This is a genomic window from Tenacibaculum holothuriorum (assembly GCF_002120225.1).
Classification (GTDB): Bacteria; Bacteroidota; Bacteroidia; order Flavobacteriales; family Flavobacteriaceae; genus Polaribacter; species Polaribacter holothuriorum.
The window spans coordinates 1-89,361 of sequence record NZ_LAPZ01000009.1 but is presented as its reverse complement, the minus strand read 5'-3'; the positions used below and the strand labels follow the sequence as shown (position 1 = coordinate 89,361).

Annotated in this window: 80 protein-coding genes and 1 tRNA gene; 42 read left to right on the top strand and 39 right to left on the bottom strand. The window is 33.5% G+C overall.

Translation table 11 applies throughout. The annotated features are described in order from the left end of the window. Positions 1-1,430 (bottom strand): leucine-rich repeat domain-containing protein (locus WH52_RS10935; protein WP_233131556.1); only part of this gene is annotated, 1,430 nt, incomplete at its 3' end. A 239-nt stretch (positions 1,431-1,669) separates the two neighbouring features. Between WH52_RS10935 and WH52_RS10930 the strand changes: the two genes are divergently transcribed. Then, on the top strand, positions 1,670-3,265 hold the full coding sequence (locus WH52_RS10930; RefSeq protein WP_086030986.1) for a helix-turn-helix domain-containing protein: 1,596 nt from the start codon (positions 1,670-1,672) through the stop codon (positions 3,263-3,265). A gap of 430 nt (positions 3,266-3,695) precedes the next feature. Beyond that, entirely contained in the window at positions 3,696-4,910 is a 1,215-nt protein-coding gene (locus tag WH52_RS10925) for a site-specific integrase (RefSeq protein WP_086030985.1), read from the top strand. Here WH52_RS10925 and WH52_RS10920 read toward each other — a convergent pair. Both WH52_RS10920 and WH52_RS15050 read right to left on the bottom strand, forming a co-directional pair. Continuing rightward, on the bottom strand, positions 4,907-5,752 hold the full coding sequence (locus tag WH52_RS10920) for an AraC family transcriptional regulator (RefSeq protein ID WP_086030984.1): 846 nt from the start codon (positions 5,750-5,752) through the stop codon (positions 4,907-4,909). The genes WH52_RS10925 and WH52_RS10920 overlap by 4 nt on opposite strands. A gap of 94 nt (positions 5,753-5,846) precedes the next feature. After that, complete coding sequence (locus WH52_RS15050) at positions 5,847-6,143, bottom strand: hypothetical protein (RefSeq protein ID WP_233131555.1); 297 nt, start codon at positions 6,141-6,143, stop codon at positions 5,847-5,849. A 16-nt stretch (positions 6,144-6,159) separates the two neighbouring features. Here WH52_RS15050 and WH52_RS10915 point away from each other — a divergent pair, with 16 nt between their 5' ends. From WH52_RS10915 to WH52_RS10830, 18 genes are all read left to right on the top strand, one after another. Continuing rightward, the gene (locus WH52_RS10915; RefSeq protein ID WP_233131554.1) at positions 6,160-6,843 is read left to right on the top strand and encodes a polysaccharide deacetylase family protein; all 684 of its coding nucleotides are present in this window, start codon (positions 6,160-6,162) and stop codon (positions 6,841-6,843) included. An 8-nt stretch (positions 6,844-6,851) separates the two neighbouring features. Further along, complete coding sequence (locus WH52_RS10910; protein ID WP_086030982.1) at positions 6,852-7,739, top strand: SMP-30/gluconolactonase/LRE family protein; 888 nt, start codon at positions 6,852-6,854, stop codon at positions 7,737-7,739. Then, the gene (locus WH52_RS10905) at positions 7,717-8,151 is read left to right on the top strand and encodes a DoxX family protein (RefSeq protein ID WP_086030981.1); all 435 of its coding nucleotides are present in this window, start codon (positions 7,717-7,719) and stop codon (positions 8,149-8,151) included. Before WH52_RS10910 ends, WH52_RS10905 begins: the two co-directional genes overlap by 23 nt. 45 nt (positions 8,152-8,196) lie before the next feature. Continuing rightward, a complete protein-coding gene (locus WH52_RS10900) occupies positions 8,197-9,210 on the top strand; it encodes a zinc-binding alcohol dehydrogenase family protein (RefSeq protein ID WP_086030980.1) in 1,014 nt (337 codons plus the stop codon). Between the two features lie 179 nt (positions 9,211-9,389). Continuing rightward, complete coding sequence (locus tag WH52_RS10895; protein WP_086030994.1) at positions 9,390-10,499, top strand: alkene reductase; 1,110 nt, start codon at positions 9,390-9,392, stop codon at positions 10,497-10,499. A 4-nt stretch (positions 10,500-10,503) separates the two neighbouring features. Then, positions 10,504-10,950, top strand: coding sequence for a DoxX family protein (locus WH52_RS10890; RefSeq protein ID WP_086030979.1), 447 nt, complete (start codon positions 10,504-10,506; stop codon positions 10,948-10,950). Between the two features lie 2 nt (positions 10,951-10,952). Beyond that, positions 10,953-11,351: a DUF2721 domain-containing protein gene (locus WH52_RS10885; RefSeq protein ID WP_198938433.1), complete on the top strand. Its 399-nt coding sequence runs from the start codon at positions 10,953-10,955 to the stop codon at positions 11,349-11,351. Positions 11,352-11,353: 2 nt separating this feature from the next. Then, positions 11,354-11,737, top strand: a complete 384-nt coding sequence (locus WH52_RS10880) for a cupin domain-containing protein (protein ID WP_086030978.1) — start codon at positions 11,354-11,356, stop codon at positions 11,735-11,737. 6 nt (positions 11,738-11,743) lie between these two features. Beyond that, on the top strand, positions 11,744-13,402 hold the full coding sequence (locus WH52_RS10875) for an acetolactate synthase large subunit (protein ID WP_086030977.1): 1,659 nt from the start codon (positions 11,744-11,746) through the stop codon (positions 13,400-13,402). 5 nt (positions 13,403-13,407) lie between these two features. Next, positions 13,408-14,775, top strand: a complete 1,368-nt coding sequence (locus tag WH52_RS10870; RefSeq protein WP_086030976.1) for an NAD-dependent succinate-semialdehyde dehydrogenase — start codon at positions 13,408-13,410, stop codon at positions 14,773-14,775. Between the two features lie 16 nt (positions 14,776-14,791). Continuing rightward, entirely contained in the window at positions 14,792-15,265 is a 474-nt protein-coding gene (locus WH52_RS10865; protein ID WP_086030992.1) for a Dps family protein, read from the top strand. Positions 15,266-15,273: 8 nt separating this feature from the next. Next, positions 15,274-15,657 (top strand): VOC family protein, encoded by a 384-nt coding sequence (locus WH52_RS10860; protein WP_086030991.1) that lies wholly within the window; start codon positions 15,274-15,276, stop codon positions 15,655-15,657. 2 nt (positions 15,658-15,659) lie between these two features. Next, on the top strand, positions 15,660-16,175 hold the full coding sequence (locus tag WH52_RS10855; protein WP_086030975.1) for an asparaginase domain-containing protein: 516 nt from the start codon (positions 15,660-15,662) through the stop codon (positions 16,173-16,175). A 289-nt stretch (positions 16,176-16,464) separates the two neighbouring features. Then, positions 16,465-17,097 (top strand): helix-turn-helix domain-containing protein, encoded by a 633-nt coding sequence (locus tag WH52_RS10850; RefSeq protein ID WP_233131553.1) that lies wholly within the window; start codon positions 16,465-16,467, stop codon positions 17,095-17,097. 275 nt (positions 17,098-17,372) lie between these two features. Further along, positions 17,373-18,209, top strand: coding sequence for an RteC domain-containing protein (locus WH52_RS10845; RefSeq protein ID WP_086030973.1), 837 nt, complete (start codon positions 17,373-17,375; stop codon positions 18,207-18,209). 306 nt (positions 18,210-18,515) lie between these two features. Further along, entirely contained in the window at positions 18,516-18,800 is a 285-nt protein-coding gene (locus WH52_RS10840; protein ID WP_086030972.1) for a helix-turn-helix domain-containing protein, read from the top strand. 3 nt (positions 18,801-18,803) lie between these two features. Beyond that, positions 18,804-19,523 carry a hypothetical protein gene (locus tag WH52_RS10835; protein ID WP_086030990.1) on the top strand — a complete coding sequence of 240 codons (720 nt, stop codon included), beginning with the start codon at positions 18,804-18,806 and terminating at the stop codon, positions 19,521-19,523. Further along, on the top strand, positions 19,507-20,169 hold the full coding sequence (locus WH52_RS10830; RefSeq protein WP_086030971.1) for an ATPase: 663 nt from the start codon (positions 19,507-19,509) through the stop codon (positions 20,167-20,169). The genes WH52_RS10835 and WH52_RS10830 overlap by 17 nt, the downstream gene beginning before the upstream one ends. 107 nt (positions 20,170-20,276) lie before the next feature. Here WH52_RS10830 and WH52_RS10825 read toward each other — a convergent pair whose 3' ends face one another. Next, positions 20,277-20,906, bottom strand: a complete 630-nt coding sequence (locus WH52_RS10825) for an N-acetylmuramoyl-L-alanine amidase family protein (protein WP_086030970.1) — start codon at positions 20,904-20,906, stop codon at positions 20,277-20,279. Between the two features lie 189 nt (positions 20,907-21,095). Between WH52_RS10825 and WH52_RS10820 the strand changes: the two genes are divergently transcribed. The 8 genes from WH52_RS10820 to WH52_RS10780 all read left to right on the top strand — a co-directional run bounded on the left by WH52_RS10820 (position 21,096) and on the right by WH52_RS10780 (position 28,274). Further along, entirely contained in the window at positions 21,096-21,383 is a 288-nt protein-coding gene (locus WH52_RS10820; RefSeq protein ID WP_086030969.1) for a hypothetical protein, read from the top strand. 302 nt (positions 21,384-21,685) lie between these two features. Next, a complete protein-coding gene (locus WH52_RS10810; RefSeq protein WP_086030967.1) occupies positions 21,686-24,088 on the top strand; it encodes a TraG family conjugative transposon ATPase in 2,403 nt (800 codons plus the stop codon). Positions 24,089-24,135: 47 nt separating this feature from the next. Beyond that, positions 24,136-24,708 (top strand): conjugal transfer protein, encoded by a 573-nt coding sequence (locus WH52_RS10805; protein WP_086030966.1) that lies wholly within the window; start codon positions 24,136-24,138, stop codon positions 24,706-24,708. After that, the gene (locus tag WH52_RS10800; protein ID WP_086030965.1) at positions 24,708-25,532 is read left to right on the top strand and encodes a hypothetical protein; all 825 of its coding nucleotides are present in this window, start codon (positions 24,708-24,710) and stop codon (positions 25,530-25,532) included. The genes WH52_RS10805 and WH52_RS10800 overlap by 1 nt, the downstream gene beginning before the upstream one ends. An 11-nt stretch (positions 25,533-25,543) precedes the next feature. Beyond that, on the top strand, positions 25,544-26,167 hold the full coding sequence (locus tag WH52_RS10795; protein ID WP_086030964.1) for a conjugal transfer protein TraK: 624 nt from the start codon (positions 25,544-25,546) through the stop codon (positions 26,165-26,167). Continuing rightward, positions 26,148-27,077: a conjugative transposon protein TraM gene (gene traM, locus WH52_RS10790; protein ID WP_086030963.1), complete on the top strand. Its 930-nt coding sequence runs from the start codon at positions 26,148-26,150 to the stop codon at positions 27,075-27,077. The genes WH52_RS10795 and traM overlap by 20 nt, the downstream gene beginning before the upstream one ends. After that, positions 27,074-27,904 carry a DUF4138 domain-containing protein gene (locus tag WH52_RS10785; RefSeq protein WP_198938432.1) on the top strand — a complete coding sequence of 277 codons (831 nt, stop codon included), beginning with the start codon at positions 27,074-27,076 and terminating at the stop codon, positions 27,902-27,904. The genes traM and WH52_RS10785 overlap by 4 nt, the downstream gene beginning before the upstream one ends. A gap of 7 nt (positions 27,905-27,911) precedes the next feature. After that, entirely contained in the window at positions 27,912-28,274 is a 363-nt protein-coding gene (locus WH52_RS10780) for a basic helix-loop-helix domain-containing protein (protein WP_086030961.1), read from the top strand. A 45-nt stretch (positions 28,275-28,319) separates the two neighbouring features. Here the strand turns inward: WH52_RS10780 and WH52_RS10775 are convergent, their stop codons facing one another. Then, positions 28,320-29,618, bottom strand: coding sequence for an APC family permease (locus tag WH52_RS10775; protein WP_086030960.1), 1,299 nt, complete (start codon positions 29,616-29,618; stop codon positions 28,320-28,322). A 100-nt stretch (positions 29,619-29,718) separates the two neighbouring features. Beyond that, complete coding sequence (locus WH52_RS10770; RefSeq protein ID WP_086030959.1) at positions 29,719-30,015, bottom strand: putative quinol monooxygenase; 297 nt, start codon at positions 30,013-30,015, stop codon at positions 29,719-29,721. 131 nt (positions 30,016-30,146) lie between these two features. On the opposite strand from WH52_RS10770, the gene WH52_RS10765 reads away from it, so the two are divergent. Beyond that, entirely contained in the window at positions 30,147-30,479 is a 333-nt protein-coding gene (locus WH52_RS10765) for a winged helix-turn-helix transcriptional regulator (RefSeq protein ID WP_086030989.1), read from the top strand. 211 nt (positions 30,480-30,690) lie between these two features. Here the strand turns inward: WH52_RS10765 and WH52_RS10760 are convergent, their stop codons facing one another. From WH52_RS10760 to WH52_RS10620, 28 genes are all read right to left on the bottom strand, one after another. Continuing rightward, positions 30,691-31,062, bottom strand: coding sequence for an iron chaperone (locus WH52_RS10760; RefSeq protein ID WP_086030958.1), 372 nt, complete (start codon positions 31,060-31,062; stop codon positions 30,691-30,693). Positions 31,063-31,071: 9 nt separating this feature from the next. Next, positions 31,072-31,482, bottom strand: coding sequence for an SRPBCC family protein (locus WH52_RS10755; protein ID WP_086030957.1), 411 nt, complete (start codon positions 31,480-31,482; stop codon positions 31,072-31,074). 158 nt (positions 31,483-31,640) lie between these two features. Next, a complete protein-coding gene (locus WH52_RS10750; RefSeq protein ID WP_086030956.1) occupies positions 31,641-33,080 on the bottom strand; it encodes a type IV secretory system conjugative DNA transfer family protein in 1,440 nt (479 codons plus the stop codon). Further along, positions 33,077-34,108: a MobB family relaxase gene (mobB, locus tag WH52_RS10745; RefSeq protein WP_086030955.1), complete on the bottom strand. Its 1,032-nt coding sequence runs from the start codon at positions 34,106-34,108 to the stop codon at positions 33,077-33,079. The genes WH52_RS10750 and mobB overlap by 4 nt, the downstream gene beginning before the upstream one ends. Before the next feature lie 10 nt (positions 34,109-34,118). Continuing rightward, positions 34,119-34,499 carry a BfmA/BtgA family mobilization protein gene (locus WH52_RS10740; RefSeq protein ID WP_086030954.1) on the bottom strand — a complete coding sequence of 127 codons (381 nt, stop codon included), beginning with the start codon at positions 34,497-34,499 and terminating at the stop codon, positions 34,119-34,121. A gap of 434 nt (positions 34,500-34,933) precedes the next feature. Next, positions 34,934-35,131, bottom strand: coding sequence for a hypothetical protein (locus tag WH52_RS15040; protein WP_086030953.1), 198 nt, complete (start codon positions 35,129-35,131; stop codon positions 34,934-34,936). A gap of 11 nt (positions 35,132-35,142) precedes the next feature. Continuing rightward, positions 35,143-35,592, bottom strand: coding sequence for a JAB domain-containing protein (locus WH52_RS10730; RefSeq protein ID WP_086030952.1), 450 nt, complete (start codon positions 35,590-35,592; stop codon positions 35,143-35,145). Between the two features lie 76 nt (positions 35,593-35,668). After that, complete coding sequence (locus tag WH52_RS10725) at positions 35,669-36,013, bottom strand: single-stranded DNA-binding protein (RefSeq protein WP_086030951.1); 345 nt, start codon at positions 36,011-36,013, stop codon at positions 35,669-35,671. A gap of 67 nt (positions 36,014-36,080) precedes the next feature. Then, the gene (locus WH52_RS10720) at positions 36,081-36,428 is read right to left on the bottom strand and encodes a single-stranded DNA-binding protein (protein ID WP_317041853.1); all 348 of its coding nucleotides are present in this window, start codon (positions 36,426-36,428) and stop codon (positions 36,081-36,083) included. Between the two features lie 765 nt (positions 36,429-37,193). Next, entirely contained in the window at positions 37,194-37,592 is a 399-nt protein-coding gene (locus WH52_RS10715; protein ID WP_086030949.1) for a heavy-metal-associated domain-containing protein, read from the bottom strand. 20 nt (positions 37,593-37,612) lie between these two features. Next, positions 37,613-39,385: an efflux RND transporter periplasmic adaptor subunit gene (locus WH52_RS10710; RefSeq protein WP_086030948.1), complete on the bottom strand. Its 1,773-nt coding sequence runs from the start codon at positions 39,383-39,385 to the stop codon at positions 37,613-37,615. A 4-nt stretch (positions 39,386-39,389) separates the two neighbouring features. After that, a complete protein-coding gene (locus WH52_RS10705) occupies positions 39,390-41,888 on the bottom strand; it encodes a heavy metal translocating P-type ATPase (RefSeq protein ID WP_086030947.1) in 2,499 nt (832 codons plus the stop codon). Next, positions 41,885-42,610: an acetolactate decarboxylase gene (locus WH52_RS10700; protein WP_086030946.1), complete on the bottom strand. Its 726-nt coding sequence runs from the start codon at positions 42,608-42,610 to the stop codon at positions 41,885-41,887. Before WH52_RS10700 ends, WH52_RS10705 begins: the two co-directional genes overlap by 4 nt. Before the next feature lie 3 nt (positions 42,611-42,613). Further along, entirely contained in the window at positions 42,614-43,849 is a 1,236-nt protein-coding gene (locus WH52_RS10695; protein ID WP_086030945.1) for a TolC family protein, read from the bottom strand. After that, positions 43,846-47,586, bottom strand: coding sequence for an efflux RND transporter permease subunit (locus WH52_RS10690; protein WP_086030944.1), 3,741 nt, complete (start codon positions 47,584-47,586; stop codon positions 43,846-43,848). The genes WH52_RS10695 and WH52_RS10690 overlap by 4 nt, the downstream gene beginning before the upstream one ends. Before the next feature lie 108 nt (positions 47,587-47,694). Then, positions 47,695-48,108 carry an HYC_CC_PP family protein gene (locus WH52_RS10685; protein ID WP_086030943.1) on the bottom strand — a complete coding sequence of 138 codons (414 nt, stop codon included), beginning with the start codon at positions 48,106-48,108 and terminating at the stop codon, positions 47,695-47,697. Positions 48,109-48,338: 230 nt separating this feature from the next. Continuing rightward, complete coding sequence (locus WH52_RS15035) at positions 48,339-49,532, bottom strand: nuclease-related domain-containing protein (RefSeq protein WP_233131552.1); 1,194 nt, start codon at positions 49,530-49,532, stop codon at positions 48,339-48,341. 103 nt (positions 49,533-49,635) lie between these two features. After that, positions 49,636-50,739, bottom strand: coding sequence for a nucleotidyl transferase AbiEii/AbiGii toxin family protein (locus WH52_RS10670; RefSeq protein WP_086030942.1), 1,104 nt, complete (start codon positions 50,737-50,739; stop codon positions 49,636-49,638). After that, positions 50,732-51,499 (bottom strand): DUF6577 family protein, encoded by a 768-nt coding sequence (locus tag WH52_RS10665; RefSeq protein ID WP_086030941.1) that lies wholly within the window; start codon positions 51,497-51,499, stop codon positions 50,732-50,734. The genes WH52_RS10670 and WH52_RS10665 overlap by 8 nt, the downstream gene beginning before the upstream one ends. 133 nt (positions 51,500-51,632) lie before the next feature. Beyond that, on the bottom strand, positions 51,633-52,469 hold the full coding sequence (locus WH52_RS10660) for a DUF932 domain-containing protein (protein WP_086030987.1): 837 nt from the start codon (positions 52,467-52,469) through the stop codon (positions 51,633-51,635). A 196-nt stretch (positions 52,470-52,665) separates the two neighbouring features. Further along, positions 52,666-54,459: a UvrD-helicase domain-containing protein gene (locus WH52_RS10655; protein WP_086030940.1), complete on the bottom strand. Its 1,794-nt coding sequence runs from the start codon at positions 54,457-54,459 to the stop codon at positions 52,666-52,668. 2 nt (positions 54,460-54,461) lie between these two features. Next, complete coding sequence (locus tag WH52_RS10650; RefSeq protein WP_086030939.1) at positions 54,462-56,591, bottom strand: AAA family ATPase; 2,130 nt, start codon at positions 56,589-56,591, stop codon at positions 54,462-54,464. A 9-nt stretch (positions 56,592-56,600) separates the two neighbouring features. Continuing rightward, positions 56,601-57,749, bottom strand: coding sequence for a Wadjet anti-phage system protein JetD domain-containing protein (locus WH52_RS10645; protein WP_086030938.1), 1,149 nt, complete (start codon positions 57,747-57,749; stop codon positions 56,601-56,603). Continuing rightward, positions 57,746-61,093, bottom strand: a complete 3,348-nt coding sequence (locus tag WH52_RS10640) for an ATP-binding protein (protein WP_158091374.1) — start codon at positions 61,091-61,093, stop codon at positions 57,746-57,748. Before WH52_RS10640 ends, WH52_RS10645 begins: the two co-directional genes overlap by 4 nt. 37 nt (positions 61,094-61,130) lie before the next feature. Continuing rightward, a complete protein-coding gene (locus WH52_RS10635) occupies positions 61,131-61,715 on the bottom strand; it encodes a DUF4194 domain-containing protein (RefSeq protein ID WP_086030936.1) in 585 nt (194 codons plus the stop codon). Next, positions 61,712-63,178 (bottom strand): DUF3375 domain-containing protein, encoded by a 1,467-nt coding sequence (locus WH52_RS10630; protein ID WP_086030935.1) that lies wholly within the window; start codon positions 63,176-63,178, stop codon positions 61,712-61,714. Before WH52_RS10630 ends, WH52_RS10635 begins: the two co-directional genes overlap by 4 nt. 209 nt (positions 63,179-63,387) lie before the next feature. After that, complete coding sequence (locus WH52_RS10625; RefSeq protein WP_086030934.1) at positions 63,388-65,172, bottom strand: ParB/RepB/Spo0J family partition protein; 1,785 nt, start codon at positions 65,170-65,172, stop codon at positions 63,388-63,390. A 382-nt stretch (positions 65,173-65,554) separates the two neighbouring features. Next, positions 65,555-65,636 (bottom strand) — tRNA-Leu (locus tag WH52_RS10620). Between the two features lie 691 nt (positions 65,637-66,327). Here WH52_RS10620 and WH52_RS10615 point away from each other — a divergent pair. Both WH52_RS10615 and WH52_RS10610 read left to right on the top strand, forming a co-directional pair. Beyond that, positions 66,328-67,716: a dipeptidase gene (locus WH52_RS10615; RefSeq protein ID WP_086030933.1), complete on the top strand. Its 1,389-nt coding sequence runs from the start codon at positions 66,328-66,330 to the stop codon at positions 67,714-67,716. A gap of 34 nt (positions 67,717-67,750) precedes the next feature. Beyond that, positions 67,751-68,989 carry a hypothetical protein gene (locus WH52_RS10610; RefSeq protein ID WP_086030932.1) on the top strand — a complete coding sequence of 413 codons (1,239 nt, stop codon included), beginning with the start codon at positions 67,751-67,753 and terminating at the stop codon, positions 68,987-68,989. Here WH52_RS10610 and WH52_RS10605 read toward each other — a convergent pair. Both WH52_RS10605 and WH52_RS10600 read right to left on the bottom strand, forming a co-directional pair. Further along, positions 68,979-69,632: a DUF2490 domain-containing protein gene (locus tag WH52_RS10605; RefSeq protein WP_086030931.1), complete on the bottom strand. Its 654-nt coding sequence runs from the start codon at positions 69,630-69,632 to the stop codon at positions 68,979-68,981. The genes WH52_RS10610 and WH52_RS10605 overlap by 11 nt on opposite strands. 1 nt (position 69,633) lies before the next feature. Then, on the bottom strand, positions 69,634-70,200 hold the full coding sequence (locus WH52_RS10600) for a hypothetical protein (protein WP_143592142.1): 567 nt from the start codon (positions 70,198-70,200) through the stop codon (positions 69,634-69,636). A gap of 107 nt (positions 70,201-70,307) precedes the next feature. Between WH52_RS10600 and WH52_RS10595 the strand changes: the two genes are divergently transcribed. The 6 genes from WH52_RS10595 to WH52_RS10570 all read left to right on the top strand — a co-directional run bounded on the left by WH52_RS10595 (position 70,308) and on the right by WH52_RS10570 (position 80,393). Next, entirely contained in the window at positions 70,308-70,679 is a 372-nt protein-coding gene (locus WH52_RS10595; RefSeq protein WP_086030929.1) for a BlaI/MecI/CopY family transcriptional regulator, read from the top strand. Continuing rightward, positions 70,676-73,288 (top strand): M56 family metallopeptidase, encoded by a 2,613-nt coding sequence (locus WH52_RS10590; RefSeq protein WP_086030928.1) that lies wholly within the window; start codon positions 70,676-70,678, stop codon positions 73,286-73,288. Before WH52_RS10595 ends, WH52_RS10590 begins: the two co-directional genes overlap by 4 nt. An 82-nt stretch (positions 73,289-73,370) precedes the next feature. Next, entirely contained in the window at positions 73,371-74,471 is a 1,101-nt protein-coding gene (locus WH52_RS10585) for a DUF4407 domain-containing protein (protein ID WP_086030927.1), read from the top strand. 55 nt (positions 74,472-74,526) lie between these two features. Beyond that, positions 74,527-76,443: a DUF3857 domain-containing protein gene (locus WH52_RS10580; RefSeq protein WP_086030926.1), complete on the top strand. Its 1,917-nt coding sequence runs from the start codon at positions 74,527-74,529 to the stop codon at positions 76,441-76,443. Further along, on the top strand, positions 76,440-78,473 hold the full coding sequence (locus WH52_RS10575; RefSeq protein WP_086030925.1) for a transglutaminase domain-containing protein: 2,034 nt from the start codon (positions 76,440-76,442) through the stop codon (positions 78,471-78,473). Before WH52_RS10580 ends, WH52_RS10575 begins: the two co-directional genes overlap by 4 nt. An 18-nt stretch (positions 78,474-78,491) precedes the next feature. Next, a complete protein-coding gene (locus tag WH52_RS10570; RefSeq protein WP_086030924.1) occupies positions 78,492-80,393 on the top strand; it encodes a DUF3857 domain-containing protein in 1,902 nt (633 codons plus the stop codon). 34 nt (positions 80,394-80,427) lie between these two features. Here WH52_RS10570 and WH52_RS10565 read toward each other — a convergent pair whose 3' ends face one another. Beyond that, a complete protein-coding gene (locus WH52_RS10565; RefSeq protein ID WP_086030923.1) occupies positions 80,428-80,886 on the bottom strand; it encodes an Lrp/AsnC family transcriptional regulator in 459 nt (152 codons plus the stop codon). A gap of 165 nt (positions 80,887-81,051) precedes the next feature. Here WH52_RS10565 and WH52_RS10560 point away from each other — a divergent pair, with 165 nt between their 5' ends. Next, positions 81,052-82,251 (top strand): aminotransferase class I/II-fold pyridoxal phosphate-dependent enzyme, encoded by a 1,200-nt coding sequence (locus WH52_RS10560; RefSeq protein ID WP_086030922.1) that lies wholly within the window; start codon positions 81,052-81,054, stop codon positions 82,249-82,251. Positions 82,252-82,387: 136 nt separating this feature from the next. Here WH52_RS10560 and WH52_RS10555 read toward each other — a convergent pair whose 3' ends face one another. Beyond that, the gene (locus tag WH52_RS10555) at positions 82,388-83,425 is read right to left on the bottom strand and encodes a metal-dependent hydrolase (RefSeq protein ID WP_086030921.1); all 1,038 of its coding nucleotides are present in this window, start codon (positions 83,423-83,425) and stop codon (positions 82,388-82,390) included. Between the two features lie 127 nt (positions 83,426-83,552). Here WH52_RS10555 and nhaC point away from each other — a divergent pair, with 127 nt between their 5' ends. Next, the gene (nhaC, locus tag WH52_RS10550) at positions 83,553-85,037 is read left to right on the top strand and encodes a Na+/H+ antiporter NhaC (protein WP_086030920.1); all 1,485 of its coding nucleotides are present in this window, start codon (positions 83,553-83,555) and stop codon (positions 85,035-85,037) included. A 44-nt stretch (positions 85,038-85,081) separates the two neighbouring features. Next, entirely contained in the window at positions 85,082-85,546 is a 465-nt protein-coding gene (locus WH52_RS10545) for a GNAT family N-acetyltransferase (protein ID WP_086030919.1), read from the top strand. 5 nt (positions 85,547-85,551) lie between these two features. Here WH52_RS10545 and WH52_RS10540 read toward each other — a convergent pair whose 3' ends face one another. Further along, positions 85,552-87,528 (bottom strand): putative porin, encoded by a 1,977-nt coding sequence (locus WH52_RS10540; protein WP_086030918.1) that lies wholly within the window; start codon positions 87,526-87,528, stop codon positions 85,552-85,554. Between the two features lie 70 nt (positions 87,529-87,598). Here WH52_RS10540 and WH52_RS10535 point away from each other — a divergent pair, with 70 nt between their 5' ends. Together WH52_RS10535 and WH52_RS10530 are read left to right on the top strand one after the other, a co-directional pair. After that, positions 87,599-88,198, top strand: coding sequence for a ribonuclease HII (locus WH52_RS10535; RefSeq protein ID WP_086030917.1), 600 nt, complete (start codon positions 87,599-87,601; stop codon positions 88,196-88,198). A gap of 35 nt (positions 88,199-88,233) precedes the next feature. After that, positions 88,234-89,283: a nucleoid-associated protein gene (locus WH52_RS10530; RefSeq protein WP_086030916.1), complete on the top strand. Its 1,050-nt coding sequence runs from the start codon at positions 88,234-88,236 to the stop codon at positions 89,281-89,283. The last annotated feature ends 78 nt before the right edge of the window (positions 89,284-89,361 follow it).

The window sequence follows — 89,361 nt, the reverse complement described above, 5'->3', positions numbered from 1 at the left end:
CTCAACTCACTAGGTATAGTACCTGTTAAACTATTTCTACTTACTGACAAACTAGTTAAATCTACCAATGCCCCTAACTCAACTGGAATATTTCCTGTTAATTGATTTCCCCATAAATAAAGTAAATCTAGTTTTGTTAAACTACCTAATTCACTTGGAATTTCTCCAGTTAAAAAATTTTCAGATAAATACAATTTAGTAAGATTAGTTAACCTCCCTAATTCTTCGGGTATAACCCCTGTTAATTGATTTTGATTTAATGCTAAATAAGTTAAATTATTTAATGAACTTAAGCTAGTGGGAATATTTCCATCTAATGAATTTCCATTTAACCCTAACACCTTTAAATTTTGTAAACCAGCTAGCTCTGGAGGAATATTCCCTGTTAACTGATTATTATTCAAGAAAAGTTCCTCTATACTACTTAATCCTTGAATACTTGGAGAAACCTCTCCACTTAATTGATTACTTTCAATATCTAAATGGGTTAGTTTATATAAATTGAATAATTCTTCAGGTATGGTTCCCGATAATTGGTTTGAAAAAAGATGTAAAACTTTAAGCTCTGTTAATTCTTGAATTTTAGCAGGAATTGTTCCTACTAAATTATTCCCGCTTAATCTTAACTCCACTACTCTATTATTCTCTAACGTAATACCATACCATGAATTTAACTGAGAACTTAAGTCCCATTTTTGAGCCCAAGTAGCCCCACTTGTACTTTCGTAAATTTCTTTTAAGGCTGCATAATCTTGATGCTGAATGTTAAATAAATTAGCATCTCCAATTTGTCCTTTAAAACTAAAGTTATCTAAAGCTTTAACTCCACCCCATTTAGAGGCTGAAAGGCTTACTTTTAGATATGGAGATTGTGCCATATTTACATCATATATATCTAGGCTAATTTCACCAATCATCGTTTCATTTTGAAGCCCATCTGAACCAAGATCAAAAATTTGTAAAGTAGCGATATAGTGATCGTTTGAACCACCCCCTTGAAAACTAGTAAGAACTTGAAACTTATACCAATTACCATCTTGTAAGTTTAGGGCATCATTATTAAATATATTATTATTAGGTGCAGAAATTTCAAGTTTACCTTCATTACTTATGCCAAAATTAAAGCTATTACTTGAGCTACCTTTAATAAAAATACTAACTCCTCTTTCATTTGAATTAGGATTTACTAAAGATGAATCGTATTTAAAAGATACACTTGTTATTGTATAGTCTGTAATATTATTTCTATAAGTATATTGATAGTCTATAACATCATTAGCATAACTAACGTAATTTGGAGGTGTTAAAGAACCTCCTGTAATACCCTCTGTTTGAGATTGGGTAATAAAATTTGCAGCAGCAGATGAAGGGAAAATGAAATTATTGGTTAAATCATTATTGGTAGTTGACGAATAATTATCAAATGTCACTTTTTTTTCAACAACTTGACTCTGTATATAGTATGTATTCAAAAAAAGTAAAACAAAGAGTAGAGATTTTTTCATATTAATTATTTAATTTTTTATGATTGCGAATATAGCTTTACATCCGTTGAAAAACCTAGGCTTTGTCATGTCTATTTATAAAAAGACATGTGTGTTTTTCTTGACAAACTTGATATATTACATATATTTCGTTTTTGAATTCATTTTTTTACCATTTTTATTTAATGAAAAAATATTTACTGCTTTTCTGTTTTATTTTCTTATCAATTAACTATGTTGTTTCTTTTCAAAAACCAAATAATAACTGCAAATATTTAACAGATTTAAGAAAAAAAGCCAAAGAGTTATATTTCAAAGGAGAACAAAGTGCTTCAAGAAAAGTTTGTATTATTTCTTTAAGTTTTATTGAAAGTATTGAAGATAATTCTGAATGTATTGTTAAGCTTCATTCAAAAATTTTAGGGCGTTTATTTTATATAGAAAAAAATGCTCTAAACTATTCTAAAGCACTTTTTTTTTTAGATTTGAATAAAAAACTACAAAAAAAATTCCCTTTTTATTTCCCTTCTTACAATTATTCAATAAAATTACAAGAAGCATCTATTTTAAGTAGGTTAGATGAAAAAGAAAAATCTAACACCATCCTTTTCAAAATGTTAGAAAACAAAGAAAAGTTTAAACATATAGCTTTAGGAGAAATATTCATTTATAATCATACTATTGACAACTATTTTAATTTATTCTCTGAAGAAAATAAAACATGGATACTAGACTCAATTATAAATCATAGTAAAAAAGCTTATGATATATTTTATGAGAAAAGGAATGAACTTAAGCAAGATAAATATAAAGATGCTATTTCCACTTTCTATACTCGGTTAGGCAGGGTAGAAAAGCATAAAGAAAATTATGAGAAAGCTACAGTATTTTTAAAACTCGCTAAAGAAAATAATACAGATAAAGAAAGTATTTTCATTGATCTACACTTAAGTAGTTGTTACTTTTACTTAAACAAGCCTGATTCTACAATACATTATGCTAAAAGTTTTTTACAGAAAAATAAAGATTTAAAAGCTAGTGGAAGGTTATTATACGCATATAATATATTGTCTAAACAATACTATAAACTACAAGAAAAAGATTCTGCGTATAAATATGCAAAATTAACATTGAGTGAAGTTAATAAAAATCATTTTTATAAAAATAAAGGGATTAAAAAAATGTTTAATAATAATATTGATAAAATAAAATTAAACAATCAAAATATATTAAAAAGTCAAAAAAAATCCTTTATTTCAATATTACTATTATTAATAATTATAATTATTTTTTCTACGTTTTTGTTTAGTTATAAATATTATAAAAGTGTACAAAAAGAAAAAAAATATCTAAAACTAGTTAAAGAGTTAAGAGATAAGTCAAATAAGAAAAAACAAAAAGCAATAAAAATAAAAGATGAAAGTATTGAGAGAATTATTGAAAGCCTTAATTATTTTGAAAAAAGCGAAGAATATTTAAACAGTAATTTCACATTATATAATGTCGCCAAGAGAATAAACACCAACACTACATACTTATCTAAAATTATAAATCAGAAAAAAAACACTAATTTTAAAGAGTATGTAAACAAATTAAGGATGGAATACGTAATTACTGAAATTGCAGAAGGTGAGAAGTTTCAAAAATATTCTATTGAAGCTATCGCCAAAGAGGTAGGTTTTTCTAATGCATCAACATTTTCAAAAGCCTTTAAGAAGTATACTGGTATTAGTCCTTCTTATTATATTAAAAAGGTTGTCTCTGATAAAGAGAGTAAGTAATTTCTCACTTCGGTTAATAGTTTTTAAACCTTATTATTCTATTTACATCTTACTTTAACTCCACGAAAAAATATTATTTGAGTTAACAAAAGGAAGAATCGTGCAACTTTTGTGCAAACCTTAAGAAACAAAAAATGCAATCAACTAAAAATAAGCTAATTGCATTTGTTTAAAGTACGGGTGAAGGGAGTCGAACCCCCACGCCTCACGGCACTAGATCCTAAGTTTGGTATATATTGCACCAAAAAAACATAAAACACCTCAATATCAATGATTTATGTTTTTAATCATTTTGGTTAAAGTCAAATAATATCAATTAATATCATCATTTGTTGTACCTATGTTGTACCTAAAATGGTTTATTAATTACTATCTTTATAAACGCAAAGGATATACTTGATTTGACTTTCGCAATTAATACAAATCAGCTATGTCGTCAAGTGCAAAAATCGTTCTACGTAAGAAGCCCAATGCTAAAGGACTCTACCCTATCGCAATTCGGATTACTAAATACCGTCGTTCTACTTATAAACAACTCGGTCACTATATTGACTTAGATGATTGGGATGAGAAAAACATTAAGGTTAAAAAATCACATCCAAATGCCAAAAGTCTTAATAGTCTTATTTCCAGTAAAATTGCCGAAGTAAGAAAATCGCTGATAGAGTTGCAGAACGAATCCAAAGACGCTTCTGCTAGACAAATAAAAACTGAAATTTACAAGCCTACCTCCTCTTTAACTTTTTTTGATTACGCCAAAGAGCATATAAAAGCTTTGGAAGCGGAAGGAAAAATTAACAGGAAATATACAGATTCTGCTTGGTTGAGCTTTATTAAGAGATTTTATAAGACGGAACAATTAACATTTCAAGAAATTGATGAACGGTTTTTAGGAAAACTTAAAGTCTTTTTAAAAGGTAAATCTGCTCTTACTGAAACATCAACAATGAATGTTATGGTCTTTATAAGATTGATTTATAATCGTGCAATTAAAGACAAAGTTGCTAGCAAAGAACTTTACCCTTTTGGCAACGGTAAATTCAAAATAAAATTTCCAGAAACCATCAAGATTGGCTTAACACAAAATGAAATTAAAAAATGTGAAACAGTCCAAAATCTCTCTAAAGTTGAAAGACACAGTTTAAACGTCTGGTTATTCAGCTTCTATTTTGCTGGAATGCGTGTATCTGATGTTCTCTTCACACGATGGTCACAAATAGTAGATGGTCGCTTTAATTATAGAATGGGGAAAAACTCCAAGTTACTTTCCTTAAAAATACCCCAAAAAGCACTTCAATTAATTGAACAATACCAATCAGAAAAACGTTTTGATGATGATTTCATTTTTCCAGAAATGAAAAAAGCGGATGTTGAAAATGCTAAAGACGTATACAATAAAATTAAAGTGGCCACAAAAAAATTTAATGATAACCTCAAAGTCATTACTGAAAAAGCTAAAATCAAAAAGAAAGTTACAATGCACATAGCACGACACTCTTTTGGTAATATTGCAGGGGATTCAATTCACCCTTTAATGCTCCAGAAACTCTACCGTCACAGTGATTTAAAAACTACTATCAAATACCAAGCAAATTTTATACATAAAGAGGCAGACGATGCCTTAGATAGTGTCCTTAACTTTTAGGATATTTTCATTCTAAAGGCTTTTGGTGTCAAACCCTTATACTTTTTAAACGTTTTTGTAAAATGGCTAGAGTCTGTAAAATCCAACTTTTGGGATATTTGTGAGAAATTCAAACTTGTCTGTTTCAATAGTCTTTCCGCCATCTTCATTTTTGTCTGCATAACATAATTCTGAATAGATATGCCTGCGTGTTTTTTGATAAAAACACTTACATAATTGGGTGACATATTAAATTCATCCGCAATAGCGGAAATTTTAATCTTTTCATTATCCACAACATTTTGTCTTATATAGGTCAATATTTCATTAACCTTATCCTTTTCGGTCAAGGAAACGACAAATTTATTTCCAGAAATATTCCTGGAAATAATCATAAGTAAAGCTCCAAACAATTCCAATAAAATAGAACGACCATAAGTGGAAGGCGCTTTAAACTCTTTTTTAAGAAGCTGAAATAACTGGAATAAACTTTCCCTGTCCTGCTCGTTCTTTATAATTGAACCGGGTACGCTATTGGCGTGTAATATAATCGCATCAATCTTCTTTCGCCATTTAAGGTCGGATACGAGCTCAGTCTTTTCAAGAAACAACTGCTCTGTAAACTTTAGATATCCGAAAACTGTGCGACTGGTAATAACAAATTCGTGTTCATCATTAGGGGTTAATAGAAAGACATCCCCCTCATTATACTCAAAGCTACTATCGTTCAATGTATGAACCCCGCTTCCTGATTGTATAAAAACAAGCTCAAAAAAATTGTGCTTATGTTTTGGGTAATCCCAAGACTCCAAATCTAGTTCGAAAACATTAAAAGATGATGCACTAAAGAAACGTTTGCCCATAATTAGTTATAACATATAAGTACAAATATAAGATGAATTTATACCAAATCAACAAGAGAAACCAAGATAACTTTGCACTGTAAATAATTGATAATCAAAATTCAAATAAAATGAAACTTATAAAAACAATAACAATTGCTGTTCTACTGATAACATTGAATGTATCTGGACAGAACTCAAAATCAAAAGCAACACTGAACACAAAGAAGATGAAAACTGAAACTACTACAGAATCATATTGGCCCAATGGCGCACAATTAGTCATCTCTTTTTCGATGCAGTTTGAGACTGGTGGGCAGCCTGAAGGCGCAGAAAGTCCATTCTCTGGAAACCCTTTACCGAAAGGTAATCCTGATTTACCAGCAGAAAGTTGGTTTAGATATGGTGCCAAAGAAGGGGTATATAGAATGTTGGACCTTTGGAAAAAACACGACATCCACGTTACTTCTCACGTAGTGGGTGAAGCAGCAATAAAATATCCAGAAGTAGCTAAAGCAATTGCAAATGGTGGTCACGAAATTGCTGCGCACGGTATCGCTTGGGACGACCAATGGAAAATGAGTTACGAGGAAGAACTTGAATTCATCAAAAAAGGCATCGATACTGTAGAGGCCATTACGGGGCAACGCGGTCGAGGATATAATGCAAATTGGTTACGAAGAAGTCCCAACACCTTGAAAGTTCTTCAAGATTTAGATTTCCTATATCATATTGATGATTTAAGCCACGACGAACCCTTTATAACCTCGGTTCGAGGAAAGGATTTTGTAGTAGTGCCCTACACACTTCGTAATAATGACATAGCAAATATAGAAGGTAGAAACTGGTCGCCTGACCAATTTTTGGCCCAACTAAAAGCCGAATTTGACCAGCTTTATGAAGAAGGTGCTAATAAGCGTAGAATGATGTCTGTGAGTCTTCACGACCGAATCGGTGGAGCACCATCAATCGTAAAAGTAGTAGATGAATTCATTAAGTATGCAAAACAACACAAAGGCGTAGTTTTTATGCGTAAAGATGAAATTGCAACCTTAGTCAAAGACGACCCGAATACACCACACGACGATTCAGAAAATATTTACAATAAATAATAGAAAATATGAAAAATATAGCAATAGTGATTTTTTTGATATTGGGTTTGCAAAGTTGCAATGCCCAATCCCCCAAACCATTTGAACTGATTCAAAAATGGGAGTTAAACGGTCTGGACAACCCTGAAAGTATTCTTTTGGATTCAGATAATAATGTCCTTTACGTTTCAAATATAAACGGAGAAATGACTAACAAAGATGGTAATGGATATATTTCCAAACTATCGTTGGATGGTAAAATCATAAAAAAAGAATGGATTACTAGTTTAAACGCCCCAAAGGGATTAGCCATTTCAAATAACAAACTCTATGTCGCAGATGTTGACGAAATAGTGGAAATTGATATTAATACTTCAAAAATAACAGCCAAATATCAAGCACCTGATGCCACATTTCTCAATGACTTGGTCGCAGATGAAAATGGTGATATATATGCAAGTAATACTTTTGGATTTAGCAGCATTTATAAACTAAGTAATGGAACAACAGAATTGTGGCTAAAAAATGAAGAACTCAATCTTCCAAACGGCCTGTTGATTATGCATAATCATTTATTCGTTGGAAGTTGGGGAGCTAATCCAAATTCTGAAACATTTGCAACCGAAGTTCCTGGAAGATTGATAAAAATTTCTTTAAGAACGAAAAAAATCAAAAACGTAACAGAACCGTTTGCAAATTTAGATGGAATTGTACGTACAGTACACGGTATACTTATGAGTGATTGGTTAAGCGGAAAACTATTATACTATTCGAACGAAAGACAATCTGTCGTAAAAATATTGGATATACCTAAGGGAAGTGCTGATGTAGAATTCAACCCAAAACAGAAAGTAGTATACGTACCGCAAATGCTAAATGGTAGATTAACAGCCTATGCATTCTCATCAAATAAATAATATCATTAATATGAAAGCAACACCACAACAAACGGCTTATACACTCTTACGAATCACGATGGGTGTAAATCTATTGGCACACGGACTTGTTAGATTTCCTAAACTTAATGGATTTAGAGATTGGATGGTAGATTTCTTTAAAGACACACCATTTCCAACAGCATTAGTGAGCGGATGGGCAACGGTACTTCCATTTGTAGAATTTGGAATCGGTTTGTTACTCATCATAGGAGTATTTACTTATAGAACATCCATCGCAGGTGCGTTGTTAATCATCATCTTATTGTTCGGTTCTTGTATGACCGAACAATGGGAATGGGCAGGAATGCAAATGATTTATGCGCTAATCTTTGTAATACTTATTAGTCAGATTGAATACAACAAGTGGACAATTCAGAAATATTTTAAATAATAATACTAATTCCGCTTTCGCGAAAGCGGACAAAACAATAAAAAAATGAAAGCAATAGGATTTAAAACATCACACCCCATTTCACACGAAGAAAGTTTTATCGAATTTGAAACTCCAACTCCAACTCCAAAAGGGCGAGACCTTTTGGTAAAAATAGAGGCGGTCTCGGTAAATCCAGTAGATTATAAAATACGCGCCGGAAGTGCAAAAGGCAAGACATTGGAAACCCCAAAAATCATTGGTTGGGATGCCGTGGGAACTGTTGAGTCTGTGGGCGACAAGACAGAACTGTTCAAAGCTGGAGATAAGGTTTACTATTCTGGTGACATCACAAGACCGGGAACAAATGCCGAATATCAATTAATAGATGAGCGTATCGTAGGAAAACGTCCTGTAAACATATCTTTGGCAGAAGCTGCCGCAATGCCATTAACATCGTTAACCGCTTGGGAAATACTTTTCGACAGAATCCGTATTTCAGCGGAAAAGGACAAAGGCAAAAGCATTTTGATTATTGGCGGTGCTGGTGGCGTGGGTTCCATAGCCATACAGTTGGCAAAAAAAGTAGCAGGACTTACGGTTATTGCCTCAGCTTCTAGACCAGAGACGGTTGAATGGAGCAAAAAAATGGGTGCGGATTATATAGTGAACCATTACGATTTGGTAAATGAAGTACACAAGGCAGGATTTAAAGAAGTCGATTTTATCCTAGATTTTGTGGATGTAAATCAATATTGGGATGCCTTTGTGGAACTGATAAAACCTCAAGGACGTATTGGCTCAATAAGTGACCCTGTGAAACCTGTTAACCTTAGACAACTTAAAAGTAAAAGTGTCAGTTTTCATTGGGAACTAATGTTCACGCGTTCTATGTTCAATACCGATGATATGATTGAGCAACACCATATATTCAATACCCTGGCAGATTTACTTGATGACGGCTCTATTCAATCTACATTGACCACTACATTAAATGGTTTTTCCGCTGAGAATCTCAAAAAAGCGCACGCTATTCAAGAAACGGGTAAAGCTATAGGAAAGACGGTGATTGTATATTAATCTTTATTTCGAATAAGAAACCCTTATTTCTATATAGAAGGTAGTATCAATGATTTGATACTACCTTTTTTTATAACATAAATATACCAATACAAGATGGTTTTATACTAAAAAATAGGTGATATGCTGCACTACCTTTGTATAAACAAAACAGATATAATAATCTAAAAATCAAAATAATGAAATATCCAAAACTGAACACAGCATACAATATGAACGGCATCAAATTAAACAACCGGTTTCTGATGGCACCGATGACACGTTCCAGAGCTGATGAAAATGGTGAAGTACCAAATGCATTAATGGCGAAGTACTACGGACAAAGAACATCAGCCGGTATCATTATTACCGAAGCCACACAAGTATCTAAACAAGGTATGGGTTATGCGAGAACGCCAGGGATTTTTACCGAAGAACAGATTGAAGGTTGGAAATTGACTACAAACGAAGTACATAAAAAAGGAAGTAAAATCTTTTTGCAACTATGGCACGTGGGAAGAGTTGGAAGTGCCAAGGTAAACGGAATGCAACCCATTGCACCATCGGCTAAAATAGCAAAGGACACCAGTGTTTATATTTTCGATGGTGCACCTAATGGTGATGCGACCTTTGTTCCGGTTGATGAACCAAGAGCGATGACCCAGGAAGATATTGACCAAGCAATTGATGAATTTAGACAAGGTGCAAAAAATGCAATAGAAGCAGGTTTTGACGGCGTAGAAATACACGGCGGAAACGGTTACTTAATCGATGAGTTTTTACGAAGCAATTCCAATGTAAGAACCGATAAATACGGTGGCAGTAAAGAAAACAGAACACGTTTTTTATTAGAAGTAACAAAAGCAGTTGCAGATGAAATCGGTGCAGACCGAACAGGGATTAGAATCGCACCTTTCATCAAGTTCAAGGATATGGACGACCCAGAGATTTTGGACACTATAATGATTGCTGCAAAAGAAGTCGATAAAATGGGGATTACCTACCTACACTTATCAGAAGCAGACTGGGATGATTCCCCACAGATTCCGGCAGATTTTAGAGTGGAATTGCGTAAAACGTTCAGTAATACGATTATTGCTACGGGTAACAAAACACCAGAAGAAGGTGAGCAATTATTAACTGACAACCTAGTGGATTTAATAGGCTTTGGTAGAAACTTTTTGACCAATCCAGATTATCCACAACGTTTAGAACTCGGTGCACCTCTCAATGAAATCAGTGATAATCATACGCTTTTTGGTGGCGGTGATGCCAGAGGATATACAGATTATCCATTTTTAGAAAACTAGAAGAATGGAACTTTTAAATCAAATATTCAGCACATCAAGCAGTTGGGCAGCAACAGTAGCCAGACTAACGGTAGGTTTAATTATGCTGCCACACGGAATGCAAAAGATATTTGGGTTATACGGAGGTGAAGGCTTTTCAAGAACGATGAGACGATTTACTAATGATATGCAGTATCCATCCATAATTGCTTTCCTAATCATTTTCTTTGAATTTTTTGGCGCAATTGGATTGATAGTAGGATTTGCCTCTAGAATTATGGCATTTGGAATTATCATTTTAATGATAGGAGCCATCGTTGAAGTACATCGCCATCACGGATATTTCTTGAATTGGCACAATACCAAAGAAGGTGAGGGTATGCAATTCAATTTATTAATGATTGGAGCTGCATTAGTGGTGATAATATTGGGTTCGGGTAATTTGTCGGTAGACGGCATACTAAATTTTTAATGATGATGGATGTAAGTACGCCAGCCCTTTTATTCGGTTCAATCAGTCTGTTGTTACTGGCGTACACAAATCGTTTTACGGCTGTTGCCAGGTTCATCAGGGAACTAAATGATAATAAGAAAAATTGTGAAAAAGTGATTGTAGATTCTCAAATACCAGTTTTAAGAAAGCGCATTAAGCTTATCAAAAGAATGCAGGTTTTCGGTGTAATCAGTTTCATTTTATGCACAGGTTCATTGTTTGCCTTGTTTTTTGAAAATCAACTTACGGGTAAACTCTTTTTTACGGTAAGCATTTCGTCCTTATTGATTTCATTGGTCTATGTACTGTGGGAAGCAACCATTTCAACAAAAGCTTTAGACATCATATTAGACAATACACAACAACATAAAAATATTTAAAAATGAAAAAACAAGTAATAAGTCAAGCAAACGATTGGAGTCAATGGACACCAGAACTAAAGGAAGCCTTGAAGGATTCCACGAACAATACACAAGTCGGGGAAAAGATGGTGTACGAAAACAGTGAATTCCGTGTATGGAGCATTCATTTACCTGCAGGGCAAAGTCTGCCATTTCACAAACACGCCAATCGTTATTTCTGGACGGCGATGAACGTAGGAAAATCACGTTCCTACTATAACGACGGTTCAGTAGTAGATACAGAATATGAAATAGGTGACACGAAATATTTCGGGGATTTGAACGGAGAAAACTTCTTCATTCACAATCTGGAAAATATAGGAGACACAATGCTTATTTATACAACGGTAGAATTTTTAAACTAATAACGAATGAAAGCATCAGACCTATTTATAAAAGCATTGGAGAACGAAGGAGTCGAATATATTTTCGGTCTACCTGGAGAAGAAAATTTGGACTTCTTGGAATCATTGAGAAAATCCAAAAAAATAAAATTAGTCCTCACTCGACACGAACAGGGAGCAGGTTTTATGGCTGCTACCTATGGAAGACTCACAGGAAAACCAGGCGTTTGTTTGGCAACTTTAGGACCTGGGGCAACCAATTTGGTGACACCCGCGGCCTATGCCCAATTAGGAGCAATGCCACTTATCATTATAACTGGGCAAAAACCCATTAAGAAAAGTAAGCAAGGAAAATTTCAGATAGTCGATGTTGTCGAAATGATGCAGCCACTTACGAAATTTACCAAGCAAGTGACTCACGGTGCACATATCCCATCCATCGTTCGCGAAGCCTTTAGACAGGCGCAAGAAGAGCGACCAGGAGCGGTTCATATCGAATTGCCTGAAGACATCGCAAGAGAGGATGTGAAAAAGCCAAGACTGTTTGATGTTGTAGATTTCAAGATTCCTACGGCAAGTTCGCAAACCATATCCGAGGCTGTGGCAATGATTGAAAAAGCAGAAAAACCATTGTTGCTCATAGGTGCTGGTGCAAACAGAAAAAGAGCCAGTAAGGCGTTGACCGAATTTGTTGATACGATTGGTATTCCGTTTTTCAATACGCAAATGGGCAAGGGGATTATCGATGAGCGCCATCCTTTATATTTGGGAACTGCTGCCCTGTCCGACTATGATTTTCTGCACGAGGCAATCGATAATGCCGATTTGATTATCAATGTTGGGCACGATACCATCGAAAAACCACCTTTTTTTATGCACGAAGATGATAAACGAGAGGTGATTCATATTAACTTTTTTCCAGCGGAAATCGATGAAGTCTACTTTCCGCAGCTCAATGTCATTGGGGATATTGCCGATAGTATCTTGCAATTGACCAATACATTGAAACCGATAGCCAACAAATGGAACACTGATTTCTTTTTGGGTATTAAAGAAAATGTATCGAGTCATTTATCCAAATATGAAAATGATGACCGTTTTCCAATACTACCACAGCAAATGGTTAAAGTTACAAGAGATTTGTTACCTGACGATGGCATTGTAACCTTGGATAACGGAGTCTATAAAATCTGGTTCGCCAGAAATTATCCTGCCTATGCACAAAATAGTGTCCTGTTGGATAATGCATTGGCAACTATGGGAGCCGGTTTACCATCGGCAATGATGGCAAAAGAACTCTATCCCAACAAAAAAGTGATTTCCGTTAACGGTGACGGTGGGTTTATGATGAATTCGCAGGAACTGGAAACGGCAGTACGCTTGCAGTTGGATTTAGTGGTTATCATCTTGAATGATAATGCTTACGGAATGATACAGTGGAAACAAGAAGGTGAAGGATTTCCAAAATATGGACTCGATTATGGGAATCCCGATTTTGTGAAATATGCCGAAAGCTTTGGGGCCAAAGGCTATAGACCCGATTCCGTTGAAGACTTTAAAAATACCTTACAAATAGCATTGAACTCAAAAGGAGTTCAAGTCATAGACCTAGCGGTCGATTATTCATTAAATCACGAAATTCTGAATGTTCTAATAAAGGAATATTCCAAAAACATTAAAAAATAGAAATTATGGCAACTACAACGATTATAAATCCAGCAACGGGAAAAAAAGTAGCGGAATATCAACGAATTGATGTTTCAGAAGCAAAACAGAAAGTAGCGCAATCCAAAAACACCTTTGATTCTTGGAAAAAACTCAGCTACGACGAACGCGCAACCTATATGCGAAAATTGGCGAAAGTCTTTGAAAAGAACAAAGAAACCTACGCACAATTGGCTACACAAGAAATGGGCAAGACCATTACACAAGCCAGAAAAGAAATGGACAAGTGTATTCTTATTATCAACTATTATGCGGATAACATACATACACTTTTGGACAATGAAAACGTAAAGACAGAAGCCACAAAAAGCTATGTAACCTTTATGCCCATTGGTGTAATCCTAGCGGTAATGCCTTGGAATTTTCCATTTTATCAGGTGATTCGTTTTGCAGCACCTGCCCTAATGGCTGGTAATACAGGGGTATTAAAACACGCATCCAATGTTCAGGGAAGTGCATTTGCCTTGGAAGAAGCCTTTAGGGAAGCAGGATTTCCGGAAGGTGCTTTTACCAATTTGAATATCAGTGCTGGGAATGTAAAAGATATCATCGAAGACAAGAATATCGTAGCCGTAACCTTAACAGGTAGCGACCCAGCAGGGCGTTCGGTAGCTTCCATTGCAGGTCAAAATTTAAAAAAGACGGTGCTGGAGCTTGGTGGTAGTGATGCCTACGTTATTCTTGATGATGCGGACTTGGAACAGGCCACCGATTTGGCAACTTTCGGAAGACTACAAAATAATGGTCAGACCTGTGTCGCCGCAAAACGCTTTGTGGTGCTCGATGCCATTTATGACCAGTTCTTAAAGCTCTATACCGAAAAAATGGAAGCTGCAAAAATGGGTGACCCTACTGATGAATCCACCTATTACGGTCCAATGGCGCGATTAGATTTACGGGATGAAATCCACGAACAAGTTAACAAGACCATTTCGCAAGGTGGTAAATTGGTTTTAGGTGGAAACGTTCCTGAAGGAGAAGGTGCATACTATCCAGCGACCATACTAGCGGATTTAAAACCAGGAATGGAAGCGTTTGATAACGAACTTTTTGGACCAGTAGCATCTGTCATTAGAGCAAAAGATGAAGCGGAAGCGATTGAACTAGCAAATAATTCACAGTTCGGACTAGGCTCTGGTGTAATTACCGGGAACAAAGAGCGTGGCGAAAAAGTGGCACTACAATTAGAGGCAGGCAGCAGTTTTGTAAACAAACTAGTGGTTTCAGACCCAAGATTACCTTTTGGCGGAATTAAAAATAGTGGCTACGGTAGAGAACTTTCTGGATATGGAATCAGAGAATTTGTAAATACAAAATCCATTTGGATTGATTAACAAAAAAAATAAAGAAATGAAAACAAATATTGGAATATCAGAAGAAAACCGTCAAGCGGTTGCAAACGAATTGGCTAAACTTTTAGCAGACGAGTACCTTTTATATACAAAAACCAGAAACGCCCATTGGAATGTAGAAGGAGCTGATTTTTATGACAAGCACAAGCTGTTCGAATCTCAGTATGAGCAGTTAGATGAGATTATAGACAATATCGCAGAGCGTATTCGCTCACTGGGCCATTATGCACCAGCGACTTTAAAGGAATTCTTGTCCTTGACGCATTTAACCGAAAGGGAACAGAATGACAACAGCGCCAAAGGATACATCAAGGAACTGTTGCAAGACCACGAAACAATTGCAATCAAACTAAGAGAAAACATAAATCCCTTTGCTGAAACCTATAAAGATTCAGGGACAAGCGATTTTATTACAGCGCTTCTTGAAGAACACGAGAAGACAGCTTGGTTTCTACGTTCACACTTAAAATAAAAACAGAAATGAAGTTAGACCACGTTACCATAAGAACAACGGACTTAAAGGAAACAAAAGATTTCTTTTTAAAAGTCTTTGATTTAGTCGAAAAGCCACGGCCAAAAGCTATAGAGCGAATCCCGGGCCATTGGTTGTACCACAACAATGAACCTTTGGTTCACCTAATTGGTAGCAGAGGAACTAGTCAAGATTTTGCCACAGAGGCCATCGACCACGTTGGGATTAAACTGGAAGGCTATACGGATTTTAAAAAGAAACTAGAAGGTTTACAAATTCCCTATTCATTAATGGATTTACCTGAATTGGATGAAAGACGCATTTTTTTCAGAACACCTAAAGGCCCTATTTTGGAAGCCGTGTTTAATGAAAAGATACCAGAAAAAGTATAAATATGAAAAATTTAAAAACAGAAATGAGAGTTAGGGTTTTAACCACAGGTGGCACAATAGAGGGCTTTGAGTATACCGACGAAAAATTTAAAAATAAACGAACAGCTTCAATTAAGGAAATGCTTGAGAGTTTAGGATTAAAGTCTAGTTATAGTATAACCAAGCTTTTTGCTAAGGATAGTCGATTCATTACCGATAGAGACCGTACTGTTTTGGCTGACGAAATTAAGCATTGTGCTGAGGATAAAATCATTATCACTCACGGTACTGAAAGTATGGTAGAGACTGCAACTTTTATTGGAAAATTGAATATAAAAAAAACCATCGTATTTGTTGGTTCTTTCATTTCCGGATTAGAAGCAAAAAGTGATGCTATCTCTAATCTTAGTTTTTCATTTTCAGAGGTATTAAAACTAGAGCCTGGAACATATATCGCATTTCACGACACTATTTTTAATTGGGATAATGTCAAAAAAAACAGAGAAGCAAAAAGGTTTGAAACCTTAATCAATAATTAAAAAAATGTTTGGTACATCGATACATTGGACAACTTTTTTCTATCTTTTACTAGATATAGTCATTGTATTATTTGCTTTCTACCAATCACAAAAACTAAATCGGAATAGTCTTAAAAGGTACTTGTACCTAGGCATACTATTTATTTTCTACAATGCATCTGGTGGCTTTCTGCCATCCAATGCTATTCCTGGTCCAATAATTATTCAATATATAATAACTTACGGCGTATCAATTACCCTATGCGTATATATAGTCTATTATTTGTATAAAGAATATGATTTTGTAGTGTTGGCATTTAGCTCGTCTATTCGAAATCTGGCCATAGTTGCTTTTGGTGGTTTTATTGCACTATACCTAATTCCTTACTTGTTCACTACTTCTTTAAACACGGCAAGACTATTATATACTGTGCCAATATCTATCGTTGCTTTTATCTTTCTTGGTATATTTTACAAAAGAATTTCACATCCTAAAAATCCAAACCTTTTTATTGTAAGAAGAAATAAACTATCTATAATTAGTGTTACTGCAATTGCATTATTGCCAATATGTACGGTCATTGGCGACTACCAATGGATAACGTTTACGGTTATGAATATTGCATTTTATGCCATTAGCATTATAGAGGTGGATAGACATTTATTCTTTCTCGAAAACAAGAGTAAGCTGTATGAAGTCTTTCTTTCAAATAAGAGGAAAATTGAAGAAATAAATGAATCCGAGGTTATCAATGGTAACCTTACGCGACGTGAGACTGAAATTGCTGTTTCGATACTGAGTAAGTTGAGTTATAAAAGTATTGCAGAAGAATTATATATTGCCGAAAGTACTGTATCTAAACACGCTTCTAATATCTTCAAAAAAACGGGCGTAAAAAATAGAAGTGAATTCTTAAAACGATTTCTTAGAAAGAACAAATAATCATTTCCACCACAGAAAATAATGTCTTTTACCTATCTCGTAGTGTTACCGTAGAAAAATACGGTGTATTCCGTAATTAAATACGGTATGTTTTGCATACAAAACTACTTACTTAGCTTTATCTTTTCACCTTAAGTTCCCAAAAGGCATTAATGAGTCAAAAATTCTATTAATAAAAGTTTTCATTATCAAGTTTCGCAGGGTACAAAATACAACAACTCAACCTTATCAATTAAATCCTATTTCTATGGTTTTATTACTTAAAGTACCTGCTTATGAATTCACAAATACTATCAAAAAAACTACTAGAGAAGCTGGATGACATCGATTCTCATAATGACAACATATTAGAAAAAGCATCTCGTTCCATAGAGGTTTGTCGCAGACTACTGAGTAAGTACAAAAAAGAAGTCCTAAAGGAAAAATTTCCCACCATCAATGATGAAATTGAGTTCTTTAAAAAAACTAAACAGGTTCCATTGGTAAAACTCATATATTTCTCAGAAATTCATTCTTTTGAAATTCAATTTCCTAAGGGGGATAAAGATTATCAGCTAAAATTTATAAAAAAGAAAATGGGTAAACTTAATCGCTTCTTTCTTTATAATATGGATTTTGGACGTTATGTAGATTCTGGTGCTACGCATTTTGACAAGGAATATTACACACGAGATTATCAAGAAACATTTCATATCACCACCTCTAAATTCTACTTTCAAGACCCTGAATTTTGTACACCTAGAGATATGCTGCTCGGTAAATACAAAGCCTACGATTCCTTAATAACTTATCTAGACCAAAAAAAGTTTAATATTAGCAACGAGCTAAATGATAAGTTCAATGTAATAAAGCCATTTGAAAAGATGAATTGGCCTTTTTCCAATACAGATTATGTAGAATTACTGTACGCACTATGTTCAAAAGGACTAGGCAAACAGAATAATAAAAGTCTGATGCAAACTTCGAAAAAATTGCAACGTATATTCGACTTTGAACCAAAGGACATTTACAAAACTTATCAAGACATTAAAAACAGAAAAACTAGTCGAACATTATTTCTTGACCAACTATCAGCTTCACTTCTCTCAGAAATGGAAAAAAGTGAGGAATAGTACGTATTACCTTTTTTAACTGTCAAAATAACCATACTACGGTTAACCTACGGTAATCATATTTACTATTTATTTCCCATAAATTTTGATGCTATTTAAATGTCTGTTAGATGTGAAAATACCTCAAAATGCTACTAAAACAAACCAAATTTCAAAATGTTAAATTTTGACCGTAGTACGGAAGTACTGGGGAATAAAATCCATTAAAGCTATTCAAATTTGTAGAACGAAAGTCAAATCAGGTCAGAGGCTATCAAATTGATTGATACCGATGAGATAGTCTCTTTTCCTTAAAATCGTATTATTATGCCGACAAGTATTATTACAACAGACGACCTTCGAGACTTCAAATTGGAACTGCTCGATGACATCAAACAACTATTATCTAAACAGGCAACTGGAAAGCTCAAAAAATATTTAAAATCTTCTGAGGTTATGGATTTGCTTCAGGTTAGCCCAGGTACTTTACAAAATCTTCGTATCAACGGCACGTTGCCCTACACTAAAGTAGGTGGTATCATTTATTATGATGCAGAAGAAATTCAAAGTATAATGACCGCCAATCGCGTACAGCACGGCTCAAATTCTTAAATGATGAACTATATAAAGCTACTTAATGCGGCTTTTGGAAAGTTCTATTTTGATGACCGCCTAAATCCTACCCATATCAGTTTGTATATGGCGTTGTTTCAAGAATGGAACAGCAGTCGCTTTGCCGACGAGTTTTATGTGAATCGCAGGGATTTAATGCGCTGTGCTAAAATAGGCTCTAAATCCACATACCACAGATGTATTACAGACTTAGACTCGTGGCTTTACCTCTGTTATTTCCCATCTAACAATCCATACAAGGGTAGCAAAATTAAGATGTCCATAATAAATACAAGTGATGAACCTGTTACGGGACAGTACAATCCCGTATTGGAACAACTTGCGGAACAGTACAGTCCCAGAGGTGTACCGCTTGAGGAACACTACCATCCCATAAATGGACAAGCATTGGTATCTAATACAAACATTATCAAACAGGAAAACAATATAAAACAACCAAAGGGCTGGCAGGACGTTATTGATTTTTTTATTGAAAATGGTTTTAATGCTGATGAAGGAAAAAAATTCTATGAGCACTATAAAGCTCGAAGTTGGCAAACGAGTGATGGAAAAGAAATTAGAGATTGGCGAGCTGTCGCTATTAACTGGATGGACAGAACCGAGCTTTTCGAAGAAGAAAACAAACCAAACAAAAAACAAGCATCCCAAATCAAGGACAACTTGCGAACCGCTAAAAACAAAGATTATGGACAACCCCTCTAAAATCACCGAAGGTGGCGTGGAATACTCGCTTGGTAAGTTTGACGGCAAAAGCGTTGTCTATGACTTTCCAAAAATTTTGATTTACCTGAATGCAAAAGGAAAACTATTGTTTGGCAAGAAATTCAGAATTTACGAAGAAGATAAAAACATACTGCTTAAACTTTGTTCATACTTCATTAAGGATAAAGAGAACTGTGCTACTTACGGTATTGATATTGACAAAGGTATTTTACTTTCAGGACCTGTTGGATGTGGTAAAACCAGCCTTATGAAATTACTACGCCACATAGTTCCGATGCAACGTCCTTACGAAATGATTCCCTGCCGGAATGTGACTTTTGGTTTTAACCACCTTGGCTTTAAAACTGTTGAAGAATACGGCAATACTAAATTCTATTGTTTTGATGACCTTGGCGTTGAACCGGCTGGACGATTTTATGGCAAGGATTTGAACGTAATGGGCGAAGTACTCTTATCCAGATATGAACTCTATCTCGATACCAAACACAAAATCAAAACCCACGCTACCACAAACCTTAATGCTGAAGAACTCGAAGAACGTTATGGAAATCGTGTTCGTAGTAGAATGCGAGAATTGTTTAATCTCGTTGCTTTTGATAAGGGGGCTGGGGATAAGCGGAAGTAACTTAACTTCTGAAGAATTTGTACAATAAAATCACTTCAGAAACAAATTGTACCAGAACGGCTTTTAAACTTTTGGTTATCTCTAAAAATAAGTCTTTCATAATCTTATTAGTTTTGTATTGATAATAAAATAGAGCTGGCAATAAATTGAATATTGGTGACATCTGAAATGAAGTTCCCTTCATCTTTATTTGATAAAAAACCCAATTCCAAGAGTATCGAAGTGCAATGGTGTACTGTTTCTCGAAGTACTTGAAAGTTCGCAAACTTCACACCCCTACTTTCAAAACCAAGTTCTTTATTAAAATCTGCTTGTAATTCAAAGGCAAACCATACCGAATCATCTGAGAACTTAGTATTTTGATTAGCAACATAAACTTCAATCCCTCTAGCATTTTCATTATCTGAATGGTTACAATGCAAGGACACAAATAAATCAGCTTTTAGTGCTTTGGCCAGCTTAGTCCTGTCTAATAAAGAAATGAGTGTATCGGTGTACTTGGTCAAATAAATATCCAAAGGGGAATCCAACTCACTATTTAGCTTCAAAATGGCATTTGCAATATTAAGTACAACATCCTTTTCTTGGATGCCATTTACACCTATCGCACCAGCATCTTTTCCACCGTGTCCAACGTCAATTACAATTCGTTTTTGAATACTCGTTTCTTGTCCAAAAACGACACACATTTTTAGAAGCAAAAAGACAAAACTGACGTTTTTGAGCACTTTTTTCATTTTTAATTTTCGGGTTATCAACAACTTTCTTTCAAAAACTAATAGAATTTGATGTCAAATAATAACAATTAAACTCAATTGATTTCAAATAATATTTTATTCACAAATATTTGATATTCAATTATTTATAAGCAAATATATGTAAATTTCTAAAAGAGAAAATGAATAAAAAATCTAAACAGTTTTATTATGAAAAAATCAATCTACTTAGCAACTTTTTTATCGTTGCTCTCAACATCACTTTTTGCACAAATTGGTGGAATTGAAGATTCCGTTAACGATGTGGGTGATACCATAAGAGCTATTTTCCCAATTCTTCTTGGTGTCATTTTTCTAGTTGGTTTCCTATTTAATGCAGGACATTTCTTTGGTGAAAACGCAGACCTTAAAAAAGGTATTACTAGAGTACTTGTATTTGTTTTGATTGCTGGTGCAGTAGTCGGAATTTTCACGTACCTCATTGGAATCGTAGTATAACCCACTAAGTGGGATTTGATTACTAAACCGTATGAAGAAATTTGAGGTCTATAAAAACATTAGAAAAAGGGCGGTCATTTTCGGATTGCCCATTTCACTGTTTGCCTTAATGATGGTTTCTATTTTGGCTTCGCTTCTCATTATCATCTTCTCTTTCAGTTTCGGGATTATAATTGGAATACTGGTCTTTAATGCTGCTCTATATGTAGTATTGACAAGAATTGCGCATAACCCACAATTATTTCAGACGGCTAAAGTCTTCCCTCCAATAATAAGCAATAAAAGAAACTCAGAATTTAATTATGAATAAGATTAATCTTTCAGCATATCAACCTATCACAGATATTCAAGACAATATCATATTTGCCAATAATGGTAATGTCGTACTATGCTATGAAGGAACGCTACCAGAGATTTATTCCTTATCTGAAAAAGACTTTGAGGACATACACGGTGCTTGGTTTCAGGCTTTAAAATCTTTGCCTATTGGCACGGTGGTACAAAAACAAGACATCTACCTTAAAAAGAGTTACACTTCTGAAGAATTGCCCAATACTACTTTCTTAGAAAAAGCTACACACGACCATTTCAAAGGCCGTGAGTATATGGAACATCGTTGCTTTTTGTTCTTTACACTCACTAAGAACAAGGTTCTAAATAATTCAAAATATGTCAACCCTTTTCGTAAAGTTTCTAAAGGGATTGTTCAACAACTAGATGAAAACGTTAAGAGCTTCATCGGTTCTGTTTGCGATTCGGTTTCCTTTATAAACAATAGCCGAAAAATGGCATTCCTTCCGCTTAAAGCGGAAGAGATTCAAATGCTCACAAATGGCTATTTCAATGGATTCAATGAAGGCTTTGATACCGACATCATATTAGACAAGAAAAGCGTCAATATTGGCGAAAACCATTTTGATGCCCTGGCTATCAATAGCGAACTGTGCTTTGGCGAAAGTGTACAGAGTAGCAAGACCAATGAGAAATTCACTTCTGACGATTTTGTGTTTCATCAAGGGTTTATTGATGGCTTAGGGCTTACGCTAAACGAAAACCACATTGTTAATCAAATCCTGTATTTGGATGACAAACAGAAGTGGCGCAAGCTACTTGATAAAAAGGTTGAAGAACTCAATAAAAGTTCAAATTTTGGTTCACAGAACAAAGTGGTACTCGCAAAAATTCAACATATCCTTGACCAAATTAATGCCGATGATAATGCACGTATAATTCGTGGTCATCTAAACATCATCTATTGGGCTCGGGAAGCCCGAGAGCTAGATAGAATTGCTTCTAAAATAAAGACCGAATTCAAGGAACTGGACATCATTCCTTATTATCCAAGAGGTGAAGAACGAAAGAATTATATACTAAATAGCTACTGCTGTTTTTCTTCCAATTTTTCAAATAATGATTTATATGTAACCGATTTAAAACACGCATTATGCCTGTTTATCAATAACACCAATTATAATTCTGATGCTACCGGAATCATCTTTAATGACCGTGAACATAACGTTCCACTTTTAAAAGACGTTTGGGATGAACAGAAGAAACGCATTAAGGCTCGGAACTTTGCCATTTTTGCACCTACTGGCGAAGGTAAATCCTTTTTGGCCAATAATATTCTACGCCAATATTTTGAAAGCGGTGTTCGTCTGGTCATAATAGACCTTGGTGGTTCTTACACCAAATTTGCGAAACTCTATCCAGAAAAATATACGGTGCTTCGCTACGAGAGCGGAAAAAATTTAGGTATCAATCCTTTTTATATAAGTGATATAAATGATTTGACACCTGAACGTTTAGAAGACTTGTCTGTTTTCCTGTTTGAACTTTTTGCATCAGATTTAAAAGTAACCAAAGCACAATCAGTTTCCATCAAAAAGATATTGCGCCATTACTATGATAGCACTTTAGAAGACCATTCTTTGGATGGCTTTTACAGTTTTATAGAAAGGAATCAGAAAGACCTTCTGAACACCTTAAAAATCCATCCCGACTACTTCAATGTCACGAGTTTTTTGCACGTAATGTCCGAATATGTCGGTGATGGTCTATATAGTTTTCTGTTTGAAGTTAGCGAAGACCAGACCTATAAAATCGAGGATAAAAGATTGATTGTTTTCGAACTAGATGAAGTCAAAGACAATAAGGAAATACTGTCCGTAATGTTGAAACTGATTAAGTCAGCCATTCAAAGAACCATTTGGAAAAACAGGGCTGAAAAGGGCATTATCTTATTCGATGAGTTTGCCAAACAATTGAAGTTTGACAACGTACTTGAAAGTGTGGAATTCTATTACCAAGCTATTCGTAAACAGAATGGTGCGATTGGGATTATTCTACAATCTATTAATCAGCTTCCTAACAATTCTACTTCCGCAAGTATTCTAGAAAATACACAAGTCATCTACAGCCTTAACAACGAAAAAGGTTATGACGAATTGGTAAAACGTCTCAACTTATCTAGTCACGACTTGAACCAATTAAAGTCCATCAAAAACAACTTATCCGGACCACGGAAATACACCGAAATGTTTATCAAAATTGGAAAGGAAAGCAACATTTTTAGGCTAGAAGTTCCAAAAGAAGTCTATGCAGCTTACTTAACGGATGGGCAAGAAAATGAGGAAATAATGAAACTCTATAATGAGCATCACGATATGGAAAAAGCAATAATTCAATTCACATCTAAAACATAAATAATATGAAATCGAAGATTCACGAATACCAAAACAAATTTTTAACAATGAGTAAAACAAAAATCTTAGTACTCGCAATGGCATTGCTATTTAGCTTAAATATTAAAGCCCAAGGAATGCCAGTTTATGACAATACCAACTTCATAAGTCTGGTAAAACAACTCTTAGAATCAGGGAAACAGACGGCAGAAATGATTAAGTCTGTAAAATTCTTGAAAGATGCTAAAGAGGCCATTGAGAAAGTATCTAGCGTCGTCCAACAACTAAGGGCAGTTGAGGAAATTGCTCAGAACAATCAGCGCCTTATCAATGTAATGCAGAATGACTTACAGGACATTTTGAACTCGCCATATATAAAGCCCGAGGAAATTAATCGTATAGCTCAATCTTTTGATGCTATAGTTCAAAACTCATTGGACACGGTAGACTTTATGGGTGAAATCTTGTCCAGCGATAATCTAAAAATGTCTGATGCCGAACGTGCCGAAGTGTTAAAACAGAAAGAACAGGAATCAAAAGAAATGGTTTCGAATATCACTACTAAAACAAAACGCTATCGTGATATTATTTCCTTTAGAAAAATGCAAGACAAAGTAAATAACCGAGAAACGAATTACTAATGAGTTTTGGGCTTGAATATGTGGATGCCGTCTTTCAGACGATACAGGCCAGTGATTTTTCGCAATACACTATTGCCGGAATGAAAACACTTGCCGTATTGTTCTTTCTGGTCAATATCCTTAAAAAATATAATGAAGGTATTGCGGATAAAGACGGTTACACTTGGGGATTAAGTCCTGGGGAACTCACAAAAAACTTTGCAGTTGTTCTTTTGGTCATATTTTCCACACAAGTATTAGGTTTCTTCGATAGTATTTTGGTTTCCATAGAAGCGCAATATCGTGGTACAGCACCTGCTTTATTACCATTGCAGATGCAAGACATACCAATTGAGGAAGATGTAAGTATCATCGAGGTAGCTCAAGCGGCAATGACGCTGTTATACGAAGCTTTGGTGACACCACTTTACGGATTCAAAATATTTGCTTTTATAATAAGTCTATTTCTTTGGATTCTAGATTTGTTTATATATCCACTATTTCTTGCAGAACGTTACTTTCTATTGGGAATAATGCAAGCCTTCTTCCCGTTGGTTATAAGTCTGGCAGTTTTTGAAAAATTCCGTTCGCTTGCCTATACATTTTTCAAATTGTATGCTGCGGTCTATATGTTAGTGCCAGCCTTCTTTTTGGTTAATGTATTTGTAAATGCCCTATATACCGAAATCAATACGAACTTCTGGACAAACCTTTTTGGTACAGATGTTGGCCAGGGCTTTTTTGCACCAGTCGTTCAATTAGGTTCGGTTGGTTTTATTGTCTTCCTGAAATTTAAATTATATAAACGTGCTACATCTTTCACACTGAGATTGTTTACTAGCTAATTCTAATTATAATGAAAACACCTTATAAAAATATCTATGCCGTCTTAAAATTAAATAGGCTTATCGTATTGGCAGTTGTCATTTTTGCAATGTTATCCAGCACCTTCTCACTTTGGATGGCTTTCAAAACAAATAAAGAAGCACTCAATAGTGCCTTTGCCATTAATACTGATGGTAGTATTATTCCACTGAAGTTCGTTACTCAAAAAGAAAATTTCAGTGTTGAAGCGCTTGCCCATTTAGACCTGTTCCATAACTACTTCTATAATATTGATGCCAGCAATTATGAGCGTAATCTAGAAAAGGCCCTTTGGCTAGGTAATAGTTCTGTAGATAACCTCTATCGCCAAAAAAAAGCAGATGGTGTTTATAACCGATTACTACAATACTCGCTAGTTCAAAAAGTGCTGAGTATTGAATCACAAATCGAGGAACAAAACGGAACATACGCTTTTAGAACAGTTACTGTCTTTGAAATCAATAGAGGTTCGATAATAGATACCTATGAACTTGTTTCCAGTGGAAACTTAATTCCGGTTGATAGAAATTTTCCCAACAATCCACACGGTTTGCTGATTACAAACTATTTCGAGAATACTTTAAAAAAAATAAACGATGAAAGTAGAAAAAAATAAAATAGTCTTTGCAGCTGTACTGGTTGTGATTTTCATATTTCTCATTTCCTATTCAATGATAATTATGGGCGATGATGAAAGTGAAACTAAAAACCTCGAACATACATTCGTTCCGGATTTAGAAGAAAATCAAAAAGAATACGATTCCAAGCTCGATGCTATTAATGACTTAAAGGAAGTACGCGAAACCAATGCGCCCAGTATCTACGATGAAAAATTGATTGATTCCTTGGGCTTTTATGACCCAGACCTTCCCGAAAAAGAAAAAGAACGAATTGTAGATAGTATTTATGAAGCAGGCAAGATTCAATACTCAAAAAAGAGATATCGAAACTTAGGGAAAGAGAAAGTTGCTCAAAAGAGCATTCAGCAAATAGATTCAGCCGAAATAGAACGAGAACAAAAAATTCAAGCCAAAGAACTAGGGCTAGAACACCAACTCTTTTTCGCCGCTGCGCCAAAACCCAATGAAGTTTCAATTATCGGCAATACGGACGAAACGATTTATGTAGTCGTGGATGGCGACCAGGTTGTTCAAGCAAATACCCGATTACGGATGCGCCTGACGAAATCGGCTACTATCAATGGGAAACTGATGCCAAAGAACACACCCATTTTCGGGTTTATCACTTTTCAGCCCAATCGCGCCTTGATTGAGATTGAAAACATAAAGCATCATCCCACTAAACTTAAAGCATTCGATTTATCAGATGGAAGCGAAGGTATCTATGTTGAAAATAATTTTAGGGAAGAAGCAACAAGAGAAGTTTTAGATGATGTCATTGGTGATATTAATATCCCAAGTGTTCCTCAAGTGGGCGGACTTACTCAAGTGTTCCGCCGCTCTAATCGAAGAGTAAAAGTAACCGTACTGAACAATTATAGATTAATTCTAAAACCAAAATTATGAAAACAATAATCCTAATATTTATTGTGTCTATTTCCGCTTTCGCGAAAGCGCAGACAAATTCAACCCTCGATACAATTTATGCAAACGACACTAAAAATGTTGCGCTGTTTTTTCCAGAACCTATACGACAGGGTATTACCGGTTCTGACAATTTTGTGTTTACCTACAATCGAGAAAAGGAACAATATTTTGGGCTACTTCAAGCAAAGCCAGGTCAAGAAAGTAATCTATTGGTAATCAACAGAAATGGTTCGATTTTTTCGTATATTGTAAGGTATAAAAAACAGCTGTCAAAGCTCAATTATTTTATCCCATTATCAAATAGTATTGGGAATGAAAAGCCATTAGCAATCGATTCGATTCAGGCTGAAACTTCTGAAAAAAGCATAGACAACAGAACGTATTATCATCACAAATTCTGCTCTTATCTTCTTAACAGAAACCAGCGTATAGGCCGAATTAAGAAGCGAAACGAAGGCATCGTTTTGAGTGTTGAAAATATCGTTTTTGATAAAGAAGAGCTCTACTTCGTTATACTGATTGAGAATAATTCTACGTTGGATTACGATTTGAATTTTTTGAACTTGTCAATCGAGACTCGACAAAAAGGCAAAAAGAAATCTTTACAGAGACTCTATCAAGAGCCAATTTATAAGCATAGTCTGCCATCAAAAATAGTTGAGGGTAAACTGATACGTTTCGTTTATGTTTTGCCCAAATTTTCATTATCAGATGACCGTAGGGCAATTTTGGAATTGAATGAGAAAAATGGCGAACGCAATATTGAATTAAAGATATCGCACAGATATATCAATAACCCAAATTAATAATATTATGAAAAGATTACTCATTTACTCACTCGTACTTCTATTCATTTCCTGTTCAGGAAATCAGAATATGTCCCACACAGAAACCGCAGAAATTGTTGCGAAAAGCTTTTTCACTAAAAATGAATCCGTCTTGAAAAAGCATACAACTTCAGAAGGTTTCGCCAGCTTGATGACTGTTCAAAATATGATACCAGAGTCCAATAAAGATATCGAAGTAGAAATTTTGGATGAGGCTATTGAAAGTGAGATTGCCTGGGTAAAATATAAAACGTCTTTTGATGGAAAGTCGGGTATTTTTAAACTCATCAAAGACAATGACCAATGGAAAGTTACTAGCAAAGGACCGAGAGAAAAAGGGCCTTTTTAAATAACCTATTTGTGTATTTAGAAGATACTAATGTTGATTGATAAGCTAACTTCTTGAAAATTTCCAAGCTCCAACCGCGAGCAGAATATATATTATGATAATCGCAATCATTTGTTGCCAGTTATTTGTTAGTTCATAATATAAAATCAAAATTCCACCTATGCTTAAACCTAATATTGACAATACAGTCAAAAAGGTTGATGAGTTGGTTTTCTGTCTTATTTTAAAATTTGCTATTGCCATTAATAACGAAACCAAAAGAAAAGTAACACTGCCGAATTCAAGGATTAATTCTAATCCGCCAATGAGGATTAAAATACTGGAAATCAATGCCATTGCGATAATTGCATTTTTAGGGCTATTATTCTTTCTTTTGGATAGGATGTTTGGGAAATAACCATCTTTGGCAATTACGGACATCTGACGAGATGAACCAAAGACAGTACCACTTATAGCACTGCTTGTTGCCAATATTGCACCAAAAATGACAAGATTAGTTCCTAATGAACCTAAAATATTGCCTGCGCCAGATGCAAGTGCAAATTCCTTATTTTTAATTATTTCTTCTGTAGGTATTGCAAACAAGGCACCTACAGAAATCACCACATATATCAATACAGCTAATGCAATGGCGCTATAAATTGCCCTTGGGATATTTCTCTGCGGATTTGTCATTTCATTTACAGCATTTATAACTAGCTGAAAACCCTCGTAAGCGACAAAGGTTAATGAGGCAACAATAAGAATTGAAAATGCGTTTGAATTTTTCAAATCTAGAGACATATTCTCTACAAAGGAACCGAAATCCATTGTTCCGTGATTGATTAAGACAACTGATATAATAGTCAAAACAATAAGTTTTGTATATACCATTAAATCTTCAATTTTTCCCATTCCATTGACGCTCCAGATATTAATGAAAGTAAAAATTGCGATAACTCCTATGGCAATACTTTTTCGAACCCAAATATTATCTGCAAAATCGGTACTACTTATAGCATATGACGAAAATGTGTAAGCATATAATGCTAAAGTGCTGATGTAGCCAAAAATGATAAACCAACCAATGGCAGAAGCTGAAAAATTAGAACTTGGATAGGTACGTTTGAAAAAGGAATAGGTTGCTCCCTCATCTTTGTAATAAAGACCTAATTTAACATAAGAGTAAGCAGCTAAAGAAGCTATAAGCCCTCCAATTATTATGGCTATGGGTGTGAGATTACCGATTAACGAAACAGAAATTCCGAGTATCGTGAAAATCCCACCACCGACCATTCCACCAAGAGCAATCGCAATTAGTTCAGCTAATCCTAAATTTTTATTTCTTTCCCTGTGCTGGGTCATTCTAATATCTGTGGTATTTTATTTAAGAAATAAATATAACGTTATCTATTAAACTAAAAGGAATTGGTAAGCATTGTATTTTGACTGTTGCATCTGGTTTTTATCCTATCCGTGACATCTCATTTAATGTAAATTCTTCAACAGCTCCTTCAGTAGCTTTTAAATATTGGGCTAAATGACTATTGTTCATATGGTTTTGCCATAATTCTCTGCTTTCCCAATTCTCGTAAAATAAAAATAGATTTTCATTTTCATTATCTTGGTGCAAGTCATAATTAATAGAGCCTTTTTCTGCCCTTGTTATGTCAATTAGCTTTAGTAATTCACTTCGTACTAGTGCTCTTTTTTCTGGTTTAGCTACTATTTTTGCTACAATTGTTAATGTTTGATTACTCATAATTAATGTTTTTATCTTACTTATTTTTATTATACTATAATTTTTATAGTTGCAAAAGTAAGTATAGTAATTTATCTTTGCAATAACGGTCGAAAATGATAGTATAGTTTATGGAAGAAAAAGAACCCAAAATGTTCAAATTCAGAGGTAATGAATATCCCTGTTGTGCTAGTTTAACAATGGGAATTATAGGTGGGAAATGGAAAACGGTAATATTATTCCATTTGATGGAAAAAACTCTACGCTATAGTGAATTGAGAAAAGAAATGCCCACTGTGACCGAAAGAACGTTAAGCTTACAGCTGAAGGCATTGGAAGAAGATGGTTTAATTAAAAGAAAGGTTTATACTTCAAAACCACCTCTTAAGGTAGAATATTCATTAACCGATTTTGGAAAGACTTTAATTCCGCTTATCCGGTCTATTGTAGATTGGGGTGACTTAGTGGTTGAAAAATATACTTAAAGCCCTTTCTGCGCAGGATAACAATTTGAGTGCTCAATTTGTTTCCTAAAGCTTTATAGAAAAAACTTGCCTTTTGACATAGTACCTATGAGTAGTTGCGTGTGTTAGTACTTAACTTAGCAAGTACACACCAAGCTAAAAATCTGCAAGGATTTTCAGAAATAAGCGAGAGCAAACAATTACTCATAGCCTTTGTTGGCGTGTCGTTTTTTTAATCAGTTAATAGCTTTTTTCGATATTTTATCATTCGGATTATTAATTCAATCGGTAATGGTTTGCCCAATGGAAATTGTACAGAACCTTTTCCCCGTTTGTATTCAGTCAATTCAGATTCAAACTTTTCCATAGTCGTTGGGTGTGGATATAGTCCAACGTGTTTTTTATATCCTGCAATCATTATCTGCTGTTCCCTTTTTCCGTTTTCGACTAAAGCATAAGCTGGTATGTTATAGTTAAGAAGTTCGGTTGCATTAGGCTCAACTTCTAAAATACATTCTTTGATTTCCAAAAGTGCCTTTTTGGTTTGTTCGGGTTGAGCATTGATGTAATCGGTTACAGATTTGTATTGAGTTGTTCCGCTCATTTAGGTGTTTTATTCTGATTCCACGTATTTTTTGAAATTCTCAAGTATTGCTTGCCATCCTGCCCGTTGTTGTTCGTCTGTATTTTTTCCCTCTGCATCAAAGGTTTCACTAACTTGAATTTCATTTCCGTTTTGAGTGAATTCAATGTCAACTTTTCGTCCGTCTGACATCTTATAAGAAATCAGTTCTTTTTCAACAATTTTGTCGTATGTTCCTTCAAAATCAAATCCCATACTTCCGTCTTTAGCCTCCATTCGCCAAGAAAACTTTTTATTCGGTTGAAGATTGTTTTCAGCCCTAGGGCAGCACCATTCGTCAGTTGCGAAATTCCAATTCGTAATGTGTTCTGGTTTAGTCCAATAATTCCAAACTGTATTAATGTCGGCTTGAACAGAAGTTTTGACAGTAATTCTATCCATATTTCTAAATTTTTCTTGTTATCTCGTTTGCTTTCTTAAATGCAGCACAACGATTGCAAATAGTTATTTTCTATAATCAACTTACAAAAACAAAGATAAAAAATCTTAATAGCGTTATTACATATCGAAAGTGTTCTTCATAAACAAGAGTATACTAGTTATTCAAAAATAGACTTCGCCTCGTTATAAACTCGCTCAAAATTTTCCTCCAATTCTATCTGAGAAAACTGATTTGATTCCTCTGGTAATTCTCGTTGAATATTAGCCAATTTAAACTGTACTTTTTTATCCTTTCCATCTGCATAGGTAATGAACTCCCCTTGCTTTAACCTAAAGAATACATCTGCTCTAATTTTAGGAATTTCTTTCTCTCCAGTGGTTATGCGTGTATCAAAATCAAGGTTATGTCCACGACTTATGCTTTTGGTAGGGTCTTTAATAATTTCAAAAAAGCGTTCGTAATACTTTGCAGTATCTGGGTCATTTACCTTTCCAAAAAACTGGTAGGACAAATTACTCAAAATCGCCTTACTTGCCTTATCGCCATACATCATATCATTCTGAATTTTGTCTTGCATCACGTAAATAGTAGCGATATCATAGCTTCTTAATGTTGCAGGAATTCGATGCATATTCAAAAGGCGAATTGTTGGTGCTTCTTCCATCAATAAAAATGAAGGCTTAGAATTCCGCACGCTCATTTGTTTGGTAATAGTGTGAATAATGGTTGCAATCACGGGCGAATACGATGTCTCATATTTTGGATTGTTCACTACAGAAATAATTGCAGGCTTTTCTTCACTGTTTATATTCAATGGAACTTCATCAGCAGACAGTACCATAAAAATACGCTGCGTGCTAATGCGCTTTAATGCATTAGCCAAAGTACTTTTTACGCCAGCCGTCTGCCTGTCAGAATCCTTTCCGCTAATAAAAGCATCCGCCATAGCTCTTGATGTGGTATTGGTTTCCAAAAACTGAATAAGACTATCCGTGTCCAATAATTGATAAATTGCGATTAAATGTGGTAGCGTACAGTATTTAGGATAGTCCGTTTTTAGTTTCCAAATTAAGCCACCTATTAAACCTTCAGCAGCATCGTTAAAAAATTTTGTCGTGCCTGTTGTTACGGATTCCCGTTGTTCCAAAAGGTTTTCAATCAACACCCTAGAAACTTCGTTTACATTTTCCTCATTCTCTAAATAACGTGGTGCAATAGGATTTACCCTATGAATGATTTTATCAAAGGAAATGACCTTAAACGGAATATCACTATCCTTAAAAAGTGGATATGCCATTTCAGTCAGTTCAAAATCTTTATAGTCGTGAAGGATTCCGCAAAAACTTTCTTTCCGAAAATGTTTTAGAAATCCATATACAACGCTTTCGGTTTTTCCGCTTCCGGCGGATCCGATTACGGATGCGCCACGTTTGATGTTATCAACTTCAAATTTCCCTGATTTAGTTGAGAATTTTACTTGATATTTTCCATCCCTTTTACTCGTTGACTCATTATCATAAAAAGCATAAACGAATATTACTAATGATAGAACAGGCACTACAACATAAATAACTATTTCTGCCAATGACCAACTCATATCCCTATCGAACTTGATTTTATGGCTACTTCCGCACCACGTCTTAATCTTTTAAATACCCGAAGTGCAATTTGAGCTTGACTTACTGGAATACTTGGAATTACTGGAAATCCCGTCTTTGTAATCATTTTGAAAGCCAATGCTTTTTCATTAGCTGGTAGTTTCATCAAGGCAGCAAAATATAGCTTGGGATTTTTAACAAAATCTTTTCGTGCATTATAGGTTTCGGCAAAGTTTCGTTTATAGCCAAAAGTCTTGTCAAAAGTCTTTTCTGCTTTTTCAAAGAACTTGTCTCTGTCAAAACCACGTTTTACATTTTTACCGTGCATCTCAACTTCGGATGCTTTGTGTTTGCTTCCTGGGGAAAGACTGATGGAATTGGAAGCATCCTTCCTGCTGATTATAATATGAATATGACTTTGATTTCCTTCTTTCAACATTCCCTGGACAATCCTTTTTCCATTTTGTTGATGTGGTGCTTGTTGTTCTAATTTTGAAATTTCCTTTTGTATTTTTCTAATATTACCTTGAGCCCGACCTTCTTCAATATTTCGGATATCGGTTTTGAGTTGAAGTATTTTTGTGGCATATGGTTGATTTTCTCGAATCTGAATATCCGTACCCTTGAACGTTCGTTGATGCTCAATTTTAGCATAGTATTTTATGTCATCGATGGTAATAGGTCTTCCATTAATTTCTCTGTTGAAGCTGGCAACATAATCCTTCATCAGCTGACGAGTGTAGGTTTTTAAATCTTGACTATTGTCTTGAAGTTTACGCAATTCATGCTTTGACGGACTAACAGTAATTGAATAAAATTTTGGCTCTTTCTTTTTCAATTTTGCGGTATTACCATCAATCTCTTTTACCACTTCTTCAGCGGAAATCTCATCACCATATTGATTGAAAAAATGCTCCATATCCTGTTGTTCCAAGCCTTGATTTTCTTTCTCTAAATACCCAACAAAATCAGCTGAACTTTGTGAGTAATTAATTCCTAGTTTTTGTGGTGTTATTGTGATGTACATAGCCCAAAAATTAGAGTTCGTTTTTTATATTTCGCTTTTCGCGAAAGCGTACTTCTTTGTTTTCATCGGCATATTTCTTTTCAACTATCAAAGGTTTTTTATTAGGTTCTTCCATTTCAAAAAGTGTTTGAATCATCGCCACGGTAGGTTTGGTTTGGGTCTTTTCTACATCTCGCATTATGGCAATAACTGCATTGATTCTTTTTAAGAGTTTGGCTTCAATGGTTCGCCCAGTCGGACCTAATTTTTCCTTTGGTGAGATTTCGTTGTAGAAAAAAAAATCGAGCATTGTTGCCATCGCTTCGGTGTGCGATTTGAAGTAAGTCCGTGAGAATGTTTGAAAACGTTTTGCAGTTTCCTTTTTAAATCTAATTCCAGTAAATGAGTCCATATTTCGCCGATTTGTCGCAAAATCTTCTCTAAAAATGGGGGTTTCCAGCCCGTTTGTCGCAAACCGATGATTGTCAAAAAATTAGAATATGAATAATTAACTGATAATCAGTTAATTAAAATCGAAAAGGAATCCGAAACATCGCGTAGCGTGTTACCCTCTTGCTATTCCTTTTCGTCCCGCTCGCAGGACAAAAATCCATACAATCCGACTAAAAAGCCGATTGCCATTTTTAGGAAAAAATGATTCTCCGATATGTGATTTATTCGATGTGTAAGGGTATCGGCGAAAGTCGAAAAAATGGATAACCTTACTTTAATTTGTGAGCTGAATTTCAGCTAAATAAAGATACGTTTTTTTATTGAATTGATAATAATTCATACCAAAAAACACCTCGTAAATTTCAGAGGTGTTCGCTTGGATTTTTATGATGATTATATATTGAAAACGTATGTATAGGAATATAAATTTCGCATCGCTTCTTCTTCAATCATCGTTTCAAAACAGGTATGATTTTTATTTACGTATTTGCGAATACTATCGCCAAATTTTCGTTTCACATCTTCTTTGGAATTTTCCAATAATCGGTTCTGAGCTTCTTCGCTCAAGTCTGTAAAATTAAGATATACCATAGCTGTTAGTTTTACAAGATTCCATTATCAGAAAAACTATAATAATCGCCATCGGGTGCAAATATCAAATGGTCTAACAATCTGATGTCAAAAACAGATGCAGCTTTCTTTATTTTATTGGTCAATTTTATGTCTGCCTCGCTTGGCTCTAACTTGCCACTCGGATGATTATGTGCTAATATCAATCCTACGGAAAGTGATTTTAATACCGTGGCAAAAAGGATGCGCATATCTACCAAAGTTCCTGCAATTCCACCTTGCGAAATTTGGCAAATACCTTTTACTTTATTGCTGTTATTCAAGAGTACAATTTTAAATGTCTCTTGTAATTGCATTGTGCTTTTATCCCAATGTTCAAATAGGACTTCTGCAGCTTGTGCAGAGGATGAAACCTGAATCCAATCTTTGGATTTGACACCACCTTTATAACTTATTTTTATTTCGTTAACTTGTGCTTTCATTGTGCATATAATTAATGTGTGAATAATGAAAAAGAGGGCGCATCTTTCGACGGTTACGCCCTCTTTAATTTTTGATTTAATTATCGCCTTTACTTCCAAGTAAAAGGATTTCATCTGCTACAACTTCCGTAACATAGCGTTGTTCATTATCATCAGTTGTGTAGCTTCGAGTTTTTAGTTTTCCCGATATTCCAACTTCTTTTCCTTTGGCAACATACTTTTCTACTATTTCAGCAGTCTTGCCCCAGGCTACAATTGTATGCCAATTCGTATCTGTTTGCTTTTCGCCTTTACTGTCTTTGTAATACTCATTTGTGGCTAATGAAAAACGGGCTACTTTCTTTCCGCTTTCAAGATTCGTAACTGTTGGTTCTTGTCCAACGTTTCCAATTAACTGTACGTGATTTTTAATAGTACTCATAATTAAAGATTTAAAAAATTAAACATTGATTTGCCTGAACCATTCAGGACTTTTAAAAGTGAATTGTTTATCTAGTATTTGAATTACTGTTTCTAGAACTTAAAAGCACAATTTCATTTGCTTCTACTTCGGTTACATATCTTTTGATTCCATCCTTATCTATCAAGCTTCGTGATTTCAGTTTTCCACTCACGCCTATTTGTTCACCCTTTTTAACATAGCTCTCTACCTTGTCCGCCATCTTACCCCAAGCCACGACTGTATGCCACTCGGTTTCATCTACTTTTTTACCATTACTATTTGTATAGTATTCAATAGTGAACATTAATATCCGAGCTAGTTTTTTACCTTTTTTTGTTGTCTTAAATGTTGGTACGATAGCGACATTTCCAATCAATTGCACTTTGTTTTTCATAGTATTCATATTAAAATGTTTGAGTGATTTGTACTTTCCCTATTGATTTAAAACAGATTAAATTTTAAGGGGTGTTTGTTCTTTTCTTTCGTGCACCGCACAATGGATAGAGTGGGTTTTGTCAAGACTTTTAGGGTAAAATCAGGTGTGTTTGCGACGTAGAAAAATGCTCGCATTTTCAAGGAAGTAGAAACCTTATTTTACTCTAAAACTTGTATAGTCTTGACAAGTTCCATAAGGGCATTAGCAATTCTCTTAAACGCAGTTGCGTTTGAGCGTACCGACAGTTAAGCGAAATAAGCAGCTGTAGTTAAGTTAGAATTGGTTATGTACTGCCTGTTTTTCGACGACCCGAAAAACAATACAGGCTTTATCCATTATAAACCCCTTAAAATGTGTAAGACAACGGTTCGGTTTTTAAGAATTTTCGAGGAAGCACTCAAGAAGGGCTTACCGTAAATACTGTTAAGAAAACCGAAATGATGTCTTTCCGATGAAAAGCGGACTCAATTCGCAATTTTGGCTCGGGAATGTAGTGTTACTTTCCAGAGCATCGGGAAGGGTTAACGGAATGGAAAGCTGAAATTGTGGATTGTGTCCAAGACCTGTGTAGTGAAGCTCTTTTCCTGGAATGTAGTGGTTGCCGGCCTTTTTCAGCAGGCAAGCGTGGAATGAAGGGAATGTGCTGAGTGGGTAAATAAAAAAAGAGCCCTAAAAAGAGCTCTTTATTGTAAATGGCTGATTGGTCCTCAAATCTTATTTTCCCTACTGATTCATAGCCATTTCGTGGTCGTATTGACAACAACCTGGTAAATTTTTATAGGCTTCTTCATTTCCTGCAACTTTTTCGGTATCATAACCTGAAGATGCGATTGCTTTATGTATGGCCATTGCATTTGTTTTGGTATCATCAAAAGAAACATCAATCTTCTTTTTATCGACATCCCAATTTGCACTTGCTACACCATCAACACTAGTGGCTGCTTTTTCAATAGTATTTTTGCACATACCGCAATTACCTCTTACACCAAAAGACAAATCTGTCATAGCTATTTCTTTAGCCATTTCAGTAGTTGACGATTCAGTTTCTTTTTTGGTTTCGTTTTTACAACTTGTTAAACCTATAGCCATTATAATAGCTATACTTAAAATTACATTCTTCATTGTTTAAAATTTAATTGTTATTATTTTATTACTTGCTTTACTTCTCCACAGGTTAGCATTGCTTCACCAAAATATGGATTGATTACTTTTTCCTCTTTACTCAACCAGTATGCGCCATTGTTGTTGTCTGCCATAGGGCAAAATTCCACATACACTTTTTCCTTAACACCAAACAGTTGAACTGCGTTTATCAAGTGTGATGATAGATGTTTAAAATAGTCTCTTTGTGTTTTTATATCGGAAGTTTTAGAAATAGAACTTGAAGAAGATTTTATCTTATTTGCTAATGACATCCAATGTTTGTGAGCAGTTTTGTCCGACAACAATTTCATATCTACTTTGGCTAAATTTTTTAATAAACTTGTTGCATTAACCGTAGTGTTTTTAGAATCTTCTTTCACCAAGGCATCTTTTAAATTGATATAATCATTGAAAACAATTTTTAATTGTCCTTGAAATTTCTCTGATACTACCAATCTTTCATTCATATTGGTATGGTCACTTTCTTCATTTGATGAACTATTATTCATTCCTAAATGTCCCTCGTGACCAGTCATAGTTCTACCACCAACCTTATTCATCATAGACTTTTTCCCTTGTAATTGCGCAGCTGCATCAACAGTAAATGTACCATTGGTCACAATTTCATTACCAACAAACAAGCCCTCTAAAACTTCATATTCATTACCAATTTGATTGCCTAAAACAACTTCACGCATTTCAAATATTGTCTGGTCTGGATTAACTTTTAAATAGACTACAGAGCGTTCACCTGTCCAAAGAATAGCTGATGCTGGTATTGTCAATACTTCTCTGTTTTTATTTTCCGCACCATCAATATTTGCGGTAACGAACATTCCTGGCTTAAATAAATCATTTTTATTACTAAGTACTACTCGCAAGGTGACTGTTCTTGTTTTCGTATTTAAAATTGGGTCAATAAAATCTACTTTTCCTTTAAACTCACTATTAGCATAAGCGTTTGTAGTCACTAAAACTTTTTGTCCCTTTTTAAATAATTCTATTTGATTTTCATATACATCAAAATTTGCCCAAACCGTATTTAGATTTGCAATTTTCAACAATGGTTGACCTTGTTTTACATAATCGCCTTGTTCTACTAATTTTTCGGTAACTGTGCCTGAAACGGTCGCATAAACTGGAAAGTTTTCTTTTACTTTTTTGGTTTCTTCAATCTGATTAATTTGATTATCAGAGAGTTTCCACAACTTTAATTTATTTCGAACTGCGTTGTATAATGCAGGTTGCGATTCTTTTAAAGAAGCCGCCGTTATCAATTCTTGTTGTGCTGCATAGAGTTCTGGTGAATAGATGGTTGCCAATAATTGGCCTTTACGGATTTTTTCACCTGTAAAACTAATATTCAATCGTTCTATTCTACCCGAAAAATAGCTTACCTGTGCTACATTGGCTTCTTCATTTTCAGCAATTTTACCTGATAATTTAATCGTGTTGCCATCAATATTTCCTTTACCGACTATGGTTGTTTGAATATCGGCTAATGCCATTGCATTTTTTGTAAGTTTGAATTGGTCTGCCAACAAGCCATCACTTCCACTTTGTGCAGGAATTAAATCCATTCCACAAATAGGACAATCACCTGGTTCTGGCTGCATAATTTGTGGATGCATAGAACACGTCCATATTTGATTGGTTTCTGTAAGCGCATCGTGGTTATGTTCTTGTTCCTCTTTTGATGAGCTGCCAAACAGCAACCAACCTAATAGTAGCCCTGCTATTAATATACCTGAATAAATTATATATTTTTTCATAATGTTATATTTTCTTATTTCTTAATCTTAACGCGTTTACTATTACTGAAACAGAACTAAAACTCATTGCTAACGCCGCTATCATTGGTGATAGTAAAATGCCAAAGAATGGGAATAACACTCCTGCTGCGACGGGTATTCCTAAAGTGTTATAAATAAGTGCAAAAAATAGGTTTTGCTTAATATTTTTCATAACAGCATCGCTTAAGTTTCTTGCTTTTACAATTCCGTGCAAATCACCTTTAACCAAGGTTATCATTGCACTTTCAATTGCTACATCTGTTCCTGTACCCATTGCAATACCTACATCGCTTTTTGCCAATGCTGGTGCATCATTAATACCATCGCCTGCCATCGCCACAACGTGTCCTTGTTCTTGTAATTTTTTAACTTCTTCTTGTTTATTTTCTGGTAACATTCCTGCCTTAAAATGTGTAAGATTTAATGCTGAAGCAACAGCTTGTGCAGTATTATGATTGTCACCAGTGAGCATCACTACATCAATCCCTTTGTTTTTTAATTCTTTAATAGCCTTTGCGCTTGTTTCCTTTATTCTATCGCCAATAACTACATAGCCTACAACTTCACCTTCAATGGATAAGTACGAAACTGTTTTTCCTTGTTTTTGAAATGATTGAGCTTCATCTTTTATAGTTGATGAAATGGTTGCTTTAGCATATTCCATCATTTTATCGTTTCCTAGAGCGAGCTTTTTACCGTTTACTATTCCTTCAACGCCTTTTCCTGTAACTGCACTAAAATCATCTACTTTATCGATTTGTACATTCTGCTCTTTTCCATATTTGACAGTAGCTTCGGCAAGTGGATGCTCACTAGAACTATTTAATGAAGCTATGAGTTGAATTAATTCGCTTTCGCGAAAGCGGTCTACAAATGAGCCTATCTTCTCTACTGTTGGCTTTCCTTCGGTAATCGTTCCTGTTTTATCGACTATCAATGTATCCACCTTGTCCATTTTCTCTAAAGCCTCTGCATTTTTTATAAGTACGCCATTGCGTGCACCTTTTCCAACACCAACCATAACCGACATTGGCGTGGCTAATCCTAAAGCACAAGGACAAGCTATTATTAACACAGCTATGGCATTTACTAGAGCATAAACATAAGCTGGTTCGGGCCCCCAAATCGCCCAAACACCAAATGTTATTACAGCAATAATAACCACAATAGGAACAAAATAACCAGATACCGTATCTGCCAGTTTTTGAATAGGTGCTCGACTACGACTGGCATCATTAACCATATGTATAATTTGGGAAAGCAAGGTATCACTACCTACTTTTTCGGCTTTCATCAAGAAAGACTGATTACCATTAATAGTACCACTACTTACAACATCATTTTCGGCTTTGTTTATAGGTATGGGTTCACCTGAAATCATAGATTCATCAACGGTAGTATATCCCTCTATGAGAATGCCATCCACTGGTATTTTGTCACCTGGCTTGACACGTAGAATGTCTCCTTTTTCAATTTGCTCGATGGACACTTGTTCTTCCTGCCCGTTTACAACTCTTGTTGCATTGTTAGGCGCAAGCTTCAATAATTCCTTTACTGCCGAATTTGTTTTGCTATGCGCTCGCGCTTCTAAAACCTGCCCCATTAGTACTAAGGTGAGTATAACGGTAGCCGCTTCAAAATAGACGTGTACCGCACCAGATTCGGTTTTAAACTGTGCTGGGAAAAAGTCAGGGAATAGCATTCCAAAAACACTAAACAACCAAGATACACCTGCGCCTATACCAATAAGTGTAAACATATTGAGATTCCAAGTAGCAATACTTCGATAAGCACGTTCAAAAAACATCCACGTAGCATAGAAAACTACCGGGATGGAAATGGTAAATTGAACCCAATTCCACCATTTTTGTTCCATTAAAGCATACAATGGGTTGTTAGGAATCATCTCACTCATCGCTATTAAAAATATAGGCAATGTAAATGCTAAGGCTATCCAAAACTTCTTCAGTAATCTATTGTAAGTTTTTTCTTCAGCAGAAAGGTCTGGTTGGATAGGCACCAATTCCATCCCGCAAATAGGACAGCTTCCTGGTTTGTCCTTGACAATTTCTGGATGCATCGGACAGGTGTATTGTGTCTTAGACGTGGTTGAAAGATTCTGCTCTTCAACTAAATTCATTCCACAAACTGGACAATCACCTGGTTTCTCATAAGTTTTATCACCTTCGCAATGCATAGGGCAATAAAATGTACCAGTTCCTTTTCCCTTTGACGGTTCTTCCTTTTCTACTTTGGTATGACGATGTTCATCTTGATTATGAATAGTATATTTACCACCATCGTTTTTTAAAGCTTCTTGAAAGGTTTCAATAGAAATGTGTGATTCCATTTCAATAGTTGCTTCAGCCTTTTCTAAATCGACCGAAACATTGGTAACACTTTTCACTTTAGAAAGGGTGCTTTCTACGTGATTTCTGCAACCGTTACAGGTCATTCCGTGTATGTGATAGGTATGTTTCATCGTTTTGGTAGTTTTAATATTACAGTTTGATTTAATAATAAATCATCAATATGGCCTGCAATTGTATTATCAGTCGTTTTAAAATGTATATGCATATTGGTGGTATGATGGGTAAAAACTGCTTTATGTTTTGAGGAATAGAATCCTATAATTTGAACTTCTCGATTTTGCAGAGTTCCATTTAAACCAGACTCTTTATGCTTTTTGTGATTGTGGATAGTGTCGCCATCTTTCCAATTTATAACGTGCCAATCTACAGAAGCGATAGTACCTGCTAATAGGAAAGGAAACGGTTTTTCTGTATCAATTCCACTATTTGCGGCGGTTTTAAAAATTTGCTTTTCTAAATCACTTTTTGTTTTACTATTCTCAATTTGAAAAGAATCCCACGCTTCAATTTCTGCATATACTAATAGAGATGCTTTTAAGTTGTAAGAATCTTTAATCTGTAAACTACTATCAACCACAAAACTGTTGCTTGGTTGACCATCAAATATTTGAATTTCGCCTTTTAGGTCACCCACAGCACCAAGAGCGTATAGGTTTTTCATTTTTGAAAGTGTATCTAAATTAATAACGGGTTCAATGTTACCAGACATTATAGTTCTTAAAGCACCTGAATGTTTTACTTCAGTTGAGAACACTTTACTGTTGTTATCTCTACAGGACATAAAGGCTATTGCCAAAAATGCTAATACGTTTATATATATTAATTTGTTCATTGTTCAATTGGTTAAATAATTAATGATTGTGCTTTGAACATAATAGCTCTTAACTGATTCTATTTGGCTTATTTGAAACTTTAATTGTAGTTCTTGAATATCCAAAACATCATTAAAATCGATGGTTCCTGTTTCGTAACTTTTGATTAATATGTCCTCTGCATCTTTCGCTTGTTTTAGGTTTTTAGTTTGGGTAGCATAACTTATCCTTGTAGAAATACGCTCATTTATAGCCTTGCTTAAAAGTGTTTCTAGAGTATTTAATCGTTCCTGTTTTTTAGCAGTTATTTCTTGCTGTTCCAGTTCATTTTGCTTGGTTTGAGATTTGTATTTTTTATTGAAAATTGGAATTGACACCGAAACCATTGGCATAACGATATCCTTTCCGTTATCCGAGAAATTCATATCTGGCCTTTCAGAAACATTGATATAGTCCAAGCCAAAACCAATCATAGGACTACTTTCTTTTTGGTTAAGTAATTCTGATTGCTCTATGGACTGAAATAGTTTATCATACTTCAACAATTCGGGATGCAATGCTAAATTTTCAACATCAACTTCAAAGTCTACGGTAGGCATATTCAATTCATCAACTATAGTAACTGAAATATCATTTTCTCTATTTAAAAGATTATTAAGATTCGTTTGTTCTGCTAAAAACTGCTGACTTAAAACATCTTTTATTTGTTGCATTTCATTCTGACGCATTTGTAATCGCAATACGTCTACAGCGGATGCTTTACCAACTTGAACAGAGGTTAGAGCCAATGTCTCATAGGTTTCCAATAATTTAATGTTTTCCGTAATCACCTTTCGCTTCTCTTTGTTGGCATATAAATTATAATAGGATTGTGATACCGAAGCCATCAACCTCCGCTTTGTAATAACAATGTCTTCATATTTTACATCCGCTAATGAACTCACATAATTTTCTCTCGAAGTAATTGTACCAAACCAAGGCAACATTTGTTTTGCAGACACCTTAAAACGTTGCGCTCCTGTTCGTGTTTCCGGTTCGCTCACAAAGTAACCTACACCAAATTCAGTGTTTGGAATGGTATTGACTTCGTTTACTTTTTCGGAAGCTCTTTTGTATTGCAACTCAAACTTTTGAATTTCAGGATTGTTATTTAAGGCTACATCAATAAGTGTTTCTAACTCCTGACTTTGTGCAGTAAGCACGAAGCATAAAGAGCAAAGTGCAAAGACTATTTTTATGTTTGATTTAATGTATTTCATTTTACAGTTCTTTTAAGTTGAACTTCAGATTTCCAGCTGTATAATACGGGAACTACAAATAAGGTTATTAAGGCAATCAGCATTCCACCAAAACTTGGGATTGCCATTGGAATCATAATATCACTTCCTCTTCCTGTAGATGTCAATACTGGTAACAATGCCAAAATTGTTGTAGCCGTTGTCATTAAACAGGGTCTGATTCGTTTTTCTCCTGCCTCAACTATCGATGCTCTAATTTCTTTTTTATTTTCTGGTGTGTTTCTATCAAAGGTTTGTGTTAAGTAAGTTGCCATTACGACACCATCATCTGTTGCAATACCAAAGAGCGCGATAAACCCAACCCAAACTGCTACACTTAAATTAATTGGATGCATTTGGAATAAGTCTCGCATATTTTCCCCAAAGAAGTTGAAATTTAAAAACCAATCTTGACCATAGAGCCATATCATTATAAAGCCACCTGCAAAAGCTACTGCTATACCTGTAAACACCATTAATGAAGTTCCCACAGAGCGGAATTGGAAATAAAGGATTAAGAAAATGATAGCCAATGCTAGTGGTACAACAACAGATAGCGTTTTTTCTGCTCGTAACTGATTTTCATACGTTCCTGTGAATGCATAGTTGATTCCTTTTGGCACAATTAGCTCACCAGAATCTATCTTTTCTTGAATCAATGCTTGTGCATTTTCAACAACGCTTACTTCTGCAAAACCAGCTTGTTTATCGAACAGTACATAACCTACTAAAAAGGTATCTTCACTCTTAATGACTTGTGGCCCTTGTTCGTAACGAATGGTCGCCAACTCGCCTAATGGAACAGGACTTCCTTTCTCGACAGGCACATAAATTTGTTGTAAGTCTGTTGGATTTGCTCGTAATTCTCTTGGGTATCGCACACGAACACCATAGCGCTCACGACCTTCAACCGTTTGTGTTAAAACCATACCACCAACTGCCACTTTTAATACATCTTGAACATCTTGTATTGAAATGCCATATCGTGCGATTTTCTCTCTATCAATATCAATTAACAAATAGGGTTTACCAACAATGCGGTCAGCAAAAACAGCTTCTTTTTTAACACCTTCTGCATCCTTGATGATGTTCTCTAATTGGACGCCAAACGCTTCAATTTGCTTTAAGTCTTGTCCTTTCACCTTAATTCCCATAGGTGCTCGCATTCCTGTTTGAAGCATTACCAATCGGGTTTCAATAGGTTGTAGCTTTGGTGCTGACGTAACACCTGGCAATTTGGTCACTTTGACTATTTCATTCCAAATATCGTCTGGTGATTCGATTTCTGGTCGCCAATTACGATAGTATTCACCATCGTCATCTTCGATTAGTTGAGAGCTTTGGATATTTAACAAAGTTGATTTATTAATCGCTTTGTTCTCTACTGCGCTCGAACTGACAGCTATATTTTCGTTATGAATTAATCGACCATCTTTTAATTCAAATAAACCATCCTCATTGACTTTGTAGCGTTGTCTTTCTCCATCTGCATTCAGCATATATTCTGATTTATACTGAATGATGTTCTCATACATTGAAAGTGGTGCTGGGTCTAACGCTGATTCTGTTCTACCTGCTTTACCTACAACTGTTTCAATTTCTGGAATACTGGCTACTGCCATATCTAATTGCTGTAAAACTCGTTTATTTTCTTCTACACCAGAATGAGGCATAGAGGTTGGCATTAGTAGAAATGAGCCTTCATTTAAGGATGGCATAAACTCTTTGCCTGTGTTCTTCATAATGAAAAACCCTGCAATTACAATAGCTGTTGGTACAGATAGAAACAATAATTTATTATCTAAGCACCACCTTAAAATACGTGTGTAGTATTTGATAAATAATGAGAAAACGCCTAATAAACCAAAGCATATAACACTTACAAAAATGAGATTCCAAAAGATGCTTTTATCAACGCCTAATGGTCGCCAATATTTGGCTAACAAGAATATTATCGCAGATGCAGAAATAATGATATTGATAAGATTAGTTTGTTTGTCTGTTATCTTATTTTTAAGATTGAGAAGTGCTGTAATTCCAAAAGCTATCAAAATCAATCCTAACCAATACCCAAAGACTATTGCTACGATTCCTAAAGCTATTAAAACACCATTTAGAACATATTTAAAAGTGTTTTTAATGCTTTTCTTTCTGAATAAAAAGGCAGCAAAAGGTGGAATTAAAAATAAGGCTACAATTATCGAGGCTGTTAATGCAAAGGTTTTTGTAAAGGCTAATGGTCTAAATAATTTTCCTTCTGCACCAATCATAGTAAATACAGGAATGAAACTGATTATTGTTGTCATTACTGCGGTAACGATTGCACCAGATACTTCGGCTGTGGCGTTATAAACTACCGTATTAATGGGTTTTGCTCCGTCATCTTCATCCAAGTGCCTAATAATGTTTTCTGAAAGTATGACACCTACATCTACCATTGTACCAATAGCAATTGCAATACCTGATAAAGCGACAATGTTTGCATCTACACCAAAGAACTTCATAGCTATAAACACCATTAAAACTGCAACAGGCAATAATCCAGAAATTAATACTGAAGCTCGAAGATTAAACACCATAATGATAATAACCAAAATGGTAATAAGAATTTCTAAAGTCAATGCTTCGTTTAGTGTGCCTAATGTTTCTTGAATTAACAAGGTTCTATCATAAAAAGGAACAATTGTGACTTGTGATGTTCTTCCATCAGATAATACTTTTGAGGGTAATCCTGCACTTAATTCGTTAATTTTCTCTTTTACATTATTGATTACTTCCATTGGGTTTGCGCCATAACGCGCCACTACAACAGCACCTACAACTTCTGCACCTTCTTTATCTAATAAGCCACGTCTGGTTGCAGGACCTAATGATACTTTTCCAATGTCTTTAATTCGAATTGCTGTATAATCTTCGGAAGTAACTACTGCATTTTCTATGTCTGAAATGGATTTTACATACCCTAAACCGCGTACTAAATATTCTGCATTATTGATTTCAATAGTTTGTGCACCGATGTCTTTATTACTTTCCTTAACGGCTTTTACAATATGATGCAAACCTATATTATATTGACGCATCAATTCAGGATTAACATCTACTTGGTATTCTTGAACATAACCACCAATAGAGGCTACTTCAGAAACTCCACTTGCAGAGGATAGCGCATATTTAACGTAGTAATCTTGAATACTTCGTAGCTCTTGTAAATCCCAACCGCCAGTAACGTTTCCGTTTTCATCACGTCCTTCAAGTGTGTACCAAAATATTTGTCCTAATCCTGTTGCATCTGGACCCAAAGCAGGATTAACACCTTCAGGTAATAAACCACTTGGTAATGAGTTTAATTTTTCGAGAATACGACTTCTACTCCAGTAAAATTCTATGTCTTCTTCAAAAATGATATAGATACTTGAAAAGCCAAACATAGACGAACTACGAATGGTTTTTACTCCAGGAATACCTAACAAGGACGTGGTTAACGGATAGGTAATTTGGTCTTCTATATCTTGTGGTGAACGACCACCCCATTTGGTAAATACAATTTGTTGGTTTTCACCTATATCTGGAATAGCATCTACAGCGACAGGATTACTTGGCAAAAAACCTGTATCCCAATTAAAAGGTGCGTTTACTGTTCCCCATCCTACGAAAAGGACGAGTAGTAGTACTGCTACGAGTTTATTCTCTATAAGAAATTTGATTGCTTTATTAAGCATATAGTTTGATTATTAAACAGTTAGACATTGGTGTTGAGAAAACACCGAATACAACAAATTATCCACATAGCATAAAGCCATAGGATAACACAGTCTATAGTTTAAAAATCAAATTAAATACGTCTCGTCAATCTTGAAGATTTGCCTGACGACGAGTGGTGGTTTGTATTCTTCATAAGAAGATACATTATTATCTAAACCTTCGAAGAGATTAATATAGGTATGAACAAATGAAGCTATGAATACTTGTTGCTCAAACGTAATTTTGTCTAATTGTAGTTGTAGTTTGTCTTGACCTTCAACTACTAATTGTTCATCATCACAACAATTTTTCTTTGTAATAGCGCAACCTTCTGTTGATGGCTTGTCCATTTCCATACCGCAACCTTTAGCTTTTTGGAAAATAGCCGTTTCTACTAAATTACCTCCACAATAATGCATATTTACAGTAAATGACAACGTAGAAAATAATACTACGAAAGCCATTACCAAAGACATTATTTTATGGAATATTTGTTTCATTGCAAATACAAAGGTACGAAAATTCGAAATATTATGTAAGCTTCCCTTTTTCGAGAAGTGTTATCGTTTTGGAAAGCTGAAATTGGAGACTGTGTCCAAGACTTTTGTAGTGAAAGTCTTTTCCTGAAATGAAGTGGTTGCCTGCTTTTTTTAGGCAGGCAGACGCGGAATGTAGGGCAATGTGCTGAATCGGTTATGAAAAATTAAATACTATTAGTTAAAAGGAACTTTTAATACTTAATTCCAAATCCTTTAAAATCCTCTATTGAATAATCAGAATTACTAGAGTACTTTGGGTTTTCAAAATATCCAAGTTCTTGTTGAATTTCTCTAGCTTGTTTAATAAAATCATCAGAGGTCTCAGGGATGTAATGATAGCAAATATCATAAACACTGTCACCTTTTCCATTAGTACCAATTCCTATTCCAATAACGGTATTTACAGAAGGATTTAAGTATCGTGCAACAATACATCTCAATTCTAACTCTTTCTCCTTGCCATCCCAATTTTTCATAGTTAATGGCATAAACACATACATATGTTTAGCATCTTTCTTAGGAAGTAGCATTCTACCCTTTGATTTCCTTTTAATAGCATTATCAAGAGCCAGGCCCAATTCTGTTCTATGTATTCGGTCTTCTTGATTTATTATTCGAATGGCGCTTTCTAAATCTTGAATTCGCTGATTATTAGTGCCGTCTTTAATATGATAAGTGTGTAAATGCGCTATCATATAATCCCAAATAAAACTAGGTACAATACGTTTCCTCCAATCCCTATAATCTTCTGACTTAATGTAACTTTCCCAAAGTCCTCCGGAACCAGCTATCGAATCAACTGGATAGTCAAATTCAAGACCCGTTTGAATATAGAGCGCAAAAAAATCGGTTTCTTCTGGAAGTAACATATGATTTGAAATAAGAAAATTCTCTTTCGCTTTTAAATATCTTGTAAAGTCAGTTATTGTGTCGAGCTCGCTAATAATTGTTGCTGTTGATTTTTCGTCAAATACGTGCACAAAACCCCTGTTATTTATTCCCATTGGTAAGGGAAAATCGTAATCACTTCCAAATGCAATTGCGATTCTATAAATGGTCCGTACTTTTATATCTGGCAGAGTAACCTTTGTAACACCATTTTTTAATTTTATTTCGTTAACATTTTTTAAAAACCTTTCTGCTCCATAAAGCTGTTGAATTGAGTCGTCAACAGCTTTTTTAACCCATCTTGTATATTGGACATTTTTATCCTTGTGGTTTGAAACTTGAATGTCTTTAACAGAAATCAAGATAATTGTGTTACCGCAAACAACAAGCACATCACATAGCTCTTTGTCTTTCTTACCTAAAGGATTTGGAAAACTCCAAAATGGCAAAAAAGACTTTTCACATAAACTGGCTACATATTCTTCTGATGGTGTCATAAATCTCAATTATCCTTTTGTCCAAGTTTTAGTTTAGTTACACATATACACGGGCTATATTATGACTTAGATTATAACCTAATTAATCTCCTATTTTTTATTCTCATAACAACTCCACTGCCTTGTACCAATAGTAAAAAATAGACTTATCGGGCTGCCGCTTCAGTTTATTTAAAAATGTCCAGTCTGCATTTTCAATGGAAAGTCCACTTATATCTTGTCCGTTGTAATATTCAATTTCAATGGCTTTTGGTTGCAACAAAATTATATTCAAATAAGCCACTCTGGCTGAAGCCGCCAACGCTTCTTCTATTCTAAAATGTCCAGTCATTAAAAAGGCACTACCAAAACTGCGTATGCCTAGATTTAAATCGACAAATCTCTTTTTTGTTTCGGCAGTTGGGTTGCGCTCTCTTCTGGCAATAATGGCACAGGTATTTATAGAATCCCACAACACATCGGTTTCTGTAAGCTTTCTACTGCTAAAATCTTTATCCGAGCTTCTGTAAGATATTTCCGCTTTCGCGAAAGCAGAAAAACTTTTTTTTACCATTTCCATATCGGTAATGTTCTCAAACAATTTCGCTAAATCGAATAACTGTTTACAGATTTCCATAGCAAATAACTGGTCGCCTTTATAATATGGAATGCCAATTGTTTCTGGTGCAAAAGCAGTAAGTTTGTCACCGCAAATGGAATTCACTGAGGGTGTAGTAATAGCTGTTATGGGTTTATCAACCGACAACCAATGTATGTCGACAGAGGACTCAATAAGTTCTGGATAATGTGGACTGTCAAACAAGATGTCCAATAGAATAGTTCCAGGAACGTTTGGATTGTAAACCGAATCAAATTCAAAAGTGTAATGTGCCTTTGGAACACCTTCCTTATAGCTTCTACGCTCGTTCAATATGTGCTTTTTGAAATGTGAATTTGCTACGACTATATCCAAAATTTCTTCTAATTTTCCACGTTCAATATTCGAAATTATATCAATATCAATTGAAAACCGATTCCCTTCTTTAAGCAAGAGTACAAGTGATGTCCCTCCTTTAAATACAAAATCGAGTCCAGCTAATTTTAAATGCTCCAGTAGTGACAAGGCGTGCACCATTTTTTCGAGAATGGTCACATTTATGGATTTATGTTCTTTTTTTACACGGAAGCTATCTAACCATTCCTTTGTAAAACTTTTGTTGTCAATCATATTGTATGTCCTCTAGAAAATTTGGAATATAATTCCCGATAAATTGTTTGATTTCCTGTTCTTTTCTGCGTCGTTTTGCATAACTAAACAGTTTTGTAAAATTTATACTGTATCTATCTATGATTTTCTCATAGATGTTTACCATTTCTGAACCTTGGTAAAAATGAAACAGGTTTTCATCAGCAAATAAATCCACCATTATTTTTTCAAGTGTTGCAATAGGCACAATACTTTTCTTATTTTTTATTTTTTGAAGAGGCGCTCTAGATACCAATCTTTTTATAACAACAGGCACATTACTTTCTGAAATGTAGAATTCAATTTCTTTGTCATCGGGATTCAAGAAAAAATCCATTCGCATACTGTCATTGAGATAATAATAAAGTGAGTCTGCAAATTCTTTTTCTACTTCTACAATAATCATTTGGTTGGATGTCTGGTGCTGAGTAAACTCATTCAGCCATTGAGTTTCCCAAATAGCATATTTAATATCTGCAAATCGCTCATTAGTTTTACGGGCTATTTTGAAAAGATGTTCTGAAAGTATAGGTTTGTACTTTGGCTTATATGAAATAACATATAATCCACGACCGATAGTTTTAATAATATCCTTTTTTTTAAGGTCATAGACACGCCATCTAAAGGTGGTTTCCTTTAGGTTGGGTTCAAACTCTCGATAGAATTCATAAAGCTCATCCTTCTCAAAAAAATCTCTTCCTTTAAAATGAGCTATTAATTTGTTTTCAATGATTTTAGGCATTATTACTAATTCAAACTTTTGCCAAATTTACTAAAAAATGGCGAATATTTGAAATCAAACATTTACCACTAAATGACAATAGTGGTAAATGTTGAAAAATTCCAGTTTAAGGTACTGGATGAACCTTTTGGTTTTAAGCCATTTCATAAATTTCATCAAATAGCTTCTTATCTAATCTTTCTTGTTGGCCAAAACTCTTCTTCAAGGTATTGTGCAATACTGCATTGAAGGAATTATAACCTAACCACAGATTGGGTTCTTCATTGAGTAACAAGGCTTCATAATTTAAAATCTCAATAACCTCACGAGACTTTTTCGATGGGTCACTATTATTATCACTACACTCGTACCTAAACAGTTGAGTCTTGTCTAAAATGGCTTTCACAAATTCCTGAATGTGGATGATTTTAAAGTCTTTCATCTTATCAAACTTCTTAGTAATGGTATAAAACTCATTATCCAGAAACTTATCGAACAGATTGCTCAACCTTGGCATAATGAGGTGCGTGTTATTCTTTCTGTGTTTGATAGAAAACTCGATTTCAGCTTGTGAAACGTGTAGTCCGTTTGAACAAACTTTTCTGTAAAAGCCAAAGTGGCCAGATGTCTTTTCACTACCATCATAAGAGTTCTTGAACCGAAGCATCGGCAAAATCAAGTCCGCATTATTCTTGACAGTAAATTGGCTTTTATCGTCTATAATAAAGTCGGTTATGAATGACCTATCATTCTTGTTGATGGTGCGCTTGTGAAAGTTCAGTTGTGCATCGGTCAACATTCCCTCGGCTTTCTTAAAGAAGAGTTGATTTGGAATGTGGCCATAACTGTTCGAGACCACATTGACGATTTTACCATTTGAGATGATAACGTTTTCAAGTCCTCGTCGTGATTCCATCTGTGTCAGACTTTTTAAGGATTTCATTTCTGACGGAACAAAGATTTCATCCTGCTGTAAATTTTGTAAATACATAGCTTTTGAATTTAGATTAAACAATATTTGAGTGGTAATCCAAACGGAAGCTAAAATCTCGGCTCAAAAGGAAACGGAATAAATAAGCAAAGGAAAGAGTGGTGGCTTTATGCCGTAGTCTTTTGATGGGTGTATTTTACGAGTTTATCTTTGCGTTACTATTGATTGACTATTTTTTTATTTTAAAAAATGCTTTTTATAATTCGTCATATTGATGAATAATCTGAGAAAGCACATTGGTAGGAAAGTATGGTTCGTTTTTCCAATTCTTTCTTCCTGTTTCTGAAATCAAATGAAGGTTTTTTCTAGCTCTAGAACCAATTACATAAAGTAACCTATTAGCTGTTTCATCTCCATTAGCATCTCTCGAGTGAGGTACATAACCTTCAAGTAAGCCAAAAGCAATTACTGTATCGAACTCTGCACCTTTAACACCGTGAATGGTAGAAATGGTAGTTCCATCTTTTTGTTGAAATACTTTTTTAAAACTATCAATATGCTCAATAAAATTATTGCCTTCTTTTTTAATTCGGTCGATACGTTTTTTTGAACTATCAAAAAATGATGCAAAGCTTTCTGTCAAAGATATATTCGTAGATAAGTCAATATTAAGTTCATCGAGAAATGTTTCAAAAAAAGATTGTAAATATTTTAATCCATTTGTTTCATCTATTGTGATACTATTACAGGTTCTCAAGATTGATTTGTGGTTAATGTCATCAACATTATAGCCTGAATCTTCAAGGTCTTTTAAAATTTCATTTGCCCATCTCAAACGCCTCAAATACATTCTAGGTGACGCTTCGGTAAGTACAATTCGTGAAAGTTTATACCAAAAGTTTTCTAAATCTCTTGAAAATGGTGCCATACCTGGACCATTAAAGTTATACTCTGGCATTTCTATCATAAGACTACGCGATATTGGTGCCAAATGAATCCATTGTGGTCCAAGGATGCAAATTTCATTTGGGTCAATGCCAAGTACTTCTACATTATGCCTTAGCAGTCTACTCATCTCTTTTACTAAATCATCTACGTGAACTTGATTATTAAAGGATACGATGCTGCCATAATCCTTTTCTTTTCCCGATGCCAAAACCACATTTTCAAAGGTCTTGTACTTATCAAAATAATCTACTATTGATGAAGAGCTGCGATAATTTTGCTCAAGTTCTAGCTTTTTAAACTCTAAGCCAGAGAGCCTTTCTAATTCAGTTTTTTCAATAGGATAACCACCTAAACCGCCATATATGGTTTGGTTTGGGTCACCTACTATTAATGCTCGTGTCGAACCTTGGCCAGAATGCCATATTTTTGAAATGATATGATATTGAATTTCTTTAGTATCTTGATACTCATCTACTAAGATGATTTCAAACAACTTTGAAAGCGTGTTGGCAATTACTGGGTGTTCATTAAGTAATTGATGAGAATACAACAACATAAGCTCATAACTTATGAAATTATTCTCGTCTAAATATGCAAAATAGTCTTGTAATACTGCGCTTACGTTATTGTATTTACTTCCATATTGAATACCTTGGACTATCCCATTAATACTTGCATAATGGCCACAATCCCAATGAGTAATTCTAGGATAGTCATAACCAGTACACAAATCACTTAACAAGTTTTCAGATTCATTAGCGTCCATTATTCGATAACCAAACTTAAGCACATCTAAAAGAGCTGAATAAGGTTTTAGAATCCACTCATTACAAAAAGAATGAATAGTCCCTATCCAAAGTTGACTTGTAGAAACACCTAGTAATTCTATTCGTTCTTTAATTTCATTCGCTGCTCGGTTTGTGTAAGTAATGGCAATCACAAACTTTTTATGGGAATCTAATTTTGACAACTCATTAGCAACTTTGTAAGTTAAAGTTCTTGTCTTTCCGCTACCAGGGCAAGCAACTAGAAGTATGTTGGCATCATCTTTTACAACTGCACTTTGTTCTTCATTTAATTCTTTATCGGTCCAAACAAACATATTTAAAGCAGTCTTAAAAAATCCAAACCTCTATCGGCCAAAACAATCGTTTCAAACTCATCAATGATTTGAGGTAATTCGATTTCTGATTTGCGATAACGATTAAGGTTATTTTTAAAGGCATCAAACGCTAAGTCTTGCCCATCAGCAAGCAAAACTTTCATTCTATGATTAAGAATACCGGCAACTATTTCTCTATTCATCTTTGGTGTAGCAAACTGAACGGCCTGCAAGATATAATTAGGAATAGCGGTATTGGAATCTATATTGTTTCCAAGCAATATAGCGAACCATCCTTTTCCTTCTTGTTTGGCCATAGTCAAAATCCTTTTTCCAGCAATGGCAACATCATCAGATTCCAATTCTTCTTTAGCCAACGCAATCGTGGGTGGGTCTGTATAAACTTGTTCAACGATATTTGTCATGACTTCTGAATCATTCGCCATCAAGAAATCCACTTCAAATGTATGGTGAGCGTAAAAAGCCTCAAGCCATCGGTTTCCATCGATATAAGCGGTTATACTCTCTTGTCTTTCACGACCTTTTCTTTCGGAATTGTAGCATTTGGTTTTATATTTTTTAATCGCTTCTGAATCTCCTTCTTGGATAGCCACAGCAGTAATTGACGTGTCTAAATCGGTAAGTATGGCGCAGTTTCTCTGAATTCTATCATCGTGAAAAATATCGGCAATATTTTCAAAGCCTGTACTTCTAATATTTATTATACTTACACCAATTTCATCAAGACTAAAACCTAATACTTTTTTTATAAGTGATGGAATCAAGATTTCTTCAGCATCTCCTTCTACGAGAATAACACCTTTTGCGAAAAGTAGATTTGTTCTTATGGCATCGAGGTATCTTTCTAGTTTAACAATTCTTGGTTCATCCAAACCAGTAGCGGGTTGATAAGCCACCGCATAATTACTTTTCTTGCTTAGTACATTGATGTTTGAAAGGTTGCTTACTTCTGAAATCTGTGTAGAATGTGTTGAATATATAATCTGGGTATCGCCATAATCAAGTTTATCGAATAACGTTTTTTGAATATGTGTATGAATATGGGCTTCTGGCTCTTCAATCAATAAGAAATTAGCGAAGGTCTCGTTAGCCTTTTGGTATTTAAACTCCAATAGTTTTAACGTTAGATAAATGAGGTTTGCACCACCAAGACTTAATTCGTGAATTCCTCCTTCGTGGTCTTCTCCTGGTTCTCCAATAAACAGCTTTAGGGATTGTAAAAGTTTGTTAGCTTCATCTGACAAACTTGATTTAATACTGAGCGACGAAGGTGAGTAGGTTTCGCCAACTGTCTCCTTTATGGTTTGCGAAATGTTTTTGGTGATATCTAGTACATCTGGCAATTGTTCTATAGACTCATTCAATGCCAAAACCTGGTCCGAGATGTTTGCGTAATCCGCTTCATCTATATCTTCACTTTTGGCTTTTAATAATGTTAACAAAGGATTTGTTCGATTATTATGAAAATCAGAGACAACATCTCTAAGTGCCTGGATAAATGTAAACGATATTTCCCTAGAAATAGAAAGCTGATGTGGTATAAGTACTCCTATTTTAGATGCATCATCAGGAAAGCGAAATTTTACATTTTCAAAGTCACCTACAATGTCTTTGTAAACATCTTCATCATTAAAATCTACGGTACTTTTCCCAGTAAACTTTGTTTCATAATCATCAATAGATAATTCGTTCAGGATTGCATTCATTCCCTCAGTATCGCCTTCTGCTAAATCAGATAATCTAAGACGCACATCGGGCTTTGGTCTAAACAAAAGAGTATATGTTGCTTGTGTAAGCTTTTCTTGTGCTGCATCGCCAGTTCCGTGAATAAATAAAGATTGTATTTCCTCGTCTGGCGATAAGTCACTAAATTCAATACTTATAATTATCCAATGCCCTTGAAATGGCCCTAGGTGTCTATTAAAATCATTCTCATTTAACTTATAAGACATCCTCAGAAGGTTATCGTCTAGAAGCAAACGGATGGCACGAAATAAATTGGTCTTTCCAGACCCATTTTCACCTATAATTGTATTAATACCCTCCTTAAAAGAGAATTTAGTATTTCTGAAACTTTTATAGTTGACTATGGATACGTTGGATATGTACATTGGTTTTTATTATTGTTCGGTTAGTGTTTTAAGTTGTAGCAGGGTATAATCCATTGGGATTTTCTCTTGCTCTAAGCGCCATTTGTTGGTGAAAAGCATTTGGTGCATTTGGTTCTCGACTTCATTGAGATTTGAAAGTAAAGCGACTTTAGATTTAGTCTCTAAGTCGTCTTCATAATATTTATCAAATGTCACCTTGTCCATCATCAAGCTTTTTGTCTGTTTATAGTGACTTCGGAAACCAGAAAGAATCTCAAATCCCTGTGCATCTAAATCTCCCCAATAATATATTTGACACTCTTTTAACCATTTAATATTCTTTAGTGATAATACCTTGAATCCTTGGCCAAAAATCGCCATCGTATTAGGCATACTGGGCAATGTCAAAAGGTTCATAAGATTTTCTACTATCAATACCTTTTTAATAGATAAGTCCAATTTGGAAAAATCACTAATCTTAATAGTAACGTCTTCTAAACCAGAAAAGAAATTTTGAGCGATAAGTTTATCCAAGAGTCTGAAGCGCACTAAGGGTTCATTATATTTTAGATTAAATCTTGACTCAAAGTGCTTTTTCTCATCATTATTTAAACTATCTACTACAACAATATCAAGCAACTCCCTTAGTATAGATTTATTCCTTTCAATGAATTTTGTATGCACTTTTATCGGTAACTCTCTTATGTAAAGATTGGGATTGGAATTTGTACCGAAGTAGCTAATCACTTTTAAAATATCGTCCCATTCTTCCAGTTTAGCAATCACTCTTAATGGATTATTACTTAACCACTCTTTAAGCTTGGGGAAATTTATTAAAGTTATTTGCAGTAATTCTTTGAATTTTTTTACCTCATTTGTTTTGTTCAAATAACCTACATAATCCTGCTCGCTTGAAAAGTAGATACGTTTTGGCAAACTCTGAGAACCAATGAATCGCGTTTTAGTTTTAACACAATCTATAGTGTAAGCATATGTTTTATTGGCTTTTGAGGAAGACAACAAATCATCCATTTCTTTTCTATACGTTTCAAGTGTTTTTCCAGGGGATTTATTACCCCTAATTTCTAAAGGGAATATACTCTCTTGATTTATCAGTGATGATAAAAACGTGGCGTAACTCTTCTTAGCCTTCTTCTTTATTTCTGCAGATGATATCATTCTACGCTCAGATATTTTTCACTTTCTTGTTGAAACTGTTCTATTGGCATATCATAGAGTGAGCTCTTTTTACCTTTTTCGATTTCTGTAAAGTGTACGAACGATATATACGGCTCTACAATTTCAATATTATCACTAGGTGTTACCACTAACACTTGAAGATGTAACTGCTCGCATAACTTTAATAGATACTCTGACTTATCTTGGTCCTGTGCTTTGAAGGCCTCATCAATAGCTACAAACCTAAAGGAATTTGCTTCTAGACCTTCCGTTGATGTAAGTCCAAATTGATATGCAATCGCAGCACCTAATATGGTATAAGTGAGTTGAGCTTTTTGACCTCCAGACCTATGACTCATACTTTCATAGGTTGCAAGTTTATGGTCATCTTCTCGTGCAAATTCTTCAGCTCTATACTTAAACCAAAAACGCACATCCAGAGCTTGCTTACGCCATTTTTCATCTTCCAACCGCTCAATTAGCGGTTCAATATAATTTTCAAAGTGGTTACGTTTTGCTTCAGTAGTCGTAATCTGTGACACGTCTGGTAACGCTTCGTGCAGTAATTTTCTAAAATCATCTGCTTGTTCTGATAAAGCCATTCTTTCAGACAATTGAATGTATGTTTTTGCAGGCGCGACTTCAAAATCAATAGCGTAAAGAGAAGCATTGAGAGTTTTTATTGTTTTCTTAATTTCCTCAATCCATTTTTCAAAAAAGAAATTGAAGGCACCAACTTTATCAATAATGGTATCTTCTAAATAAGTATCAAACTTGGTTTGGAAACTAGGCAAATCTTCATCTTTCAACTTTTGATAAAGGTTTTGATATTGATACAAGTGGTCAAGATTGCTAGACAGCTCATTTACATCGGAACCCCAATCTGGATATTGGTCTAAAATCTTTCTATCAGGACTTTTGAACGCAGCTATTTTAGGACTTAGTTTTTCTCTGGTTTTAGAGATTGACGTATTAACATCACCTATGGCTTTTAAATTTTCCTCTTGAAATGTTGACCTGATTGTTTTAAAATTACCAAATTGTAATTCACTTAAAGCAAGGCCTGAAGTATCGAAATTTGATAGGTCAACATCCGTTTCAGATAATAGTTTAATTTGAGAACCAAATTCATCAAGTTCCCTGTCAATTTCTTTAAGTTCTCTGTTAGTATTAAATATTATTTCATTCTTCGGCTTCTTCTCAGCTACTTTCTTTTTGATATCTTCATCTAGCTTTTCCTTTCTTTCTCTGAGTGCTTTAGCTTTGTCGTTACCATCTTCTAGTTGTTTAATGGTATCTTTTATATCTTGAATTTCCAATGCATACTTTTTCCAATCTATATCGTCAAAAACTGGGTAAGAATCTAGAAGTTTATTGTAATTTTTATTTAATATCCCCAATTCTTTAATTGATGAATCCAAAGACTTTCGTTTCTCAGCAGCTTTGTTGCTCTTTTCTTGAAGTTGGTTATATTCGGTACGCAGGGATTCTATTTTAGTCTTGTTATCCCATCCAAGCACATAATTATTTCTAGAATTTATGCGCGGCCTGTCATCTTTCTCGTGATTTCCTTTTCCTCTTTTTATTAGCCCATTAATGGTTATGGCTTTTTCCTCTTTTGCGAAGGTATTCATATCTTCTGCGCAGAAATAATTGAATCGAGACTGAATATTATATTCAACGAAATCCGCATATGGTGAATCAATTTTAAAATTAAGTTTACTTATAAGTTCATTTTCATCTGGCATATAAGTATTCAAGGCACTCAGCGAGAAGGAGTCTTTATACCGTATGTATGTTATTTTACCTTTTAAGTCTGTATCATTAACATAATTATTTACAGTTTTATAGTACTTTTCTGGAACTATCAGCCTTAGAGCAAATGAGTGGAGTACTTTCTCAATAGAAGGATGCCACTTTGCCTCTTCATCGGTAACTTTGATTAACTCCCCGACAAACGGTATTTCTTTTTTAGTTGCTCCTGTCTTTGCTAATATTTCATCGCGAATAGATGCTACCCGACCAGAAATGTTATTACCATTTTCTCTCAACGTTTTTATAGTCTCAACAATAGTTTCTGAATCTTTACCTATATTGGTAATCTCTGTTTCAAGTGATGCTTTTTCCTCTATATACTTAGTCCTTCGCTTATCGGTTTCTACAGCTTTTTTACTCGCATTGTTTTGATTTTCCTGAAAAGAAGTTTCAGTTGGATTCTCATCTAAGGTTAATACTCGGGACAATATATTATATGCATCGAGTTTGGTTTGCCTCTGTGACCTCTTTGCATCAATGATTTTAATGTCCTTTGTTAGCTTATCTATTTGGGCACTTATTTCATCATTTTGAATTTGCTGTACTAAAATACTCAGGTCTTCCCTGAGTGTGTTTTCCTCATCTTCCAGAATAGCTAATTCGGCTTCTACTTTACTCTTAAGAGTCCCTAGTCTTTTTTTCTCATCAAGAAAAAGTTCATTCCCCTTTTGAGAAAACCAAAGTACAGCCAAGTCTCTTGAATTTTCTAACTGGTCTTTACGAATATTCTTATCAGCTAGTTTGGTTGCAAGATTACTTATGGGCTCTAGTTGCTTAAGCTGTTCTTTCGTTTTATCAATCTTATTTTTTGCACTACGTAAGGTTATAAAGCTATTATGTAATTCAACATATCTAGCTTCTGGTTCTTTATCATCAAGCATATTGATTCTGATAAAGCCATCTAAATCTTCAAGCACCTTAATACCAACTGTTTGATTAAACAGTTTTAGCGCTTTTAACGATTTCATACCAAGAATGCTTACTAGACGTTTTGCATACTTTGAAGGGTAGTTGTCAAAGAACTCAATTTTATTTTTTGAGCTATTTGAATTGAATTCTTGTTCCAGTCTATGCTTCCATATGTTTTTATCATCAAACTTTGGAAAATGTGTTTCAATTGATAGTGGGACGTGAGCGATACCAAAACTACGTTTCATATCGTTCCCTGAAAACCATCTTAGTTGAAAAAGTGTGATTGTTCGCTGGTCTGTATTTGAAAATGAGGCCAACAAAATAGAGTAAGTATCTTTGGTTCTCAACCGCTGAGCAGTTGCACTACTAGCACCTTCTTTCAGTATTGTTCCGTAGTTTCCTAAGACATAACTTTCTTCAGTACGGTCACCTTTTTTTTCCGCACCAGAAGATTGATTATAAAACCTATCCTTTTTTTGAGGTACTAACAATGTTAACAGCGCATCAATAAAAGTTGTCTTGCCTGACCCATTAGCTCCTGTGAGCAATGAATTGTTTCCCTTCGGTGCAATTTTTATTATTTCTCCATCAAAAGTTCCCCAATTATATACTTCCAAATAATTGAGCCTAAATCCAGATGTATCCGACCTCGTACTAAATAGACTCAACATATTCATTCAATTTGATTTTAAATTCTTCTAAAGCATCAATGTTTACTTTTTCCTTAATGATTTTGTGGATTTTGTATCGAACATTACGGTCATCTTCATCTACTTTTTTGATGTAGCCTAGTTTTTCGATTCTTTTAATATAGTTTTCTAAATCTTTGAGGTAACCTATTTTATCATATTTATCTGGTAGAAAAAGCTCAATTTGGTCAATTAATTCGTCTCTATCGATAAACTTTTCAGAGCCACTAAAATCTGTAGGATTATTTTCAAAATCTTCCAATATCTGTCTTAAAACAACAAGTAACACAGAGGTCTCAAACCCAACTTGTTTTCTAGAGACAAGACCGATGGTGTTGTCATCATCATCTATATTAAACTGTTTTAAAAATGCATAGCCATCATCTTCTTTAATTATAAGTTCCAATCCAATTACGTTAACGTACTTTTGAATTGCTGTTCTATAAAGTAATACATCGTCCCAAACAATGTCACTACTGTTGACCGTTCCTTTGAGCAACCGAACAACGGCCAAAGAGTATTCTTCTAAATTTGATTTTAATCCGCTCATTTTGTAATTATTATTTCCGGGATTTTTATAGTTTTATTTTCAGCTTCATCAAATATGATTTGAGTCTCTTTCTTGTCATTAAACGTATGTTTAAAATTCTTCAGCACACTAAAATACCCGAAGACTTCTGGAAGACCTTGATTTATTCCACCTTGTTCCTGTATAATTTCAGCTAAGGATGCTTGACCTTTTTCTTTAATAACACGAACAATATTATCGTTCAGTATTTTTTTATTGACTGGGCGTTTACTAGCTATTTTTTTAAACTGATTCGATTGTTCTATGTTCTTGGTATTAATTTTAGGGCGCTGGTCATAGTTTCTGCTCTTTTTCTTTTCAAGCGTCAACCGTTTATCAAAATTTAGTTCTATTTCAGGTTCTCCTTCCAATAAAATTGATATATCCGGAACCTTAGGTAATTTACTTGACTGGATTAAAAGGTTTTTTATTTCTGCAAGTAGTTTCTTCAAACTTTCTTTGTTTATAGAATCACTTTCCCGAATAATATTACTCACTTTTTCGGCCATCTTATCATTAGACCTGTATACTTGTAGACCAGTTTCAAAAAGATTGTTTTTTATGCCAAGTAGAAAATCGTCATCTATCTCAATACCCTTTTCTTGTAAATTGACTAATAGTTCTTCTATAAGTTTATTCCATTCCGTCTTCAAACCTCTATCAATAAGAAATTGCCAAAACGCATAAAAACTTTTTCCTTGATGACTTTTCTTCAACTTATCAATAGCATCAAAAGTGAACGAGAGTACATCCTTTTTTGATAGTTCGGTATTAGTATGTTTTAAATAAATCTCTTTTGAAATTTCCTTGAAATTCAGCTCTACCTCTTTAAAGTCAGATAGAAGTTCTTTCGCTGTATCGTTGATGTTTTGAAATCTTGGTATTATTTCATATTCTTGGTACGTATCTACCGTGCCACGTATCTTTAAATCATCAATCTCTTTTTCAATCTCACGCTTTCTATCCTCTAGGATTTCAATACGTTTTTCAACATCATCGTTAGTCCATTCTACAAGTTCTTTTAATTGATTGAATACTTCTTTGAATTTGGATTCGGTGCCAACAAATTCTTTTTTCTTTAGACTCTCTAACCATATAAGGGTTTTGGTAGTATGGCTGGTAAGTTGGTAGTAATCTGACCCGTTTTCATTTCTAAAACTTGTTAGAAAACCCATTCGAGTCCACCTTTTCAGTAGCTTATTTGCCTTCATTTCATAGCTATCAGCAAATTGTAAATCACTTTCGTCATCTTCCTCTAGCTGAATGCTTTCTAGGTGGTCTGTAAGTTTAGAATGTAGAAAATCGTAGGGATGGCTTTTGCTTGTATCGGGAAAAGTGGATATAAGAAAAAGTAATATGAGTTCCCGGTTACGGGATTTCAAAATCTTGACACTTGGTGCGTGTTCAAGGATTAATTTTATTTCTTCTAGTTCAAAAGTTCTCAAATTATAGTAAGCACTTTCAAATTATCAGAATGAAATTAATTGTGCCGAATAGTTTTTAGTTAAAATTGACTTTAAATATAGTTGAAATTTACCGAAAGAAATGTTTGAATAGATAGAATATTTCCTGTCACTTCAAAATATATCAGTTCGTTAGAATAAAAAAGAAGAAGAGCGCGCAAGAGCGCCAACTCCTCTTCAAACAACAAAAGCTAATCGTTTAGTTCCTGAATTTTCTTTTCAAGAACTGCTATTCGCTCTTTCAATCGCTTTTCGCGCTTGTCTCGTTTTTCAGTATATGCTTTTTCAATGTCTGAAATCTTGGATTTGTAGTAGCCTCGCATTGCATTATAGAATGAAATGTTGGTCAGGTTATTCACTTGATTGCTCTCGCCAAAATGCACTTGCTTGGTAAGCATATAGCGTATCAACTTATGAAAGATTTCCTTTTTGAAATTCTTCTTAAAATTCTCTACAATTTCAACTCTGGTCATCTTCGAAGTATTGCCTAACAATTTTGAAAAGTATTTCTGTTGGCTCATATAATCCACATTGTTCTCAAAAAGTGATATCGAAAATACCACCATTTCATCTGTGGAAAGTGTCCTCTTCGTCTCAACATATTTAGTCTCTCTAATCATTTGCACAACTTCTTCAAACTGTTTGTTATTCTCGATGTGCTTCTTACGGATTTCCCTTTCGTTGATTTTCACGATTTGTTCTTCGGGCGTACAATCCGCCATTTTCCTATTGGCCAATGGTGCTGAATATTCAGTTGCTTCATCTTTTGATTTTTCAATCACCTTGACAAACACTTCCTTGTTTTGGTAAGTCTCAGGGTGGAACACAATACCATTCACAAATCCTTTTTCTTCAGCTAAATTATATTCTCCCAATTTTTCATTATAACGCTCTATCGCTTCCTTAAGTTCGGCATTCAGTTCATCCTCAGAATAATCATAATGTTGACACTCTTTCTTGATAGCCTCGATTGTTGGCTTAACTGGATTTTCAATGATTTCGACATCATCAAGCAGATAGACCATTAAGCCATTATTTTCCAACTGTGAAATAATGAGCTGATTGCTTTCGTCATCCGCCCAATACTGTCGTATTTCAGGAATCAGTAGTACATTTTCTTTCTTGGATTTTTCAATCAGGTTAAAGAACGACTTGCATTTCTTTGTCTCGAAACAAGCTGATTTTGTGCAGACCATTTTACCCTCACCGAACAGGTTGCCTTGATTGGCCGCATTGAACGGACATTCCACACAAGACCCAGCTTTCGGCACCAATTTCTTGTCACTTACATCGAAAGATGCCTTTTCTAAGTCGTAGGTCTGGTCTTTAATCATCTTGTTGATTTGATGGGCATTGAAATCTTCACCCATCGTTTCCAACATCATCTGTTGTTCCTCTGGTGCAAAGAGTGCAACAGCAACACCCAGCGAAATCGTCATTTCACCTTTGCGAACAAAGTGTTTAAAGCCATCTATTAGACCTGCTAATTTTAGGCGCTGTCTGATAAAGTTATCCGTTCTACCCAGTCGCTTTGCAATTTCGGACGGTGAATATTTCTCGCTTAGGTAGGCTATTGATTCAGCTTCCTCGGTAGGTTCAACATCTTGTCTTTGCAGATTTTCAATGATTTGAACTTCCAGAACATCATTGTTTTTATAATCTCTAACAATGCAGGGAATAGTTGCTTTATTAGCCATTTTGCTTGCACGAAATCTTCTTTCGCCCATAACGATGATAAAATCCTTTCCAGATTTCCGTACTGTTATCGGTTGTAGTACACCGTGTTGTTTGATACTTTCGGAAAGTTGTTCCAAATGTTTTTCGTCAAAGGTTTTTCGGGGCTGTTCTGGGTCAGCCTTAATTTTTCCGATGGGCAGGTTCTGAATTTCCAGCTTTGCTGAATTTCCGTTTAGTTCAGAAGTTGCAGTAATCTTCGCTCTACTTCTTCTCTTCTTGGTACTTGCTTTTGTTGTCATAATACTCAAATTTTTGATTAAACAATATTTGAGCAGAAACCAAACGGAAGATAAAATCTTAGCTCAAAAGGAAACGGAATAAATAAGCGAGGGAAGAAGTGCTGGCTTTATGCCGTAGTCTTTTGATGGAAGTATTTTACGAGTTTATATTGCGGGTATATTGTATGATAATAAACTCTCAAACGAAGAAGAAAAGTTGAGAAAACTCAAAATTTATTAATCCTTGATAGAAGAAATAGAGTTTGAATTCAAATGAAAGCATATAGCATCATTCTATAATTCTTCTTCAAAAAAGTGGAAATGTTGTACCTATGTTGTACCCAAACAAAAAAACCTCTCATTTCTGAGAGGTTTTATGACTGCAATTTAGCAGTTGAAAAAGTGCGGGCGGGGAGACTCGAACTCCCACACCTCGCGGCACCAGATCCTAAGTCTGGCGTGTCTACCAATTCCACCACGCCCGCTTTTTCAATATTTTAAGAACTTTTATTAGGTTAAATCCTAAGTCTGGCGTGTCTACCAATTCCACCACGCCCGCTTTTTCAATATTTTAAGAACTTTTATTAGGTTAGATCCTAAGTCTGGCGTGTCTACCAATTCCACCACGCCCGCTTTTTCAATATTTTAAGAACTTTTATTAGGTTAAATCCTAAGTCTGGCGTGTCTACCAATTCCACCACGCCCGCTTTTTCAATATTTTAAGAACTTTTATTAGGTTAGATCCTAAGTCTGGCGTGTCTACCAATTCCACCACGCCCGCTTTTTCAATATTTTAAGAACTTTTATTAGGTTAAATCCTAAGTCTGGCGTGTCTACCAATTCCACCACGCCCGCTTTTTCAATATTTTAAGAACTTTTATTAGGTTAGATCCTAAGTCTGGCGTGTCTACCAATTCCACCACGCCCGCTTTTTCAATATTTTAAGAACTTTTATTAGGTTAAATCCTAAGTCTGGCGTGTCTACCAATTCCACCACGCCCGCTTTTTCAATATTTTAAGAACTTTTATTAGGTTAAATCCTAAGTCTAGCGTGTCTACCAATTCCACCACACCCGCGTGTTTCTTGAATTGTGCCTGCAAATATACACAATAAACACAAACTGCAAAGAAGTTCTATATTATTTTTCTATTTTTGAATACATTTAATTTTATTCAATGGAAACCGTTCAATCATATATAGAAAAAAACAAAGATCGATTCATTAACGAGTTAGTCGATTTATTAAAAATTCCATCAATTAGTGCAGATCCTGCTTACAATCAAGATGTATTAAACACTGCCGATGCTATCAAAGAAAGTTTAGAAAAAGCTGGATGTGACAACGTAGAAATTTGCGAAACTCCTGGATATCCAATTGTTTATGGAGAAAAAATAATCGATCCTAATTTACCAACTGTTTTAGTGTACGGACATTACGATGTGCAACCCGCTGACCCTATCGAATTATGGACTTCACCTCCTTTTGAACCTGTAATTAAAAAAACAGATATTCACCCAGAAGGCGCAATTTTTGCACGCGGAGCTTGTGACGATAAAGGGCAAATGTACATGCATGTAAAAGCTTTAGAGTACATGACCAACACAGGTAACTTACCATGTAACGTTAAGTTTATGATTGAAGGTGAAGAAGAAGTAGGCTCAGAAAGTTTAGCGTGGTTTGTTCCTAGAAACAAAGAAAAGTTAGCAAATGACGTCATCTTAATTTCTGATACTGGAATGATCGCTAACGACATTCCATCAATTACTACAGGTTTACGCGGATTAAGTTATGTTGAAGTTGAAGTAACTGGACCAAATAGAGATTTACATTCAGGGCTATATGGTGGTGCAGTAGCAAATCCTATTAATACTCTAACACAAATGATTGCTTCTTTACACGACGAGAACAATCACATTACCATTCCTGGATTTTACGATAAAGTAGAAGAGTTATCTCGTGAAGAACGTGATGAAATGGCGAAAGCGCCATTTTCTTTAGAAGAATATAAAAACGCTTTAGATATTGATGATGTTCATGGTGAAGCAGGATACACAACGAACGAACGTAATTCTATTCGTCCTACTTTAGATGTAAACGGAATTTGGGGAGGTTATATTGGTGAAGGTGCTAAAACTGTAATTGCATCAAAAGCATATGCTAAAATTTCTATGCGTTTGGTTCCTGGACAAGAGTGGGAAGAAGTTACTGAATTGTTTAAAAAACATTTTGAAAGCATCGCTCCAAAATCAGTAAAAGTAAAAGTTACACCTCATCATGGAGGTCAAGGCTATGTAACTCCAATTGACAGCATTGGATATCAAGCAGCAAGTAAAGCCTATCAGGAAACCTTTGGCGTAACGCCAATTCCACAACGTAGCGGAGGAAGTATTCCTATCGTTGCTTTATTCGAACAAGAATTAAAGAGTAAAACTATTTTAATGGGATTCGGATTAAATTCTGATGCAATTCACTCTCCAAACGAACATTTTGGAGTGTGGAATTACTTAAAAGGAATTGAAACCATTCCGTATTTCTATCAATACTTTACTGAATTGAGTAAATAATTTTTCGTAGTTTGTTAGCAAAAACTAACCGACTATGATTTTAACTAGAGAAAAAAAAGAAATCTGGAATTCATTTGAAAAAGTGAGTTTCAGATTTTTATTTTTATACTTCACGCTATACATACTTTCATTATTTACTGCTAGTATATGGAATCCAATTATTCAATGGTTAGGAACTTATATATTTGATATTAATTATGAATTTTCATCAAACGGAAGAGGAAGCGGAGATACCACGTATGCTTATTTACTACTCTTTTTATTTTTCTTCCTTTCGATAATTGGTGCAATTATTTGGTCTTTAATAGATCGAAAAAGAAAGTCATACAATCAACTACAATACGGCTTTTTAGTTGGAGTCCGTTTTATCCTAATCTTTTTTATGTTCACCTACGGATTTGTAAAAGTGTTTCATTTACAAATGCCAGAATTATCAAACGCAAATTTGATTAAAACACTCGGAGAAAAATCACCAATGGGATTAGCATGGACTTTTATGGGCTTTTCTAAAACCTACAGCATTTTTGCTGGTTTAGCTGAAGTTATTGCTGGTATATTATTAATCCCTCGTAGAACACAAACCTTAGGAGCAATAGCAGTAATTGTGGTAATGCTTAATGTTTTTATGATGAACTTATGCTTCGATATTCCTGTAAAAATATTTTCGTTTCATTTAATGCTTATGGGAGTTCTATTACTCATGGCAGATTTTAAACGTGTTTTTGGAGTACTAGTTCAAAACAATAATATTGGAGAATACATCATTTATCCACAATTAAAAAAAGGTGATCGTAAAATAATTTTAATCGTAAAGGTTGTTCTCTTCCTCTTGATATCTGGATTGTTCGTTTTCACCAATTATCCTAGGTATAAAAAGTTTTATGTGAATGCCAAACCTCCATTATATGGTATTTGGGAAGTTGAAAAATTTGAGAAGAACACGGTTGAAGTTCCTGCAAACTTAAATGAGGAAAAACGTTGGCGTTACATTGCTATCGATCATCCAAGAGTTGCTAGTATAAAGACAATGGACGACAAACAAAACTTTTATAAATTTAGAGTAGACACTCTTAAAAACGTTATTGCCTTTAGTAAAAGATACGAGAAAACTGCCGATACTTTAAACTTTAAAAAGGTTAACAATAAACTTATCATTACAGGAATTATAAAGAAAGATTCAATTAAAATTCAGTTAAAGCCTAAAAATGTTGATGATTTTTTACTAAAATCTAGAGGTTTTAATTGGATAAATGAAAGACCGCTTAATCGATAACAATATACCAAGTAGCACGAAACCATAGAGAGTTTTTCTTTGGGGTATCTAATAGTTTTCCTAAACGATAATCTAAACCAAGCTCTACTTTTTCCTTTTTACTCAATTGATAACCTAAATAAGGAGAAAGTCTTACTTCAAAATCTTCTTGATTAAACTGATATAAATATTCATTAGACAATTTAAAATACCATTCGTTATCATCTACTTTTTCACCGCTTAATGGCTTTTGTAGAGTAGCTCTATAACGAGTTCTGTATTGCGGACTAACTTTAGATTGATAAAACTGTTCCATTCCTAATCGATGCGCTAACTTTATTCCGTTTAGCTGCTGTACTACATTAAAATGTTGTAAAAACCTATGAATTGTTTCACCTTCCTTAAAACGAATTATATAACCTAGATTAATAGATTGATTTAAATCGGTTTTTACAGAAAAAATCGTAGAAACATCTACTAAATTATGAGTGAATTGAAAGTTGTCTTTATAAATAACCTCTCGAGCTTCAATACTATTTACCCATTTTGTTTTAGCAGAAAGCTTTGTTGAAAGATTAATTTTCGGCAAAAAACCTCCTGTAAAATTAGATTGAGCGTGAGACACCAGCGAAACAAACAAAAGAAGAATACTAATTTGTTTCATATTAAAATTCTAAATTATCGGTGTTTTGAGGAGCAAACTTCAACTCTTTAACAATGTTTCCTTTCGTATCGAATAAGATTTCGTACAAATTATAAGAACTCTCTTTTTTACCTTTCACAATTAATTCGAACAACTCTTTTATCGTAGTTTTTGAGGCTCTATTCATCAATTTTAAATAAGTATCTTCATCCGTCTTCCATTGAATCTGAGCTTTCTTAATCTTGAATTTTTTAAATTTTTGAGATAATGTTTGCTTAATATTTCTTTTAGTTTCTTTTTGAATTTCTTTCCACTTTACTGTTTTTTCAATATCAATAATTTTTCCGTCAGAAGAAAATTCAACACTATATTTATACTTGTTTTTACATGATTTTGCTTCGATTGTTTTTCCATCTTGACTTTCTTCTGCGTACCATTTTACCTTCTTATCAAATTTGCATTTATTTATAAAAGCCTTAGCTTCAGCGGGAACTTCTTCAATTTTTATTCGATATTCTCTTTCGAATTTTTGCTGTGAAAAAGCCGATAAAGCTACCGAAAACACTAATAAGACAAAGATTCTCATCATTTAAAAATTTTATTCAAAAATAAGAAATTATCATTTTTTAACACCTCTACATTTGTAGAATTAAAATTTATTTCTACATTTGTAGAGCAAATTCTAAACATGTAGAGATGCAATTATCAAAAACCGAGGAACAAGTAATGCAATTGTTATGGAAATTAGAAAAAGCTTTTATGAAAGATTTATTAGCAGAATTTCCTGAACCAAAGCCAGCTACTACAACAGTAGCAACATTGCTTAAAAGAATGAAAGACAAAGGTTTTGTAGATTATAAATTGTATGGAAAATCGAGAGAATATTTTCCGCTAGTTAAAAAATCAGATTATTTTTCTAAACATGTAAACGGATTGATAAAAAACTTTTTTAATAATTCAGCGAGTCAATTTGCTTCATTTTTTACTTCTGAAACAGATTTAACACTTACCGAATTAGAAGACTTAAAAAAATTAATTGATAATCAAATAGAACAACAAAAAAAATGATAACGTATTTATTAAAATCGGCAAGTTGTTTAGCTCTATTACTAGTATTTTATCATTTGGTTTTGGAGAGAGAAAAGATGCACCAATTTAATCGTTTCTATTTATTAGGAAGTATTCTTTTTTCTTTTGTTGCTCCGCTTTATATTATATACATAGAAGTTCCTGTAGAAATAATTGAAACTCCAATTGTAATTAATCAAAATTTCATCGTAGATACTTCAACTCCTGTTGAAACAGCTCTAAATTATTGGGACATTGCCTTAATTATTTCAATAGCTATTTCTACTATTCTGCTTATTCGTTTCGGCTTTAATTTATATAAAATCTATAAAAAAGTAACAGGAAACATTAAAATAAAACTAGACAAAGCTGTATTAGTTTTGGTAGATGATGTCATAAGTCCGCATACATTCTGGAATTATATTTTCATCAATAAACACGAGTACAATTCTCAAAAAATAGAAGACGAATTATTTACACATGAATTAACACATGTTACTCAAAGACATACAGTTGACGTGTTATTAATCGAAGCATTAAAAATTATCTTTTGGTTTAACCCAATATTCTATTTCTTAAAAAAATCAATTCAATTGAATCACGAATTTATTGCTGATGAAAAGGTTATAAATTCTTTTAAAAATATTTCTGAGTATCAATATTTATTACTGAATAAAGCTGCTTGGAACAACGATTATTACTTGGCCAGTAATTTGAATTATTCATTAACAAAAAAACGATTAGTTATGATGACTACTAAAACATCGAAAGTCAATAATTGGCTAAAAAAGTTGGCGGTAATTCCGCTACTTATAGGAAGTGTATTTGTTTTTGCAGAACGTGCCGAAACCTACAAAAAAGTAAATAGTAATGATTTTATAGATGCTGAAGTAACTAAAAATGATTTTGAAACGGAGAATCAAAAAATTGATACTGATTTTTTCAAAGACAAGTCAAACAGCCATACTGAAATTAAGAGTTCTACAATGTCTTCAAGATTGTTAGAAGACATCAATAAAAAACTAAAAAATGTTGATGCTTTAAAATTAAGCATTAGTGAAAACAACAACGACTCTATTCCAACATTAAAAAGAATTGTAAATCGTAAAAAAGGAACGTTTACCTATACGACCAAAGACGGTAAAACAATTACTAAAAAGTTTACTGACTTAACTGAAGAAGAAAAAAAATTAATACCTCCTCCGCCTGCACCAATAGTTTTAAGAGAGAAAACATTAAGTGCTAAATTATTTCAAGAATTAAAAAACTCAAAGAAATATGCAATTTGGATTGACGGGAAAGTTGCTAAGAATGAAATTTTAAATAATTACAAAAACACAGATTTCTACAATTATTCAGGAAGTTTTGTTCATAACAATGCGAGAAGCAAACGCTTTCCCCAAGAATATCAGTACAATTTAAATACAAAAAAGCATATTCTAAAAATAAAAAAACAGTTACCTCCACCTCCTCCACCTGCAAAAAGTAATTTAGACAAATTACCTCCACCTCCTCCTAAAACGGGGTTCTATGAAAACAATGGACAAAAACTTTACTATGTGCAAAAAGGAAAGAAATTCACTTTTTATAATAAATATGGACAAACTGTAACCAAAGAAGGAAAGGTTATAAATCCTGAGCAAACTGCTTCAGATAAAGTTATACCAGATCAAAACATAACTAAAGTATATAAGGATAATAAAATTATAAGTGAGTTTAAAACATCAGGAACTACTCCTCCGCCACCACCAAAGTCTAATTTTCCAGAAATAAAAAAGGGAGATATTACAAATATTCCTCCACCTCCTTTTCCTAAAAATGCTAAAGAATTAATACATGAATATCCTACTGCTCAATTTTACTTTAATGGTAAAAAAGTAAGTCGTAAAAAAGCTCTTCGGTTAGTAAAAAACAAAAGGAGATTAGATATTTTAACCAACATTAAAAGAGATCCAAAAGTTATTAAGTTTAGCACAAGAGATTATGTAAGAAAAGGAGAAAAGTCTAATATTCCTCCTCCACCCAAGAAAGTATCAGACATTGAAGAGGCTGAGGAAATACAAGAAACTCAAATAATGTCTGCTCCAGGAACAATTGAAGTTATTGAAGAAGTACAAGAGACTCCTGAAGAAGTAGTTGAAAAAATTGAGTTAAAAGAAATTAAAGAAGAGATTAAAAAAGATACTGTTCCTTCAACTTCTAAAAAACATATTAAAGTCAAAAATAAAAAAACCACGTACTCTAAAAATGGTGAAGAAAGAGGTTGGTATTACATAAATAAGCAAACATTGTTTTATGTAAAAAAGAATGGAAAAACTCAATATTTTAATCGTTGGGGATATTTAGTAGATAAAAATGGAAAAGTATTAAATCCTAAGAAAAAAGTTAATCAAAAATCTGTATCTATAGATAAGTTTAATGACTTAACTAACGATGAAATCATAGCACTATCTAAAAAAAGTAGTGGTACAAATCCTACTTACTATTTAAATGGAAAATTAATTGAAAAAGAAAAAATCAAGAAGTTAGACCCAAATGACATCGAAAAGTTAAATGTTGTAAAAGACAAGAATGGAAACGGTTCTATCTATATTGTATCAAAAAAATAAAAAATTGTTAAAAGCCTCACTTAGTGAGGCTTTTTTGTAACATTTTTTAAAAGCTATCGTTCTTATAGTATAAGCTTATAAGATGATCAAACAATTTTTTCTCCTATGCTCTGGTGTTGATCAAGATTTAATCAAAGATTGTTCTAACGGAGAGCAAAATAAATATGCTGGCATTGGTGCTACTGTATTTTTTACTGCCTTAATGGCCATCATAGCTTGTAGCTATGCTTTATATACTGTTTTCGACAATATCTATTCATCCATATTTTTTGGTTTATTGTGGGGATTATTAATTTTTAATCTCGATAGGTTTATTGTTTCTACTATCAAAAAAAGAGACTCTAAACGTCAAGAAATTCTTCAAGTAATTCCACGTTTACTTTTAGCAATGATTATTGCTGTAGTAATTTCTAAACCTTTGGAGTTAAAGATTTTTGAAAAGGAGATTAATCAAGTTTTATTAGAAGAGAAAAACCAAATGACGTTGAATAACAAAACTCAAATTGCTCAACAATTTACTCCTGAGATTCAACAATTAAATTCTGAAATCACAACTTTAAAAGAAGAAATCACAGATAAAGAAAACGATGTAAATGCTTTATATGAAACTTATATAGCTGAAGCGGAAGGAAGGAAAGGCACAAAACTTTTGGGCAAAGGACCTGTATACAAAGAAAAAAGAGAAAAACACGATGCTGCTCTCAAAGAATTGAGTGAGTTAAAGGCTGCTAATGCTGAAAAAATAAAAGACAAAGAAGCTTCTATAGTAAAACTTACTGAACAACAAAAAGTAGCCGAGACAAAAACCCAACCAATTATCTCTAACTTTGACGGATTAATGGCACGTGTAAATACACTCAATAAATTACCATGGTTGCCATCATTCTTTATTTTCTTATTGTTTTTAGCCATTGAAACGGCACCTATTTTTGCTAAACTTATTAGTTCTAAAAGTGAATACGATTATAAATTAGAAAATCAAGAGTCGTTAGTTAAAACTTGGATCCAACAACAAGTTCACCAAAGAGAAGCTATTCTACAAACTGACATTGATTTGAATGACAAAATATATTCTGATTTAAAAACTGAAGAAGAAATTTATAATTACAAGCAAAAAATGGCTCGCAATTTACTAAAACTTCAAGCAGATTCTTTTTATAAAAATCAGCAGAAAATTTTATAACTGTTTTATATTTTAATAGGCTTTTCATAAATTGCGTTGCAAAAATTAATTGTTTATGAAAAGTTTAAAAAACTTCATAGCATTATTACTAATAATGTTATCGGGTTTTTCTGTCTCGCAAGAAAAAAATCTAAACACAAGTTTAATTCCTCTAGAACTCAAAGAAAACAGTAATGCTGTTATCAGAAATTATGAGATTAATATTGCTATAAAATCTCAAACCGAGTTAATCGTTAGCGAAAAAAGAATTGTAACAGTATTTAATAAACTAGGCAAAAAGTTTGTCGATGCTTATAAACATTACAACGAAGACACTAAAATATCTAAATTAAAAGCAGTTATTTACAATTCTTATGGTAATAGAATTAAAAAATATTCTAAGGGTGATTTTAATGATGTAAGCGCCATAGATGATGTTTCATTATACTCAGACTCTAGAGTAAAATATTTAGAATACACACCAAAATCGTATCCTTATACTGTTGTATTTGAATCTGAATATAAAAATTCTTCCACAGCTTTTATCCCTCCTTTTTTTCCTGTTGAAGGATATAATTTATCCATAGAAAAAAGTAAATATACAGTTCATAATCCAACAGCTATACCTTTTCGCAAAAGAGAAAAAAACTTAACAAAATTTTCTGTAAAAGATTCTTCTACAGATAACACATTACAGTACTCTATTGAAAATCAAAAAGCAATTAAATACGAGAGGTATTCTATTAATAGTAATGAACTATTCCCTAGTATACACATCTCTTTAAATAACTTTGCTCTAAAGGGAGTAAAGGGAAATGCCTCTAACTGGAAAGATTTTGGAAAGTGGATGTATGACAACTTTATTTTTGGCAGAAACTCTTTACCTCCAGCAACTGTCTCTAAAGTAAAAGAATTAGTTAAAAACATAGAAGATCCGATTGAAAAAGCGAAAATTGTTTATGATTTTGTTCAAAATAAAACAAGATATATCAGTGTACAAATTGATATAGGTGGCTGGATGCCAGAAACTGCTTATAAAGTAGACGAAGTTGGTTATGGAGATTGTAAAGGATTAACCAACTACACCAAAGCTTTATTAGATGCCATTGGTGTTACTTCGTTCTATACAGTTGTTTATGCAGGTAGTAAAAGAAATATTGATAAAGAATTTACATCTATTCAAGGAAATCATGTTATTCTAAACATTCCTAACCAACAAAAAGATATTTGGCTAGAATGCACAAGTCAAAAAGTTCCATTTGGCTTTTTGGGTGATTTTACAGACGATAGAAATGTCTTGGTTATCACTCCTGAAGGCGGAATTATTAAAAGAACTCCTAAGTATTATAGGAATGATAATTCTCAAAGTATAAAAGCCGATATAACTTTAGAAGAAAGCGGGAATGTAAAAGCGACTGTTATAAGAACCTCTAAAGGATTACAATATGATGACAAGTATTATTTAGATGATTTTTCTGAAGAAGAAAAAGAAAAATATTATAAATCTAACACATGGGATTACATTAACAACTTAGAAATTGTTTCTTCTAAAATAAGTAATGATAAAAAGCAAGTAAAACTAACCGAAGATTTAAGTATAACTATTAAAAAATATGCATCAGTAAGAGATAGCAGTTATATTTTTAAAGTAAATTTATTTAATCAGAATAATTATATTCCAAAAAGATATAGAAAAAGGAAAAATGATTTTAAAATAACAACTGGCTTTATTGATAATGATACCCTTTCTTTCAAACTACCTAAAGGATATGGGTTAGAACATTTACCTTCTGAGAAGAAAATTGAAAATGAATTTGGAACTTATCACTTAAAATTCAAAAAAGATACCGACAACAAATTAGTATATGAAAGAATTTATGCTTTAAAAGATGGAATATTTCCTAAAGAAAAATACAAGGCATATAGAAAATTTATAAAAACTGTAACCAAATACGATAATTTAAGAATAGAACTAACTAAAAATCAACTATGAAAAAGCTACTAATATTAACATTACTGTTATTTACTTCGGCATTCTTTTATGCACAAGAAATTAAATTTGGAAAAGTATCAAAAGAAGAATTAGAGGAGAAATTTTATCCATTAGATTCTACTGCAGATGCTGTTTATCTTCTAAAAAAAAGGAGGACTTTCTTTAGATACGATATAAATAATGGTTTTGAAGTTGTTACCGAATATCACGACAGAATTAAAATCTACTCTAAAGAAGGTTTAAAACATGCTCTAAAAAATATAACATATTATAAACCTGAGTCTGGCGAAAAAGAAAAAGTTTACTCAATAAAATCTTATACTTTTAATCTAGAAAATGATAAAATTAAAAGATCTAAACTTACAAGTAAAAATATTTTTGAAGAAAGAATCAGCAAATTCAAATGTCAAAAGAAAATAACTTTTCCTAAAGTAACGGAAAAATCAATTATAGATATTACTTATAAGCATTCTACACCTTTTTGGGAAATTAGAACAATGAATTTTCAACACGAAATTCCAGTTAAGCAGGTTAATTATGTCGCTGAAATACCTGAATATTTTATTTTTAGCTCTAAACCGAGAGGTTATTACAACATTCCATTAACAAAAGCAAAAAAACAAGGTAGTATAAACTGGAACTCAAGAGTTAGAAACTCACAAAGAACATCTATGGGTTCTGTTCTTACTAGCAATGTGTCTAACCATGTAAAAAAGTTTAGTTTAAACGTTTTAACGTATACAGGCTCAAATATCCCTTCTTTAAAAGACAAAGAACCTTATACAGGGAATTTAGATAATTACAGAGCAACTATTGAGTTCGAGCTTTCTGGAACTCAATTTCCAAATTCAATATTTAAAAATTATTCAACAACTTGGAGTGATGTTTGTAAGACAATATATAAATCATCTAATTTTGGAGCAGAATTAGAAAAAACAAGTTATTACAAAGACGATTTAAGTAAAATTTTAACTATTGCCAATAATGATTTTGAAAAGGCAGCTTTAATCTTTCAATTTGTAAAGGCAAAGATAAAGTGGAATGATTATTACGGAAAATATACCGAAAAAGGTGTAAAAAAAGCTTATAAAGAAGGTATAGGTAACGCTGCAGAAATAAACTTAGCACTAACGTCTATGTTGAGGTCTTCGGGATTAAAAGCTAACCCGGTTTTAGTAAGTACAAAAAACAACGGAATTCCATTATACCCAACTAGAGAAGGTTATAATTATGTTATTACCAAAGTTAACTTTTCAACAGGAAAATCAATTTTATTAGACGCTACAGATCAATATTCAATTCCAAACGTTCTTCCAAATAGAGTTTTAAACTGGTATGGTAGAGAAATACATAAAAATGGTTCTTCCAATGAAGTAAAACTAACACCGTCTCACTATTCTAAGGAAAACAACTTACTTCATATAAAAATTGAAGATACTGGAGAGGTTTCTGGTTTATACAGAAAAACACTTACTAATCATTTCGCAAAATCTTATCGTAAAAAAAACAACATTAAAAAAGAAGAAGACATTATTTCATCTATAGAAGAAAAAAATAGTATTGAAATTGATGAGTTTAAAGTTCTAAATAAAACAAACTTATCTAAATCATTAATTCAAAATATTAAGTTTTCAAGTGAAGATTTAGTTGAGGAATTAAATGATAAATTGTACATCTCTCCTTTATTCTTTTTAGCCACTAAAGAAAACCCTTTTAAATCTGAAACAAGAAATTTCCCAATAGATTTCGGAATACCTTGGCAAGAGAAATTTTCTATATCTATAACTATTCCTGAAGGTTATTCTGTTCAAACTTCTCCTAAAGATTTAGCTATTGGTTTACCAGAAAACATGGGCGTTTTTAAATATAAAACCAGTATTCAAAACAATAAAATTAAATTATTAGTAATAACCCAACTGAACACAAACATAATACCTCCAAACTATTATTCAGAACTTAAAGAATTCTACAAACAATTAGTAGAAAAACAAACAGAAAAGATTGTTCTTCGTAAGTTAATTATTAAATAATTTCAAAATAATAATCTAATGCAAATGAAAATAACAAAATTCTTATTATTGCTATTTTTCACTACGTACAGTTTTTCTCAAAATTCTTTCGATTTTAGTCTAGGAAAAACAAAAATCGAAGATTTAAAACTAACTCACTATTCAAAAGATTCCACAACTAAAGCCCTAATTCTAGATGAATTTGGCTACGTTAAGGCAAATACTAATGGTAGCTTCACCAAAGAATATTACACTAAAATTAAAATTTTTGACAAATCCATCATAGATGATGTAGAACTTGAAATCCCTTATTTTGGATCAAATAAAAAACTAGAAATAAAAGCTGTAGTTTATAATCTATCTGATAAAAAAAAGATTATTAAAACAGTTTTAAAAGATGATGATGTTTATGAAATTAAGCAAAATAAATATTTTAAATTAAAGAGTTTTGCTTTGCCCAACATAAGAAATGGTTCTGTTATAGAATATTATTTTAAAACCACATCTTATTCATACGGAGTTTACAACTGGTATTTTCAAAGCTCAATCCCCAAATTAAAAAGTTCATTTTTTGCTAGACTTCCAAATCATATAAAGTTAAACATTCGTCTTATTGGGTACTTATCCCCTTCTTTTAATGAAACAAAGGTTTTAAAAAACTGTATTGGAAAACTAAAATGCATAACCATAGAGTATAAGATGGAAGATATCCCTCCATTTGTAACAGAAAAGTATACTTCAAATAAATACAACTACTTATCTCATTTAACTTTTGAAAAAGAATATGATTATATTTATTTAAAAGGAACAAAAAATCGAGATTGGAGAACTTTAGATAAAAGATTTAAAAAAAATATTGGTTTTCATTTAAATAAATCAAATTTTTATAAGAGAAAACTGCCTGAAAATATCTTAAAAGAATCTAACTCTTTAATTAGAGCTCAAAAAGTCTTTTATTTTATTCAAAAACATTTTTCCTTATCAAATCAAACCTTTGATTATAATACAGCTAAAGCGTATAAAGAACGAAACGGCACACAAAGCCTTATTAATTTATCTTTATACTACGCCCTTAGAGCTGCTAATATAAACGCTAAATTAGTTTTAGCATCTACAAGAGACAACGGTAAAATAACAAAACTTCATGCTACTTTAAATGGATTTAACTATTTTTTGGTTAATGTTCAAATAAAAAACAATAGGCACACTTTAGACGCTAGTAATAAAAATGTTTCATTTGGAATGGTACCCTTTAAATGTTTAAATGGAGAGATAAGAGAGTTTGATTTTATTTTAGGGAGTTCATGGAAAAAAATTCCTCAAATTCCCTCTAGCAAAAACATAAAAATATTTGCAAAATTTGATAATGAGATACTAAAAGGAAAAGTATCGATAAAAAACTCTGGTTATTATGCTTTTTCTAAAAGAGAAAAAATCAAAAACATCACTTTAAAAAACTACATAGAAGGTATTGAAGACAAACATCCTTTTTTAGATATATACAATTTTAAAATTAAAAATGAGAATAATGCAACTGAGTTATTATATGAAAAATTTGATTTTGATTTAGAAATTGAAGATGAAAATAGCATTAAAATCTATCCTCATATTTTTGAAAAACTAGAAGCAAACCCTTTTAAACTTAAACAAAGGCAATATCCTGTTGATTTTGGGTTTAATCAAAACATCAGGTTTATGTTTTCTATTGAAATACCTAAAAAATATAAAATCAAATCGATACCGTCTAAAAGAGTTTTTTCTTTAAAAAATAAAACCGCCTTATATTTATACACAGCTCAGAAGAATAATAACATTGTAACTTTCATATATCAATACAAAGTTAATAAAGCTGTATTTTCTCCTAGTGAATATCTCAATTTAAAAGAGTTTTACAATCAAATTATACATTCACAAAACGTTTATATAGAATTAGAAAAATAACTCCAAAAAATGCTCAACCATAGTTGAGCATTTTTTATAAAACTATCGTATTAGAATTTTTCACTTCACCAATAGTAAACGTACTATGAGTGCTACCAATATGCTTGAGCACGGTAAGTTTATTCACCATAAACTCACGATATTCATCCATATCTTTTACATAAATTTTTAGAATATAATCATACTCTCCACTTACATGAAAACACTCAGTCACTTCTTCTAACTTATTAATTTCTCTTTCAAAAACAGAAATATATTCTTTCGTATGCTTTTCTAATTTTATATGACAAAAAACTAAAAAAGATTTCTCAATCTTATTTTTATTAATTAAAGCCACATAACGTTTAATTACCCCCTCTTTTTCAAGCTTTTTAATTCGCTCATATACAGCAGTAACCGACAAATTCAACTGTAATGACAACTGTTTTGTAGTCTGTTTACTGTTCTCTTGTAAAAGATTAATCAGTTTTTTATCCTTTGCATCTAACTTCATTCTGAAAAATTTTCTGTTATAAAACTATTTCTTAGACTCAAAATTAATTTGAATCTAAGAAACGAATCAAATTTAGACATTCTAACTATATTATATAAAAATGATTGATTTTTTTTCTTATTTATTTCATTTTAGTAGACTTAAAAACAACTAATAAAAACTATTATGGAATTTAAACCAGCTAACAATATTCAAGACTTACAATACTTTGGTGAATTCGGAGGAGTTAACCCTTCAATTTCTGATTCATCGACCTATACTTTCTTACAAGCCAAAACAATGTTCGATACTTTTGAAGGTAACACAGATGGATGCTACTTATACTCTCGTCACACCTCGCCTTCAAACCTATACTTAGCGGAGGCTTTAGCTGCTATGGAAGGAACAGAAAATGCCAATGTAGCTGGATCTGGGATGGGAGCTATCACTCCAACTATTCTACAAATTTGTGGAACTGGAGATCATATTGTATCAAGTAGAACCATTTATGGAGGTACTTATGCTTTCTTAAAGAATTTCACTCCAAGAATGGGAATTGAAACTTCTTTTGTAGATATTACTAAATTAGATGTTGTTGAAGCTAACATTACAGAAAGCACCAAAATGATTTACTGTGAAACTGTGAGTAATCCTTTATTAGAAGTTGCTGACATCAAAGGATTATCAGCTTTGGCAAAAAAATACAATTTGAAATTGGTTGTTGACAATACCTTCTCTCCACTTTCAATTTCTCCAGCTCAACTAGGAGCAGATGTTGTTATTCATAGTTTAACAAAATTCATAAATGGTTCATCAGATACTATGGGTGGAGTTGTTTGTGCAAGTACCGATTTTATCAATTCTCAAAAAAGTGTAATAGATGGAGCAAGTATGTTATTAGGGTCTTCTATGGATTCTTTACGTTCTTCATCTATTTTGAAAAACATGAGAACTCTACATATTCGCATAAAACAACACAGTAAAAATACGGCTTATTTAGCAGAAAAATTTGAAGCTGACGGATTAAAAACCGTGTATCCTGGATTAAAATCACACCCTTCACATGAAATATTCAAATCTATGATGAATAATGAATACGGTTTTGGAGGTATGCTAACTATAGATGCAGGTTCTTTAGAAAAAGCAAACACTTTAATGGAGCTAATGCAGGAGCGTAACTTAGGCTATTTAGCAGTTAGTTTAGGTTTTTATAAAACCTTATTTTCTGCTCCTGGAACTTCGACTTCTTCTGAAATACCAGAAGACGAACAAGCGGAAATGGGATTAACTGATGGTTTAATTCGTTTTTCTATTGGTTTAGATAACGATATAGAACGTACCTACAAAATGATGAAAGAATGTATGAAAGAAGTTGGTGTTTTATAGAACATTAAAAATTGTCTAAAAAGTGGAATACCGTCAATCTGAACTTGTTTCAGATTCTCATAATTATATAAAATTAAGTATGATGAGATTCCGTATCAAGTACGGAATGACAAAGCATGACACTTTTTAGACTTTTTTATATTCCTTTCATTCTTTCTATCAATTCACTGAAAGATTCTGACATCTTTTTTTCATTTTGCATCGAAGGATCTATGTATTGATCCGCTTCCCATCGATCACCTTTCTTTTCTAACTCAAAACTAAATACTGAAGAGTTTTTATCTTTCGCATTAAACAGCGGATATCTCAAATCATTATATCGATAGGTTCCTGCAGAATCTAATTTCATTAAATTATAATATCCATTACTAAACCACGACAAGGTTTTTAAATCACCTTCATTCATGTTTAATAATTCATGATTCTTAGGCAAGGAAATAAAATCTTTAATCTTATTCTCTTTGTCGAAAATTGAGTAAAACCCAACCTTATAATCGTCTTTAGTTTCTGCAATTCCATACCACAAAACATTATTTAAAATAGTTGGTTGCGCACTAAATCTTGAAAATTCAATTCCCGATTTTTCAAACGATTCTTTAAACACAGAATCAACATAGAATTTATTCCCTATAGTAAGTAACATATAAACTGAGCTAATCGTAATTCCTGTCCAATTCCAAAAAGCACGTTTTTTATTCTTTCTATTAAAAAACATTGCTACAATTACACATAATAAAAAAGGTAACGTATAAAGAGGGTCAGCTACTGAAATATTATTAAACGCAACTCGATAATCGGAAAATGGCAAAAAAAGTTGCGTTCCATAAGGAGTAAAACTATCTAAGGTAGGATGCGTAAATATGGATAAAAAGAATAACCAAATCCAATCTTTTAATGTTGTTGTCCCTTTTCGTTTTCCTGAATCGTACAATTTAAAGACTAAATAAGCTATGGCAACTGATCCGAAAATTGAAAAAACAATAGAGTGCATAAAACCTCTATGAAATGCCAATTGATCTATAGAATTACTATAAAACAAATTACCAAGAATCACATCTAAATCGGGTATCGTACCGCCAATGGCTCCAAAAAGCATTGCTTTATTACCTATTTTCTTTCCTAAAGCTACTTCGCCACAAGCGGCTCCTAAAACAATTTGAGTTAATGAATCCATAATTTAGAGTCTTCAAAAAATTATGCTAACTTAAATAAATTAAGCAGAATATCAAGCAGACAAACTAAATGAAATTTGCATAAGAATCGCTAAAATTGTAACATTACAGTTCGAAAACAACTACACAATGCAAGACGATAAAAACTTATCTGAAATTCAAATAGAAGATCAAAAAATAATACAAAATAAAGAGCTTAATATCTGGGAAGCTTTAATTCCTGTTATAGCCTTAATAGTAATGTTAGCTTACAATGTTTACATCTTTGGTGATGATGCATTGAGTGGTAGCAATCAGTTTGTTTTAATTTTAGGAGGAGCAGTTGCTGCAATTGTAGGTTTTAAAAATAAGGTTTCTTATAAAGTAATGATTGAAGAAGTTGCTGAGAATATTAAATCTACAGCTGGTGCAATTTTAATTTTATTAATGGTTGGGGCATTAGCAGGTACCTGGCTTATTAGCGGAATAATTCCCTCTATGATTTATTATGGTTTACAAATTTTAAACCCTACAATATTTTTAGCTGCTTGTTTAATTATTTGTGCTGTAATTTCTATTGCTACCGGAAGCTCATGGACAACAGCAGCAACAGTTGGTATCGCTTTAATTGGTATTGGAGAAGCTTTAGGAATATCACTAGGAATGACAGCAGGTGCTGTTTTATCAGGAGCATATTTTGGAGATAAAATGTCCCCAATGTCAGACACTACAAATTTAGCTCCTGCAATGGCAGGAACTGATTTATTTACACACATAAGGTATATGGCTTATACTACTGTACCTACAATAATTGTAACTCTTATCGTATTTATAATTCTTGGTTTTACTCAAAATGCTACCGGTAATGCAGACACACAACAAATGATTACCGACATTAATAAAGCCTTTAATATATCACCACTTTTATTCTTGGTTCCTATTATTGTTGTTATCCTTATTATGAAGAAAACACCTCCTTTAATCGCCCTTTTAGCAGGAACAATTTTAGGTGGAATTTTTGCTTTAATTTTCCAACCTCAAGTTGTAGCTCAAATAGCTGGTGTTGACAAATTAGACTTCAATTCAGCCTATAAAGGAATAATGACAGCTATTACAGTAAAAACTTCTGTAGCTACCGAAAATGAAGTTTTAAAAGATTTATTTACCGCGGGCGGAATGGCAAAAATGCTAGGTACAATATGGTTAATTCTTTGTGCTATGATTTTTGGTGGAGTTATGGATGCTATTGGTGCTTTAGCGAAAATTAGTAGTTTCTTACTAAACCTATTCGATTCTGTTTTTGGTCTTTTCGCAAGTACTGTTGCTACCTGTATTGGATTAAATTTCACTGCTTCAGATCAATATTTAGCATTAGTTGTTCCTGGAAAAATGTATGCTAAAGCTTATAAAGATAAAGGTTTAGCACCTGAAAACTTAAGTAGAACATTAGAAGATTCTGGTACAGTAACATCTGTATTAATTCCTTGGAATACGTGCGGAGCTTATCATTCAGGAGTTTTAGGAGTTCCTGTTGTAGATTACGCTTTCTATGCTATTTTTAACTGGTTAAGTCCGTTTATGACATTATTATTTGCTGCTTTTAGAATTAAAATCAAGCAATTAACAACAAAATAATTTTCAAGAGCCTCGTTTTTAACGAGGTTTTTTTTATTTCAATTATGATTACAAAAGCAACTATTAAAGACACAACCAAACTTACTCAAATAGCCTTAGAATCGAAAGCCTATTGGGGATACTCAAACGATTTAATAGAAAGTTGGGAAGAAGATTTAACTGTTACTTCTAAAATGATTAGAGAAATGGAAGTTTTTAAGTTTGTTGAATCCGAAATTATTGCAGGCTTTTATATTCTGAATACCCATAAAATTGAAAATAAAAATATTGAGTTAGAATTTCTATTTCTTCACCCAAATTTCATTGGAAAAGGTATTGGCAAACAACTTTTACACCATGCTTTTACTGAAGCTAAAAAATTAGGAAACAAATCCATGACTTTGTTAGCAGACCCGAATGCTGAGGATTTTTATAAAAGTCAAGGCTTTGCTGTTATTAACAAAAAAGAAAGCTCAATGAAAGATCGATTTTTACCTATTATGAAAATTGAGTTTAGTCAACCTAACTAGTAGCATTATATAAACCAATTCCAAACTACACCAAAACGAAACGACATATCTCTATATGGATACGTTGGTGCTGATAAATAATCCTTTTTTAAGAAAGTTGAACTTAAATTTTCTATCTTAAAATATATTCGTGTTCTTCTTACTTGTCCGTTAAAGAAAACATCTAACATTGGATATCCTATATCTGTAGTATTTTGCAAGGTAAATTCTCCTAATAACGGATTATAAGCATTTGCTTTATATTTACTAAAGTACTTAAACGTAGCTCCAATCTGTACCATTAACGGATTTCCTTTAAACCAATAATCGGTATAATAAAGTGTGTTTCTAGTAACAAATTCGGGCACTCTAAAAATAGAACTTCCACTACTCACATTTTGATACATTAATGTATTATCTAGAGCAAATTTTCCGAATTTAAATTCTCTTCCTATTTTTAATTTCAAGTAATTAATTGCAGTTGAAGCTTGCCTTGGAGCATTATTTTCATCAAAATAAACATACTCTCCAATATTGGTTATCGATAAGCTTGCATTCCCCCATTTAGATAAAAATTCTCCACCTAAACTTCTAATTTCAGTATTTTCAAAACTTGTTTGCCAATTGTAGTTGTAATAATTACTTTGATATAATGAATAGTTAAAATTTGGTGCTTTAGAACTTATATTAGCATACGCTTTTACAGTAAACAAACTGTCTTTTTTGTATAAAGCTTCTCCATGAAAATTATTTCCTGCTAACCTACCACTTCCTGGAATAATGGTTGCTTTTGCATTTAATTGAAACTTGTTGATTTTAGCATTCCACCTAGCTCCAAAATACGCAGCGTCTCCCTTTAATTCATTATTCACTACCGGATTTTGTGCAGAAACACTTGGATTAACTCTAGTGTCATATCCATAATTATAATTTACTGCTCCTATTAAGGCTCTAAATCGACCTAAAATGTATTTTGAATTAAAATCTAAAAATAATTGATTGTTATACAACAAATATCTTGTTTTGGTATTTATATTAGAAGCTGTGTTTGCTCCACCAAAAAAATCTGTATTTAAAGTAGGCTGAATAAATCTAAAAAATTTAGATTCTCTTGTAAAATTATGACCTATTTTAAGGTTAGAAAAATCTTTTTGATTTAAACTATCTTTAGACGATAAAAGCTTAAAAGTTTGCTCAAAATAAATTCTTTTTCCTTCTAAGAGACTTTCAGCGTTTTCTAAATTAACATCTAACTGCCCTCTGTTATTACTAAAGTTAGGATCATCATTTAAAAAAGCTTCTAAAGAAGTAGTTGTTAATCCACCACTTTCTTGATTACTAAAATCTTGGTTTACAAAATGTCCTTTAATTGCATATTGTCCTTTAAGAGTTTCATAATGATAACTCAATCTAAAATTACCTGTACTAGACAATGAATTTCGGTAAGCACCTATAGACCTCAAACCTTTATAAGCAATTCCTACGTTGAATCTTTTAGAAAAATTCACAGTAAATAAAGCATCTAAAACCTGCCCTTGCTCTATTCCCGTTCTATACATTATCTCTGTAGTTGGTGTAGGAACTTCGTAGTATTTTACTTTATTAATATCAATAAAACCAAACTGCTTTCCACTAAAACCTATATCTGGAAATAATGATGTTTCGTTAAAATCATACCCTAATCTATTAAAAGCTTGTCCTTGGTTATGAAAAGCTAACAATTCAAAATTATCTTTTCTTAAAAAGTTAAATTTGTATTCTTTTTGAATAGTAAGCGTAGTATCAATATACGTAGTATCTAACTTATGTGAAATTATTTTATAATCTGTCCACTTAGTTTTACCATTAAGTTTAACCCTTATCTCTTCTTCAACATTTAGAGAATCTAATCCTGAAGTAGTCCTAGGGATCTTCCCTATACTTCCATCTACGGTTCTTATTTGTCCATGAGAGTGATAAACTAAAAATAACCAAACAATAAAAGCTAAACATTTCCTAACCATAACAGCAAAAGTAAAATAATAAAACGAAAAAAAGTATCAATAATTTCTTTGAAAACTGTTAATTTGTAGCATGTTGAAATTAAATTATAGTGGAAAAGTTTTAGAAGCAGGAACCGATGAAGCTGGTAGAGGTTGTTTATCGGGACCAGTAGTTGCTGCTGCTGTAATTTTACCAGAAGATTTTGAACATGAATTCTTAAATGATTCTAAACAGTTAACAGAAAAAAAACGCAGAGAACTTCGTCCGTTTATAGAAAAAAACGCTTTAAGTTACGCTATAGCTTTTTTAGATCAAAGTGAAGTAGATGAACTAAATGTATTACAAGCTTCAATTACTGGGATGCATCGCTCTATAGCCGATTTAGAACCACAGCCTGAGTTTATTATTATTGATGGTAATAAATTCAAACCTTATAAAGATGTCCCTCATCAAACCATAGTTAAAGGAGACGCTAAATATATGAGTATAGCTGCAGCATCTGTCCTTGCAAAAACATATAGAGATGAATATATGGAAAAAATTCATCAAGAATATCCAGCATATAACTGGAAAAAAAATAAAGGTTACCCTACTAAAGAACATCGAGAAGCTATTCGTACACATGGCGCTACGCCTTATCACAGAAAATCATTCAAATTATTGCCAGAGCAACTAAAACTAAAATTATAGAATTGTCTATTTTTGCGTTCATTAATTCAACAAAAATGATTAAAAGAACTAGAGCAGAAATTACCAAATGTATCATTCATAAGGTTGCGAACAAATACAATAGCGGACAAAATGCTTTTTCAGAAAGTTTAGTACGTTTCGATGAAGAAAGCTACGAACTTTTACTTCCTTTTTTACTAAAACCATTTGGTGGTGTTACGCAAAGTTATCGTTTTAATCATCATGCTGATATTGATTTAAACGAAATCAATAAATACACTAAAGATATTTTTGAAAATGAAAATTCGTTTATCGAGCATTCTAAAAATGTAGTAAATCATTTATACGAACAATCTAACTCTGCTCAAATAAAAACAGGAGACGTATTAGTTGTTTTTTTAGAAGGAATTGAGTTTAGAGATGTATTAGTTGAAGCTGTAGGAATCTTTAAAATTGAAAGCAAAGTAGACTTCTTTCAAACCTATTTAGATGATGACAGTTATGATGTTGTTGTTCAAAAAGGAATTTCTACCAAAAGACTAGACAAAGGATGTTTAATATTAAATTCAACTGATGTTGAAGGCCCTGTAGTTCTTTCTATAGACAACAACAACTACGATGCACAATATTGGATTAAGAATTTCTTAAACGTAAAATATGCCGACGACAGAAACTTACATACTCAAAACTATTTAGAGTTATGTAAAGAGTTTTCTGAAGAAGTTATAAAACCTGAGTTTGGTAAACAAGAACAAAGTAGTTTTTTAGCAAATACAGTAGATTATTTTAAAGAGCACGAAAGTGTAGATTATCACAATTTTAAAGATGAAATTTTCGCAGAAGACAAGCGTAAAGATTTGTTTGAAGACTATAAAGGTCATTTCGAAAAATTAAATGATATCTTAATCCGTAATAACTTTGAGGTGTCTGATGCGGTTTTGAAAAAAGAAAAATCGAAGTTTAAAACAGAGATTAAACTAGACACCAACATTCAAATAAAGATTGACGTTGATGCCCCGGATGCTCCATCAGAATATTTAGAAAAGGGCTACGACGAGGATAAAAAGATGAAATTTTACAAAGTATACTTTAATGCAGAAAAATAATTGAAAAAAGTTTTTGTAAAATTGAAAAACCGTTATATATTTGCACTCGCTTAACGCAACGGTCTGGTAGTTCAGCTG

Bases quoted from the DNA above. Each gene is read 5' to 3' on its own strand.
- WH52_RS10930 (WP_086030986.1), top strand. From the start codon at position 1,670: ATGAAAAAATATTTACTGCTTTTCTGTTTTATTTTCTTATCAATTAAC.
- WH52_RS10925 (WP_086030985.1), top strand. From the start codon at position 3,696: ATGTCGTCAAGTGCAAAAATCGTTCTACGTAAGAAGCCCAATGCTAAA.
- WH52_RS10920 (WP_086030984.1), bottom strand. From the start codon at position 5,752: ATGGGCAAACGTTTCTTTAGTGCATCATCTTTTAATGTTTTCGAACTA.
- WH52_RS10915 (WP_233131554.1), top strand. From the start codon at position 6,160: ATGTTGGACCTTTGGAAAAAACACGACATCCACGTTACTTCTCACGTA.
- WH52_RS10910 (WP_086030982.1), top strand. From the start codon at position 6,852: ATGAAAAATATAGCAATAGTGATTTTTTTGATATTGGGTTTGCAAAGT.
- WH52_RS10905 (WP_086030981.1), top strand. From the start codon at position 7,717: ATGCATTCTCATCAAATAAATAATATCATTAATATGAAAGCAACACCA.
- WH52_RS10900 (WP_086030980.1), top strand. From the start codon at position 8,197: ATGAAAGCAATAGGATTTAAAACATCACACCCCATTTCACACGAAGAA.
- WH52_RS10895 (WP_086030994.1), top strand. From the start codon at position 9,390: ATGAAATATCCAAAACTGAACACAGCATACAATATGAACGGCATCAAA.
- WH52_RS10890 (WP_086030979.1), top strand. From the start codon at position 10,504: ATGGAACTTTTAAATCAAATATTCAGCACATCAAGCAGTTGGGCAGCA.
- WH52_RS10885 (WP_198938433.1), top strand. From the start codon at position 10,953: ATGATGGATGTAAGTACGCCAGCCCTTTTATTCGGTTCAATCAGTCTG.
- WH52_RS10880 (WP_086030978.1), top strand. From the start codon at position 11,354: ATGAAAAAACAAGTAATAAGTCAAGCAAACGATTGGAGTCAATGGACA.
- WH52_RS10875 (WP_086030977.1), top strand. From the start codon at position 11,744: ATGAAAGCATCAGACCTATTTATAAAAGCATTGGAGAACGAAGGAGTC.
- WH52_RS10870 (WP_086030976.1), top strand. From the start codon at position 13,408: ATGGCAACTACAACGATTATAAATCCAGCAACGGGAAAAAAAGTAGCG.
- WH52_RS10865 (WP_086030992.1), top strand. From the start codon at position 14,792: ATGAAAACAAATATTGGAATATCAGAAGAAAACCGTCAAGCGGTTGCA.
- WH52_RS10860 (WP_086030991.1), top strand. From the start codon at position 15,274: ATGAAGTTAGACCACGTTACCATAAGAACAACGGACTTAAAGGAAACA.
- WH52_RS10855 (WP_086030975.1), top strand. From the start codon at position 15,660: ATGAAAAATTTAAAAACAGAAATGAGAGTTAGGGTTTTAACCACAGGT.
- WH52_RS10845 (WP_086030973.1), top strand. From the start codon at position 17,373: ATGAATTCACAAATACTATCAAAAAAACTACTAGAGAAGCTGGATGAC.
- WH52_RS10840 (WP_086030972.1), top strand. From the start codon at position 18,516: ATGCCGACAAGTATTATTACAACAGACGACCTTCGAGACTTCAAATTG.
- WH52_RS10835 (WP_086030990.1), top strand. From the start codon at position 18,804: ATGAACTATATAAAGCTACTTAATGCGGCTTTTGGAAAGTTCTATTTT.
- WH52_RS10830 (WP_086030971.1), top strand. From the start codon at position 19,507: ATGGACAACCCCTCTAAAATCACCGAAGGTGGCGTGGAATACTCGCTT.
- WH52_RS10825 (WP_086030970.1), bottom strand. From the start codon at position 20,906: ATGAAAAAAGTGCTCAAAAACGTCAGTTTTGTCTTTTTGCTTCTAAAA.
- WH52_RS10820 (WP_086030969.1), top strand. From the start codon at position 21,096: ATGAAAAAATCAATCTACTTAGCAACTTTTTTATCGTTGCTCTCAACA.
- WH52_RS10810 (WP_086030967.1), top strand. From the start codon at position 21,686: ATGAATAAGATTAATCTTTCAGCATATCAACCTATCACAGATATTCAA.
- WH52_RS10805 (WP_086030966.1), top strand. From the start codon at position 24,136: ATGAGTAAAACAAAAATCTTAGTACTCGCAATGGCATTGCTATTTAGC.
- WH52_RS10800 (WP_086030965.1), top strand. From the start codon at position 24,708: ATGAGTTTTGGGCTTGAATATGTGGATGCCGTCTTTCAGACGATACAG.
- WH52_RS10795 (WP_086030964.1), top strand. From the start codon at position 25,544: ATGAAAACACCTTATAAAAATATCTATGCCGTCTTAAAATTAAATAGG.
- traM (WP_086030963.1), top strand. From the start codon at position 26,148: ATGAAAGTAGAAAAAAATAAAATAGTCTTTGCAGCTGTACTGGTTGTG.
- WH52_RS10785 (WP_198938432.1), top strand. From the start codon at position 27,074: ATGAAAACAATAATCCTAATATTTATTGTGTCTATTTCCGCTTTCGCG.
- WH52_RS10780 (WP_086030961.1), top strand. From the start codon at position 27,912: ATGAAAAGATTACTCATTTACTCACTCGTACTTCTATTCATTTCCTGT.
- WH52_RS10775 (WP_086030960.1), bottom strand. From the start codon at position 29,618: ATGACCCAGCACAGGGAAAGAAATAAAAATTTAGGATTAGCTGAACTA.
- WH52_RS10770 (WP_086030959.1), bottom strand. From the start codon at position 30,015: ATGAGTAATCAAACATTAACAATTGTAGCAAAAATAGTAGCTAAACCA.
- WH52_RS10765 (WP_086030989.1), top strand. From the start codon at position 30,147: ATGTTCAAATTCAGAGGTAATGAATATCCCTGTTGTGCTAGTTTAACA.
- WH52_RS10760 (WP_086030958.1), bottom strand. From the start codon at position 31,062: ATGAGCGGAACAACTCAATACAAATCTGTAACCGATTACATCAATGCT.
- WH52_RS10755 (WP_086030957.1), bottom strand. From the start codon at position 31,482: ATGGATAGAATTACTGTCAAAACTTCTGTTCAAGCCGACATTAATACA.
- WH52_RS10750 (WP_086030956.1), bottom strand. From the start codon at position 33,080: ATGAGTTGGTCATTGGCAGAAATAGTTATTTATGTTGTAGTGCCTGTT.
- mobB (WP_086030955.1), bottom strand. From the start codon at position 34,108: ATGTACATCACAATAACACCACAAAAACTAGGAATTAATTACTCACAA.
- WH52_RS10740 (WP_086030954.1), bottom strand. From the start codon at position 34,499: ATGGACTCATTTACTGGAATTAGATTTAAAAAGGAAACTGCAAAACGT.
- WH52_RS15040 (WP_086030953.1), bottom strand. From the start codon at position 35,131: ATGGTATATCTTAATTTTACAGACTTGAGCGAAGAAGCTCAGAACCGA.
- WH52_RS10730 (WP_086030952.1), bottom strand. From the start codon at position 35,592: ATGAAAGCACAAGTTAACGAAATAAAAATAAGTTATAAAGGTGGTGTC.
- WH52_RS10725 (WP_086030951.1), bottom strand. From the start codon at position 36,013: ATGAGTACTATTAAAAATCACGTACAGTTAATTGGAAACGTTGGACAA.
- WH52_RS10720 (WP_317041853.1), bottom strand. From the start codon at position 36,428: ATGAAAAACAAAGTGCAATTGATTGGAAATGTCGCTATCGTACCAACA.
- WH52_RS10715 (WP_086030949.1), bottom strand. From the start codon at position 37,592: ATGAAGAATGTAATTTTAAGTATAGCTATTATAATGGCTATAGGTTTA.
- WH52_RS10710 (WP_086030948.1), bottom strand. From the start codon at position 39,385: ATGAAAAAATATATAATTTATTCAGGTATATTAATAGCAGGGCTACTA.
- WH52_RS10705 (WP_086030947.1), bottom strand. From the start codon at position 41,888: ATGAAACATACCTATCACATACACGGAATGACCTGTAACGGTTGCAGA.
- WH52_RS10700 (WP_086030946.1), bottom strand. From the start codon at position 42,610: ATGAACAAATTAATATATATAAACGTATTAGCATTTTTGGCAATAGCC.
- WH52_RS10695 (WP_086030945.1), bottom strand. From the start codon at position 43,849: ATGAAATACATTAAATCAAACATAAAAATAGTCTTTGCACTTTGCTCT.
- WH52_RS10690 (WP_086030944.1), bottom strand. From the start codon at position 47,586: ATGCTTAATAAAGCAATCAAATTTCTTATAGAGAATAAACTCGTAGCA.
- WH52_RS10685 (WP_086030943.1), bottom strand. From the start codon at position 48,108: ATGAAACAAATATTCCATAAAATAATGTCTTTGGTAATGGCTTTCGTA.
- WH52_RS15035 (WP_233131552.1), bottom strand. From the start codon at position 49,532: ATGACACCATCAGAAGAATATGTAGCCAGTTTATGTGAAAAGTCTTTT.
- WH52_RS10670 (WP_086030942.1), bottom strand. From the start codon at position 50,739: ATGATTGACAACAAAAGTTTTACAAAGGAATGGTTAGATAGCTTCCGT.
- WH52_RS10665 (WP_086030941.1), bottom strand. From the start codon at position 51,499: ATGCCTAAAATCATTGAAAACAAATTAATAGCTCATTTTAAAGGAAGA.
- WH52_RS10660 (WP_086030987.1), bottom strand. From the start codon at position 52,469: ATGTATTTACAAAATTTACAGCAGGATGAAATCTTTGTTCCGTCAGAA.
- WH52_RS10655 (WP_086030940.1), bottom strand. From the start codon at position 54,459: ATGTTTGTTTGGACCGATAAAGAATTAAATGAAGAACAAAGTGCAGTT.
- WH52_RS10650 (WP_086030939.1), bottom strand. From the start codon at position 56,591: ATGTACATATCCAACGTATCCATAGTCAACTATAAAAGTTTCAGAAAT.
- WH52_RS10645 (WP_086030938.1), bottom strand. From the start codon at position 57,749: ATGATATCATCTGCAGAAATAAAGAAGAAGGCTAAGAAGAGTTACGCC.
- WH52_RS10635 (WP_086030936.1), bottom strand. From the start codon at position 61,715: ATGAGCGGATTAAAATCAAATTTAGAAGAATACTCTTTGGCCGTTGTT.
- WH52_RS10625 (WP_086030934.1), bottom strand. From the start codon at position 65,172: ATGACAACAAAAGCAAGTACCAAGAAGAGAAGAAGTAGAGCGAAGATT.
- WH52_RS10615 (WP_086030933.1), top strand. From the start codon at position 66,328: ATGGAAACCGTTCAATCATATATAGAAAAAAACAAAGATCGATTCATT.
- WH52_RS10610 (WP_086030932.1), top strand. From the start codon at position 67,751: ATGATTTTAACTAGAGAAAAAAAAGAAATCTGGAATTCATTTGAAAAA.
- WH52_RS10605 (WP_086030931.1), bottom strand. From the start codon at position 69,632: ATGAAACAAATTAGTATTCTTCTTTTGTTTGTTTCGCTGGTGTCTCAC.
- WH52_RS10600 (WP_143592142.1), bottom strand. From the start codon at position 70,200: ATGATGAGAATCTTTGTCTTATTAGTGTTTTCGGTAGCTTTATCGGCT.
- WH52_RS10595 (WP_086030929.1), top strand. From the start codon at position 70,308: ATGCAATTATCAAAAACCGAGGAACAAGTAATGCAATTGTTATGGAAA.
- WH52_RS10590 (WP_086030928.1), top strand. From the start codon at position 70,676: ATGATAACGTATTTATTAAAATCGGCAAGTTGTTTAGCTCTATTACTA.
- WH52_RS10585 (WP_086030927.1), top strand. From the start codon at position 73,371: ATGATCAAACAATTTTTTCTCCTATGCTCTGGTGTTGATCAAGATTTA.
- WH52_RS10580 (WP_086030926.1), top strand. From the start codon at position 74,527: ATGAAAAGTTTAAAAAACTTCATAGCATTATTACTAATAATGTTATCG.
- WH52_RS10575 (WP_086030925.1), top strand. From the start codon at position 76,440: ATGAAAAAGCTACTAATATTAACATTACTGTTATTTACTTCGGCATTC.
- WH52_RS10570 (WP_086030924.1), top strand. From the start codon at position 78,492: ATGCAAATGAAAATAACAAAATTCTTATTATTGCTATTTTTCACTACG.
- WH52_RS10565 (WP_086030923.1), bottom strand. From the start codon at position 80,886: ATGAAGTTAGATGCAAAGGATAAAAAACTGATTAATCTTTTACAAGAG.
- WH52_RS10560 (WP_086030922.1), top strand. From the start codon at position 81,052: ATGGAATTTAAACCAGCTAACAATATTCAAGACTTACAATACTTTGGT.
- WH52_RS10555 (WP_086030921.1), bottom strand. From the start codon at position 83,425: ATGGATTCATTAACTCAAATTGTTTTAGGAGCCGCTTGTGGCGAAGTA.
- nhaC (WP_086030920.1), top strand. From the start codon at position 83,553: ATGCAAGACGATAAAAACTTATCTGAAATTCAAATAGAAGATCAAAAA.
- WH52_RS10545 (WP_086030919.1), top strand. From the start codon at position 85,082: ATGATTACAAAAGCAACTATTAAAGACACAACCAAACTTACTCAAATA.
- WH52_RS10540 (WP_086030918.1), bottom strand. From the start codon at position 87,528: ATGGTTAGGAAATGTTTAGCTTTTATTGTTTGGTTATTTTTAGTTTAT.
- WH52_RS10535 (WP_086030917.1), top strand. From the start codon at position 87,599: ATGTTGAAATTAAATTATAGTGGAAAAGTTTTAGAAGCAGGAACCGAT.
- WH52_RS10530 (WP_086030916.1), top strand. From the start codon at position 88,234: ATGATTAAAAGAACTAGAGCAGAAATTACCAAATGTATCATTCATAAG.